The organism is Comamonas sp. MYb69, from assembly GCF_037479315.1.
Classification (GTDB): domain Bacteria; phylum Pseudomonadota; class Gammaproteobacteria; order Burkholderiales; family Burkholderiaceae_C; genus Comamonas.
In genome coordinates this window covers 1,117-115,728 of record NZ_JBBGZG010000007.1, presented here as the reverse complement: position 1 = coordinate 115,728, position 114,612 = coordinate 1,117, and the positions used below count along the sequence as shown (strand labels likewise).

The window sequence follows — 114,612 nt, the reverse complement described above, 5'->3', positions numbered from 1 at the left end:
GCAAGGTCGAAGGCTCCAACAGCCGCGAGTTTGGCTACGCCGAAGTGCGCGCCCATGGCCACACCGAACTGCTCAAGGGCATCGAAGACTTCGTCACCCCCGAAGGCTACGGCATGCTCAAGGTCTGGATGAGCCACGGCGACAAGGTCACCGCGCTGCCACCAGGCTTCAAGGTCATGGCATCGACGCCATCCTGCCCGATCGCCGGCATGGCCGATGAAGCCCGCCGCTACTACGCGGTGCAGTTCCACCCCGAGGTGACGCACACCGTGCAAGGCCAGGCCTTGCTCAACCGCTTTGTGCTCGACATCTGCGCCACCCAGGCCGACTGGATCATGGGCGACTACATCGAAGAGGCCGTTGCCAAGATCCGCGAGCAAGTCGGTGACGAAGAGGTGATCCTGGGCCTGTCCGGCGGTGTGGATTCGTCCGTCGCTGCCGCGCTGATCCACCGCGCCATTGGTGACCAGCTGACCTGCGTGTTTGTCGACCACGGCCTGCTGCGCCTCAACGAAGGCGACATGGTCATGGAGATGTTCGAAGGCAAGCTCCACGCCAAGGTCATCCGTGTGGATGCCTCCGACCTGTTCCTGGGCAAACTCGCTGGCGTGAGCGAGCCAGAAGCCAAGCGCAAGATCATCGGCGGCCTGTTCGTCGACGTGTTCAAGGCCGAGGCCGCCAAGCTCAAAGCAGGCGACGGCGGTCACAAGGGCGCGACCTTCCTGGCCCAGGGCACCATCTACCCCGACGTGATCGAATCGGGCGGCGCCAAGAGCAAGAAGGCCGTCACCATCAAGAGCCACCACAACGTGGGCGGCCTGCCAGAGCAGCTGGGCCTCAAGCTGCTCGAGCCGCTGCGCGACCTGTTCAAGGACGAAGTGCGCGAGCTGGGCGTCGCCCTGGGCCTGCCGCGCGGCATGGTCTACCGCCACCCCTTCCCCGGCCCAGGCCTGGGGGTGCGCATCCTGGGTGAAGTGAAAAAGGAATACGCCGATCTGCTGCGCCGCGCTGACGCGATCTTTATCGAAGAGCTGAACAACTGGGTGGACGACGCCACCGGCAAGACCTGGTACGACCTGACCAGCCAGGCCTTCACCGTTTTCCTGCCCGTCAAGAGCGTGGGCGTCATGGGCGACGGCCGCACCTACGACTACGTCGTGGCGCTGCGCGCGGTGCAGACCAGCGACTTCATGACCGCTGACTGGGCTGAGCTGCCTTATGGACTGCTCAAGCGGGTGTCGAATCGGGTGATTAATGAAGTGCGCGGGATCAATCGCGTTACTTATGATGTGTCTAGCAAGCCGCCTGCGACGATTGAGTGGGAGTGAGCTGGCTCTAGAAAGTAGCCAGAACTAGCTTGAAGGCATTCCATGCTGAGCCCGCTGTATAGCGGGCTTTTTTGCGCCCTTCAGGCATCTAGGTCTGTCAGTTGCAGCTGGGTAGCAAGGCCAGTAGCCAGGGCATCTGCGGGCGCATTCTCAGCCAGATTAATACTGACGGCGGCGCGTCCAACCAAAGAGCGCAAGCAGGGACGAAAGAGCAACGGTAGCCCAGATACCGAGGGTTGGCACCGGTGTGGGAGCTGCAGTTGCTTGCACCGCTGTGATTTCTATCGTGAACGACTTGGTATCGCTGAGCGACGTGGGGCTACTGGCATCCGTTGCGGAAATATCCACCGTGAATGTACCGCTCTGTGTAGGTTTGCCAGATAAGACGCCGGTTACCTGGTCAAGAAGAAGTCCAGCAGGAAGATTGTTTGCGCTCCAAGTCAACGGAGCGAGTCCGCCAGTTGCTTCTACCGTAAATGGTAAATAGTCTTTGCCCTGCATTCCTGCTGGCAGACTTGCAGTGGCGATAGAAACCGGCGGAATCACCTGGGCTGCAGTGCCAGCAGTTAAATCATCAAAGCCAAAGACATCCGTTGCATTACTGTTATTAAAAACAACAGAGACAAATGGATTGTCCATATCTATGAGGCCATAATAAAATACTGAGCCATCTGCGGCGGGATTGCTGTGTGGAACGGCAACTGTAGTGGATGTGCCATCTGAATAGGTGATGCTCAACTGTCCGCCAAAATCGGATATGTCTGTCGCATAGAATCCAAAAGCGGTCTGTGGCAATGAGAAGCTAATGGTGAAGTTGGTGCTGGTCTCTATAAAGTTGGAGCCGGACGTAGCAAATCTGCCATTTCCCAAAAAGTTGGTAACCGTTGCTGATCCGGAAAGAGTTGCGGTTCCAGATGCACCCATGTTCACAGAAAATGGTGTCGGCGTGCCTGCACTGATCGCATCAAAATTCTCAGTATTTGCGCCATTCAGTCGCGCAATAAATGCATCCCGCGCGGCATCGGATTGGGGTCTGGGTGCGCTGGCAGATCCATTAACAGCATCCTCTCCGAAAAATGTCTCTACGGCAGCATTGGCCAAGCCTGCTGATGCCAGCCCTGCAGAAAGAATACCGATCCTGAGAGTATGAAGAACGCGCATTGTCTAGCCTCTTATATAAAAAATAACATTTGATATAAGAGTTCTTTTACGTGCAATCCCCAAAATTAGTGATTTTCACAGTGAAAGGTTGGTGGGAAAATATTCCATGGAGTTGCCCTTGGTTCATTAGATCCATAAAACATGTGTCTCCGAGCGTCAATGTGCGGAGCCGAGGTGCAGCTTAAGGATGGGCTTGAACCAGCGTCGCCAACCACTCCCTCGGTGACACCCCCACCTTCCCTGCAAACGCCCGCGACAAGGCGGAAGGATTTGCATACCCCAGCTCCTCCGCCAGCACCTTGATCGAGCGCCTCTCGCGCAGCCCGTTCTGCGCCAGGGCTACGCGCCAACCTGTCAAATAATCGGCCGGCGTTTGCCCCACCAGATCGCGAAAGGTATTGGCAAAGGCGGTACGCGACATCCCCGCTTGCGCTGCCATGCGCTCCAAGGTCCAGGCCTCGCCCGGGGCGTCGTGCATGGCGACCAGGGCGCGGGCCAGGCGTGGGTCGGACATGCCATTGACCAGGCCGGGGCGGATGCCGGCCTCCTGCGGGTGGTCCAGCAGCCAGCGCAGCAGCTGGATTACGACGACTTCAAACAAGCGATCGACCAGCAGGCGCTGGCCGCAGCGCAGCTGGTCGGTTTCGGACAGCAGCAGTTGCAGCGCCATATCCATGCCGGGCACCTGGGCCAGCGGCAAGGCTATTAAAGGTGGCAGTGAGCGGGCCAGCGGGTTGGCCGATCCGCCTTCAAACACGAGGCGCGCGCAGCTGAAGTTGGCGCCTTCTTTCGGCGGGTTGTGAAAGCGGTGCGTGAACGGGGCAGGGTAGAGCAGCACGGTGGGCTCTTCAAAGCGCAAGGATTGCGGCACATCGCGGGCGCCGGGGTGGCTCACTTCCAGCTCGCCACGGCGCAGCACATGCAGGTAACCAAAGCCGTCACCGGCATCAAAGTGGGTCAGGCCGCACAACGCGCCGGAGTGGTGCAGCTGCGCCTTGACGCGAAAGCGCTCCAGGATGCTGGAGAGGCGGTCGATAGAGGCTGTGGGCTGCATGATGTACGAATTGGTACTATTCGTGAATAAATTAGTCCAAATTATACATTTTCGGCACGCATACTGGCTCTGCGTTTCAACCCCTTCAGGAGTCTTTCATGTCCCGCGTTTCTACCGACAACACCCCCGCCGCCAGCCAAGCCGTGATGGCCCAGATCCAGAGTGCCTTTGGTGCCACGCCCCATATGTTCAAGGCGGTCGCCAACTCTCCCGCCGCGCTGCACAGCATGTGGGCCGCCTTTGGCGCGCTGGGCAAGGGCAGCCTTGGTGCCCAGCTTGGCGAGCAACTGGCCGTAGCCATTGCCAACTACAACCGCTGCGAATACTGCCTGGCCGCCCACACGGTGCTGGGCCAAAAGGCCGGCGCCAGCCTGGCCGATATGTCGGCCGCCCAGATTGGCCAATCGGTTGATGCCAAAACCGCAGCCGCCTTGGCGTTTGCGTTGAAGGTGGTGGCGCAGCGTGCGCAGATCAGCAATGCCGACATTGCCAGCCTGCGCCAGGTCGGTTTTGGTGACGAGCAGGTCGTTGAGATCATCGCGCATGTGGCTTTGAACCTGTTCACCAACTACATCAATGTTGCCTTGGATGTGCCAGTGGATTTTCCGAAAGTTGCGCTGAAGTGAGTCATGGATCTGCGCTGCCCATCGACCTGTTGCTGCCCAAGAGGTACTGAATGAAGATCGCTGTATTTGACACCTATGTGCTGCGGCCCGACGGGCGCAGCATGCATTTCGATATCTTCGTGCGCGACCAGGCGCCCGATAAGGGGATCGATGCCGTGCTCGCGCATGGCCGCCGCTACCTGGCCGCCAAGCGGCTGCCGGCTGAATCGTTGACAGCGCAGGAATGCCGCTTTTGCCATGTCCAGGCGGCTGCGCCAGCGGTGGAGCAAGAGATCGCGCGCAGTGGCTTTGCCATCATCGAACTGCAGCACTGCGATTGATGCACCGGCAGATTCGCACCTACGCACCAGAGAAAGCATCGGCATGAAAGCACACAGTCAGTGGACCACCGCGACCCGGCATGACCAGCATGGCCGCTGGCCACAGGCCGAATCCGTCGAGGACGTTCGCCACAACCTGGCCATCGTCCATGCCCGTATCGCGGCGGCCTGCCAGCGGGTGGGGCGCGACCCAGCGGCAGTGCGCCTGTTGCCTGTGAGCAAAACCAAGCCCGAGTCCAGCCTGCGCCTGGCCTATGCCGCCGGCTGCCGCATGCTGGGTGAGAACAAGCCGCAAGAGGCCTATGGTAAATGGCAGGCAATGCAGGATTTGCCCGAACTGCAGTGGTCGGTCATCGGCCACCTGCAAACCAACAAGGCCAAGCTGGTGGCGCGTTTTGCGACCGAGTTCCAGGCGCTGGACAGCCTGCGTGTGGCTGAGGCGCTGGAGCGGCGCCTGCAGGCGGAAGGGCGCAGCTTGGATGTCTTTGTGCAAATCAACACCTCGGGCGAGGCGAGCAAGTATGGCCTGTCGCCTGAGGAAGCTGCTGCTTTCATCAAAGCGCTGCCCGCGTTCTCTGCGCTGCGTGTGCGCGGGCTGATGACCTTGGCGCTGTTTTCTGCCGAGGCCGCGCAGGTGCGCCAGTGCTTTGTGCGCCTGCGTGGCTTGCGTGATCAGCTGCGGCAGGACGCGCCGGCTGGTATCAGCCTGGATGGGCTGTCGATGGGCATGTCGGGGGACTACGAAATGGCGGTGGAGGAAGGTGCCACCGTGGTGCGCGTGGGGCAGGCGATCTTTGGCGCGCGGGCCATGCCGGATAACTATTACTGGCCTGTGGCGGTCGCACAGCAGGCGGGCTGATGGGTTTGAGTCAGGATCCAAGTCCCAGCTAGGTTGAGTCCGGGTAAGGAGGAAGGGCTCAATTACCCAGTTTCAGGGATAGGAGAAAAACACAAAAAGTAACATAATGATCAATTGTTCACATTTTGATTGCTTCTGATGTTGTCTTGGTTCTCTGCTTTGCCTTCTTGCTCCATCTCTGGCTGGGCCCGCGCCACGCCGCTGGCTTTGTCGTTCGCGTTGGCCACTTCCATGGCCAGTGCGCAGAGCATTGATACGGTTCCAGACTGGGATGGCATCGGATTTATCAGCTCCTTCGGTGTGCCAAACACGGCAACCTATGGTCAAACAATCACCGCTCCCGCAACTCCGGCGATGCTGCGTGCATTTGATGTTCGTATCAATCCGCAGGGCGCTGAAATCCCATTCAAGTTCTATGTTTATGAGTGGGATCCAACCAGCGACCGCGCTACCGGTGGGCAGTTGTATGCCAGCTCTGTACAAACGACAGAAGCCGTAAGTCAGTTTCAAACCTACGGTGTGTCTGGGTTGAGCATCACGCTGGAGCCGGGAAAGCAGTATGTGCTCTTCGCCAGTGTGTCTGAAACTTCGGGTTCCGACTCCAACGCCCGTTGGGCGAGTGTAGGCGATGGCTCTTATGCGGGCGGCCGTTTTGTGTTTACCAACAATGGTACAAATGTGTCGGCTTGGACGAGTGGGACTTGGAGCAACATAGCCCGCGATTTGGCGTTTACTGCGGATATTCAGTATGTGGGCCAGCCTGCGGCTCCCAATCTGACTGCTGCTTCAGTTGGAGACGGCCAAGCCAGATTTGAACTCAGCCTGTCTGACTCCGGCTCGGCCCCCTTGCAGCAGTACAGCATTAGCTGCGAGTCGCAAGGCGATGCAGTAGGCGCCAGTGCCAGTGGTGCGAGCAGCCCGTTGGTGGTTACTGGGCTGACCAATGGCACTAGCTACGACTGCACCGCCACAGCAACCAATACCGATGGACTGACCGGTCCTGAGTCGAACGTGGTCACTGTCACGCCAAAGGCTGCACCGGTGGCGCCAAAGCCGGTGCCAACGCTGAGCCAATGGGGTATCTTATTGGTCTCCGGTGTGTTGGCAGCGATGGCTATGTTGGGAATGGCGCGCACAGGCCGCCGCCGGGGTTAAGCGCTCTGTCCACCAATGCCAGCCGCCTCCGGGCGGCTTTTTTGTTGCGGCATGGAGCGATCTTGGTATAGGCAAGTCTCGCCCTCAGGCGCACAAGGCAGGCATGATCGGCCCATGCGATGGCTGTCATGCGGCGCCTTTCTGGACGGCGCTGGCCTCAACCTGCTTTGTTTTGTATGATGAATGAATCTATACCACCACCGATTCCCATGTCCTTATCCTCACAGCCCGGCAGCAGTCTGCACCACCAGGTGATGGACAGCCTGGGGAGGCTGATTGCCAGTCCCGAGTACGGGCCTGGCGCCACCTTGCCCAATGAGGAGGAGCTGTGCGAGCGGCTGGGGGTGAGCCGTACTGCGGTGCGCGAGGCGATCAAGGCGCTGAGCGCCAAGGGCATGCTGGAGGCGCGGCCCCGCACCGGTACGCGCGTGCGGCCGCAGGAGCAATGGAGCCTGTTCGATGCCGATGTGCTCGGCTGGCTTTGCAGCCAGGGGGTGGACCAGGCGCTGGGCCGGCACCTGATGGTGATGCGCGGCATTCTGGAGCCGGCGGCCGCGTCGCTGGCAGCGCGCATGCACACCGATGCGCAACTGCAGGCGCTGCAGCAGGCCTTTGCGGCGATGGAGGCCGCGACATCAATTGATGAATGGGTGGTCGCCGACCTGGCCTACCACCAGAGCATCCTGCAGGCCACCGGCAACCCCTTGCTGATCTCGCTGGGCGGTATTGTGGCCTCGGCGCTGGAGTCCTTGCTCACCGTCAACGCGCAGCAGGCCGGGCAGTTCAACGATGGCTTGCTGATGCATGGCAAGGTGCTGGCCGCCATTGAGCGGCGCAGTGCCGACGATGCGCAGCTGTGGATGCGGGCACTGCTGGCCGACACCATTGCCCGCTGGGGCGCGCCCGCCTGAAAGCCTGCATATCCAGGTTTCGCGCGGCTGTCGCGCAAAGCGCAAGGGCGGTAAATTCCTAGGGTTTGCTCTGATTTAATCATCATACAAATAAACCGATGATGGCGACTTCTGAAATTCTCAAGGTCGCCATTCCATGTCTCGTTCCCTGTTTGATCTGTCGGGCCGTACGGCGCTGATTACCGGCTCCTCGCGCGGCATTGGGCTGGCGCTGGCCCAGGGCCTGGCGGAATCGGGGGCAACGGTGGTGGTCAACAGCCGCCAGCAGGCAGCGGTGGATGCGGCCGTGGCGCAGTTGCAGGGCATGGGCCTCAAAGCCCAAGGGGCGGCCTTTGATGTGGCCGACCAGGCGGCGGTCGAAGCTGCCTTTGCGGCATTCGATGCCCAGGGCCTGGCCATCGATATCGTTGTCAACAATGCCGGCATCCAGCACCGCGAGCCCTTGCTTGATGTGTCGCTGGAAGACTGGAACCGGGTCATCAACACCAACCTGACGGCGGCCTTTGTCGTGGGCCGCACGGCAGCGCGCCGCATGATCGAGCGCGGCACCGGCGGCAAGATCATCAATATCGGATCGCTGACCAGCGAGGCGGCCCGTGCCACGGTGGCGCCCTACACGGTGGCCAAGGGCGGCATCAAGATGCTCTCCAAGGCGATGGCGGCCGAGTGGGCCATGCATGGCATCCAGGCCAACTCCATCGGCCCGGGCTACATCCTCACCGACATGAACGAGGCGCTGGTCAATAACGTCGCGTTCGATGCCTGGGTCAAGGCCAGCAATCCCACGCAGCGCTGGGGCCGGCCCGATGAGCTGGTGGGCACGGCCATCTATCTGGCCTCGGGCGCATCCAATTACGTCAACGGCCAGATCATCTATGTGGATGGCGGCTGGCTGGCGGTGCTGTAAGCGGGCGCACTAGCATGGCTACCTTGATTACCGACGTCAAAGTCATCGCGACGGCGCCCGAGGGCATCAACCTCCTGGTCGTCAAGATCGAGACCAACCAGCCTGGCCTCCACGGCCTGGGCTGCGCCACCTTTGCCTACCGGCATCTGGCGGTGCAATGCCTGGTCGAGCAGTACCTGCGCCCGCTGCTGATCGGCCGCGATGCCAGCCAGATTGAAGAGCTGTGGCAGCTGATGCACCAGAACGCCTACTGGCGCAACGGCCCCATCGAGAACAATGCGATCTCAGGCGTGGACATGGCGCTGTGGGACCTCAAGGGCAAGCAGGCCGGCATGCCGCTGTACCAGCTTCTGGGCGGCAAGCTGCGCGAGGGCGTGCCCATCTACCGCCATGCCGATGGGCGGGATCTGGAAGAGCTTTGCGACAACATCCAGAAGTACCGCGAGCAGGGCATCACCCATATCCGCTGCCAAAGCGGTGGCTATGGCGGTGGCGGCTTTGGCGCGGCGCCCGGCACGGCGCCCCGGGGCGCCGCTGATGGCATCTACCTCGATGCGCGCAAGTACATGCGCGAGACGCTCAAGATGTTTGACGCCATCCGCAGCCGCATCGGCTTTGAGGTGGAGCTGTGCCATGACGTGCACGAGCGCTTGAAACCCGCCGATGCGATCCGCTTTGCGCAGGCGCTCGAGCCCTATGAGCTGTTCTTTCTGGAAGACGCCATCGCGCTGGAAGAGGGCGACTGGCTGCGCCAGCTGCGCGACAAGACCAATGTGCCGCTGGCCCAGGGCGAGCTGTTCAACCACCCGTTTGAGTGGCGCGGCATCATCGCCGAGCGGCTGATCGACTTTATCCGCGTACACCTGAGCCAGGTGGGCGGCATCACCCCGGCGCGCAAGCTGCAGCTGTTTGCCGAGCAGTACGGCGTGCGCACGGCCTGGCATGGCCCGGGCGATATGTCGCCGCTGGCGCATGCGGCCAATATCCATATCGACCTGACCTCGCGCAATTTTGGCGTGCAGGAGTGGTCGGGCACGGAGCCGCCCAATTTTGTGATCCAGGAGCTCAAGGGCCCGCGCGACGCGCTACTGGCCGTGTTCCCTGGTTTGCCCACATTCCGCAATGGCTATGTCTACGCCAATGAGCAACCCGGCCTGGGTGTGGACATTGACGAGCGCGAAGCGGCCAAGTACCCCTGCAGCAGCGCAGTGACCACCTGGACGCAGACGCGCCTGGCCGATGGGAGCCTGCAGACCCCCTGATTCCCAGCATGCCGGGCCAGCAGCGCCGGCTTTTTTCGATTGACAACAAAGACGGAGACAGACAGATGACCACTCACTTCCAACTGCGCCGCATCGTGCTGGCCACCCTGGCGGCATCAGCAATGGGCGCTGGCGCCGCTTATGCTGAAGTCAAGGCCCGCGTGGGCCATGCGATGCCCGAGAGCCACCCGCAAGCCATTGCGATGAACAAGTTCGCCGAGCTCGCCTCCACCTACACCAATGGCAATGTCAAGGTGCAGGCCTACCACAGCGCGGTGCTGGGCAGCGATGAGAAGCAATTGCAGGCCGTGCAGGCAGGCACGCAGGATCTGTACATCGGCACCCTGGCGCCGCTGTCCTCGCGGGTCAAGGAAGTGCAGGTCTGGGATCTGCCTTTCATGTTCCGCAACTCGGCCGAAGTCTATGCGGTGCTTGATGGCGCCTCGTCCAAGAAGATTTTCGAGAAGATCGCACCGGCCAACCTGGTGGGCCTGACCTGGACCGGCATGGGCTTTCGCAACCTGTCCAACAGCAAGCACCGCGTGGCCAAGCCCGAGGATGTGAGCGGCCTCAAGATCCGTGTGATGACCAACCAGGTCGCGCTGGACACCTGGAAGACCCTGGGTGCCAACGCTACGCCGATGGCCTTTGCCGAGGTGTTCCCGGCGCTGGAGATCAAGGCCCTTGACGGCCAGGAGAACCCGCTCCAGCACATGTGGGCCAACAAGATGCAGGAAGTGCAGAAGTACATCACCATCACCAACCACGTCTACACGCCATCGGCCCTGGTCGCATCGAAGAAGTTCTGGGACAGCCTCTCGCCCGCCGACAAGGCCGGTGTGCAAAAGGCCGCGACCGAAGCGGGCCTGCTGCAGCGCAAGCTGCTCGACGAAGGCGACAGTCTGGCTGTCGAGAACTTCAAGAAAGCCGGTGTGACTGTGGACAGCATGCCCGCTGCCGAGCTGGCGCGCATGCAGGACAAGGTCAAGCCCGTGCTGGCCAAGTTCTCGCCGCAGATCGGTGATGAGTTCGTCAAGGGCTTCTTTGCCGAAATCGAGCAGGCGCGCAAGGCCCAGTAAGGCCCAGGAAGGGTATGGGCCCAGACCGGCATAGGCTGGGTCCGCTCCCTGCATTTCTTCTCAAGGTTCTGGCAGCGCCCCATGGCGCGGCGCTGCTGGCTTAGACATACAAGCATTCAGGTGGCGGCACGGCACAAGGCCGCGCTGCCGGGAAAGGTGTTGCCATGGGCAAGGTACTCAAAATGCTCGCCGACGGGCTGACGCGCGCGCTGGAAATCGCCATGGTGCTGTGCATGCTGGTCATGCTGGTGATGGTGTTCGGCAATGTGATGCTGCGGCTGTTTTTCAATACCGGCATTGATCTGTCGGAAGAGGTGCCGCGCTTTGCCTTTGTGTGGCTGACCTTTCTGGGCGCCATCGTGGGCATGCGCAAGCGCGCCCATCTGGGGGTGGATCTGATGGTGCAGATGATGCCGCTGGTGGGCCGCCGCGTCTGCTGGGGCCTGAGCCAGGCCATCATGCTGCTGTGCTGCGTCTACATCGTCTACGGCACCTGGCTGCAGCACGACATCATCGCGGGCAATGCCTCGCCGGTGGCGCAGCTGAGCATGCTCTGGGTCTACGGCGTGAGCTATTTCACCGGGGCGGCCATTGGCTTTATCTGCCTGTCGAACCTGGTGCGTCTGGTGCTGGGCAAGGTGGCGGACTATGAGCTGATTGACGTGCAGGAAGAGGGCATGGAAGAGGCCCGCGAGGCCGAGCACGCCATGCAGGAGCAGACCCAATCGCAGGCCCGGTCCCAAGGAGGTCGCGCATGACCATCTTCATTTTTATCTCGTCGCTGCTGGGCCTGATGGCTCTGGGCATGCCCATTGCTTTTGCGCTGATCGGCTGCGGCCTGGCGCTGATGTACTACATGGGCTTTACCGATCCGCAGATCGTGGTGCAGAACATGTGGGATGGCGCCAACAGCTTCCCGCTGCTGGCCGTGCCGTTCTTCATGCTGGCGGGCGAATTCATGAACGCCGGTGGTATGACGCGCCGCATCATCCACATGGCCATGGCCTGGATTGGCCATATCCGGGGTGGCCTGGGCTATGTGGCCGTTGGCGCCGCCGTGATCATGGCCTCGCTCTCGGGCTCGGCCGTGGCCGATACCGCCGCACTGGCCGCCGTGCTGGTGCCGATGATGCGCAAGGCCGGCTATGAGGTCAACCGCTCCTGCGGCCTGATCGCCTGCGGCGGCATCATCGCGCCGGTGATTCCGCCATCGATCGCGATGATTCTGTATGGCGTGACCGGTGGCGTGTCCATCACCAAGCTGTTCATCGCCGGCATTGTGCCGGGCCTGTTGATGGGTGTCGCGATCTTGCTGGCCTGGCGCTGGTGCATTGGCCGTGACCCGATCGTCACCGAGCCCAAGCGCAGCACTGCCGAGCGCCTGGCCGCCACACGCCAATCGCTGTGGGCGCTGGTGCTGCCGGTGGTCATCATCGGTGGCCTGAAGTTCGGCTGGTTCACCCCGACCGAGGCCGCCGTCATGGCCGCGATGTACTCGCTGCTGGTGGGCATGTTCGTCTACCGTGAGATCAAACTGAACCAGCTGTTTGCGCTGATCTACCGCGCCGCTGAGACCACGGCCATCATCATGTTCCTGGTGTCGGCCGCTGGCGTATCGGCCTGGCTGATCACCACCGCGAACATTCCGCAGCAGCTGGCTGCGCTGGTCGAGCCGCTGATGGACAACAAGATGCTGCTCACCTTTGCGCTGATGGTGCTGGTACTGCTGGTGGGCACGGCGCTGGATTTCACGCCCACGGTGCTGATCATGACGCCTGTGCTGATGCCGGTGCTCAAGCAGGCGGGCATCGACCCGGTCTACTTCGGCGTGCTGTTCATCATGAACAATGCCATTGGCCTGGTCACTCCTCCGGTGGGCACCGTGCTCAATGTCGTCTGCGGGGTCGCCAAGATACCGATGAGCGGTGCCATCAAGGGTGTGATTCCGTTCATGGTGGCCCAGACGATTGTGATGTTCCTGCTCGTGGTGTTCCCGCAGATCGTCATGTGGCCGCTGGAGATGATGAGCCGCTAAGCCTCAAACCGTCCAAACCCATTCATTGAAGAGCCTGGGGCGCTTGCCAGCCGCAAGCGCCAAGGGCGGGCTTTGCCCAAAAAAGACAAGGAGCCGACCATGAAACTGATTCCACGCCGCCGCCTCGTTGCAGGCCTGGCCTGCGCCACCCTGGCGGTGCTGGGCCTGGCGCCCGCGCAAGCCCAGGAGAGCAAGCGCGCACGCCTGGGCCATTCCTTTGCCGATTCGCACCCCCGCGCCATCGCGATGAAGCAGTTTGCTGCGGATGTCGCCAAGTCCACCGATGGCAAGGTGCAGATCGATGTGTACAGCAGCGCCACCTTGGGCAGCGAAGACAAGATGCTGATTGCAGTGCAAAGCGGCACGCAGGACCTGTACATGGGCGCGCTCTCGCCCATCGCCGCACGCAAGAAGGCGCTGCAGATTTTTGATTTTCCGTTTCTGTTTGCCAGCGATGCCGAGGCCGCCCATGTACTCGATGGCCCGGTGGGCCGCCAGATGTTGGGCGACATTGCCGATATGAAGATGCGCGGCCTGGTCTGGGCGGGCGGTGCCTTCCGCAATATGTCCAACAGCAAGCGGCCGCTGGCGACGCTGGCGGACATGAAGGGCCTGCGCGTGCGCGTGATGCAAAGCCCGATGGCGCTGGCCAGCTTCAATGCCATGGGCATGAACGCCGTGCCGATGGCCTTCTCCGAGGTCTACCCCGCGTTGGAGATCAAGGCACTGGACGGCTATGAGCACCCGGTGGTCGACATGTATGCCAACAAGATGTACGAGGTGCAGAAGTACCTGACCATCACCAACCATGTCTACACGCCCGTCGCGCTGATCGCGTCCGAGAAATGGTGGTCGGGCCTGACGCCCGCGCAGCAGCAGGCGGTGCAGCAGTCTGCCGAGAAGGCCCGCACCCTGCAGCGCAGCGAAGAGCTGCGCCAGGCCGGCGAGGTGGTCGCCCAGCTCAAATCGCATGGCATGCAGGTGGGCGAGATGCCGGCTGCCGAGCTGGAAAAGATCCGCGCTGCGGTGCAGCCGGTGATCGACAAGAACCAGGCGACCGTCGGCCAGGAGTTTGCCCAGTCGTTCTATGCGGCGTTGGCCAGCTACCGCAAAACCAAGCCTTAAGCCACTCACTTATCCAAGCCAATTAGGAACTTCTGATATGGAAGCGCTTGTTATCCACGCACCCGGCGATCTGCGGGTGCAATCCGTCCCCGCGCCTGCGCCCGGGCCTGGCCAGATGCTGGTGCGGGTGCGCTGCGGCGGCATCTGCGGCTCTGATCTGCATTACTACCAGCACGGCGGTTTTGGCACGGTTCGCATCAAGGAGCCGATGGTGCTGGGCCATGAGGTCTCGGGTGTCATCGAATCGGTAGGCGCCGAGGTGACGGGCTTTGCTGCCGGCCAGCGCATCGCAGTCAGCCCCAGCTGGCCTTGCGGCCAGTGCCGCTTTTGCCAGATGGGCCTGCAAAACCACTGCCTGGACATGCGCTACTACGGCAGCGCGATGCGCACGCCCCATGTGCAGGGTGCGTTTCGCCAGCAGATCGTCATCGAGTCGCACCAGGCCCATCTGCTGGCCGCGCAGGTGAGCGACGCCGAAGGCGCCATGGCCGAGCCGCTGGCAGTTGCCCTGCACGGCGTGCAGCGGGCAGGCCCCCTGCTGGGCCGCAAGGTGCTGGTGACGGGATGCGGGCCGATTGGTGCGCTGGCCATCATTGCCGCGCGCCGCGCAGGCGCCGCGCACATTGTGGCTACCGACATGAGCGCGCACCCGCTGGCCAAGGCCTTGCAGGTGGGCGCCGATGAGGTCGTGCATGTGGGCGAGTCGCCCGATGGCCTGGCCCGCTACGCAGCCGACAAGGGCCAGTTCGATGTGCTGTTCGAGGCCAGCGGCAACCCGCATGCCTTGCGCGGTGCCTTCGATGTGCTGCGCCCGCGCGCCACCATCGTGCAGCTGGGCCTGGCCGGTGCCGAGATGACCCTGCCGATCAACACGCTGGTGGCCAAGGAATTCGACTGGCGCGGCTCCTTCCGCTTTCATGAGGAGTTCGCCACTGCGGTGGCCCTGCTCAACAAGGGCTTGGTCGATGTGAAGCCGCTGATCTCCGCCACCTTGTCCTACCGCGATTCGGCCCGCGCCTTTGCGCTGGCGGCCGACCGCTCGCAGGCGATGAAGGTGCTGCTGGACTTTGAGTGAGCCCCCGCACCAACCTCAGCCACCACTGCTGATTCCCACCCCCATTTTTCTCAGTTCGTCCCATGAAAATCGTCAAGCTCACCACCTTTATCGTGCCACCGCGCTGGTGCTTTCTCAAGATCGAAACCGACGAGGGCATCGTTGGCTGGGGCGAGCCGGTGGTTGAAGGCCGCGCCCACACGGTGGCCGCAGCCGTCGAGGAACTCTCCGACTACCTGGTGGGGCGCGACCCGCGCAATGTGCAGGACCTGTGGAATGTGATGTACCGCGCCGGCTTCTACCGGGGGGGGCCGGTGATGATGAGCGCCATTGCCGGCGTGGACCAGGCGCTGTGGGACATCAAGGGCAAGGCGCTGGGTGTGCCGGTGCATGAGCTCTTGGGCGGCAAGGTGCGCGACCGTATCCGCGTCTACTCCTGGATCGGGGGTGACCGTCCGGCAGATACGGCCGCGCAAGCGCAAGCGGCCGTCGCCCGAGGCTTTACCGCCGTCAAGATGAACGGCACCGAGGAGATGCAGTACATCGACAGCCATGCCAAGGTGGAGCAGGCCGTGGCCAATGTCGCGATGATCCGCGAGTCGGTGGGCAAGCACATCGGCATTGGGGTGGACTTCCACGGCCGGGTGCACAAGCCCATGGCCAAGGTGCTGATGCGTGAGCTGCGCGATTTCAACCTGATGTTCATCGAGGAGCCCGTGCTCAGCGAGCACCTGGAGGTGATCCCGGAGCTGGCTGCCATTGGCGCCGCTCCGATCGCGCTGGGCGAGCGCCTCTATTCGCGCTGGGATTTCAAGCGCGTGTTTGTCCAAGGCGGTGTCGACATCATCCAGCCCGACCCCTCGCATGCTGGCGGCATCACCGAGACCTGCAAGATCGCCGCGATGGCCGAGGCCTACGATGTGGCGGTGGCCCTGCATTGCCCGCTGGGCCCGATTGCGCTGGCCGCCAACCTGCAGATCGATGCGGTCTGCTACAACGCCTTCATCCAGGAGCAAAGCCTGGGCATCCACTACAACCAGGGCAATGACCTGCTCGACTATGTGCACAACCGCGATGCCTTTGACTACCAGGACGGCTATGTCGCGATGCCCGGCGGCCCGGGCCTGGGCATCGAGGTGAATGAGGCCTATGTGGCCGAGCGCGCCAAAGAGGGCCACCGCTGGCGCAACCCGGTATGGCGCCATGCCGATGGCAGTGTGGCGGAGTGGTGATGCCAGGCGCCTCAACCCGGGTGTCTTGCCGGGTGGGGCGGCGGTTTAAGCAATGCCGCCATTGGCGCGCAGCACCTGCCCGTTGATCCAGCCCGACTCCTTGCTGGCCAAAAAGGCGACCACCGCCGCGATGTCCTCGGGCTCGCCCAGGCGCTCCAGCGGCGGCATCTTGGCAAAGTGCTCAATTTGCGCCTCGCTCTTGCCGGCAAAGAACAGCTCGGTGGCGACCGGGCCGGGAGCGACCGCGTTGACGGTGATCTGGCGGCCGCGCAGCTCCTTGGCGAACACGCGGGTAAAGGCCTCGACGGCGGCCTTGCTGCCGTTGTAGATCGCGTAGCCGGGCAGGTTCAGTGCCAGCGCGGTGGTCGAGAGGTTGATGATGCGCCCGCCTGCGTTGAGGCGTGTGGCCGCTTCGCGCAGCGTGTTGAACACGCCCTGGGTGTTGATCGCAAAGGTCTTGGCAAACAGCGCGTCACTGGTCTCGGCCAGGGTGCTGGTGGCGAGCACACCGGCGTTGTTGACGAGCACATCAATCTGGCCCAGTTGCTGCTCGACGGTGCTGAACATCGCCTGCACCTGGTCAGCCTGCGAGATATCGGCACGGATGGCCATCGCCTGGCCACCTTCTTGCATCAGCGCTTGGGCCAGTGCTTCGGCCTCTTGCGCGTTGTTGGCGTAGTTGATGGCGATGGCGTGGCCGTCCTGGGCCAGGCGGCGGGCAATGGTGGCACCGATTCCGCGCGATGCGCCGGTGATCAGGGCAATGGATGTGGGCTTGGTCATGTCTGCTTTCCTGTCGTTGATCGAATGGCTGGATTTTTCACTATTCCATTCAAAAGATCATTGTGCTGATTTGAATTTTATAATTCGGTTTACTTTAATAATATGCGCCGCATTGGGTTGGCGTTGTTGCGATGGACCGCTTTCAGGAAATGCAGGTATTTGTGCGGGTGGCCGACCGCAGCAGCTTTGCGCAGGCGTCGGACGATCTGCAGATTCCGCGTGCCACGGTAACCAACCTGGTCCAGCGGCTGGAAGCGCGGGTGGGCGCACGCCTGCTGGACCGCACCACGCGCCAGGTGCGGCTGACGGCCGAAGGCGAGGACTACTACCGCCGCTGCACCCGGCTGCTGGCCGATCTGCAGGAGGCCGAGAGCGCCTTTCGCCACGCGCCGCCGCAGGGCCTGCTGCGGGTCAACCTGCAGGGCACCTTGGCACGCTTTTTTGTGATGCCCCATCTGGGGGCGTTTGCGGACCAGTACCCCGAGGTACAGCTGCATATGGCGGAGGACGACCGGCTGGTGGACCTGGTGCGCGAAGGGGTGGACTGCGTGCTGCGGGCTGGCAGCCTGCAAAGCTCATCGCTGATCGGGCGCCAGGTGGCGTCGCTGCGCCAGGTGACGGTCGTCAGCCGGGCCTATGCCGAGCGCCACGGCCTGCCGCAGTCACTCGATGACCTGGCGCAGCATGCCGCTGTGGCCTATGTCTCCAGCGCCACGGGCCGGCCGGTGGCGCTGGAGTTTTGCGTGGGCAAGCAGGTGGTGGAGCGGCGGCTCAAGCCCAGCATCACCGTCAACGGTGCCGATCTGTACACCGGCGCAGCCATGGCGGGCTTGGGGATGGTGCAGGTGCCGCGCTACCGCATTGCGCAGGCGCTGCAAGAGGGCGATCTGCTGGAGGTGCTGCCTGATGTACCCCCGCCGTCGATGCCGGTGTCGGTGCTGCACCCCTACAGCCGCCAGCCTTCGGCGCGGCTGCGGGTGTTTATCGATTGGCTCGCAGAGCGCTTTGTAGATGTGAATTAGTGGCTCATTGGGTGGAGCCGAAAGGCAAGGCAGCCCAGCCATTGGGCCGGGCACTTGCACGAGCGGATGCGGACAGCGGACAAAAAAACAGGCCCACAGCCTGGAGGGCGGTGGGCCTGGGTTCAGCCAGCAGTGGCTGGCATCTGCGGTCGCTTAGCGGTTGGAGCGGGTTGCAATGCCGGCCACCACATGGGCAGGCGCTTCGGTGTAGCGCTTGAACTCCATCGTGTAGGTGGCGCGGCCCTGCGTCATTGAGCGCAGCTGCGTGGCATAGCCAAACATCTCGGACAAGGGGACCTCGGCCTTGATGCTCTTGCCGCCACCGGCGATGTCGTCCATGCCCTGCACCATGCCCCGGCGCGATGACAGGTCGCCCATCACCGTGCCGGCATAGTCCTCGGGCGTCTCGACCTCGACGGCCATCATCGGCTCCAGGATGACCGGGTTGGCCTTCTTCATGCCTTCCTTGAAGCCGAAGATGGCCGCCATCTTGAAGGCCTGCTCGGACGAGTCCACATCGTGGTACGAGCCAAAAGTGAGACGCACCCGCACATCCACCACCGGGTAGCCGGCCAGAACGCCGCTCGCCAGCGCCTCACGCACACCTTTCTCCACGGCCGGGATGTACTCGCGTGGCACCACGCCGCCCTTGATCTCGTCAACAAAGGCAAAGCCTTCGCCGGACGCCATCGGCTCCAGCGTGAAGACCACATGGCCATACTGGCCCTTGCCGCCCGACTGGCGCACAAACTTGCCGTCCACATCCTTGACCGTGTTGCGGATGGTCTCGCGGTAGGCCACCTGGGGCTTGCCCACATTGGCTTCCACGTTGAACTCCCGCTTCATGCGGTCCACGATGATCTCCAGATGCAGCTCGCCCATGCCGGCGATGATGGTCTGGCCCGATTCCTCATCGGTGCGCACGCGGAACGACGGATCCTCGGCGGCCAGGCGCGACAGGGCGATGCCCATCTTTTCCTGGTCGGCCTTGGTCTTGGGCTCGATCGCTTGCGCAATGACGGGCTCAGGAAAGGACATGCGCTCCAGGATGATGGGCGCGCTCGGGTCGCTCAAGGTCTCACCGGTCGTCACCTCCTTGAGGCCCACGCAAGCGGCAATGTCGCCGGCGCGGATCTCGTCGATTTCCTGGCGCTCATTGGCATGCATCTGCACGATGCGGCCAATGCGCTCCTTGCGGCCCCGGATCGGGTTGTAGACCAGATCGCCCTTGCTGAGCACGCCCGAGTAGACGCGCACAAAGGTCAGCTGGCCCACAAACGGGTCGGTCATCAGCTTGAAGGCGAGGGCAGAGAACTTCTCGCTGTCGTCCGCGCGGCGCGTGAGCACCGTGCTGTCGTTCTCGTCTTCGCTGTGGCCAGTCACCGCAGGCACATCCAGCGGCGAAGGCATGAGCTCGACCACGGCGTCCAGCAAACGCTGCACACCCTTGTTCTTGAAGGCCGAGCCGCACAGCATGGGCTGGATCTCGGTGGCAATCGTGCGCAGGCGCAAGCCGGCAATGATGTCGGCCTCGGGCAGGTCACCATCGCTCAGGTACTTGTCGGTCAGCGCTTCGCTCGCTTCGGCAGCCGCTTCCACCATCTTGGTGCGCCACTCCTGCGCCGTGGCCTGCAGCTCGGCGGGAATCTCCCGGTACTCGAACTGCATGCCCTGCGAGGCCTCGTCCCAGATGATGGCCTTCATCTTGATCAGGTCGATCACGCCAGAGAACTCGGCCTCGGCACCAATCGGAATCACGATGGGCACGGGGTTGGCTTTCAAGCGGTCCACCATCATCTGGCGCACGCGGAAGAAGTCCGCACCAATGCGGTCCATCTTGTTGACAAAGGCCAGGCGTGGCACCTTGTACTTGTTGGCCTGGCGCCAGACGGTTTCGGACTGCGGCTGCACGCCGCCCACCGAGTCATAGACCATGACGGCGCCGTCGAGCACACGCATCGAGCGCTCGACCTCGATCGTGAAGTCCACGTGACCGGGGGTGTCGATGATGTTGATGCGGTGGGCCGGGAAGTTGCGTTCCATGCCCGACCAGAAGGCCGTTGTTGCGGCCGAGGTGATCGTGATGCCGCGCTCTTGCTCCTGGGCCATCCAGTCCATCGTGGCGGCGCCATCATGCACCTCGCCCAGCTTGTGGCTCACCCCGGTATAGAACAGGATGCGCTCGGTCGTCGTGGTTTTTCCGGCATCGATGTGCGCAGAGATGCCGATGTTGCGATAGCGTTCTATGGGGGTATGGCGGGCCATGTTGACCTCCTTGGGTCGGTTTTTTCAGCTGGATTCAGCTGCTTGTTACAGCCCTGCGCGCTCCCACTTTGCGACATCCGGCGCCTTCAAGACAGCACCGGCACAGGGCCAGAAAAGAGTGATGGTAATAGTACGAAGACAATCGTACTGTCATCATGGGTATTGCCCGATTGGGGACAATACTGGCTATCGTGCTGCCAATGCTGCAGACCCAGGCAGAATGGCGCCCTTTGGCAATGAACCGGCTGTTGCAGCCGATGCGCGCCTCCTTGGCGCATGGACCCCGGATGATTCCTCACCACCCTGAAGCTGCGCAGATCCATTTGGAAAATGTGCTCACCGCCCTGGGCAACCCCACGCGCCTGGCGGTAGTGCGTGTGCTGGCCGATGGCCAGGAGCGCAGCTGCACGGCGCTTTTGCGCGACCAGACCAAGTCGACGATGACGCACCACTGGCGCGTGCTGCGCAGCAGCGGCGTGATCTGGCAGCGCCCTGCCGGGCGCGAGAACCTGCTGTCGCTGCGGCGCGAGGACCTCGATGCCCGCTTTCCCGGCCTGCTTGACGCGATACTCTCGGCCACGCGCAGCGATGCGCTGACCGATGCCAGCACGGCCTGGGGTGAGCGCAGCTAGGCCAGCGGTCATTGCCTATATAAGCCTGGTTTTTGATTTTTGATGGATGGAGAAGCGCAGCATGCAAGACGCCAAGGCGCTGGTACTTTTTTCGGGTGGACAGGATTCCACCGTCTGCCTGGCTTGGGCCTTGAGCCGCTATGCCCAGGTCGAAACGATTGGCTTTGACTACGGCCAGAACCACCGGGTGGAGCTGGAATGCCGCAGCACCGTGCTGGCTCACTTGCGCGCGCAGTTCCCGCAGTGGGCGGCAAAGCTGGGTGAGGACCACCTGCTCCATATCGATGTGCTCGGCCAGATCAGCGATACGGCGCTGACCCGTGATGCCGCGCTGGCCTACCAGGCCGATGGCCTGCCCAATACCTTTGTGCCGGCGCGCAACCTGGTGTTTTTGACCCTCGCCTCTGCGGTGGCCTACCGCCGCCAGTGCACGGTGCTGGTGGGCGGCATGTGCGAGACCGATTTCTCCGGCTATCCCGACTGCCGCGACAACACGATGAAGGCCATGCAGGTGGCGCTGAGCCTGGGCCTGGGGCGGCAGCTGGTGGTGGAGACCCCCCTGATGTGGATCGACAAGGCCGCGACCTGGCAGCTGGCGCAGGGCCTGGGCGGCGACGCCTTGACCGCCCTGGTACAGGAAGACACCCATACCTGCTACAAGGGCGACCGCAGCGAGCGCCATGACTGGGGCTATGGCTGTGGCGAATGCCCGGCCTGTGCGTTGCGTGCACAGGGCTTTGCGCGTTGGAAGCAAGCGGTCTAAACAACAGCGCCGGTATCAGCGCGGCGCCACCAGCGGCGCCTTGCGGTTGGCCATCGCCCGCTCAAACAGCGCCATAAAGCGGGGCGCGACCTTGGCGATATGGTAGGCCTTGCCGGTCTCCAGCGCAGCCTGGGCATAGCGCTGGCGCCGGGCCGGGTCACGGCGCAGCTGCCGTATCGCCTCGATCCAGTCGTCGTCGTTGTCGGGCAGCAAAAGGCCGTTGACGTTATGGGCAATCAGCTCGGGTGCAAAGCCCCAGTTGGAGCCAATCACGCAGCCCCCGCGCGCCAGGATCTCCATCAGCCCCCAGTTGGCCACGCCATAGCGCAGCGGGTAGAGGAAGAGATCGACCTCGGCCAGCAGCGCCGAGAACTGGTCATAGGGCAGGTGGCCGGGGAACTCGATCACATCGGCGGCGGGGTAGACCTTGAGCAGGTGGTCGCGAAAGCTTTCCACCTTGCCGCCATAGCGCCGCTCCACCCATTGCTGCTCATAGCCGTAGGTGGAGGCCTTGGCATCACCGATGGCGATAAAGCGGGTGTTGTGGCCATCGCCTTTGCGCACCATGCGGTCCACCAGCCGGATATAGGTCTCAAAACCCTTGGCGCTCGAGAGATCGCGCGCCGAGAACGCGATGGTGAAAGGCTTTTGGGTATCGTCCGCTGCATCACCGGCAGCGCCAAAATCCCGCAGCGGCGGCTGGATATCAAAGCCCTCGAACTGCACCGCAATCCGGTCCTGCAGCAGCGGCGGGAACATCGAGCGCGCATAGGCGCTGGGCACGATGGTCAGGTCGCTGCACAGCACCTGGTGGAAGCTCAGCATCTCGGTGTTGCGGTCGCCCAGGCGCTGGGCCTGGTCCGGCGGGTAGGCGGCATCCCAGCCATGGGCCAGGTAGCTGGGGAACTCGATATAGCTGATGATGGCGGCTTGCAGCTCGCCATAGAGCCAGTTGGGCGCGCCCCAGAGCGAATGGGCCACCACCACATCGATCTTGCGGCCCTGGGCGGCTTCAAAGTCTTCCAGCGCCTTGAGCACGCCCCGGCAGATGCGGGCCGAGCGCTCGACCTTGTCCGAGTAGTAGTAGCTCTGGGGGCCGACGATCAGGCCATCGGGCTGGAAGGACAGCAGGTGGTCGCAGTGCTTTTCATGGTTGGCCTTGTGGCCGGGCGTGGTCATGAACCAGGCATCTGCGACGCCCTGGGCACGCAGGTGGCTGCACAGCAGGCTGTACTGGCTCGGGTAGACCGCGCCTACAAAAACGATCAGGGGTTTGTCTGTCATGGTCGGCAAGGGCTCGGCGTCAAGGGTCACAGGGGCAGGTGGTCATTGGGCTGCGCGGCGGCCGGTGCCAGGGGCACGAGTGGCTCACCGTCCGAGATCTGGTATTTGCGCATCTTCTCCCACAGCACCTTGCGGCTGATGCCCATCTGCTGGGCAGTGTTCTGGCGCTTCCAGCTATTGGCATGCAGCGCTTCGATGATGCGGTTGCGCTCTTCCTGGTCCCAGTTGCCGCGCTCGGCCAGCAGCGGTCCGGCCGCATGGGATTCCAGCGGAAAGGTCGCCGCCGACAGGCTCTGGGCCTGCAGCAGCAGGCGATCGGTGGCGCCGCCGGCATGCCAGTCCTGGGTCTGGCGGGCGGCCACGCCAATGCGCTCGGCCAGGTTGCGCAGCTCGCGCACATTGCCGGGGAAGTACATCTGCGCAATCGCGTCGAGGATGAACATCGGCGGCCCACCCAGGCGCTCCATCATCTCCTCGCCCACCACCTTGCGCAGGATGCTGTTGAAGATGGCCAGCTTGTCGGCCTCGCCCCGCTCTTCGAGGCTGGGCATCTGCAGCTCGATCACCGCCAGGCGAAAGAACAGATCGGCGCGGAAGCGCCCGGCATGCACCAGCTCGCGCAGCGATTTGTTGGTGGCCGCCACCAGGCGAAAATCCAGCGCCACTGGCGATGTGGCGCCCAGCCGGGTGACCGTGCGCTCTTCGAGCACGCGCAGGAGCTTGACCTGCTGGTAGAGCGGCAGGTCGGCGATTTCGTCGAGAAACAGGGTGCCGCCATTGGCCTGCTCAAAAAAGCCCTTGTGCGCCGTCACCGCACCGGTGAACGAGCCTTTGGCATGGCCAAAGAACAGCGACTCAAAGAGGCCGTCGGGGATCGCGCCGCAGTTGACCACGACAAAGGGCCCCTGGCCGTAGTGCGTGTTGCGTTCATGCAGGCGTTCGGCCACGCGTTCCTTGCCGGTGCCCGTCTCGCCAAAGATCAGCACGCTGTGCTCGCAGTCGGCAAAGGTGTCCACATCGCGCAGCAGGGCCAGCATGCACTCGGCCTCGGCGATGATGTCGTCGCCCCGCGGCTGCTTGTGCTTGGTGCTTTGCAGGCGCCGCACAATGCGCACCAGCATCGCGCGCAGCTCGGCGCCGGTAAAGTCAAAGGGCAGCACATGGGAGTACTCGGTGGCATAGGTGCCCGGCCCTTCGCCACGCGGCTTGGCGCTGACCCACAGCACCGGCATGCCGCCAAAATTGCCCTCGATCCCCTGGCGCGTAAAACGCGCACCTTCCAGCACCGACACACTCACCACGGCAATGGCATTGCCCCCTTGCGCCACCACGGGCGACAGGTTCAGGCCATCGGCGCGCACCACGTCCACATCCAAGTTGACCATGCAGCGCTCCACGCGCTCTGCAATGTCCGCTTGGCCTTCCCAGACGTAGATGACCAAATCGTTCTGATTCACGTTCTATTCCCTCGGTTCTTCATGTCGCTGCGTTCACTCCTGTCTTCATTGCACGATCTGGGCGGTATCGCACTGGATGCCCAGCAAATCCACGCTGGCGCGGCCCAGCTCGATGCCCAGGCCCTGCAGCAGCAGGTCCAGTGCGCTGCCGATCCCATTCAGCAAATCCTTTAACAATTCGCTCACGACCGAGACAACCACATTGAGCAGCGCGTTGAGACCGCCGAGCAAACCACCTACCACTGGCCCCAATATGGTGCCCAACACTCCGTAGTATTCGACGTTTTTCGCATCCCCCACTAACGCAGGAACTTGCTTCAACAAATCACTGACTGTTGTGCCGAGTCGCAGCCCATTGGGACCGCTGGAGCGCTCCACGTCCACCTGCATTCCGACCAGGCATTCGTCCACATTGCTGCTGTTGTAGGGGCAGGCCTGGGCATTGGGCGGCGATGTGTAGCTGGCGCCTTGCAGCAGCGATGTAGACAGCTTGCTTTGCACGCGCAGACCGCCCAGCAGGTTCAACAGGTTCAGGTCCACCAGCTCGGTCTTTTGGCAGATGCCATTGGCATTCAACTGGCCGATGCAGACATCACCAATCGCCGAGCGCACGGAGATATTGGCCCGCCGGTCATTGCGGGCTGGTGTGCATTGGATGGCTTCGAGCGTGCCGGTGCTGCGCACCAGATCGACCTGAATGGGGATGTGCACGCGGATACCCAGCAGGTTGCCCAGCAGTGCGGTCAGCAGGCCGGGCGTGCTGACATTCTTTTGCTCACCAATGTTGACGGTCAGTCGCACCTGAGCGCTGCGTGCCTTGGTCTGGCCATTGGCCGGGCCGATGGCATTGCGTGGTGGCTCCACCACGGTGAGGTTGGCGTCCAGAATGCCCGGCAGCCCCAGGCCCAGCGCCACGCTGTTGGTGCCGTTGGCAGCGACCAGATGGGTGCGTACCAGGTCGCCCAGGCCGATGGCGGCATCGAGCCCCGCGCCGATGGGCGAGGCAGCGCCCCCTGCGGAGATCACGGCCAGCAGGCCCTTGTCACCGCCCAGTGGCAGTTTGATGTTGGCAAGCTGAAAGGCCGCCAGGTAGGCGCGCAGATCGACCAGCGCGGCAATGTCGACGCCGGCATTGAGCAGGCTGTCGCTGCCGGCATTGATTGCCGCGTCGATCAGGTCGATCACCGAGGCATTCACATTGGCCAGGTCATTGGGGGTGAGCAGCGCCAGGTCGTTGACGCCAATGGGCAGGCCCAGCACCTTGAGCAGGCCCGAGGGCGTGATCTTGGCATTGGCGATGCCGTCCTTGTCGAGGATGGTGAGCCGCTGGATATCCAGCCCCACCAGCGCGGTGATGCGGCCCAGCAGGCCGTTGTTGTTGAAGCGCAGCAGCTGCGAGCCGATCGAGAACGCGGCCACCGGCTCGCTGTCCTTGGCGGCGGTCGCAGCCGCTGCCACCAGGCGCGAGCCCACAAAGGGCAGCAGCTGCAGCACCTCGCCTTGCAGCTGCACACGCACCGCGTTCATCGGGCTGCTGCCCAGGCCAAAGCGCAGCGCATCGGCCTTGCTGCTGTCCCAGTGGCCGCAGTCGATGCGGCGCTGCTCATTGTCCAGCGACAGGCGCAGCTGGGTGGTCACGCTGTGGTTGGCTGCCGCCTGGCCGAGCCCGCAGGTGGCCGAGTTGCCATAGGTGATGGCATTGACCGCTTCGAGCGCAGCCACATCGGCGATGCGCTGCAGATCGCGTTTGGCGTAGTACATATAGCCAATCTGCACGGTGCCCAGCAAGGTGACCAGCACCGCGGCGAGCAGCGCGAACTGCAGCAGCACGGCGCCGCGCTGGGCCAAGGGCAGGGCGCGTTGGGGGGATGGGGGGCTACAGGCGGACATGGTGCAGATCCTCCTTACAGCAGCGATGCAAAGTGCACCACGCTTTTTTCATAGAGCTGCCGGGGCTCGGTGACCCACACACCCTGCGTACCAAACAGCGGCGCGAGCTGGTAGCGCAGCTCAAAGCTGGCGCTGCCGGTGCCCGTGCTGGGGCAGGCCGCTTGCCACTGGATGGGGCTGACCGTGAGCTGGTCGGCCACCGTGCCGGGGACGTCACTGCGCTCCAGGCTGGAGCGCACCGATTGCAGCACCCGCAGCTGGATGGTGGCGCGGTTGGCTGCGGCCTGCGTGGGGTGGCAGGGGTCGCTGACTCCTGCTGCCAGCACGCCCAAAATGGCGCGTGCGCCATCCCCTGCTGCCCGCGTGAGCGACTGCTGCGCCTGGAATGCGCGCCAGTACACCGTCAGGCCCAGCAGCATGACGATCATGAAGACCGCAATCAGCGCGAACTCGATGGCCGCGACGCCACGCTGTGGTCCCAGTGCGCCGGCGCGGCGGCTGGTGCAGCAGTGCTTCATAGCATCCTCCTGTCCACCAACAAGCTGGCCTGGGCCTGCAGGCTGGCCGGCAGTACGAGACCCAGCCCAGGGATCGCCGGCGCAATCGCGCCCTGGCGGTAGTTGGCAATGCGGTAGCTGACCAGCACCAGGCATGGGGTCTCGATATTGCAGTCGAGCGCCGGATTGAGCGCAGTGTCCTGGTTGCAGGCGGTGTCTGCCAGGTGGCAAAGGGTGAAGTCGATATCGCCTTCGGCGGGCCGCAGCTCGGCGGGCAGCCAGCTGAGCGCATTGGCCGTGGTGCGGCGCGCCTGCAAGCTGCGGAAGGCCCAGGTGGGCGGGTTGCTGCCAATGATCGTGGAGCTGGGGTAGCGCAGTGCCGCCCGGGCCCCTTCTTCGACCGCATACTGCATGGACTGGCGCACCAGGAAGGTGAGGCCATAGCAGACGATGCCATAGAGCAGCACAAAAAACACCGGGAAGATAATCGCCCACTCCAGCGCATACACGCCGCGCTGCTGGCGCGAACGCCTGCAGCGGTGCATGAACGGGGTAGGGTGCGGGCGCATGGCGGGCTCCTGGGCGGCCAGTGTTACTGCTTCACATCCATGCCGGTCTCAAAGCGCTCGGGGATCTTGGTCTCAAAGCTCTTGAGGTAGCGCTGGTAGCTGCGGCTGGCCTGCTCGCCATCAATGGTGCGGGGGTGTACGCCGGGCGATGCGGTCTGCATGGCCAGCAGGCGCTCTGTGGCGTTGCCGATGATGATCGGGCGGCTGCGCCAGATGACGGGGTTCTCCAGCGAAGGATTGCTGTTCTCCGTGGCCAGCGGGATATAGGGCTGCGTGGCGGGCGAGGCGCGCTCGGGGATATCTACCACGGGGGCTTGCCGTGTCATCTCCAGGCTGGGCACCTCGGCTTCGACCGATGCCACGGCGCGGCTGGATTCGGCACGCAAGGCGGTGACCGAGAACCCCGCACAAGCAGCAAGGCCCAGCAGCACGGAACGCCAGGTGGGGAGAGAAAGAGGCTGAGACATGGGGGACTCCTGGTGGTGCTAAGGCACGATGGGGCGTGCCGGGGTATCGGTGATGTGCGGGCTGCCGTTGCCGGCGGCTGTACTGCGCAAGGCCGTGGGCACGGCAGGCCCAGAGCCCGCAGCAGGCCCTGCGGATGGCGTTGCAGCCGGCGCTGCGATTGGCTCTGTAGCCGCAGCTGGAAGCGGGCTGGCCGCAAGTGCTGCGCCGTCCACCAAGGGCGCCGCCGCAGCCGGTACTGGCGCTGGCAACTCGCCCCCATTGCGCCGGCGCATGGCGGTCTGCACCGTCTGCAACTGCGCTTGCAGGGTCTGCATCGAGTTCGCATCAATCAGCGCGGGCACATTCTTGGCGGCGGGCTGGCTCAGGCGCTGCAGCAGTTGCGAGGCCTGTGCCTTCTGGTCGCTGGCCATCAGGTAGAGGGCCAGGTTGAGCTGCACCCGGGCATTGCCCGGGGCCAGCTGCGCCGCCTGCAACACTGGCAGATGGGCGGCCTCGGTCTGGCCGTCCAGCATATGGGCGTAGGCCAGGTCGCTCAGCACATCGGCATCGATGGGGTTGATCTGGCGCGCCATCTCCAGCTGCGCAATGGCGTTGGGGTACTGGGCCTGGCTGGCATACAGCAGGCCCAGGCCGCGCCGCGCGCGGGCCACGGTGCTGCTGTCGGGGTCGGCCAGCAGCGCCTGGTAGCCTTGCTCGGCCAATGGGCCCTGGCCGGTATTGCGCAGTGCATCGGCGCGCATCAGCCGGATCTGCGGCTGGCTGCCGTACTGGCGCTCAAAGGCCTGCGTGTGCGCCAGCGACGCATACCACTGGTTGGCCTGCTGCATCTGGCGGATCAGGTTCAGATAAGTCTGCTGTGGGTCGATCTGGGTCAGCTGCGCGGCCTTTTCCATTTGCTGCTGGGCTTGCGCTGCCGTGCTTTGTTCGGCGGCGCCATAGCCTTGCGGGCCTTTGGAGGCGCAGCCGGTCAACAGCGCAGCGGCCAAGGCCAGCAGCGGCATCGACCTTGTTCGGATGTTGCTGAGGTGATGGCGCATAGTTATTTCCCTCCTATCGCCGACAGTGAGCGGATCACCGCGGTAAAGCCAGGCCCTGCCGTAATCACGATCAAGGCGGGCAGCAAGGTCAGCACCATCACGCCGGTCATCTTGACCGTGATCGTGCCGATCTTTTCCTTGAAATTGGCCTGGCGCTTCTCGCGCAGGCGCAGGCTGAACTCGCGCAGCGGCTCCTGCACGGCGCCGCCATGCCGGTCCACCTGCACCAGCAGATTGACCACGGCGCTCATGTCGTCGTCGGCTCCCAGCATCGCCAGGCGCTGCAGCGACTGCTCACGCGTGCGGCCCGAGCTGTAGAGCCGATTGGCCAGGCCCAACTCGGCGCTCAGCACGCGCAGCACACTGCCAAATTCAGAGGCCAGAATATGCAGGCTCTGGTCAATGCTCAGGCCCACGCCTTGCAGCAAGCGCAGCAGGTCCACAAACAGCGGCAGCTCTTCGACCACCTGCTTGCGGCGGTTGGTGGCCTTGGAGCGCAGAATCCACTTGGGCAGCATCAGGCCCAGGCTGAAAGCTACAAAGCCTTGGAACACGGCGGTGGTGCCCTGTGGCTCGAAAATCAGCAGCGCCAACACAGGCAGGGCCAGGCACAGCAAGATGCGGCTGGTGACAAATGTGAAGGCGCCACGTGCCATCTCGATGCCTGCCTGCTCCATGAGCTTGCGGTCCTCGTCCGCAAACAAGGCCTTGGCCAGGCCCGTGTCCAACCAGGCAGGCGGCTTGAGACGATCGATCATCTGCTGGGCCGCCTCTTGCTCGCTTTGCGATGCGGAGCTTGGCAGCGCTTGCAGCCCGGGTATGGGGAAGGGCTGAATCACTGCAGCTGTCGCTTCGCGCTGCCGCAGCAGCTGCGCGACGCGCAACTCGGTGCGTTCGCTGCGGTGCTGGCGCAGCAGCAGCCTGCCTGCGAGCATCAGCAGCCCCAGCGCAGCCAGCACCAGGCTGGCAATCCACAGTTGATCGCTGGTCATCGGCAATCCTCCGTGCAGCAAACAGGCTCTGGAGGAGGCGAATAACGGCGGTCGTTCAGGAATGTGGGTCGAGACATCAGTCGGACTCCCTATTTCAGGCGTGCCAGCCGGTACAGCAGAAAGGAGCCAAACACTTCCAGGCCTGCTGCGATAAAGATCATTTTTTGGCCGGTACCGTCTTGCCACAGCCGCAGGAAGTAGCCCTGGTTCAGCAGCATGATCAAGCTGCCCACGATGATGGGCAGCAAGGCCAGGATCCAGGCTGAAAGACGCACCTCGGTCGAGAGGGAATGGAGCTCGCGCTCGGCCGACTGGCGGTCGCGGATATAGGCGGACACACGTTCGAGCACCTGGTCCACCCGGCCGCCGTAGCGCGTGCTCATGCGGAAGACGGCCGCGAGCAGCCCGAACTCGGCCAGCTTCCAGGTGCGCTCCAACTGGGTCATCGCCTGGCCCAGGTCGGGCGAGACGCTCAGGGACGCATTGACATGCTGCAAGGCGCTGCCCAGCGGCTCGGGCACATTGCCGCTGGCAAACTGGAAGGCGGCATGGGGCGAGTTGCCGATGGAGATCAGGCGCACCATATTGTCCAGAAAGCCCGGCAGCAGCGAGAGCATCTTGGCGCGGCGCTTGCTCACCCGGTGCCAGATGCCAAACCAGGTCAGCAGCGCATAGACGGCCAGCACCATCAGACCCAGCAAAGCACCTGCTTGCAGTGCCACCAGACACGCGAGTAACAGCCCGAGCCCGGCGATCATGACCAGGCCGCGCGGGCTGATGCCCCAGGCGCCATAGCCCAGATGGTCATACAGCCATTGCCGCGCTGAGGCCGAGGGCGTGAGCGCAGCAGGCAAGGCTGCAGAAGCTCTGGGGTCGGTTGCCATGCCGGGCATCGGTGCGGCGGCTGAGGGGGCCAGCAGATCGCGCTGGATATCGCGGCTGCGCTGCATATGGCCGGCAATCGATTGCCGGGCCTGCTGCTGGCGCGCACGGGAGAACAGCCACAGCGCCAGGGCCAGCAGCGCGCAGGCAAGGGCGGCGATGACCAGGACGGCGGGGTGGATGTTCATCGTGGTCCTCCGCTGCTGCCGGCCTGCTGCTGGCCCCGCCACCAGGCCAGCAATTTGGGCGAATGCGGCGAGATGCCCATGGAAACCCACTGGTCCTGTTCCTGGCCGTCGGGGCCGGTCTGGGCCTCGTAGCGGTACAGCTCCTGGGTGGAGATCATGTTGTCGGTCATGCCCGTCACCTCGGTCAGTGACAGCAGGCGCCGGCGGCCGTTGGAGAGGCGGCCGATCTGCACGATAAAGTCCACCGCATTGGCAATCTGGCGGCGCAGGCTCACTTCGCTGCCCTGAAAGCCGGCAAAGCCGGCCAGCATCTCGGCGCGGTAGAGGCATTCGCGCGGCGAGCTGGCATGGATGGTGCCCATGGAGCCATCGTGGCCGGTGTTCATCGCCTGGAGCAGCTCCAGCACTTCGCCGCTGCGCACTTCGCCAACGATGATGCGGTCGGGCCGCATGCGCAGGCTGTTGACCAGCAGATCGCGGATGCTCACATGGCCCGAGCCATCGAAGCTACCCGGGCGGCTCTCCAGCCGCACCACATGGCTGTGGTTGAGGGCGAGCTCGGCGGTGTCCTCGATGGTCACAATGCGCTCGTTGCTCGGGATAAAGCTGGCCAGGGCGTTGAGCAAGGAGGTCTTGCCCGAGCTGGTGCCGCCGCTCACCAGGATGTTGCAGCGTGCCTTGACGGCCATCTCCAGAATGCGGCAGATGTCTTCGCTGAAGCTGCCCAGCTCGACCAGGTCTTTGGGCGTGAGCGGGTCCTTGCGGAACTTGCGGATCGAGACCGTGGGGCCGTCGATGGCCAGTGGGCCGATGATCACATTGATGCGGCCGCCATCGGGCAGGCGGGCATCTACCATGGGGCTGGATTCGTCCAGGCGCCGCCCCAGCGGCGCCAGAATACGCCGCACAATGCGCAGCACATGCTCGTCGTCCTTGAAGTGCGAGGCCTCGCGCTCGAGCATGCCGCCGCGCGAGACATAGATGTCGCGGTAGCCATTGATGAGGATGTCCTCGACGCGCGCATCTTCCAGGAGCGGCTGCAGCGGGCCCAGGCCGGTGAGCTCACGGCTGAGCGCCTCGGCCACCTGGCGGGCTTCCTGCTCATTGACGGGTACCGCATGCAGTCGGATAAAACTGTCGAGCTCGAGCTTCACAAACTGCGCAATCGCCGCCTGGGACCAGCGGCCAAACTCCGCCCCCAGCTCCTCGATGCGGCTGAGCAGGTGCTCATAGGCATGGTTCTTGAGATCGGCAAGCAGCTGGGCATGCTGCAGGTTCTCGCTGGCAGCGGCGGCGGAGGTGGTGTAGTCCGTGGTCGTCATGGTGGTTTTCAGTGTCCGCGCAGGCGCTGGAGAAGGTGTTGCAAGGGACCGACCGCGCCGCTGCGGTGGCCCACACGCTGTGGATGGTGCGCGGCCAGCAGCTGGTCGGCGAGCTGGCCGACCGCCTTCACATAGGGCTCGCTGCGGCGCTGCGCCTGCAGCAGCAGGCCCCGGTTGACCTCCTGCATCAGTGGCCGGCGGCGCTCGGGAATGTTGCCAAGCAAGGGCAGTTGCAACTGCGCCGCCATGTGGCTGGCCGCCAGCTCCAGCCGGCTGTCATGGCGGTTCACGATCAGCTCGATGCGCTCGGGCGCGATGCCGATGGCCTGCAGTTGCTGCAGGAGCTCGGCAGTCCAGACCACGCTGGCCACGCTCTGGTCGCAGACCAGCCAGATCTGGCTGGCCTGGGGCAGCACCTCGGCCATCACCGGCAGGGGCGTGTCGGCGCCCAGGTCCAGCACCAGGTGCTCAAAATACTGGCCCAGGCGCTGGACCAGCGCGTCGATCTCTCCGGCCGCTGGCAGCGCGGCATGGCGCGGCATGGTCAGCAGCCGCAGGCCGCTGGGGTGTCGCGACAGCGCGCTGGCCGCCATGCGCTTGTCCAGGCGCCGCTGCTGGCTGAGCGCATCGGCCAGGCTGAACTCGCCTGGGGTGTTGAGGTAGATGGCGCAGTCACCGCCCGAGGCGCCCATGTCCAGCAGCAAGGCATGCAAGCTCTGCCCATCGGCGGCGTGGCTGGCTGGCACAGCAGCCTTGCCGCTGCGCGCAGGGCTCAGGCCCTCTTGCAGATGCCAGGCCAGGTGCGATGCCAGCAGGCTGCAGCCCAAGCCGGCCCGGGCCGAGAGCAGTGCGGTGATAGGCGCGGCATCGGCACGGCGCTGGTCTAAGGCCGCCGGGCGGGCCAGTAACTGGCTCACCACGCGCTGGGCCGGGTCCAGCGGTGCGTCCAGATCCAGAAAATCCTGCACGCCGGCGCGCAATGCTGCCAGCAGGCATGGGGCGTCTTGCGCATGGCCAATCGCCAGGCGCGGGATATGCGGAAAGGCTTGCTGCAGCTGGGCGACCAGCGCAGTCGCAGCATCGACATTGGCGCTGTCAAACTGCACCAGCACGGCCTGGGGCTGCAGCTGCTGCACTTGCTCGGCCACCGTATACAGGCTGGGGGCGATATGGGGCTGGGCACCGCCCAGCAGCCGCTGCATCCAGACCAGCGCCAGCGCGCCCTGTGGCGCCGGCGCTTGGACCAGCAGCAGCGGCACGGTCGCGGGGCTGTCGCCTGCGGGGTTGGCAGTGGCAGGCACGGGGGTCAGTGAAGGCGGCACGGCGCGCAGGGCCGGGCGCTCGCTGGCATCGGCCGGCGCAGGCCGGACATGCCCGGGCCTGGGGGTAAGCAGGTCAGCCAGCGAGGGGCTCTCGGGCGCGGAGCCTGCGCTGTGGGGGGCGAGCGAGTCCTTGTTCATGGCATCAGTACGAAAAGCCGGGCAGGGGGGAGTCGGCATAGGGCGCGCCTACCGCATACGGTGCCCAGACGCGGCCCGCATTGGGCAGCTCCTGCTGCGCGCCGGGCAGCAGTGCCTCCAGGTTGGTGCCGGCGGGCAGCGGCTGCACCAGGCGCGGCGTGACGATGATCACCAGCTCGGTCTCTTCCTGCGAGTAGTTGAGGTTTTTGAAGAAGGTGCCCAGGATGGGTAGGTCACCGAGCAGCGGCACCTTGTTGACATTGGACAGGGTCGATCGGCTGACCAGCCCGCCAATGACAAAGCTCTCGCCATCGGCCAGCTCGACAAAGGTGTCGGCACGGCGGGTGCGCAGCGCGGGCACCGAGATATCATTGATCGTCACGCCCTGGGTGTAGTCCAGGTCGCTCGCTTCGGGCGCCACCTTGAGCGCGATGCGTTCGTTGGACAGAATGGTCGGCGTCAGCTGCAGCTTGACGCCAAACTCCTTGTACTGGATGGAGATATTGTTGCTGCCGCCGCTGGGCACGGGAATCGGGATCTCGCCACCGGCCAGAAAGCTTGCGGTCTGGCCGCTGTGGGCCACCAGAGTGGGTTTGGCGAGCACGCGCGCCAGGCCATTGCCCTCCAAAAAACCCAGCTGCGCGGTAATGCCCCGGCCGCTGAAGGCCCGGCCAAAGCCGAGGACCAGGTTCATCGCGCTGGCAATGGCTGTCGTGCCATTGTCGCTACCGCCGCTGCCGCTGGAAGAGCCACTGCTGCTGCCATTGCTGCCCGGGGTGTAGACCCCAAACTGGAAGCCATGGTCATTGGCGCCGCCGCTGTTGAGCTGCACGCCCGCGCGCCGCATGGCCGACTTTTTGAACTCCACGACCTGCACATCGACCTGCACGGTATTGCTGCGCACATCCACCTGGGCGCGGTCGGTCAAGGGCGTGCCTTTGGGCGCAGTGGCCGCCAGCTCTGCCGAGGCGCGCGCGTGCTCGGGCAGGGACTGCAGGCGCCGCTCCAGCAACAGGCGCGGGCCGCTGACCACAACGCTCCAGGTCTGCGGTTCGCCCTGGCTGGGCCAGACCATCAAGGTGGTGCTGCCAGCAGCCTTGGGGGTCAGCAGCAGCTCGGCCGGCCGGGCGGGGCGCGGGGTGGCAGCCTTGCCAGCGGCGGGTTTGCCCGTTTGGGGCAATTCGCCCAGCACCTGCACATCCAGCACGGCAGGGTCACCAATGGCGATGCGCGCAATGGCAATACCGGGTTTGAACAGCTGCTGCTGGCCTTGCACCAGCGCCAAGGGTTGCACGCTCACGGCAGCGGGCGCCAGAGGCTGGGCCTGCACGGCCAAGGCGCTGGCCAGCAGCGGCAGCCAGGCGGCGGATGCGAGTGCGGTGGTTCTCATAGTCGGTTCCCTCGTCTGTCTCGTTCTGGTTCCGGGCCTTGCGGGCCCGTGTGCGCCTGTGTGGCGCGGTCAACCGGGGCTGACAACCCCGGCAGCCATCAATAACGTACGGTCTGCACGCTGGCGCCTTGGTAGACCTCCAGCGTGCGAGGTGGCGCCAAGGGCGCGGCCGGCGCTGGCGCCCTGGCCTGCGTGACGGTGGCAGGGCGGCGCACCGGCTTGCTGTCGGCGCCGGTTGCCAGGTCCTTGAAGCGCAGGCCGGCAAAGGAGCGGTCCATGCCCTGCAGCTCCTCGCCCTTGGCCAGCTTGCCTGCCACCGGCTGCAGCACCGTGGGCAGCACGGCGAACAGGGCCGGGTCGGGCACGCGGCTGTCATCGGGGTGGCGCAATGCCAGGCTCAACTGGCCGTATTTCTCGGCCAGGGTCAGGCGCTCCACATCCTGCAAAGGCACGGCCAGCACGGCGGTGGCGGCATTGCGCGCCGCCTGGGTATCCTGGGTATTGCGCCTGGCTGCATTGGCGCTGCTGCCGGTCTTGGCGGCCTCTTGCTCTTCTTGCTGGCGCTGGGCCTGGGTGAGTGGTGGGTTTTCCACACTGGCTGCGCCATAGGCCAGCACACGGGTGCGTGCCAGCAGCAGCCGGGTCTGGCTGTCCACCTCGGCCGCGTCGGTCTTGCCGTCCAGCGTAAAGAACACATCGACAAAATCGCCGGGGCGCACATGGTGGCCGGCGGCCATGGCCTCGCGGATACCGACCGACACCGCGCGTTGGCCGGGCTCGACCTGCAAGGCCAAGCCGCTGATCAGCTGCTGCTCAAAGAGCGGTGCATCGGCCACCAACGCCATCGTGGTCGTGCGGCCCAGCAGTGCATCGGTGTTGGAGAAGCTGGAGGCCACGGCGACTGGAAGCTGGGCGATCTTGAGGTCGTCTGCCACCAGGCGCTGGCCTGCCGCAATGGACTTGGCTGCGACCACGACGGCATGGGTGGGCGCTGGCTTGCCTGCATCGCCGCTGCTGGCATCCGTGATCGGCGTGCTGGGCCGGTTGGCAGATTGACGGCCCAGCAACAAGGCGCCCAGGCCCAGGGCCAAGGCAAGGACCAGCAGCAGGCCAGCCAGTATCTTGGTGAGGTTCATGGTCGAGGGCTCCTAGAAGTTGAAAGCGGCATATGCTTTGCTGTCGCGGCAGCGCGTGCGGCCCAGGGGGCGACAGCAAAACACATGGGCGGTGGAGGTGGAAAGAGGTGCATGCCAGCAGTCCTTCAACCCTGGAAAGGCACGGAGTTGCGCATCATCAGCACGATCGCCACCAGCGCCATATAGCCGGCATAGGGAATGCTGCGCTGGGGGCCACGAGGCCGGTCGTTGGCAGGCGCATTTGCACCGGCTGCCAGTACCGGCTGCAGCAGGGGCAGTCTGGCCAGCAGCAACGCGCCTTGGGGGCTACGCAGCAGGATGCGGCACCCCAATACGACCATGCTGTGCAGACCGGCAAGCAGGCTTGCACCCAGCCAGATGGCCAGCAGATAGGGGGACAGCCCAAACCACAGGCCAGCGACCGCCGCAAACTTGACATCCCCGGCGCCCATCCAGCGGATGGCGTACAGGGGCAGCAGGGCGACAAAGGCCACCGCCATACCTGCCAGGCCTTGCCAGGCCATCAAGTCGAACGGTTGTGCACCTCCGAACAGTGCTGCCAAGCCTGTGGCCAGGCCCAGCAGCACCATCCAGTTGCGCACCTTGCGGCTGCGCAGGTCCATGACTGCTATGGCGACAAGCCACAGCAGCAGGATCCAGGTGAAGGCAGTGGTAGCCACGTTGAGCGCTCAGGGAGCTGCGGTGCCGGCGTTCGTCAGTGCGTTGCTGATCTTGGTAAAGACCACTTGCAGCTTGGTTCCGATATCGGTCAATGCCACCAGCAGGCCGACGGCAATCAGCCCCGCAATCAATCCATACTCAATGGCGGTCGCGCCTTCTTCATCGTTCCAGAAGTTCTTGATGATGTTGGTCATGATGCTCTCCATTTACATAGCCCAGCTGAAAAACAGTGGCAGGCGTGGGCAAGCGCCTGTCGCTGTGGAAACCCGTACCTCTTACCAGCGCAGAGCGCGCGCTGCACCGGGGCCTTGCGGCTGGCTGAGCAGCTGCGTGTCCCATCGGTGGTCCAGGCGCAGCGGCAGGTGCTGCGCAGTCAAAACAGGGGCAGAGGTATACGTTGTTCCAGGCCGGGCAGGGGCTGCGCGGCTGCCAGCCAGTGGCGCGGGGCCAGGGCCGGCAAAGGGGCGCTGCGCAGTGGCAGGCGCGGGGGCATTTGCAGAGCGCTGGGCAAAGAGCTGGTCGAGCCAGTGCTCGGGCAAGTCGCGGGGCAGCAACTGGCCGGTGGTGCGGGTCAGGCGCAATTCATTGATGCGCTGGTCATACATGGCGTCGGCAGCGTCCAGCATCAGGCGCTGTACGTCGAGCTGGGCATCGAGCACCTGCGAGAGGTTGCCCCGGCCCACTTCCAAGAGGCGCCGGTAGCCCTCAAAGGCGGCGCTGGCTTCTCGCACGGCATCGTGCAGCTGGGCCTCGCGGGCGCGGCCCGCCTGCCAGCGGCCCCAGGCGGACGACGCAGCCTCATGCACCTGGCGGCGCACGGCCTCTTGCTGGGCTTGCTGGGCCTGCAGCTCGCTGATGGCCTTGAGGATGCGGTCGCGCAGCTCAAAGCCATTGCCAAAGTTCCAGTTCAGCTCTACGCCGTAGCGGGTGCCTTCGGTGTAGAGCACGCTCTTGGGATCGCGCGTGTGCGAGACGACGGCGGCGACCGTAGGCCAGCGCTGGGCCTTGCTGCGCTCGACCTCGGCCTGGGCGCGCTCGATCAGGTGGCCGATCTCGCGCAGCTCGGCGCTTTGGTCCTCGGCGGCCAGCAGCGCCGCTTGCTCATTGGTCGGCACCCAGAAGCTGGGCACCTGGGGCTCGGGCAGCCAGGACAGGCTGGGGATGTAGTTGAAGTAGCGGGTAAAGCGGGCCTGCGCATCGATGCGCTGGGCCTCCAGCGCATTTTGCTGGGCCAGTGCGCTGGCGCGGCGCGATGCGGCCTGGCGCAGGTCATTGCGGCCGACGGCGCCCAGTTCGGCGCGGCGCTCTTCGACCCGGGCGAGCTGGCCGATGATCTCAGCCGACTCGGCAGCAATGCGGGCCTTGGTCTGGAAGCGGTGCAGCTCGAGCAAGGCCGACAGCGCATCGAGCAGCACATTCTGGCGCGTGGTGTAGAGGGCGCTGCCTTGCGCTGCTTCCATGGCCTGGGCCGACTCGATGCCGGCGCTGATGGCGCCGCCATCGAGCAGATTCATGCGCACCTCGGCGTTCACTGCCGTGTACGAGCTGCGCCTCCCGCCTTGGGGCAGGGCCGCATTGCCGGCCGAGGTGCCCAGTTTGAAGCTGGGCCAGCGCGCGCCCTCAGCCGTGTGGGTGTCGTAGCCTGCTGATTCCACGGCGGCACGTGCCTTGCGCACATCGGGGTGGTCCCTCAGCATCGTGTAGAGCGCTGTGAGCAGCTGCTGCTGGGACGCGTTGCCTGCAAGTGTGCCGGGCATCAGCTTGGGTGCCAGCTGCAAGGCGGCGGCAGGTGCGGTGCTGGCGGGAATGACGGGGGCGGCCGGCGTGGGAGCAGCCATTTCTGCGCTCGCGGTGGGCGCGGTGCTGCTGGCAAGCGCAGGCGCGCTATCGCGGCTTTCTGGCGCAGCTTCGGCCATCTGCACGCGCAGCGGCATCTCCAGCACCGGCGTGGCATCGGCCTGGCTGGCCTCCTGCGCCGGCACGGTGCCATCGGAGAAGCCCTGCGCCTGCAGATCGCTGCTCGCCCAGGCCATGGTGAGCGCGCAGACAATCCCCCAGACCGAGGCGCCCTGCGGCTCGGCGCGCCCGGGGCAAGCCAGGCGCGGCTGGGCCGCCAGGTAGCGCGCTGGCAGGCTGGCCGCCTGGCCAAGCGGCATGCTGCTAAGGGGTGCGGGGGCAAAGAGGCGCATCGCTCAAGGCTCCCGGAAAGCTTCGCTCTGGATATGCAGCACGGGGCGCAGCAAATACCAGATAAAGGGCTCACGGCCCAGCAACAGATCGAGCTCGGCCTGCATGCCGGTGGTGATGCGGTTGTCCTTGCGGCCGACCCAGGGCTGGGCCAGGCTGGCCTGGATGCGGAAATACGAGGGCGCATCGGGCACGTTCGGGTCGTGGTCGGCATCGGCCGATACCAGGGTGACCTTGCCGGGCACAAAGCCATAGCGCAGGTAGTCATAGGCGCTGACCTTGGCCTTGGTTTCCTGGCCAGCGCGCACATAGCCCCGGTCGGCCGGGTTCAGGCGCGCTTCGACGATGACCTCGTCCTTGTCGGGCACGACTTCCAAGATCGCCTCGCCAGGCTTGACCACCCAGCCGGCGCCCGAGCTGCGCAGGCCTTTGACGACGCCGTCGGTCGGGGCCAGCACCACCGTGCGGCTGCGCTGGTTGCGGGCGCGGGACAGGTCTTCGCTCAGGCTGAGCAGTTCGCGCTCGGTCTGGGCCAGCTCTTCGGAGGCTCGGCGGCGGAACGCGCCCTGGGTCTCCAGAATCTTGGCCTGGGCCTGCTCGACCTTGGCGCGGTTGCTGACCAGGCTTTGCACGGCGGCGGCCAGATCGGTGCGCACCAGGGTCAGGGCACGTTGCTTGTCCAGCACTTCGAGCTGGCCAATCAGCTGCTCAGCCGCCAGTTGCTGGGCAATGCCGGCCTCTTGCTCGTGCAAGGCCAGGCTGCTGCGCAGGCCGTCGATACGGGCCTGGCTTTGGGCCACATCGCCCCGGGCCTGCAGCAGCATGGCCTGGCTCGATGCCAGGCTGCCCTGGTATTCCAGCGCACGCGAGGAGAAGGCGCCCAGCTCGGCGCGCACAATCTTGTTCTCGAGCTCGCGTGGGAAATCCGTTGCCTTGAGCGCCAGGCCCTGGCTCTCGGCCGTGAGGCGCGTGCGGCTGGCCTGCGCGGTGGCGCTGCGGGCCGTCAACTGCTCCAGGTTCAGGCTGCTGCCGCCCAGGTCAATTTCGAGCAGCGGCTCGCCCTTGTGGACTTCCTGGCCTTCCTTGACATGCACGGTGGTGACGATGCCGCCTTCCAGATGCTGCACGGTCTGCACGCGGTCGGAGGGAATCACCTGGCCGCTGGCAACCACGACGTTCTCGACCGGGTAGAACAGGCCCACCAGCACCAGCACGCCCAGGGCCGCCAGCACGATGCGGCGCTGGTTGCGGCCGGGCTCGGGCGTGCCGGGTAGCGCTGGCCGCTCCAGGTTTTGCAGCACCTGGGGCAGGTGGTGAAGGGAGCGGGCCGTCATGATGCCAACTCCTGGGCCTGCGCGGGGCCGGCTGCGGCCGATGGCTTGGCGGCAGCCGCGCTGCTGCGCGAGGCAGGCGCTTCGTTGGCGGCAGCCGCTGGCTTGCTGCTGACGCCAAAGAGCAGCGGCAGCATGTGCTCTGGCTGGCCCTGGTCCACCTGGCCGTCACCACGCACATGGTAGATGTGCTGGGCGAGCGATGCGACGCGCAGCGAATGGGTGACGATGATGACCGTGTGCTTGGTCGCAATCTGGCGCAGGGTTTGCAGCAGCGCGGTTTCGCTCTCGAAATCCAGGTCGTTGCTGGGCTCGTCCAAGATCAGCACCGAGGGGTTGCGCAAGAACAGCTGGGCCAGGCCAAGCTTGCGCAGCTCGCCGGCCGACAGGCCCGCGCCGCCTTCGCCCAGGATGGTCTGGTAGCCCTGGGGCAGGCGGCTGATAAAGCTGTGCGCGCCCGACAACTGGCAGGCTGCCAGAATCTGGCCGTCATCGGCATCGGGGCTGACCATGCGCAAGATATCGACAATCGGGCCGCTGAACCAGTAGGTTTGCTGGGCCAGGCAGCCCACCCAGCGGCCCAGGTCATTGCGCGGGAACTGCGCCATGTCGTACTCGTCGATCGAGATCGTTCCCTGCGTGGGCTGGTACAGGCCGGCGAGCAGCTTGGCCAGGGTGGATTTGCCCGCGCCATTGCGGCCCAGGATCGCATGGATGCCGCCGGGGCCGATCTGCAGCGACACCTGGTCCAGCGCCAAGTGGCCTGAGGGGTACTGGAAGCTGGCCTGCTCCAAGCGAAACACGCCGCGCGGGCGGGGCAGCGCAATGCGCTGGCTCTCGGGCTCCAGCGGCTCCTCCAGTGCTTCTTGCAGGCGGGCTGTGGCTTCGTTGGCACGGGCCAGCGAGCGCCAGTTGCTGGCCAGCTGGGCAATCGGGCCCAGGGCCTTGCCCGACAGCAGATTCACCGCCATCAGGCTGCCGATGCTCATCCACTGCGCATTGATGGCCAGCGCGCCCACGGTGATGACGGCGACCGAGAACAAGGTCAGCAGTACATGGCTGGTTTCCTTGGCGTTTTCCATCTCGCCGTTTTTGTCAAAGCTCTCGGCCAGCCAGCGGTCATAGCCCGATTGCCAGGCCTGCTGGGCCGCTGCGTCATAGCCGAGCACCTTGAGGGTGCCGCGCGCATTGCAGATCTCGGCCGTGCCCCGGTCGAGCTGGCGCGCCTGCTCGACTTCTTCGACCCGGCCACTGCGCACCTCATCGGCCCACCACCAGGCCAGCACGCCCAGCACGACCATAGCCACCACGATCACCGGCAGCACCGGCCAGGCGATGATGCCGATCACGATCAGCGCGAGCAGGGCCATTGGCAGATCCAGCACCGAGGAGGCCACGCCGCCCGAGATGCAAGAGCGCATCGAGCCGACATCGCGAAACAGCTGCAACCACTGCGTGGCCGAGCGCTGCTCCAGGGTGAGCAGCGGGTGCGCCAGCATGGAGCGCATCAGGCTTTGTGAGACTTCGCGGTCGATCGTGGCGCCCGCTTCCCGCAGCGCACGGGCGCGTTTGCGGCGCAGGTACAGCTCCAGCGCCAGCATGCACAGCACGCCGGCCACCATGGCGGTGAGCGTGGCGGTGCCGCCGCGCGAGATGACACGGTTATAGACCTGCAGCAGGAAGATCGAGGGCAGCAGCCCCAGCAGGCTGATGGGCAGTGACAGCCAGACGGCCTGGTGCAAATGGCCTTTGGCATGGGCGAATGACGTCGCCATAGCAGCTGCGAACGGGCTGGCCGTCGCCGCTTCGGCCTCCTGGGCCTGCGCCGTGGCTTCGGTGCGTGACACCAAGGCGCGGGGTAGCAGGTACTCGATCATGTTGGTCTCTCCCAATTCCTCTCAGCGATCCACTGTTGCGCTGCACAAATACACTATTTATTTATTGGTTTTACTTATTAACTCGGAAAATCGACTGCGGTTTAGTCCGCCATTTCTTGTAATTTACTTTGATTTTTATCAAACATAGCGCGGATCGGTGATGGTAAGAAATTGTATTTTTTTATGACAAATGTCTCCCGCCCAGATACTAAATATAGGGGTTGTATAAATATTGGCGGAGCGGGAGTCTTAAAGCTTTTTTCTATGTAAATGTTCAACAAATTGGGGGTATTTGCTAATCAAAAATTAATTAATTGCGGAACAGCAATATGGTGAATCCACTGGTAAATACGCCAGTTGTTGGCTTGCAAAGGGTCTGCACCGGTAAATGGCTCAATAAAAGCGGCTTGCTCTCGCGCATCGGGCGCCATAAACATGGCCGCTTCGGGGTGGAGGTATTGCGGCAGTTGTGCTTGCAAGGTTTTGCGCAGCGCAGCCAGCCAACTGCAGCTTTGCAGGTGGCTGCGGGCCTGGGCCAAGCCCGGTTGCAGGGCCAGCTCGGCCACTGCCACCACAGACCAATCGGGCTGCGCCGAGGAGGCGCCCCCATGGGCCAGCAGGTGCCACTGCAGCCAGTGCCGGGTCAGTGCTTCGAGCGCAGCCATCTCAGGCGTGGCCATGCTGGTGGTACTGGTGCTGCTGCCTAGGGCGGCGCCGGGTGGGGGGGATGGTGCATCGCTGGGCGCTGTGACCGCAGTGGATGTGCAGCCCTGCGCACTCATGCCATCGGCATAGGCGGCCAGCGCCACCAGGCGCCAGGCAGGCGCCAATGCGGCCGGTTTGGGCGTGGGCAGTGGCGGCTGCAAGTCGCTGTGCGCGGTCTGGCCCTTGCCGGTGGCCAGGCGTTGGGCCAGTTCGGCCATGACTGGCAGCACGGCGTCCAGCGGCTCGTGGCGCTGGCTTTGTGCATAGCGGGCCAGTACCAGCAGGCACAGCGCGTGGTGCAAGCGCTGCGTCCCTTCTGCCTGGTGGATCTGGATCTGCTGGCACAGCTGCAGCGCAGCACGGCCCAGCAGTTGGGACAGGCCGCGCTGCTGGGGGGGCGCCTGGCCCGTCTGTGGCTGGCAGTGCTGCTGCACCAGCAGCAGTGCATAGATGCGCGCGCAAAAGGCCTCCAGGCGCTCGTTGCTCCAGGGGCTGTGGGCCGGCTCGGGCACGGCCAGTGCCTGCAGCATCGCGATGCTGGCCTCGCTCTGGGGCAAGGCGGCACCGCTGGCCTGCAACGGGGGCAGGTCAGCGCGCGGTAGCTGCGTCAAATAACCTTCGCTGTTGACAAACAGGCCTTGCAGATGCAGCAGCCAGTACGCGCGGGGCAGGCGGTCCGGCTGCTCGCCCATGCCGGGCAGCCATGCGCTCGGTGCCGGGGCCGTGCTGGACCAACGCTGGGGCGGCACCAGTTGCACCTGCTCCAGGCTCTCGTCGGCCAGCGCCCAGGCCGAAACCGCTGGGCGCGGGCTAGCCGGTGCAGCACCGCCTTGCAGCGCACTGATATGCGAGGGCCAGTCAATGCGCAGCTCCAGGCAGTCGAGGCTGCGGCTCCAGGCCCATTGCCGCACCTGGGTGGTGCCGGCGCGCCAGGCCGCCTCCAGCGTGGCGCGGCGCACATAGAAGGTCGCCACAGGCTCTCCTGGTGTCGCCACGCTCAGCAGCAAGATGCAGTCGCCAAACGGCTCGGGCAGGGGGCTGGTGCGGGTTTTCAAATAGTCCAGGCCCAGGCCCAGTTGCTGGACCAGGCTGGGCTGTTTGCTCCAGCGGTGGGGTGCTTGGTGCGCCAACACATGTCCTCCAGGGGCTGAGACAAGGGAAGCGGCATGGCGATGCAGGGCGCCATGCCTTGCCAGGGCATGGGGCACTCAGCGGTATTCGAACTCGACCCGGCGGTTGCGCTGGTGGGCCTCTTCGCTGCTGCCGGTATCGGCCAGGCGTTCCTTGCCATAGCTCACGGCCTCGACACGGGCGGGGTTCACGCCCAGGGCTTGCAAGCTGCTGCGCACCGATTCGGCCCGTTTTTGGCCCAGCGCCAGGTTGTATTCGATGCCGCCGCGCGCATCGGTGTGGCCCTGCAGGGTCAGCGACTGGCCAGGGTGGCTGCGCATCCAGCGTGCATGGCTCTCCAGCACGGGGCGGTCAGCCGGGCGCACGGTGTAGGAGTCAAAGTCGAAATACAAGGTATGGGCGGTATCGGCCGGCCCCTTGTTGCCCGGCTGTGCGGTGGCCACGACCGGCGCCACGCCCGATTGGGCGGGCTCGGCCGCAGGCTTGGACAGCGCGTAATGGTGCTCCTCACGTTTGGAGGTGGTGGAGCTGCTGCCGCAGGCCGCAAGGCCCAGGGCCAGAGCGGCGGCGACAGAAAGAGGGAGAAGTTTGAACATGGCAATCCTTGATGGGGCCCCGCGCTTGCCTGGAAACCAGGCAAGCGCTGCAGACCCATGGGGATGGAAGCGGGTCACTGATCCGCGCAGGGCGCGCTGTGCATCAGGCCAGTTGGTGGTGCAGCAGGTCTTGCGGCAGCACGCTGTGTGCATCGCCGCTGGCCACACTGCTGATGGCAGTAGCCACCGGCTGCAGCGCGCTGCCGGCCGTGCTGGCCACGAAGTGCGGCGCTGCCGTGCCGCCCAGCAAGCCACCCAACCCGCCGCTGCCGCCCAGCAGACCCCCTACGAGGCCGTGCTCACCGGTGATGCCCGAGAGCAGACCGGTGCTGCCGCCGAGCAGGCCGCCGACCACGCCGCTGTCACCCAGCAAGCCGCTGACCAGGCCCGTGTTGCCGGTCAGGCCGCCCAGCAGCCCCCCCGTTGCGCCGCTGCTGCCCAGCACGCTGCCCAGTACGCCCTGGTCACCGAGCAGGCCGTCCACCACACCGCCCAGGCCCGCTGCTGCGCCGCCCGAGGTGGTGCCACTCAGCCCGGCCAGGACATCGTGTACGGCCGAGACCACCGGCTCCAGTGCCTGGCCCGTCTCCTGTGTCAGGCCATTGACCGCCGAGGTCACGACGCCCAAGGGGCCGCTGCTGGTGCTGGTCAGGTTGTCGACCACACTCGTCACCGGTGCCAGTACGCCGCTTTGCGGATCCAGCAATGTATCGACCACCGCGTTGACCGGCGCTGCGACGGTGCCGCCGACCAGGTCACCGACCAGGTTCTGCGCCGTGGTCACCATACCGCTGCCATCGGTGCCGCCGGAGCCATTGCCCAGCAGTCCGCCCAGCAGACCACCGTCACCGGTCAGGCCACCGAGCAGTCCGCCTTCGCCGGTGATGCCGCCCAGCAAGCCGCCATTGCCGCCGACGACGCCGCCCAGCAGACCACCGTCACCAGTCAGACCGCCGAGCAGACCGCCTTCGCCGGTGAGACCGCCCAACAGGCCGCCATTGCCGCCAACAACACCACCCAGCAGACCGCCTTCGCCGGTGAGGCCGCCCAACAGGCCGCCATTGCCGCCGATGACACCACCCTGCAGGCCACCGTCACCGGTCAGGCCACCCAGCAGGCCGCCTTCTCCCGTCAATCCGCCCAGCAAGCCGCCGACCGCACCACCGGAGGTGCCGCCGCTCAGGCCCGCAATGACATCGTGCACGGCAGAGACGACCGGCTCCAGCGCTTGGCCAGGCACTTGGGTTAGGCCATTGGCCACCGAGGTCACGACGCCCAAGGGGCCGCTGCCGCTCTGGGTCAGACCTTCGACAATGCTGGTCACTGGCGCCAATACGCCGCTTTGTGGATCCAGCAGGGTATCGACCACCGCATTGACCGGCGCTGCGACGGTGCCGCCAACCAGGTCACCCACCAGGTTCTGTGCCGTAGTGACTACACCGCTGCCATCGGCCCCGCCGGAGCCGGAGCCCAGCAATCCGCCGAGCAGACCACCGTCACCGGTCAGCCCGCCGAGCAGTCCGCCTTCGCCGGTGATGCCACCCAGCAAGCCGCCATTGCCGCCGACCACGCCTCCCAGCAGACCGCCTTCACCAGTCAGACCGCCGAGCAGACCGCCTTCGCCGGTGAGGCCACCCAGCAAGCCGCCATTGCCGCCGACCACGCCGCCCAGCAGACCGCCTTCACCGGTCAGACCGCCGAGCAGACCGCCTTCGCCGGTGAGGCCACCCAACAGGCCACCATTGCCGCCGATGACACCACCCAGCAGACCGCCATCACCGGTCAGGCCACCCAACAGGCCTCCTTCACCAGTAAGGCCGCCGAGCAAGCCGCCGACTGCGCCACCGGATGCGCCGCCGCTCAGACCTGCGACAACATCGTGCACGGCAGAGACGACCGGCTCCAGCGCCTGGCCAGGCACCTGGGTCAGGCCATTGGCCACCGAGGTGACAGCGCCGAGCGGGCCGCTGCCGGTATGGGTGAGGCTTTCCACCAAGCTGGTCACAGGGGCCAACGCGCCGCTTTGTGGATTGAGGAGGGTATCGACCACGGCATTGACCGGTGCTGCAGCCGTGCCGCCGACCAGGTCGCCCACCAGGTTCTGTGCCGTCGTCACTGCGCCGCTGCCATCGGTGCCGCCAGAGCCGGAGCCCAGCAGCCCGCCGAGCAGACCGCCGTCACCGGTCAGGCCTCCCAGCAGGCCGCCATTGCCGCCAACAACGCCGCCGAGCAGACCGCCTTCGCCCGTCAGGCCGCCCAGCAGACCACCGTCGCCGGTCAAGCCGCCCAGCAGACCGCCTTCACCGGTGAGGCCTCCCAGCAGGCCGCCATTGCCGCCCACAAGGCCTCCCAGCACGCCGCCGACCACGGTACCAATCAGGCCGCCGCCCAGTCCGCCGCCGGCACCACCGTCGCCGATGCTGCCCAGGCCGGCAATCAGCTCGTTCAAGGTACCGATGACGGGTTGCAGCCCTTGGCCTTCCACCTGGGTGAGGCCGCTGACCAACTGGGTCAATACGCCCAGCGGGCCGCCTTCGACCGAGGTCAGGCCTTCGAGCACCGAAGTCACCGTGGCCAGGGTGCCCGTGCCGGGGTTGAGCAAGCTGTCGAGCAGCTGGCCCACTGGCTCGGCGACCGTGCCGCCGAGCAGGCCATCGACGACATCCTGCGCCGTGGTCACCAGGCCGCCATCGGTCGCGCCGCCATCAGGGACCAGGCCGCCCAGCACACCGCCGACGATGCTGCCGATCAAACCGCCGCCCAAGCCACCGCCCAGGCCGCCTTCACCGATGCTGCCCAGGCCGGCAATCAGCTCGTTCAAGGTGCCGATGACCGGTTGCAGGCCTTGGCCTTCGACCTGGGTCAGTCCGCTGACCAGCTCGGTCAGCACGCCCAGCGGGCCGCCTTCGACCGAGGTCAGGCCTTCGAGCACGGTGGTCACCGTGGCCAAGGTGCCGCTGCCGGGGTTGAGCAGGCTATCGAGCAGCTGGCCCACCGGCTCGGCGACCGTGCCGCCCAGCAAACCATCGACGACATCCTGCGCCGTGGTCACCAGGCCGCCATCGGTGGCGCCGCCACCCGGGACCAGGCCGCCCAGCACACCGCCGACGATGCTGCCGATGATGCCGCCTCCCAGGCCGCCTTCGCCCACATTGCCCAAGCCGGCAATCAGCTCGTTCAAGGTGCCGATGACGGGCTGCAGCGCCTGGCCTTCGACCTGGGTCAGGCCATTGACCAGCTCGGTCAATACACCCAGCGGGCCGCCGTCTACCGAGGTCAGACCTTCGAGCACCGAAGTCACGGTGGCGAGGGTGCCGCTGCCGGGGTTGAGCAGGCTGTCGAGCAATTGACCCACAGGCTCGGCCACCGTGCCTCCCAGCAGGCCATCGACAACCTCTTGTACCGTCGTCACCAGACCGCCGTCGGTCGCGCCACCGCCAGGCACCAGACCGCCGAGGATGCTGTCGACGATGGAGCCGATCAGGCCGCCGCTGATACCACCTTCACCAATGCTGCCCAAGCCGGCAATCAGCTCGTTCAAGGTACCAATCAGCGGTTGCAGTGCCTGGCCGTCCACTTGGGTGAGGCCATGGACCAACTCGGTCAAGACACCCAGCGGGCCGCCTTCGACACTGGTCAGGCCTTCGAGCAAACCGGTGACGGTTGCGAGCGTGCCATCGGTCGGGTGCAGCAGGCTGTCGATCAACTGGCCCACCGGCTCTGCCACCGTGCCGCCGAGCAAACCGTCCACCACGTCTTGCACCGTGGTCACGATGCCGGGGCCGTCCGTCCCACCGGGCGGTGTGCCGGAGCCGCCGCCCAGCAAGCCGCCCAGCAGACCACCCACGCCCGCCAGCAGCTCACCGAGCGGGCTGTTCTCACCGAGCAGACCGCCCAACACCTGGTTCACCAGACCGGGAATGCCTTCGGTCGATGTGGGATCGCCCAGACCTGCGATCAGCTGGTTGAGGGTTGCCACCAGCGGCTCCAGCCCTTGGTCCTGGATATTGACCAGGCCATCGACCAGCTCGGTCAGCACACCCAGAGGGCCACCATTGGTGTTCGTCAACTGCTCCAGCACGCTGGTCACCACCGCGAGGGTTCCCGTCGATGGGTTGATCAGCGAATTGACCAGGTCCGTGACGGGCGCCACCAAGGTGCCACCGCCCAGCGCCCCCAGTACGTCCTCGACCGAGGTGATCAGCCCATGGCCGTCCGTCGGATCGGTGGGGTTGGTTGGATCCGTAGGGTTGGTCGGGTTGGTTGGATTCGTCGGATCCGTGGGGTTGGTTGGATTGGTCGGGTTGGTGGGGTCCGTTGGGTTAGTCGGATTGGTAGGGTTGGTCGGGTCCGTGGGGTTCGTAGGGTTGGTCGGGTTCGTCGGATTGGTGGGATCCGTGGGGTTGGTTGGGTTGGTCGGGTTGGTAGGATTCGTCGGATTGGTAGGGTCCGTCGGATTTGTTGGGTTGGTGGGGTTCGTAGGGTTGGTTGGATTCGTTGGATCCGTAGGATTGGTTGGATTGGTCGGGTTCGTAGGATCCGTCGGATTGGTCGGATTCGTTGGGTTAGTCGGGTTCGTTGGATTGGTGGGGTTGGTCGGGTTCGTTGGGTTCGTGGGATTGGTCGGGTTCGTTGGATTGGTAGGGTTCGTTGGATTGGTAGGGTTGGTCGGATCCGTGGGATTGGTCGGATTCGTTGGGTTGGTTGGGTTGGTTGGGTTGGTGGGATCGGTGGGGTTGGTCGGATCCGTAGGACTGGTGGGGTCCGTCGGGTTGGTTGGGTTGGTGGGATTGGTCGGATCCGTGGGGTTGGTAGGGTTCGTTGGATTGGTGGGGTTGATGGGCGGCTTGCGGTCGTCGTCGTCATCGCCGCTGTCCAGCGCCGCAGCGATCAGCGCGCCGCCACCAATGCCGACCAAGCCGGCGAGCAGAAAATCGCCCAAGGTGGAGCCACCGGCTTCGGCCGTTTCCTGGGTCACCACCAGGCCCAGCGCGTCGGTGTCGTCCCCGGCAGGGGCCACATCGACCTTGCCCGAGGCGAGGTCCAGCGCCATCGCGCCTGTGCCGTCGGCGCCTGCCTGGTAGCCCAGCGTGGCCTCGGTGCCACCTGCAAATGTGCCCACCAGCTTCTGGCCACCGGCACCGCTGAACTGCGCCTGCGCGCTCCCATCGGCTGGCACGATGATCTTGTCGCCCACTTGCAAGGCCGTGCCTGCGGGGGCCGCCATCGTCTGGCCGTCACGCACGATCTGCACGCCGGCGCTGGCCTGGGACAGCGTGGCAGGGGTGCCTTTGGCCGATGCGGCCATCGCTGCGGCGCTGCCGGTTTGGGACGCCATGCCGTGGGTGGCCAGTGCAGCAGCTGCGGTATTCGAGGGGAGGGCGGTGGAGGTGGTCATTTTCTCTGTCCTGTAGAAAATTGAAATATCAAACGCAAGGGCTCCGACTTGCCTCGCGAGGCTTATCTGGGCGGAGACTGTGCAACTTGCGTGCCATGGATTTGTTTTTTATCTGCGTTCATTTGGTATTTCATAAGTCATTGAAATTTATGAATAAATATATTTGCTTGCGGATGGATTGCAGTTTAAAAACTATGGTTTGATCTGGCGTTTAAGCAATGTCCAATGTTGTTCCCTCAGGCGTTACGTAACGTTCTGCGGTTATGGCGGAGCATTTCTGTAAATATTTGCTGCTTGGCGTATAAATAGGATTTAAATCATGATCCTGTGGTATCCATAAAAATTTACATAATGAATCGGGTGGCGGGCTCGCATACTATTTCTGCTGTCTCTTGCCGCATCCGTGTTTCTCCTGGTCACTGCGGCGCCGGCTTAAAGAAGCTGTTCAAAGAAATTCGTTGTATTTCCCCTGATTCCATGACTTTTAAAAAGCCATCTATGCGCATCGCGTCTCGTCACTTCTCTCCCCCTCTCTGGTTAAGGCAGGCACGGTTGCCAAAGTTGGTGGCTGCGCTGTTCGCAGGCGGTGCGGCTGTATTGCTGGCACTGCCTGCCCATGCCGCACGCGAAGTGGATGCGGTGGCCCAGCTGCTGGAGCAGGGCCAGACCGCGCAGGCGGCGGCGCAGGCCGACCAGTTTTTGCAGCTGAACCCCCAGGACGCCGAGATGCGCTTTTTGCGCGGCGTGATCGCCACCGAGCAAAAGCAGCAGACCCAAGCCATCCAGATCTTTTCGGCGCTGGCACGCGACTACCCGGCCATGCCCGAGCCCTATAACAACCTGGCCGTGCTGTATGCCGCCCAAGGCCAGGACCGCAAGGCCGTCGATGCGCTGGAGCAGGCCATCCGTGCCCAGCCCGGCTATGCCACCGCCTATGAAAACCTGGGTGATCTGTATGCGCGCATGGCCAGCCAGTCCTATGGCAAGGCCTTGGAGTTGGACAGCGCCCGCCAGGGCATTGCGCCCAAGCAGGCGCTGATCGCGCAGATTGCGCCGGGCAGGCATGGGGCTGCGGTGCCAGTGACAGCGGTGGCAGCAGCCGCGCCGCCCGCCCCGGGCTTGACCCCGGTGCAAGCTGCGGCTGCGGTACCTGCACCCGCACCTGCAACTGCACCCGAGCCTGTGCTGGCAGAGCGCATATCCTCGGCAACCCCGCTGCAGCTGGCCGCTGCAGAGGCGGCACGGTCATCGGCCAAGTCATCGGACAGGCCCGCAGCCAGTGCCGCCGCCAAAGCAAGCCCGGCGCCGGACGCCGCACCTGCCGCGACGGACTTGCAGACGCTGGATAGCTCCCCTGCCGCGGTGGAGGCCGCCGTGCAGGCCTGGGCCCAGGCCTGGGCCCAGCAAGACATGGATGCCTACCTGGCCGCCTATAGCCCCGCCTTCAAACCCGCCGATGGCAGCAGCCTGGCAGCGTGGAAGCAGTCACGCCGCCAGCGCATTGTGGGCAAGTCTGAGATCAGCGTGGCGCTCAGCGATGTGCAGGTGGCCGTTGACGGCCCACGCGCCACGGCCCGCTTTGTGCAGGCCTATGCGGCAGGCGCGCTCAAGAGCAACTCCCGCAAGACCTTGGTGCTGCAGCCCGAGCAAGGCCAGTGGCGCATTGTGCGTGAGACCGTGGGGCGCTGACATCCCGTTTGAACAGAACAAGGGGCCTGCCCTTTTGCAGCAGGCGCCTTGGTTTTGAGGGTGCAAAGGGCCGTTACGCCAGGCGCTGCGGCTGCCGGGTACCTATAGCGCTTATGAGCGTGCCTGCGACAGGTTGGCGAAGCTCACCGCCGCGCTGATGGTGATCAGCAGCTGGCTGGCCACGCGGCAGTCGGTAACGGGCGCCTGCAGTGCGCCGCTGCTCCAGCGCTGGCGGCTGGCCTGCGTATGGGGCAGCTTGGGCCAGACCATGCGCTGGTAGCAGGTCTTGAACAGCGACTGCATGCCTGAGAAAAACTGGCTGCGCTGGGCATGGCTGGCAAACAGCGGTTTGCCGTGCTGCAAAGAGCATTCCATCAGCGCGGCCGACACCCAGGGCTCGGGGTGCAGCTTGCTGTGTTCCTCGTCCTGCGCCAGGGCCTGCAGCTGCTGCCAGGCGGCATGCAGCCATGGGCTGTCGCCGTCTGCAGCGGGGCTGCCAGTGGCAGCTTGCAGGTCCGAAGGTTGCTGCCCACTCTTTTGCAGGCTTTGCAAGGCCAGCTGGGCCCAGGGGGCGGTGGCACCTGCACCGCGAGCGGCCTTGCCATGGAGCTGCTGCGACAGCAGGCCGATCAGGTCGCGCAGCGCCGTGGCGCAGCCGGCGCCCGGGTAGAGGTGGACATACTGCACCAGCACGATCAGGCTCATGGCCTTGAGCAGGTCGCTGCCGCATTCATGCAGGCTCCAGCGCTGCATCTGCTCGGCCTGGTAGGCAATGGCGCGGTGTATGGTCATCGACGCGCTTGGCGTCGGCGCGCTTTGGCGCTGGGTGAGCAGCAACGCATAGGTGATGCCCAGGTGGTCGACCAAGGTGCTGGCTTCGGGCCAGCTGCCGTCTTCGCTTTGGCTGCGGGCCAGCAGCTCCTGCGTGGCCTGGTAGATGGCCGAGGCCGCGCTGCCGTGGCTGCCCCGGGGGGCCGAGGGATCGGGGCGGGGCAGGGTGCGCATCTCTCCGAGCGGGCTGATGTGCAGGCCTTCGAGCAGCAGTTGCCAGCGGCCCTGCGTGCTGGCGGGCACCGGATCGCTCAGCAGCTGCAGGCGGGCGAGCGAGCGCGTCATGCGGTGGCTGAGCAGGGCGAGCATCTCGGCGCGCTCCTGCGCGCTGTCGGCCAGGCTCCAGGACTGGCGCAGGTCGGACAGCGCATCCTGCGGGTCATCCCCGGGCAGCGGCAGCACGGCGGTCGCCCAGTCAATGCGCAGCTCCACGCCGGTGGCATTGAAGGCCCAGGCCCATTGGCGCATGCGCGCAGCACCCTCCGTCCAGGCATCGGCAACGCTGGGCTGCTGGATGCTGAAGCTGGTGATGGGCAGGTTCTGCGCGGTGATGGTGAAGAACATCAGGCAGCCGTCATAGGGCTGGGGCAGATCCACCGCCTGCTGCGCCACAAAGCGGGCAGCCAGGCTCAGCTGGTGGGCCAGGCCGGGTGCGCAATGCACCTCCATGCACAGATGGCGCTCCTGCGCTTCGTCGAACAGCGTCTCGCAGACCTCTGGGCTGAGCAAGGGGGCGTTGTGGGTCATGTGCAGGTCTCCGGTCTGGGGGCTGGCCTCAAGGGCAAATGCCCAGGCCTTGTTTTTAAGAGTGCAACTCCTGTGCCAGCCTGCGAACCCGTTCTTGTTACATCTGTGAAATTTAAAAGTTTGTTGTTTTAAATGATTATTTTTAATTTTAGTAGCCTTTTGGTGCGGCGCAGGAGCCAGTTTTTCGGCCACTTGTTACGGAGGTGTTACGTAACGTTCTTGCTTTGTGCGGGGAGCGTTCCACCGGCAGGCAGCCGGGCCCTGGCGCAGGCAGGGTCTGTATAATCGGCCGGTTTTTGGCGCGCGCCAGGCGGGGCTTTTTCTGCCAACGGATGTGTGTACAGATACACAAGATTTCTGGCTGTTTTCTGCGGCTTTGGTCCACTGCAACGAGAAAATCCCCCATGCAAAGTGCTTTCCCAGCGCGCTCTACCCTGCGATCCCTGGTGCCCGTCCTTTTTCACCAGCGCTGGGCGGCGGTCTGCGTAGGTGTGCTGATGGGTGGCGCAGCGCTGCAGGCGCAAGCCGCGCCCACGTCGCCTGCATCGCCTGCCGTGGCAGAGGTGAGCCAGTTGCTGCAGCAGGGCAAGGCAGCGCAGGCGGCCAAAGAGGCCGATGCCTACCTGCGCAAGCAGCCCGGCGATGTGGAAATGCGCTTTTTGCGCGGCGTGATCGCGACCGAGCAAAAGCAGCATGCGCAGGCGATCAAGATCTTCCAGGAGCTGACCCGCGATTACCCCGGCATGCCCGAGCCCTACAACAACCTGGCCGTGCTGTATGCCGCCGATGGCCAGGACCGCAAGGCCGCGCAGGCGCTGGAGCAATCGATGCGCACCAACCCCAGTTACACGACGGCGCATGAGAACCTGGGCGACCTCTACGCCCGCATGGCCAGCGATGCCTATGCCAAGGCGCTGCAGCTGGAAGGCGCGCCCAAGCAACAGGGCCCCCAACTGGCGCTGATCACGCAGATTGTTCCGGCCTCGCTGGCCAACGGCAAGAACGCGCTGGTGCAGGCCCGTGCCGATGTGCCGCCCAAACCGGTGGCGCCACCGCCGCCAGCACCTGCGCCTGCGCCGGTGCCAGCGCCCGCACCAGCCCCGGTTGCCGCGCCCAAACCGCCTGCGCCTAGCCCTGCACCGGCTGTTGTAGCCCAAGCGGCATCCACGCCGGCGCCGGCTCCCGCCAAGGCGGCAGCGGCGCCCGCTCCAACGCCAGCACCTGCACCCACGCCGGCCCCGGCGCCCAAGGCGGCTCCGGCACCTGCGCCCACGCCAGCAGCCGCTCCGGCGCCTGTACCTGCTGAGCCTGCCAAGGCTGTGGCAGCCAATGCTGTGGCAGCCAATGCTGTGGCAGCCGCCCCAGCCGCCAAACCGGCAGCACCTGTGGCCGAGACCAAGCCTAAGCCGGCGCGCGATACCGCCAAGCTCGATGTGGAGCGCGCCGTCAACAGCTGGGCCACGGCCTGGGAGAAAAAGGACATGCCCGGCTACCTGGCCGCCTACAGCGACCATTTCAGCCCAGCCGGTGGCGGCAGCCTCAGCGCCTGGAAGGAAGAGCGGCGCCAGCGCATTGTCGGCAAGCAGGCGATTGTGGTGAATGTGCGCAATCTGCAGGTCAGCGTCGAGGGCGAGCAGGCAACGGCCAAGTTCCGCCAGTACTATGCGGCGGGGGCCCTCAAGACAACCACCCGCAAGACCTTGGTGATGCGCCTGGAAAAAGGCCATTGGCGCATCCTGCGCGAGACCACGGGCGGCTGATCGCTCCGCGCTGCACAGGCTATGATCGGCGCTGGTCCGCACAGAAGTCAGTTGAAGGAATCACAGGCTATGCCTTTTTGCAAGCAGTTTTGGCGCTCGGGCGTTGGTGCAGCCGTGGTGGCCGCCGCAGGTGCGGCGCTGGCCGCTGGCTCCCCGGCCACGCCGCGCGCTGCTGCCCAGGCAAAGACGGCCGCTGCCGCCAAGGCCCGCCAGCCCGATGCCGAAGAGCGCCTGGTGCAGATCATTGCGCTGGTGCAAAACCAGCAGCTGGACCAGGCCCTCAAGGCCGCCGCCAGCCTGACGGCCGATGTGCCGCATTTTCAGGCCGCGCAGCTGGTGTATGCCGATCTGCTGCGTTTTCGCTCCGGCCAGCCCGGCGCATTGACGCCCGCTGCGGTGGCCCAGCGCGCCATGGTGCTGCCCGTTAAACATATACCCCTGCCGCAGGCCGACGCAGCTGCGCCGCCCACGCCCGCGGCCAACGCCCAGGGCGCGCAGAGCCTCGAGCAGCTCCAGGGCCTGCAGGACGAGATCCGCCGCCGCATGCAGGGCGCCCAATCGCTGCCGGCCGCCGGCCAGGTGCCTGCGGAGTTTCTGTCGCTGTCACCATCGGTGCGCCAGGTTATCGCCATTGATGCCAGCCAGTCGCGCCTCTACCTGCTGCGCCATGACCAAGGCCAGCTGCAGCTGGTCGACAGCTTCTATGTCTCCGTCGGCAAGCTGGGGGTGGGCAAGCTCGAGGAGGGCGACCAGCGCACCCCCGAAGGCATCTACTTTATTGGCCGCCAGATTGCCGGCCAGCGCCTGCCCGAGTTCTATGGCAAGGGTGCTCTAACCCTGAACTACCCTAATGACTGGGACAAGGCCATGGGCCGCTCGGGCAGCGGTATCTGGCTGCATGGCGCGCCGCCGGACCAGTTCGCCCGCCTGCCCCAGGCCAGCGATGGCTGCGTGGTGCTGGCCAACCCCGATCTGATTGCGCTGATGCGCACGGTGGACAAGCTGACGCCGGTGCTGATCCGCGAGAAGCTGCAGTGGGTGGCGCCAAGCGATGCCTCGCACCGCCAGAGCACCGACGCTTTTACAGCCGTGCTGCAGCAGTGGCACCAGGCCTGGATGCAGGATGATCCCCAGGGGGCCTTGCAGCTGGCCACGCCGCAATGGACGGCCTCGCCCGAAGGCCAGGCCTGGCAGACACGCATGGCCGCGCTGTTCAAGGGCCGCAGTGTGGAGCTGCAGGACATCTCCACCTACGGCTGGAAAGACGACAAGGGCGAGATTCGCGTCGCCAACCTGAAACTCAAGAGCCGCGAACAGGCCCAGCCCTTGTCGCTGCGCCAGTACTGGCGCAAGGTGGGCAAGGACTGGCGGCTGTTCTCTGAAGATTTGCAAAACCAGGGCTGATCGCTCTTAGAACCTGTTCAAAGTCTCTACGCAGCCGCGTTGGAGTGCAATCGGGATGAGTTCGAAGCGATGGTCCGCAGCTTGCACCGGGGTGCAAGCAAGGGCCAGCGCGCAGAAATCGCCCGATTTCACTCCAACCCTTAGGGACAGTGGCTTTGCGAGCGGTCTGCGTCGTTGCAAATCCTCGCAATAGCTGGGCTATTGCTGCGGTATTGCGCCTCGCATCCCATCTCGCAAAGACACTGTCGCGGCGCGAGGAGACTTTGAACAGGTTCTTAGCCCATAGCAAAAGGCCCAAACCAAGGTTTGGGCCTTTGTGCGTTGAGAGCCTTGGCGCTGTGCCAGGCTCAGGGGCTTGTGCCGCAGCTCAGTGCTGCGAGTCCGGGTCGTCCAGCAGCTGCTGGCGCAGCTTCTGGTCTTCGGTCATCTCAAACCACATGGCGTTGAGCACCGCAAAGGCGGCGGCCAGCGGCAGGCCGAGAATCCAGGAGAAATACCACATAGTCGAATCCTTTCTGTGTGCAGCGGTGCTCAGTAAGCGTGGCCGTTGCCGTCGTTGATGTCCTTGGCATTGACCTTGCCCCAGAGGACCGAGTAGACCCAGCTGGTGTAGGCCAAGATCAGCGGCATGAAGATGAGGGTGCAGACCAGCATGATGAACAAGGTCATGTGGCTGGACGACGAATCCCAGACCGTGAGGCTAAAGCGCGGATCGACGGACGAGGGCAGGATCATCGGGAACATCGAAGCGCCCACGGTCAGGATGATGCCGGCAATGCCCAGGCCGCTGGTGATCATCGCCAGGCCATCCTTGCGGGCACGGATCAGCACCGCTGCGATCAGGCAGCCCAGCACGCCGAGGATCGGCGCAGCCATCGTCCAGGGGTGCTGCTGGTAGTTCTGCATCCAGGCGCCGGGCGCGTGGGCCGCAGTCTTGAACAGCGGGTTCGACGGGCCGGTGGTGTTCAGCGCCGAGGTGATGCTGTAGCCGTCAACAAACTTCCACAGCACGATGCCGGCGAGCACGAACAGCACGGCAGTCACAACCGCCGAGATGCTGCCCACGGTGCGGGCACGGGCGGCAATGGCGCCTTCGGTCTTGATGCACAGCCAGGCCGCGCCATGCATCAGCAGCATGCTGACGGAGATGAGGCCAGCGAGGATCGCGAAGGGGTTGAGCAGGCCAAAGAAGCTGCCGTCATAGTGGATGTAGAGCTCGGGCGTCAGGCGGAAGGGCACGCCTTGGAGCACATTGCCCATGGCCACGCCGCAGATCAGCGCAGGGATAAAGCTGCCGGCAAACAGCGCCCAGTCCCAGCGGCTGCGCCAGGCGGGGGACTCATTCTTGCTGCGGTACTTGAAGGCGACCGGGCGCAGGATCAGACCGATCAGGATCACGAACATGGCCAGGTAAAAGCCCGAGAAGGACACCGCATAGAGCTGCGGCCAGGCGGCAAAGATGGCGCCACCGCCCAGCACCAGCCAGACCTGGTTGCCTTCCCAGGTGGGGCCGACGGCATTGATGATGACGCGGCGCTCCAGGTCGTTCTTGCCCAGGAAGGGCAGCAGCATGCCGGTGCCCAGGTCAAAGCCATCCATCACGGCAAAGCCGATCAGCAGCACGCCCAGCAGGACCCACCAGATGACACGCAGGGTGTCGTAGTTCAAAAGTGTATGCAAGATCATGGTGTTACTTTCCCGAATAGGTGGGTTGCGCCGTGGCGATCGAGGCATAGCTCAGCGGCTGCGGATCGCGCTGCTCGGGCTCGAGCTCGGGGCCCTTTTGGATGGCCTTGAGCATCAGCTTCATCTCGATGATCAGCAGCACCGTGTACAGCGCCACAAAGCCCAGGATCGTGATCAGCAAGGTGGTGACGCCCAGGTTGGACGCGGCCACAGCGGTGGGCAGCACGCCTTCGATGATCCAGGGCTGGCGGCCAAACTCGGCCACGAACCAGCCGCACTCGATCGCAACCCAGGGCAGCGGAATGGACCATACCGCCACCCACAGCAGCCAGCGGCGGTTTTCCAGCTGGTGGCGCGAGGCGAGGTAGAAAAAGACAGCCGTCAGCACGATGAAGAACATACCCAGCGCAACCATGATGCGGAAGGTCCAGAACAGCGGAGCCACCTGCGGAACCGTATCCCAAGCCGCCTTGGCGATCTGCGCATCGGTCGCCTGGCGCGGGTCATCGACATAGCGCTTGAGCAGCAAGGCATAGCCCAGCGACTTGCCATTGGCCTCGAACTGTTCCTTGAGCTCGGGCGAGATCGTGGTCGTTGAGCCGGCATCGCGGATTTTTTCCAGCGCGTCATAGGCCTTGATACCGTCGCGGATCAGCACCTCGGCGTGCTTGACCAGGTCGTTGATGCCCTGCAGCTCGGTATCGAGCGAGCGCGTGCCGATCAGGCCCATCGCCCATGGGATATGGATCGCGTAATGGGTCTCGCGCGCCTCCTGGTCAGGAAAGCCGATGGCGGTGAAGGCGGCCGGCGCAGGCTCTGTCTCCCACATCGCTTCAATGGCGGCAAGCTTCATCTTCTGGTGCTCGCCAGACAGGTAGCCGGACTCGTCACCCAGCACCACGACCGACAGCGAACCGGCCAGGCCAAAGGCGGCGGCCACCGTCATCGAGCGCTTGGCCAGCGCCACATGGCGGCCCTTGAGCAGGTACCAGGCCGACACGCCCAGCACAAAGATGGCTGCGCAGACATAACCGGCAGAGACGGTATGCACAAACTTGGCCTGCGCCACCGGGTTGGTGAGCACGGCGGCGAAGTCATTGACTTCCATGCGCATGGTCTGCGGGTTGAAAACGGCGCCCACGGGGTTCTGCATCCAGCCATTGGCGATCAGAATCCACAGCGCCGACAGGTTGGTGCCCAGGGCCGTGAGCCAGGTGACGATCAAGTGCTTGACCGGCGAGAGCTTGTCCCAGCCAAAGAAGAACAGACCGACAAAGGTCGCCTCCAGGAAGAAGGCCATCAGCCCTTCGATGGCCAGCGGGGCGCCAAAGATGTCGCCCACATAGTGGCTGTAGTAGCTCCAGTTCATGCCGAACTGGAACTCCATCACCAGACCGGTCGCCACGCCAATGGCGAAGTTGATGCCAAAGAGCACGCCCCAGAACTTGGTCATCTGGCGCCAGATGACCCGCCGCGTCATCACATAGACCGTCTCCATGATGGCGATCAGCATGGACAGCCCCAGGGTCAGGGGAACGAAGAGAAAGTGGTACAGGGCTGTGAGTGCAAACTGCAATCTTGATAGCCCGACGATGTCGAGATCCATGAACTGGTCCTTCCGTGTTGTAAGTGCTCGATCTGGTAGAAAAACTACGTGGGTTCCAAACTGACAAATACCTGTGTTGCATGAGCCGGCCTAGCCAGGCCGCAATCGCTGCAACAGCGCTTCAAACTCTGCCGTGCCCTTGCGCGCTTGCGCCATGCCTTCTTGCAAGGGGGCGATCCAAACAATGCGGTCGGCGTGGCGCGCCTCGCGCTGCAAATGGCTGGCCATCACGATGGCGCCCTGGCCGCTGGCGGCCCGCTTTGCATGCCATTGCGCAATCGCGTGCATCACCTGGGCGGCGGTCTGGCGGTCCAGGCCTTCGGTGGGTTCGTCCAGCAAGCTCAAGGGCGCTGGGTGCAGCAGCAGGCGGGCCAGCGCCAGGCGGCGTGATTCGCCCCCCGACAGGCCCGCGCCCTGGCTGCCCAGGGGCGTGTTCAGTTGTTGGGGCAGGGCGCGGATGACATCAGCCAGGCCTGCCGTTTGCAGCGCGGCCCAGAGTTCGGCATCGCTGGCGTCAGGCCGGCCCAGGCGCAGGTTGGCGGCCACACTGGCCTGGAACAGCTCCGTGCGCTGGGGCAGGCTGGCGCAGGGCGCCCGCAGCACCTGGCCGGCGCTGGGCGCCAGGTCACCCGCTATCAGTGCCATCAGGCTGGATTTGCCCGCGCCGCTGGGCCCCGCCAGCACCAGCCATTCGCCATCGGCCACTTGCAGATTGATCTGCTGCAGCAAGGCGCTGGCACTGCCGGGGTGTTGCAGGCGGACGGCTTGCATGTCCACGGCCAGGCCGGCTGCCGGTGCGCGGTCTTCTGTGGCGGCGGTGTGGGCCGGGGTATCGAGCAGCGGGGCAATGCGGCGGGCAGCGAGCAAGGTGCGGCCCGCTTCCATCGCGCCACGGCGGATGTGGACGAGGGGCTCCAGCGCCGCGAGCAGCAGCAAGGTGGCTAGCGCGGCTATAGGCGCGCCAATCTCGCCCTTCTGCGCCAGCCAGGCCGCGCAAAGCAGCGCAGCAGCGGTGGCGCAGTGGCCCAGCATCGCCATCGCAACGGCTACCTGCGATTCCAGCCGGTTGAGGCGGATATCGGCAGCCCACTGCTGGCGCTCTGCCGCAGCAATGCGGGTCATCTGGCGCTGCAGGCTGCCGGCCATCACCAGCTCGGTCTGCGCGCCCACCGCATCAATCACCTGGGCCCGCAGATGCTCGCCGGCAAAACTGCGGCGCAGCGCGGTCATAAAGCCCTGGCGCACACACCAGGCCACGCAGGCCAGGCCACCGGCCAGCACCATGGCGCCCACCAGCAGACCGCTTTGCCAGTTCAAAAAGACCGTCAGCGCCAACGCGGTGACGCAGGCGCTGACCAGCAGCGAGACGGCGGGGGTGAGCAGGCGCAGGTAGACGGCATCCAGCGCATCGATATCGGCGGTGAGGCGGTGCAGCAGGCGGGCAGGGCGCTGGCGCAGCGCCAATGCGGTATCAGCGGCCGCGAGGCGCGAGAACAGCTGCACCCGCAGGGCGGCCAGTACGCGCAACGTTGCATCGTGGGTGACGACCCGCTCGCTGTAGCGCGCGCCGGTGCGCAGCATCGAGAAAAAGCGCACGCCCGCGCCGGGCGCAAACACATCAAACACCACGGCCGTGGCGCTGGAAAGACCCGCCACATAGGCGGCGGTGAGGAACCATCCCGACAGGCCCAGCAGCGCCATGCCGGCGCACACGGTGATCGCAGCGAGCAGACTGCCCAGCAGCATGCGCCGGCGGTAGGGCGATTGCGCAAACAGCTGGACGATGGGGCGCAGCGCGTTCCAGGCCTTCATGCAATGCTCCTCATGGCGGCGGGCAGGCCAGCGGCAATGGGTGCTTGGCTGCCATCGAGCGACAGCACCCGGTCCATGCAGGCGGCCAGCAGCGGGTCATGGGTGGCCACCACCAAGGTCGCGCCGCGCGCTGCCAAGGCCAGCAGGCCCTGGCGCACAAACTGGGCGGTCTCGGCATCGAGGTGGGCCGTGGGCTCGTCGGCCAGCACCAGGCGGCAGCCTGGCGTGGCGGCAGCGCGTGCCAGGGTCAGGCGCAAGGCCTCGCCACCCGACAGGCCCAGGCCCCCATCGCCCACCACGGCATTGCCGCGCAAGGCCAGCACGGGGCCCAGGGCCGCGCTCTGCACCGCTTGCTGCAGTGCGGCCTCGTCGATATCGCGGCCCAGGCGAATGTTGTCCACCAGGCTGGCGGCCAGCACATGGGGCTTTTGCGCCACCCAGGCCATGCCGCTGCGCAGGCCGGCGGCGTGGGCTGCATCCATGGGCCGTCCATCGATGTGGATGCTGCCTGCGCTGGGGGCCGCCAGGCCCGCGATCAGCGCCATCACCGTCGATTTGCCACTACCGCTTTCGCCCCACAGAGCGATGCGCTCGCCAGCCGCAATCTCGGCGCTGAAGGACTTGACCACCAGCGGGCTGTCGGTACTGTATTGAAAGCTGAGATCGTTGATCGTCAGCGCGGCAGCCGCTGCCGTGTTGGCGCTGTCAACGCAGGCTTGGTCGCTATCGCCCACCAACTGCGGGCCAGGCTGCTGCAGCGCTTGCAGTGCCTGCTCGGCGGCCACACCGGCGGCCTTGTCATGCCACACGGCCGAGAGTTCGCGCAGCGGCTCAAAAAATGCCGGGGCCAGCAGCAGCACAAACATGGCTTGTGCCAGCCCTAAGGTGCCGCCCCAGCCGCCAAACGGGATCTGGCCTAGCAGATGAAAACCGACATACACAGCGACCAGGGCCACGCCCAGCGCGGAGAACAGCTCCAGCACCGCAGAAGACAGAAAGGCAATCTTGAGCACGGCCATGGTGTTGGCGCGCAGTTGCTCTGCCGCAGCGGCCAGCTGTTGCGCCACCTGCCCGACGGCACCCAGCCCGCGAATACTGGCCAGGCCCTGCAGGCGATCGAGCAAAAACTGGTTCAGGTTGCCGACATCCTGCAAATGCTTTTTGCTGGCCGCCTCGGCCCGCCAGCCTACCAGCGCCATAAAGATCGGAATCAGCGGCGCAGCCACCAGCAGCACGAGGCCCGCCACCCAGGATAGGCAGAACACACAAACCAGGATGACCAGCGGCACCACCATGACCTTGGTGCGCGCCGTGGTGTAGCGGGCCCAGTAGGGCGTGATGTGGTCGGCCTGCTCGTTGAGCACACTGGCCGCCAGCCCGGCCGATGGGCGATGTGGGTGCAGGGGCGAGTGCAGCGCCAAGGCCTGCAGCGCCTGCAGCCGCAGCTGCTGCGTATGGGCGCGCGCTGCGGCAAAAGCCCGGCGCAGGCCATAGCCATCGACCAGGGCCCGCAGCAAGCCCAGCGCCAGGAACAGGACGCAAGCTTTGGCCAATGTCGACCAGGCCGCTTGCTGGTGAATCGCCTCAATCCCCCAGGCAATCACTGCCGCCTGCGGCAACCACAGCAAGGCTGCCAGCACCTGCCACCACGCGCCCTTCGCAGAGGGGCGCGTTGCCACAGCAGGGCTGCTGGTGGAGGAGGTGGCGCGGGTGGATGGCATGGGGTAAGTTTTTAATTTTCAGAAATTCTTGAAACTATTGTATATCCAAGATACTCATTAATTCAATTTATCGAATACCTGATACGAACTACCTTCGACGAAGGTGTGGCCCTTGTCTGTCAGCGCAAATGCGCAGATTGCTACTAAATTCAGAGCACTCAAGGCCCTAAAAAACTAGATAAAGCAGAAATTTCTGCAGTCCAAAGAGCCTTCAGTCCTGGCTGCAGCACGGTGTTTCGGGCCCGCTTTGCCAAGAGCTTGAGCCGATTGTGTTGCCTAGAGTGTGAACAGAGCTTGCTGTAAGTCAAGAACAGCGCGGGTTCTCCCTAGGGGGTGGGCTGGGAGAGATGGGGCGTTGTTGGGGGGCGACTGGAATTGCTGCTGACTGGCAAAAACAGGGAGATGTATTCAGCTGCGGTCAGGCGAGGTCTGGCTGTTCGGGGATGGGTGTCGAGCATTCCAGATTGCGGTAGGCATTGCTCTTGGAAACCAAGCGGCAGATAGGCCCAAAGCTCTGAAAGCTGCTGGCTGTGGAAAGACAGAGGGTTTGTACAGCGGGACGGTTACGAGTTCAGTAGTTCAGTGACGTTCATCTGGCCGCTGTACTAAGCGCAATCTCTAGGCCTTCACACAACAAGACTGGATGGTGAGGGGCCCCTGCTACTTGGCGAATCACCTCTGCTACCCAAAATCTTCACATTCTTTGTTGGACAGGCTACTCTGATAGGAATATTTATCAGAACTATGATTATCTCGAATTGTCGGAATTGAAGAATAAATTAGACTTTATGAGGTTGCTGGTTTTGTTTGAGATTCTGAGTTTGCGATCGTCGCAAGCGAAAGATTTCGTTCATGAAAATTTTTCTAGTGCTTTTAAATCTATTAAATTCATTGGAGATCGTGGTGTTCGTTCAAACTTAAATAGTTCTGCCTCGCAAATCTAAGGAGTGGTCTAGATAAGGAATTTATTAATGTTTAAATTAAATAATTCACTTAGAAATTCAGTATTTGCTTTATTGTTTATTTTCGGGATATCAAGTTCTACACATGCCTGCTCATTGACTGGGCTGCAGCATGAGGTGAAATTCGATGGTGATGAGCCCACTTTAGGTAAAGAAGAAGCAGTGGCTCTTGCTCAATGGTTTACACACCAAAGAGATGTCAGATCCTATGATGAAATTGACATTGTTTCAATGTATCCAGCGGCTAGTAAAAAATTAGCTGAGATCTCTAGAAAGAGAATGCAGAATATATCGAGGCTTATAGATTCTATGAATGTCAATAGAATATCCGTAGCGCTTACTATAAGCGAGAGTCAACAGGAGGAGTTGGGGCCTGTTGGATATGTGTATCACGAAGTTTTGGTGGTAATGTCGCCTTCATGTGCTAGAGCAGGGACCTGCTGTAATATCCGTGTTAACTGAGAAAATGAAGACAACAACTTACACCTGTGGCGATAAATTGGTGGTTTTTGGAAAAGTTGAAGATCTTTTATTTCAATTGATTGCGGAGCTTAAAACAATATTCTCCGAAGTTGAATTGAATGAAATTCAAAAATTTATTGATGTTGCCGAATATGGCTTAGCATTAGAAACGGTAATAGCGATTTATTTGGAGGAAAAGAAGTCTATTAGTTCTAAGGCTCTTAACTTGATTGAGTGTCTAGGGGCTGCAATGTCAATGGATGTCAAATCTTTGCTCAAGGGTTTGTGAAGCAATAAATTCTTTAGAGGCAGATGGGTTGCGAAAACCTGCGAAGGTGTGCTAAATTGATTGGGTCGGAGTTTTAACTTAAGCGATCTGACTGCCTTGAACTATGTTGATCACATTCAAATAATTAAATGACTTCGCAAAATGAAATATGTTTGTAGTTTTATTTATACAAATTCTTCATCCAGTGCTATGTTATTGGTATTGGAGTCTTGGGCGGAAGAGGTGTCGCTTGCTTCTGGGGTTGCTGTGAAAGTTACTGGAGAAGGTGGTTTGGTTGGTTCCACTTTTGAACTTGAGCAGTTGGATGATCGATTGATTGTGTATGCATGGCCGGATTCGATAGCGTCAATCGAAATCTTAAAGTCGTTTGCAAATAATCTCGTTTGATGCGTTTATTTATATTGATTTACCCCGTCCCATCCCTGGTTAAGTTGCTGAATATGTTGAAGGTCTCTTGGGGATTTATTATTGGGAGATTTCAGATTAAGTTTGTAAGGGATTTATGACTTGTGATAAATGGAAGACGCTCATTTTGAGTGATATTAATTACCAAAATCTAGTTGCGGAAGTTAGCTATGATGGTCAATTTTTATTGCTTTTAGACCGTGAGCAATGGAATGACTGCCTCTGTGTAGCGTTTCCTCAGCAAGACGGGATGTTAGGTGCACGTGTACCCCTGTCTGAATTTATCGATCAGCTAAAAACCTCTGCTGATCATTTGTGTCGTTGACACATTGGCGTTGGAGTATTTTGGCTCTTATAAATTTGTACTGCGACTGAACTAGACAACTGAGGCAGGCAAAGACACTCCTGTGAGAAATTTTGGCCTGACCTTGAGGTGCTATGCTGCTAAAAATGGAGATTCATAATAGTGCAACTACTTGAGTTTGACACTGAAGGCATATGTTCTATTTCAAGCCTGCTTCGCCAAGGAATAGTTGGCTATGCCAATGACATTCCTACTCCGCGCGGTATATCAACTGTATGGCTTTTCCTTGCCAATAACGCCCTGCTGAAAATATATACAAGGATGCACGATACGGTAGGTTGGAATGAGGTCGGCACGCTTGTTTTCCGACTTGTTGGAAAAGATGAGAATGTGCCCGAAATAGTGCCTTTGCCGCAAGCCTGGAGGGATATCGCGGGCATTGAAAAAATGCTGGTGGTAGACGCTGATTTCACAGCGGAAAGTGGCCTTCAGGTCAGCAATAACTTAGGTGAAGTGTTTACCATCGTTTGCTCTGCAAACATTTATCAAATTGAAGTTTTAGCACCTTTTTTTTCATGGGGATTTTTTGCCTGAATATGAAATATTTCATTATAAATGCGTGCTTTTATAATAAAAATCTATCATTGTGGTCGGGCTGCTTTGTGAAGTGATAAATACATGAGTGGATAGGGTCTGGTCACCACACTTAAGAACAAGCCAAAACGCATTCGCAAAACGTTGCAGATCATAAGTATCTGTCTAATGGTGTGCAGAGCGCTAACAGATTTTTTTAGATATTGTGATTTAGAGATTAGGCTGGGAATAGAATGGCAGCATTCAATTTGCAAATGATCGATTTGCAATCCATCGGATCGATTGTGTTGACCCCGCACCCTAGCGTATGTTTGTTGGTCAGTGACGCTATATCTCCAGCCATGGATTTCAAAGGTTTGGTGCGAACCCTAATCCCCGCAGGATGTCAATACTTTATGATCTTGGGGCATGCAGCGGAGGACGTGCATGACGCTTTGGATGATGCAATTGATGATTGCGATTTAGGGTATTGTGGTACGCCTACTGCTGTTCACAACGATGAGTCTGCCGAAGAAATAGCATCGTTTTTGCTGAATGCAGCGATTCCTGGTGAAGCAAATGTGCGCTGCCTGGTTGGATATGACAATGAATATAATCCAGTGCGGGAAATTGTGCAGAAATTGCGTGTTGAATATTTAAAGTCAAAGTGATTATTTAGTTCAATGGCATGAAAAATCATGTGCGCCATGTTTTCATCTATTGATTTACATGCATCAAGCAGCTAGTAGAATCATTGATTCTTGAGTGGCTTGACTGTTTTTAAAATAGAGATGGACTAAATATTCGGATGGCATTCAACATCGAAATATCAAAAGGCACGCGGTGTCAAAATGAATTTGTCTGCGAAATACACATTGATGAGCATCGTGAGGTGGTCCCGCTCATCACCACCAGATGGTCTCCTGAGATATATAAAAAACAATGGGTGGCGGCGCTTAAATTTCTTGCTGCATCCCGTTCGAGCCGATGTGCTCTTATCACATGCATTCAGCCGGAATCTGTCAGTTACGGAATTACGTATTGGGCCTTATTCAGAGACTGGCATTTTGTTTATTTTCAAGAAAGATTTATTCGTGAAAATTATGAGAAATTTTTGATCTCGCCCATGATGGTAGAGCGGTATATGCCCGATAGGATGCAGGGCACTGTCGAAGAATTCAGCAGGGTGTCAGAGTGGACCTTGCCAATTTCGGATATACAAGAATTTTTGTTGTACGTAGATGATGAATAGTGCAGGAATTGAATTCAAGCGGGACGGGAGAAGGGCCGGGCAATGGCGATGACGGTTCAATACCGATGAATTTGCCTGCTAATCTGCATTTTTTGAAACGCCTTCAGTCCCTAAGCCGTCTTCGCGTCCCTGCTGCTCCAGCTTCTGCAGCACCCAATGAATATGGCTACGCAGCGCATACAACTCATCCGCATACGACAGCGGCACAGTAATTTTCTCGACCTTGCGGCTCAGCGCCAGCAGCTCGGCCTGGATGCTCGCGCGGTCGGGCTCGGGTTGCTCCATCTCGTGCTCGATGGCGCGCAGCTGGCCGTACCACTTGAAGACGCGTGAGCGCACGCGGAACTGGTAGAGGGGCGGCACGACACGGGATAGCGGCAGCATGAAGGCCAGCAGGACACCCAGCACCAGCCACATGCGCTCGACCAGGTTGGCGAGCCAGAAGGGCAGGTAGCGCTGCAGCAAGGGGGCGGGCTCGTTGATGGCGCGCACGCCTTCGGGGGCGACGGCCAGTTCGCTGCTGCGGGTGTTGGGAAAGTCGCGCGCCCGGTTGAACCAGCCCGCCTGGCTGTGGATGCCTTGCGAGGCCTGGGCGAACAGCTGCTTGATGGCGGGGTGGGTGTCGTCGTGGGCCAGCAGGGACGTGGTGGAGGCCAGCAGGTGCACGTTTTGCGGCGGTACATTGGCGGCGAGGTCGACAATGCCGCGCGGCAAGGTGACGGGGCTGAGGAACCTGAACTTGCGGCCATAGGCCTCGTTCTGCGGAAAATCCATCAGCTGCACGCCGGGGGTCTTCAGCAGCATCTGCACCATCGGCGATTCCGGCGCGGAGACCAGCACCAGTGCATCGATCTTGCCAGCCAGAAACTCGACGGTTGCGGGCGTCTCGGCCAGATGCGATACGCGCAGCTGGGCCAGGCTCAGGCGATTGGCCTCCAGTAATTGGTTGAACAGATTGGGTACGCCGCTGCCGGCGGTGCCGACATTGACACGCCAACCCGCCAGTTGCGTGAGATTGCTCAGGTGGGCGCGTTTGGTCAGGCGCTGCGCAGCATCGCTGCGGTAGAACAGCCAGACGGGCTCGACAAACAGCGCGCCCAGCGAGGTGAGGCTGTCGAGGTCGTCCTCGGTCAGCTCGGCGGTGCCGCCTTGCACAAAGGCCAGATCGACCTTGCCCTCGCGCAGCAGCTGCAGGTTGTCGAAGGAGCCTTCGCTGCCGACGAGGTCGACGCGGATTTTGTTCCTGGCCAGGGGCGTGCGGTACTGCTCGCCAAAGCTGGCGTAGGCGCTTTGGGCCGGGCCGGTGGCCAGCTTGACCTGCGAGGGCGGGTTGGGCTTGAGCCACCAGTAGGCCCCCACGATCAAGGCCACGGCCAGGATGACCAGCGGGCCGCCGGAGACCAGCGCATCGCGGATGTTGAGCACCAGGGTGATCAGGGTTTGGCGCAGCCCGTAGGCTTTTTGGCGCATCGACGTGGAGCGGTCACCCATGGTGTGTGGCGGGCTGCCTGCGCAGCGCAGTTGGAATGGCGCCTACTGTAAATCAGCGGCGCAGGGCAGGTGCAAGGCCTTGTGGTTTTCTCCGGCTTCGATTTGTAAACGATTGGCATGCAGCACTGCCTGCAAGGTGGCCTGGGCCACCGCTTCGGCGGCCATCGTGGCCAGCACCATCATGCCCAGGCTGCGCCCCGCCGCGCCAGTACCCAGGCAGAACAAGGTGTCGCCGTCGGACATGGTGTGCACCGGGTTGATGGCGCGGGCCAGCCCATCGTGGCCCACGGTGGCCAGGCGGCTGGCCTGCGCCTTGGTGATGATGGCATCGGTGGCGATTACACCAATGGTGGTGTTGGTGCCCGCCAGCAGGGGCTGGGGCGGCTCGCCGCGCAGCAGCGCGCGGCGCGTGTCGCTGAGGCCCAGGCCATCGCGGGTGCGCGCGCCGGCCACCACCTGGGCGGTGTCCGGGTGCAGCACATCGCCCAGTGCATTGCAGGCAATGATGGCGCCCACGGTGACGCCATCGACAGTGACGGACGCGGTGCCGATGCCGCCTTTCATCGCCCGCTGGATGCCAAAGATCTTGCCCACCGCAGCACCTGCCCCCGCGCCCACATTGCCTTGCGCGGGCATGGCGCTGCTGGCGGCCTGGCAGGCGGCATAGCCGGCCTGGGCATCAGGGCGGATGCGCATATCGCCCACCAGCACATCAAACAGCACGGCCGCAGGCACCAGCGGAATGCGGCCCACGGAGATATCGAGGCCTACGCCTTGCTCTTCCAGCCAGCGCATGGCGCCGCTGGCGGCATCGAGGCCCCAGGCACTGCCGCCCGCCAGCATGATGGCGTGCACGCGCTCGACCAGGTTGGTGGGGTGGAGCAAGTCGGTTTCGCGCGTGCCGGGTGCGGCGCCGCGCACATCAACACCGCCCACCGCCCCGGCCTTGGCCAGGATGGCCGTGCAGCCGGTGGGGCGGCGCTTGTCGGTGAAGTGGCCCACTTCGATGCCTTGCACCAAGGTGATGGAGCCGGCCGGAGCCATGGGGAGGAGGGAGGAGGACATGGCCCGATTGTGGGCCAACTGGGCTGGTTGCTGTGCAGGCAAAAGCAGCGGGCTGTCAAACAGGTGTCTGACAGCCCGAGGAGAGGGTGCGATGGAGGTGTGAGTGCCTGCCGGTCAGGGGCGGATGACGATCTGCGGGCTGATGACAATCGCATCGGGGGTGCGGGGCGCCACCAGCACCGGGGCTGCGTAGGCGGGCTGCGGCGCGTAGTAGGCGGCCGGGCGGTCATGGCAGCGGCGCTTTTCCTTGTATTCGCCATTGCGCTTCCACTTGCGCTCCACCTTGCAGTTGCCGTCCCAGAACTGCTCCTTGTGTTCCTTGCGGTGGTGGTGGCGGTGGCCGCCACCGTGGGCCCAGCTGGCATCGGCCAGACAGGACAGTGCCAGCGCAGTGAGCAAAGGGGTCAACAAACGGTTCATGGCAGGGGTTGGAGTTGTGGTGGATGCTGGCAGCTTAGCGGAAAATCCTGTATCAAAAGATGAGCAATGGTTGCTTTGTACATCAGCCCTGGGAGCTGTTTTGATGGATGAAATCTATGGCGGTGGCAGCTGCGATTTTTCCACCTGTAAGCACCCGTTGCCGCGCTGGCGCCGGGTGCTACGTGTCATCAGGCGTTGACGGTGGTTTGCTGCTGCTCACCCAGGCCTTCAATACCCAGGCGCATCGTCTGGCCGGCTTTCAGGTAGACAGGGTTGGGCTTGATGCCCAGGCCCACGCCGGGAGGTGTGCCGGTCGAGATGATGTCGCCCGGCTGCAGGCTCATGCACTGGCTGACATAGGCGACGATCTGCGCGACGGTAAAGATCATCGTCTTGGTGTTGCCGTTTTGAAAACGCTTGCCATCCACATCCAGCCACATCGACAGGTTTTGCGGGTCCGGCACTTCATCGCGCGTCACCAGCCAGGGGCCGATGGGGCCAAAGGTGTCAAAGCCCTTGCCCTTGTCCCAGGTGCCGCCGCGTTCAATCTGCCATTCGCGTTCGGACACATCATTGACCACGCAGTAGCCGGCTACATGCTCCAGCGCCTGCGCTTCGGTGATGTACTTGGTGGCCTTGCCGATCACCACGCCCAGCTCGACTTCCCAGTCGGTCTTGGTGGATCCACGGGGGATCTCGACCGCGTCATTGGGGCCGCAGATGGCGCTGGTCCATTTGTTGAAGATCACCGGCTCGGTGGGGATGGCGGCGCCCGATTCAGCGGCATGGTCGGCGTAGTTGAGGCCGATGCAGATGAACTTGCCCACACGCGCCACGCAAGGGCCGATGCGGGGCTGGCCAGGCACCGCTGGCAGCGTGGCCGGATCGATCGCACGCAGGCGGGCCAGCGCGGCGTCGCCCAGGTGCGCGCCTTCGATATCGCCGAGCACGCCGGAGAGGTCGCGCAGGGTGTTGCTGCTGTCGAGCAGGCCGGGCTTTTCCTGGCCCACCGGGCCGTAACGCAGTAATTTCATGTCATCTCCAATGGATCAAATTGCATGCAGGCGCCAGTCTAGGTGCCTGCAGCTAGGGATGCTGTCGCGCAGCGGTAAAAGTGGGGGCTGGCGGGCTTTAGTTGGACCAGCCGCCATCAATCACATGGGCCTGGCCCGTGGTAAAGGCTGCCTCGTCCGAGGCCAGATAGGCCACCAGCGCGGCAATCTCTTCCGGCTTGCCGACGCGGCCCATCGGCTGGCGGGCCACAAAGGCGGCGCGCACGGCGTCCACCGAGAGGCCATCGTGCGCTGCCTGGGTGGCGATGCGCTGGCCAAGCGATGGCGAATCGACGGTGCCCGGGCAGATGGCATTGCAGCGCACGCCCCGGGTGCAGTAATCGGCAGCGATGGACTTGGTCATGCCGATGACGGCTGCCTTCGACGCACTGTAGGCAAAGCGGTTGGGCACGCCCTTGATGCTGGAGGCGGCCGAGGACATATTGATGATGCTGCCCCGGCCGCGCTGCAGCATGCCCGGCAAAAAGGCGCGGATGCTGCGGTACATGGCTTTGACATTGAGGTCAAAGGCAAAGTCCCAGTCCGCCTCGCTGCATTCGAGCACGCTGCCGGCATGCACAAAGCCCGCGCAGTTAAAGAGGATGTCGATGGGGCCGAGCACCTCTGCCAGCGTCTGGATCTGGGCGCTGTCGCGCACATCGAGCTGGCGCGCATCGAGACCCGAGCCTGCCAGCGGGCCGATATGCAAGTCGGTGGCAATCACGCGGGCGCCTTCGGCTGCCAGGCGCTCGGCGCTGGCGCGGCCAATGCCTTGCGCCGCTGCGGTCACCAGGGCCACCTTGCCTGCCAGGCGGCCGGTGGAGACGGAAGATTGGGTCATGGAGTCAGTCCTGTGAAAGATGCCTGGGCGCGCAATGGACCAGCGCGCCCAGGCGAGGGGGTAAAGCTGAGTGCGCTTAGAAGTGCCCGTCCTGCGCCAGCTTAGGCGGGCTGCCAGCGGCGCTGGTTGGCGGGGTGGGCGCTGCCACCGATGCCTGCGGTCGGCGGCCATACTTGCGTGCCCACATGGCGGTGAGGATCGGCACCAGGATGGCGGTCAACAGGCAGGCGGTGGCGGTGATGGCGGTGGCCGAATCGGCCATGGACTTGAGCTCGGGCACCATGGTGCCGATGATTTGCGGATTGGCAACAGCTGCACCAGCGGTGGACGAGGCGGCCAGCCCCGCAGTGCCATTGCCGCCGCCGATGTACTTATCCGCCAGGATCAGCGGGATACCGGTGACAATGATGACGGCCACGCCGACAAACACACCAGTAAAGCCGCTCTTGGCGATGACGCCCAGGTCAATCGAGCAGCCCAGCGCAAAGCCGAAGAACGGAATCAGCGGATGCACGCAGCGGCCAAAGAACTCGCGCAGGTTCGCATCCAGGTTGCCCAGCGCAAAGCCGATCAGAAACGGCAGCACCGCGCCGGCAAACAAGCGCGGCTCAAACACCGCCACGCCGGTGGCGCCCAGGATCAGCATGCTGACCAACGGGCCCGACTCGATGGAGGTGAGCACAAAAGCGCCGGCCTCCTCTTGCGTGCCGTATTGCTGCATCAGCGCGGCATACAGCCCCCCATTGGTCATGTCCATCGCGGTGACCAGCGCGAGCACCGACAGGCCGGTGAACAGCCCCGTCTGGATGCCGCCGGCCGGCAAGAAGCGCGTGGCTACCATCGCCACCACCCAGGCGACCAGGATCTTAGTCAGCACCAGGGTGCCGGATTTTTTCAGCACCACGCCGGTGGCCTTGAGGTTGATCGTTGCCCCCATGCAAAAGAACCAGACCGCGAGGATCGGCACGGTGCCGGTCATCAGCCCGTTGGTGAACGAGCCAAAGTACTTGCCGGCATCTGCTGCAAAGGTGTGCACGCAGGCGCCCAGCAGCAGGGGAATCAGCATGAGCCCGCCGGGCACACGCTCAATGGTTTTCTGGATTTCCATGTCTCGCTCCTCACACTTTAGTGGTGAATTTGTTATCGCTTGTAGAGGTGTTGTCCGATGACTACCGAAGCAACCGGGACAGTGTTCCATAAATTCAAATTCAAAAAATAGCTGGTAAACCCTTTGTCTTTTGCCATTCATAAAAATTTACGGAACAGTGTTCTGAAAAATTAAGAATGTGTTCCAATGGTTGCCATATCTCCCGGTCAGCCCGCGTTTTGGCTGGCCGCTTTTGTACCCATTGCATTCACCAGCCATGTCCGATTCATCCCTTGCCCCAGCGCCTGTCGCTGCCCCAGCCAGCCCCCGCCACCCTTTTGATCTGCAGGGGCAGGTAGCGCTGGTGACCGGCTGCAATACCGGCATTGGCGCGGGCATTGCGGTGGCGCTGGCGCAGGCGGGGGCCGATATCGTCGGGCTCAACCGCAGCGATGCCCGCCAGACGGCTGCGCAGGTGCAGGCGCTGGGGCGCAGATTTGTGCCGATACAGGCAGATCTGTCTGACACGGCGGCCATAGGCTATGTGCTGGCCCAGGTGCTGGCGGCCTGCGGGCAGGTCGATATCCTGGTGAACAATGCCGGCATCATTCGCCGTGCGGATGCCTTGGACTTCAGCGAAGAGGACTGGGATGCGGTGATGAACACCAACCTCAAAAGCCTGTTCTTTCTATCGCAGGCTGTGGCGCGCCATATGCTGGACTGTGCCGCGCAGCAAGGTGCGCAGTGGCGTGGCGGCAAGATCATCCATATCGCATCGCTGCTGTCGTTCCAGGGAGGGGTGCGTGTGCCGTCATACACCGCAGCCAAGAGCGGCGTGCTGGGTTTGACCCGGCTGATGGCCAATGAATGGGCCGGCAAGGGCATCAATGTGAATGCGATTGCGCCCGGCTATATCGAGACCAACAACACCGAGGCGTTGCGCCAGGATGCAGGCCGCGCCGGCGAGATCCTGCAGCGCATCCCGGCTGGCCGCTGGGGGCAGCCTGCGGACCTGGGTGGCGCTGCGGTATTTTTGGCCTCCAGCGCGGCCGACTATGTGCATGGCCATACCTTGGCTGTCGATGGCGGCTGGCTGGCCCGATAATCGAGGCCATCCACCACAGCCCAACACAGAAGGACGGACCGATGAGCGAGAGCCCCGCAGCCATGGACAAGACCGACACCGTCGCCGCGGTGGAGAAAGCCTTTGCCATTCTGGAATGCCTGGGCAACCAGCGCGATGTCAGCGTGACCGCGCTGGCCCAGCAGCTGGCGCTGTCCAAGTCCTCCGTGCACCGGCTGCTGCAAACCTTGAAGGCCCTGGGCTATGTGGCGCAGGATGGCGAGTCCGAGCTCTACCGCGCCACCTTGCGGCTGTTTGAGCTGGGCGGCAAGGCGCTGGAAAACACCGACCTGGTGCGCGAGGCCGATGAGGAAATGCGGCGCCTGGGTGCGCTCACCCGGGAGACCATCCACCTGGGCGCGCTCGATGAAGACGCGATCATCTACATCCACAAGATCGAATCGGATTTTGGGCTGCGCATGCAATCGCGCATTGGCCGGCGCAAGCCCTTGCACAGCACCGCCATTGGCAAGGTGTTGCTGGCCTTTATGCCGGCCGAGCAGGCGCGCGAGCTGCTGTCGTCGCAGCCGCTCAAGCTGTTCACGCCCCGCACCTTGAGCTCCGTCGATGCCGTGATGGACATCCTGCCCCGTGTGCGTGCGCAGGAGGTGGCCGAAGACGACGAGGAGGCCGAACCCGGCCTACGCTGCATTGCGGTGCCCGTGTTTGACCGCTTTGGCCATGTGATTGCCGCGCTGTCGGTGTCCTTTCCGGTCATGCGCTGCGGCGCCGATACGCCGCACTACTACCGCAGCTTGCTGAAAACCGCCAGTGCGGCGATCTCGCAAAAGATGGGCTGGCATGCGCCGCACATTGCCAAAGATGCGAAAGACGCAGAAGGCGAGCCGATCAGTACAGGCGACGCGCCGCTGTAACGCGGCTCGCGCTGCTTGGGTTCAGCCGGGCACCAAGCGGGTATCAAGCTGGCATCAGACAGATGCCAGCACAAAATCGCCAGGCGCATAGCGTGCGCTGGTATCCATGCGTACCAGGCGCAGCGCAGCCGTTTGCTGGTACGCGTCGTACAGCCCCTCGGCGGCATAGTTGATCAGCAGGCTGCGGCGGTGCGCGCCGCTGGGGTTGAGGCTGGCGGCATGCAGCAAGTCGACATCGAACACCAGAATATCGCCAGCCTGGCCAGAGATCTGAATCGCCTGCGATTCGTCATGCTCGCCGCGCGCCGCTTCTTCGGCGTTGGGGCGGTGGCTGGCCGGGATCAAGCGGGTCGCGCCGTTGTCCGGCCCAAAGTCATCCAAAAACGCCAGCGCGCCCACGGTATCGCCCGGGCGCTGGTTGGACAGATCGCGGTGCAGGCGCTGGTAGCCGCCGCCTCCAATGGGCTCGCGCCCTTCCACTTGCGACAGAAAAAAGCGCTCGCCAATCAGCACGCCCGCAGCGGCCAATAGCTGCGGCAGCTGGCACACGGCGAGTATCTGGGGATTGTCATCGACCAGTGCATGGCGCCAATCCCAGCCCCGGGGCACGGGCCAGTGGCTGGTGATGCCCGCATCAAAAACCTCGCGCAAACCTGGCAGCCAGTCGGCCGGAATGGCCTGGCGCAGCAGCAGGTAGCCGTCGTGCTGGAGCTGTTCACGGAGGCCCATGGTTTGCCTTTCAAGCTGCATTTGGGGTGAGGGCGGATGAGATGCAGCGGGCAGTATAGCCAGCGGCGGTAGGGAGACCGGCGTAGATCAGCAGCCTGCATGGCCTTGGAAGCTGCTGACGGCTGCTAGATTGCGGACATTTCTGTCCGATATGTTCTGCATCTCGGCCTGATTGTCTTGCTGCGGCAATCGCTGCACCATGGCGGCTGTTGTTTTTCACCCGCCAGCGGCCTATTGGCCTGCGCGGATTTGTACAGGACCTTCGCTTAGCGCCATGGCAGATTCTTCTTCGCTTTCTTCCCATCTATCCCCCCATCTTGAACCCAGCTGCCCACCCCGGAGCGGCGGCCTGCCGCTCGCATCACTGCTGGCACTGGCGCTGGCGGGCTTTGTCACCATCCTGACGGAGGCCTTGCCCGCCGGTTTGCTGCCGCAGATCAGTGCCGGGCTGGGGGTGTCGCAGGCGATGGCGGGGCAACTGGTCAGCCTGTATGCGATCGGCTCCTTGGTGGCGGCGATACCGCTGACGGCAGCGACCCAGCGCATGCGCCGCAAGCCCTTGCTACTGGCGGCCTTGGCCGGTTTTGTGCTGGCCAACAGCATCACCACGGTGTCGGGCAGCTATGCGCTCACCTTGCTAGCGCGCTTTGTGGCCGGGGTGGCGGCAGGTCTGCTCTGGGCCTTGCTGGCCGGTTATGCCACCCGCATGGTGCCGCCACACCAAAGCGGCCGCGCCATAGCGATTGCGATGCTGGGCGCGCCGCTGGCGCTGTCGCTGGGCCTGCCGCTGGGCACCTGGATGGGCCAGCACCTGGGCTGGCGCCTGTGCTTTGCCAGCATGAGTGTGCTGGCGCTGCTGCTGATGGCCTGGGTGCAACTGCGCCTGCCCGATTTTGCCGGCCAGCCCGCTGGCCAGGCCTTTGGTCTGGGCCAGGTGTTCCGCCTGCCAGGTGTAAGGCCAGTGCTGCTGGTGGTGCTGGCCTATGTGCTGGCGCACAACCTGCTCTACACCTATATCGCGCCCTTGCTGGCCCCTGCCAACCTGGGCGCGCAGATCGACCGGGTGCTGCTGGTGTTTGGGCTGATGTCGGTGCTCAGCATCTGGATCACCGGCCTGCTGATCGACCGCCATCTGCGCGCGCTGAGTTTGGCGAGCACGGGGCTGTTTCTGTTGGGCGCTGTGCTGCTGGCGCTGGCGATGGAGCTGCCCGCTGCCGTTTACCTGGCCGTGGCCGTCTGGGGCCTGGGCTTTGGTGGGCTGCCGCCGCTGCTGCAAACGGCCTTGGCCAAGAGCGCAGGGCCAGCGGCCGATGTGGCGCAGTCGATGCTGGTGACGTCTTGGAACCTGGCCATTGCCGGGGGCGGCATGGCCGGTGGCGTATTGCTGGCCCAGTGGGGTGTGGCGGCCTTCTCGCCAGCGGTGCTGCTGCTGATGCTGCTGAGCCTGGCGGTGGTGCTGCTGGCCAAGCACCATGGCTTTGCAGCGGCCCAGCCCTGACAGCGCTACACATGGAAAAAGGCGCTGAGATGTGACCCTCGGCGCCTGGATTTTTAGAGCCTGAACTGGCTTAGAAGCTGGCCGTCAGTGTCGCAAAGAAACGGCGGCCGGGCAGGTAGAAATTGTTGCCCACATCGCGGTTGCCGCTGGCATTGCGGTCAAACAGGTTCTTCACGCCGGCGTTGATGCGCAGCGCCTTGTTGATGCGGTAGTTGGCAGCCAGGTCGTACAGCACATAGCTGTTCTGGATGCGCTGCTCGCCAAAGTTGGAGTTGTCGGCCAGGCGCTGGGCCAGGCCCATTTGCTTGCCCACCAGCTCGGCGCCCAGGCTCAGGCCCAGGGCAGTGTTGACCTGCCAGTCCAGCACCGAGGAGCCGCTCCATTTGGAGACGGTGGTCAGCGCCACGCCGGTGGTCTTGTTCTCGGCCTTGAGCATATGGGTCAGGCTGTTGTTCCAGCTGATGGTACGGCTCAGCGGCACGCGCAGGTTGGCTTCGAGCCCGCGCGTGATGGCCGCGTCGATGTTCACATACTGGGCCCAGTAGTTGGTTCCGCCCGGCAGGTAGCCAATGCCTTGCGAATCGATCTTGTCCTTGAAATCGGTGTTGAAGAAGGTCAGGCCCGCTTGCCAGCCTTCATGCTCCCAGGCGGCGCCCAGCTCCCAGTTCTGCGAGGTCTCGGGCTTGAGGTCGGAGTTGCCGCGGATGCTGCAACCGCCACCGGTGTAGCCGGCAAAGCCGCAGCCCGCGCCTTGGGACTGGCTCACAAAGTTCTCGTTCGACTGGCGCAGGTTGGGCGCGCGGAAGCCTTCGGAGTAGCCGCCACGCAAGGTCCAGGCAGCCGTCGGGTGGTAGACCAGGTAGGCACGCGGGCTGACGTGCGAGCCGTAATCGTCATGGCGGTCACCGCGCAGGCCCAGGGTCAGGGTCAGATTGTCGCGCAAAAAGATCTGGTCTTCGACAAACAAGGCCTGCGACTTGGCCTGCTTGTAGCTGAGGCCGACCACGCCCGCCTCATTGGCGACCGAGCCCACCGAGTTCGGGTTGTCCAGCTCTTGGCGCTGCCACTGCGCGCCCACGGTCAGCATCTGGTCAAAGCCCCATTTGAAGGGCATGGTCACCGAGCCGTCGAGGATCAGGTCTTCCGAGACCGAATGCGTGCTGTAGGTCTGGGTGGCAGTGCCGCCGGGCACGGGCACAAACTGGCCGTTTTCAATCCGGGGCGCGGTCGTTTCGTTGCTGTACTTGCTGTGGCTGAGCGAGAGCTTGGACGTACCAAAGCTGTACTTGCCCTGGTGGGTCAGGCTGGTGCTTTCGCGCTCCATGTTCGATGGCCCACGGGTGGTGGCAGCCGCCGCAAAGCCGCCGGGGTTGCTGGTAGAGGGCGAGGGGCCACCCAGGGTCTTCCACTCGGCGCGCTGCACATCCAGGCTCAGCTTGTGGCTGTCGTTGATGTCCCAATCGAGGCGCGCGCCCAGCGACTGGCGCTTGGCGCCTTCACGCCCGCCGCCCCAGCGGAAGGCGGTGGTGCCGTCTTCCAGGCCACTGTCGGCCTGGCGGTAGGTTTGCTGGCCATTGAGCTGCAGCTTGAAGCCCTTGCCCAGCGGGCCGCTGATGTTGAAGCCACCGCTGTAGTCATTGCCACGGATGGATTCGGGATTGATCTCGGCACCGGCCGAGATCTGGCCGCTCCATGTATCGCCGCCTTTTTTGGTGATGATGTTGATCACGCCACCCATCGCGTCCGAGCCGTAGAGCGAGGACATGGGGCCGCGCACCACTTCGATGCGCTCGATCGCCTCGGGCGCAATCCAGTTGAGCTCATTGCGGGTGTAGCGGTCAAAGGTCTCGCTGGAGCTGCCTACGCGCACGCCATCGACCAGGATCAGGGTGTACTGCTGGGGCAGGCCGCGAATCTGGATGCTGGTGCCGCCATCGGGCGTGGTGGCTTGGGTCAGACCCGGCACGCGGCGCAGCACCTCGTTCAAATCGGTGGCAGGCACGCGCGCTATGTCTTCGGCGGTCAGCACCGTCAAGCTGGCGGGCGCATCCTTGACAGCCGTGGCCGTCGCAGCCGCCGTCACGGTGATCGTGTCCAGCGTGGTGCCGGGCTCCGTGTTGCTTTGCGCCGATGCGGCCGATGACAGGCACAGGCCTGCGGCCAGCGCAATGGGAAGAAGGGGGAATGAAGCAGCGGGATGGGACATGACAACAAACAAGGGCAGTAAGACGGCCTGCAGGCGGCGCAGCCCTGTGCAAAGCCGGGCGGGCCAAAGGTATGCAGAGCGGAGCTGGCTGGCGTGGACGCGGCGCAGAGCCGACCACGTTGGCTGGGTGAGCAAATGAATTCGCAATCAGAATCATTTGCGATGCATGTGGCTGGCGTTTGCCTGTTTGTGTCAGTTTGTGATTGTCCGAAGAAATTGATGTACTGTTAGTGAGTATTCACTTGGAAAACCATATTTCTAAGAACTTCTTTTCACAGCTTTTGAACCAAAGATAAGTTGCAGACCATATTGAGCCATAAAAAATCGACCAACCGAAGAACGTTATCCATTCATTCAATGACTTGTGGATCGTTGTGTCATTAAATACCTTGATCAATTTTTGAAATGGTTCAACTAGCCCGGCGGATAGGAAAAATATTATTCCTGCCGAGGCAGCAAGTGAGATGAAGTAGCTGACTAAGTCGCTAGATTTATGTGTTGCTCTCGAGCGAGAATTTGTAGCTTGACTGTCACATATGTGATCGAAATACGAAATCCGACGGGCTTCACTGCTACGGTGAAACCAAGGCTTCGCCTCACGTTTTGCACGATCCCAATCATGTTTTAAAAGCAGAGCCATCCTAGTGCAAAATTCTTTTGTGTGCTCCTCTAGCTTATTTGGGTCCGCAAGGTTTCGTGCGGCAATAACAAGGGCTTGATCTTCGTTGTCAAATGGATTTAAGTTCAACTCGAGCTGATTACAAAGATGTAAGACTTGGTCGCAATCTTTCGATTGTGCGGCTTTTGTTAGATTGGCCGCCAAAACACGCATCGCTGTGCGCCACTTGGCGCGTTCCGCAGTAACGTTTTCGACTTGAATTTTCCGCTCGCTGGTGCGCAAAGTAACTAAAGCAGCGACCAGAGCTGATACCACAGAAGAAGATATGAGTGTTGAGTAATCCAATTGGGTACCTTTAAATATAGTGTAAGAAAGTTTTTGCAGTGCTATTTTTATCTGGGGTTCCTGAATAGTAGACTCTTTAGAAATCTTCGTGAGATATAATATTTCTCGCTAATAAAAATTTCATATTTTTGAAATAGTTTCTAAAGATTTCTTTTTTCCTGGGTCATAATATATGAGATAATTGATAATGATTATATGGATTAATTTCAAATAATGCTTTGATTTGTTGCCGTGACGAATACTGGCTGGTAATTATCTATTGGCATCGAGGTTCATTGTTATTTAACGCGGTTGGATAACGAGTGTGCGGCATAAATATATGATTTCAGCAAGTCTAACGGCAGCTTTGGATCAGCCCTCAAGCCGGCAACTCAATCACCGCCCTTAACCCACCCTCACTGCGGTTATGCAGCTTCAGCTCACCCCCATGCGCCCGCACGCATGAGCGCGCAATCGCCAGCCCCAAGCCAAAGCCACCGGTCTCCCCGTTGCGGGCGACCTCCAGCCGGCTAAAGGGCCGAAAGGCCCGCTCCATGTCCTGGGGCGCAATGCCGGGGCCTTCGTCTTCGATCTCCATGCGCAGCGTGCCGGCGGTGCCCGGGTCTGCGGCATCCGGCACGGTCAGCCGGACCTGCACACGGCCGTAGCGCGCGGCATTGTCGATCAGGTTGGCGAGAGCGCGCTTGAGGTGGGCCGGGCGGCAGCGGTAGCTGATGCTGGGGGGGGGCGTCCAGTCCACTTGGCGGCCCAGGCTACGCTGCTGCTCGACGACCTCGCCGACCAGCGCATCCAGGTCTACCGGCTGGGTGGTTTCGCGCATCGCATCGTCCTGGGCAAAGTGCAGGATCTCTTCGACCATGCTGTGCATCTCGTTGATGGTGCTCACCATCGCCTGGCGCAGCTCGTCATCGTCCACCAGCTCGGCGCGGATGCGCAGCGAGGTGAGGGGGGTGCGCAGGTCGTGTCCAATGGCGGCGACCATGCGGGTGCGGTCGTTGACGACGCCGAGCAAGCGGTCCTGCATTTCGTTGAAGGCCTCGATGATTTCGCGCACGCCTTCGGGCCCGGACAGCGGCAGGTGCGCGGAGCGCTCGCCCCGGCTGATGCGCTGGGCCGCCTCGGTGAGCATGCGCAGCGGCTGCATGATGCGCCGGCCAAACAGCACCGCAATGACGATGATGGGCAGCATGCCCACGGGGATGGAAAAACTCAGCACCCGGCTCCAGTGGCTGAGCAGCATGGTGGGCAGGTGCCAGCTGCTGAGCCACTGGCCATCGGGCAGGCGCACATCGACATGCAGCATCCAGCTGCCATCTTCTTCGAACGCCGGGCTCAGCAGCGCGAGGATGTCCTGGTCCACATCGCCGGCCTGGCTGGCTGCCAGGGGTGAGCGCATGCGCAGATGGATGCGCACCGGTGGGTCTGCAGCGTTGGCGCCCGCATCCAGGCCCAGGCGCTCCTGCAGCCTGGCGGTGAGCTTGGCTTCCTGCTCGGTGACGGGCTGGCCGTCATCAAAAGGGCGCGGGCGGATGCGGAACTGCGAATCGGGCAGGCTGATGCTTTGCACCAGGCGCTGGGCGGATTCGGGGCTGCTCTCCAGCGCGCGGTAGGCGGCGGCCACCCGGGTCTCGATGGTGTGGGCAGACAGCGGGTGGACCACGTCACTGTCCTGGCGCAGCCAGGTGAGCAGCAAGACGGCGGCCAGGTGAGCGACGACCAGGGCCAGCAGCAACAGCGCGAGCAACTGGCCGGCCAAGGTGCGCGGCAGCAGCTTCATGGTGCGAGGCGGATGTTTCTGGCCGCCAGCAGGTAGCCGTCGCCGCGTACGGTCTTGAGCATGCGGGGCTGGCGCGGGTCGGATTCGAGCTTTTTGCGCAGCCGGCTGATCTGGGTGTCGATGCTGCGGTCAAAAAACGCGGCGCCTTCGCGCTGGGTCAGGTCCATCAATTGCTGGCGGCTGAGCACGCGGTTGGGGTTCTCCAGCAGCGCGCGCAGCAGGTGGAACTCCGCGGTGGTCAGTGGCACGGGGCTGAGGCCAGGATCCTGCAGCTCGCGCGTGGTCAGGTCAAAGGACCAGCCTTCAAAGGTGTAGCGCTTTTCTGCCAAGGATTCTTGCGCAGGGGGCGATTGCGCCGCATCGTCAGCCCGCCTGCGCGCGCCGCGCCGCAGCACGCTGCGCACCCGCGCCACCAGCTCGCGCGGGTCAAAGGGCTTGAGCACATAGTCGTCGGCGCCAATCTCCAGGCCTGCCACCCGGTCGGCCTGGTCGGTCATCGCGGTCAGCAAGATGACGGGGGTGCCGATGTGTTCGGCAACAAAGCCGCACAGCGACAGGCCGTCCTCGCCGGGCAGCATCACGTCCAGGATGATGAGGTCGTAGCGGTGGTCTTTGAGCAGTTGCCGCATGGCGATGCCATCACCGGCGGTGTCGACATCGAAGTCATAGCGGCGCATGAAAGTGGCAAGAGGGTCGCGGATGCTTTGGTGGTCATCGACGATCAGGATGCTGCGTCGCACGTTCATGGAAATTCAGGCGTTGGCAAATGAGATTACTTCTTATTATCACCGGCCCTCTGCCAGTGGGCGCGGTGCATGGTCAATCCCGCACCTTGCCGCGTTGGGCTTTGACATTGGCACGCAGGCTCTTGCTTTGCAGGCGGCGCTGCTGCGAGCCCCAGGTCGGCTTGGTGGCGCGGCGCTTGCGCGGCTCCACCGCCACGCTTGCCACCAAGGCGTTGAGGCGCTCAAGCGCATCCCAGAGGTTTTGCTCCTGGGTGCGGTAGCTCTGGGCCTTGATGACGACCACGCCTTCCTGGGTGATGCGTGAATCGGCCAGCGCGAGCAAGCGGGTCTGCACCGGCTCGGGCAGGCGCGAGGCGCGCACATCAAAGCGCAGGTGGATGGCGCAGCTGACCTTGTTGACGTTCTGCCCGCCGGGCCCCTGGGCGCGGATGGCCGTCCACTGCACATCGGCTTCATGCAAGGTGAGGGCGGAGGGCAGGGGCGTGGTCATGTCGGCAGGCGTGTCGCGGTGAAAAGAGCTGCAAGGCGGTGGATCGGAGGCGGATTGGGGTTTCACAGCGCTGTCGTGCAGCGCTGGCATAACGGCAGCTAGCCCCGTATTTTGCGTCAGCAGGCTCAGATGCCTCAACAAATCGCTGGGCCAACTCTTGTATAAGACTTAAAAAGCAGCGACAATCCTTGGCGTTGAATTCCGTATTGTGATATTGCATTGCAGCATTTGAGGGACAGGCTTCCCAACATGCAGCGCGCGGTACATCATGACGGAGTTTACGCGGGCGCGCCCTGGGCTGTGGAGACCGGCCAAGGCGCGACGCACATCAGAACTTTTGCCACTTGAAAGACCAGATGACTACCCAGCAACCCACCATCATCTACACCCTGACCGACGAAGCGCCTCGTCTGGCGACCGCAGCGTTCTTGCCGGTTGTTCGCAGCTTTGCGAGCGCCGCTGGCATCAATGTGGCCGAGAGTGATATTTCGCTGGCAGCCCGCATTCTGGGTGAATTCCCCGAGTTTCTGACCGAAGCACAGCGCGTGCCCAACAACCTGGCCGACCTGGGCAAGCTGACCCTGACGCCCGATGCCAACATCATCAAGCTGCCCAATATTTCCGCGTCGGTGGGCCAGCTGCAAGAAGCGATCAAGGAGCTGCAAGACCACGGCTACAAGCTGCCTGACTACCCAGACAGCCCTGCCAACGATGCAGAAAAAGACATCAAGGCGCGCTACAGCAAGTGCATCGGCTCGGCCGTGAACCCCGTGCTGCGCGAAGGCAACTCAGACCGCCGCGCACCGCTGGCTGTGAAGAACTACGCCAAGAAGCACCCCCATTCGATGGGCGAGTGGAAGCAGTGGTCGCAAACCCATGTCTCGCACATGGAAGAGGGCGACTTCTACCACGGCGAAAAGTCCATGACGCTGGACAAGGCCCGCGAAGTGAAGATGGTGCTGGAGACCAAGTCCGGCAAGACCGTGGTGCTCAAGGACAAGGTCAAGCTGCAGGACGCCGAAGTGGTCGATTCGATGTTCATGAGCAAGAAGGCCCTGCTGGCTTTCTACGAAAAGGAAATCGAAGACTGCAAGCAGTCGGGCATTTTGTTCTCGCTGCACGTCAAGGCCACGATGATGAAGGTGTCCCACCCCATCGTGTTCGGTCACTGCGTGCGCATTTTCTACAAGGAAGCGTTCGAGAAGCACGGCAAGCTGTTCGATCAGCTGGGCGTGAACGTGAACAACGGCATGGCCAATCTGTACGAAAAGATTGAAACCCTGCCTGCCTCGCAACGCGAAGAAATCATCCGCGACCTGCACAAGTGCCAGGAAGGCCGCCCAGCGCTGGCCATGGTGGACTCTGCCAAGGGCATCACCAACTTCCATTCGCCCAACGACGTGATCGTGGACGCATCGATGCCTGCGATGATCCGCGCCGGCGGCAAGATGTGGGGCGCCGATGGCAAGCCTTACGACTGCAAGGCCGTGATGCCTGAGTCGACCTTTGCCCGCATCTACCAGGAAGTGATCAACTTCTGCAAGTGGCACGGCAACTTCGACCCCAAGACCATGGGCACCGTGCCCAACGTGGGTCTGATGGCGCAAAAGGCCGAGGAATACGGCTCGCACGACAAGACCTTCGAGATCAGCGAAGACGGCGTGGCCAACATCGTCGACATCGCCACCGGCGAAGTGCTGATGAGCCAGAACGTGGAGCAGGGCGACATCTGGCGCATGTGCCAGGTCAAGGATGCGCCAATCCGCGACTGGGTCAAGCTGGCTGTCACCCGCGCCCGCAACTCCGGCATGCCTGCCGTGTTCTGGCTGGATCCCTACCGCCCACACGAAGCCGAGCTGATCAAGAAGGTGCAAACCTACCTGAAGGACCACGACACGAACGGCCTGGACATCCATATCCTGTCGCAAGTGCGCGCGATGCGCTTCACGCTGGAGCGCGCAGCCCGTGGCCTGGACACCATCTCGGTGACCGGCAACATCCTGCGTGACTACCTGACCGACCTGTTCCCGATCCTGGAGCTGGGTACCTCGGCCAAGATGCTGTCGGTGGTGCCACTGATGCAAGGCGGCGGTCTGTACGAAACCGGCGCTGGCGGCTCGGCCCCCAAGCATGTCGAGCAGCTGGTCGAAGAAAACCACCTGCGCTGGGATTCGCTGGGCGAGTTCCTGGCGCTGGCCGTCTCTTTCGAAGAGCTGGGCATCAAGAACAACAACGAGCGCGCCAAGCTGCTGGCCCAGACCCTGGACCAGGCCACCGGCAAGCTGCTTGACGAGAACAAGTCGCCATCGCGCCGCACCGGTGAGCTGGACAACCGTGGCTCGCAGTTCTACATCGCGCTGTACTGGGCCCAGGCGCTGGCCGCGCAAACCACCGATGCCGAACTGGCAGCCAAGTTTGCGCCCCTGGCCAAGAGCCTGGCCGAGAACGAAGCCAAGATCGTCGGCGAACTCAAGGACGTGCAAGGCAAGCCTGCCGACATCGGCGGCTACTACCAGCCTGACGCAGCCAAGCTGGACGCCGTGATGCGCCCCAGCAGCACCTTCAACGCAGCGGTGGCTGCACTGGGCTGATAAAGCCCAGGCCTGGGCTGGCTGATGCCGCCCGGGTTGCGATCATCCAAGTAAAACCGGCAGACCCGTGAGGGCTGTCGGTATTTTTTTCGTGTGTTTTATCGCCGCGTGCGGAAGTGCGCCTGGCAGGCACCGCTGGGTTCTGGGGAGACGCGATCAGCGCCATCTTTGGCAGCGGCAGCTGAGTCGGTATGAAGCATTTACGGGTATTTTTTAACAAGATGAAATACTAATGGATGATTTGCAAAAGCAATCAAACATTAGCAAACATTATCTTATGGTAATGATCTTGTCACACACGTTGAACAAAATTGCAAATGTCTAAACACAACACAGTGCCACCGGCACATAAACGACATGAGCAGTTCCATGGCCTCTTCGGCAGGTTTGTCAGCGGGCGCTGTCAAACCAAATTTCGATCAAAGAACCAGCCCCGTGCAGGTCGTGATCTTTCTGGGTTTGCTGGGCATTGGCCTGGGCTATATGGCCTGGGCCTTGGTGACGGACGTCACCGACTCGCCGGGCGGCAACAGCATCACCATGGTGGCTTTCCTGCTGCTGGCGGTGGCGCTGCTGATTGCGCTGGGCTTTGAGTTTGTCAACGGCTTCCACGACACGGCCAACGCCGTAGCCACCGTTATCTACACCCATTCGATGCCACCCAATGTGGCGGTGGTCTGGTCGGGCCTGTTCAACTTTCTGGGCGTGCTCACCTCCAGCGGCGCCGTGGCCTACGGCATCATCTCGCTGCTGCCGGTCGAGCTGATCTTGCAAGTCACGTCCGGCGCGGGCTTTGCGATGGTGTTTGCGCTGCTCATTGCCGCGATCATCTGGAACCTGGGCACCTGGTGGCTGGGTCTGCCCGCGTCGTCATCGCACACGATGGTGGGCTCGGTGATTGGCGTGGGCGTGGCCAATGCGCTGATGCGCGGCCGTGACGCGATGAGCGGTGTGGACGGCCACCAGGTCTGGGGCGTCTTCAAGGCCTTGCTGGTCTCGCCGGTGGTGGGCTTTGTCTGCGCCGCGTTGCTGCTGCTGGCCATGAAGGCGCTGGTCAAGAACCGCACCCTGTACGAAGAGCCCACCGGCAGCGCGCCTCCGCTGTGGATCCGCATTTTGCTGATCTTCACCTGCACCGGTGTCTCATTTGCCCACGGCTCCAACGATGGGCAAAAGGGCATGGGCTTGATCATGCTGATCTTGGTGGGTGTGGTGCCGATGGCCTATGGCTTGAACCATGCCGTGACCGAGCAGCACACGCCCCAGTTTGTCGAGGTTGCCTATGCCACGCAGGCCAATCTGGCCAAGGTCTCGACCCTGCCAGCGCCTGCGACCGATGCGCTGGCGCGCAGCACCGTGTCCGAGTTCATCCGTACCAAGGAGGCCAAGCCCGAGGTGGTTCCCGCCCTGGCCGAGCTGGCCGGCAGCATTGGCAAGCAGGTGCAGGAATACGGATCGCTGGCCAAGGTGCCCGCCACGGCGGTGGGCAATGTGCGCAACGACATGTTCCTGGCCTCAGAGACCATTTCCGTGCTGACCAAGAGCGATGCGATGGCACTGAACGATGCCAGCAAGGCACAGCTCCAGGCCTTTCAGGCCGAGTTGAACACCTCCACTAAATTCATTCCTGTCTGGGTCAAGGTGGTGGTGGCCATTGCCTTGGGGCTGGGCACGATGGTGGGCTGGAAGCGCATTGTGAAGACCGTTGGCGAAAAGATTGGCAAGACCCATCTGACCTACGGCCAGGGCGCGGCGGCTGAACTGGTCGCGATGACCACCATCGGCGCAGCCGATTCCTTTGGCCTGCCGGTCTCCACCACCCATGTGCTGTCATCGGGCATTGCCGGCGTGATGACCGCCAATGGATCGGGCCTGCAGGCCTCCACCTTGCGCAATATTGCGCTGGCCTGGGTGCTGACCCTGCCATGCGCGATGCTGCTCTCGGGTAGCCTGTACTGGCTGTTCAGCCATGTCTTTGCCTGAGCGAAGCCTGGCTTATGGAGGGCCTGGACGAGGCGCTCAGGGCGCTGGGTAGTCGCCTTGTCCAGGCCTGTTGTCTGCCATCTATACCAAGGTATATGCATGCCATCCCAATGGCGGTGACATGCATGCCCAGGGCCACTGGCAAAGCAGCGATCGGCCTGCGAGAATCCGCTCTGTCGTCGCCGATGGCATGGCCTGCATAAAAAGCGATGACGCTGCGCCCTGTTCCGTCTCGGCGATTGCCGCCGATGTGCGCTTCAGTTGTTGAAGCAGGGCATGGGTATCCCTCCAAATTCTTCGCAGGAGAAAAGCCATGGACCCCGATCCTGAGCCTGCCATGCGCTGCTGCAAGCGCTGCCTTGCTTTGCCGTACACAACCACCACCTCCTCCTGGGCTGCCGCGCCAAGGCCATCTCGCCGCTGAATGCATGAGAGGGTCCTTGGCGGCGTGCTGCCGCTGTGACAATCCCATGCTGCTTTTTCCAATCCTCTCCCACCCTCGCTCCACCGAGCCCCGGCAGCCTCTGCGGCACCAGCCTCGGGCCCGCATATGGCCCTTGTGTGCAGCTTTGCTGGCCGCCATGGTGGCGATGCCGGCCCAGGCGCAGACGAGCGTGCGCCTGTATGGCACCGTCGATGCCGCCATCAGCGCAACCCGGGTGAGCGGGGCGCCAACGCAAAAGAGCCTGCTGAGCGGCGGCCTGTCCGATTCGCTCTGGGGCCTGCAGGGCCGTGAGGCGCTGGGTGGCAGCAGCTACGCCGCCTTTGCGCTGGAAGGCGGGCTGGATGCCGCCCACGGCGCGCCCGATGACCCAGCAAGGCCGTTCAACTACCAGTCCTGGGTGGGGGTGGGCAATGCGAGCCTGGGCGAGCTGCGCCTGGGGCGCCAGTACACCGTGGGCCAGGCCTATGTCAGCGCGATCGAGGTGGGGGCCTGGCGCGGCTTTGGCGTGGGTGCCTTGTTGCGGGCCTCGGACAACTACCAGGTGTCCAAGCAGCTCAGCTGGCGCAGCCCGCAGTGGGGCGGTGTGCAGCTGGGCGCCAGTTACAGCTTTGACGCAGGTGACGCGCCAGCCGCAGGCACGACGGGCAGCGCCACCTACAAGCTCTATAGCTTGGCGCTGCGCTATGAGGACGGCCCCTGGCTGCTGGCTGCGAGCTGGGAGCAAGCCAGTGCCGTCCGTTGGGACGCCGCCTTGGCTGGCCGGCGCCCCAGCGCCGCGCAGCTGGGCGCCAGCTACAACTTTGGCGTGGCACGCCTGGCGGCGGGCTGGAGTCGCCAGCGCAATGGCTTTGTCGGGCGCAATGGCGGCGATGGGCCGGCGCAGTTGCAGGCGGCCGGGCTCAAGGGTTTGGGGCCCATCGAGTTCATCGATGGAGGCCGCCTGGATGCGTTCTATCTGGCTGCGTCCATTCCCTTGGGCCGTGGTGAGTTCCAGATGCAGTGGTCCCAGGCGCGGCCCAACTGGGATTGGCAGGACAGCGGCGCGCGCGCCCGGACCAGCCAGGTGGTGTCGCTGGGCTACATCTACCCGTTGTCGCTGCGCACCAGTGTCTATGCCTTTGCCGCCCATGGCCGGGCTTACGCCATGGATGTGGCCTTGGATGCAAGCCAGCCCTCAGTGAGCCAGCTGGCGTTTGGGCTGAACACCCGTTTTTGATGGGGTGGGCTTTTGCGCCCCATGGCGCCTGGCGTGGTAGCCTTTTGCGATCCCTGCTACCCAGCGCCGCTTTGTCTGCGCGTTTCTGATGAAGATCCCGTTCCTGCCACCCCAACTCTGGCGCCGCCCAGGCCTGCATGTCATGGGCATGGGGCTTGCGCTGGCTCTGCTGTTTCTGATCGACACGGCAACCCGGTATGAGGTGGCGGTGTCGGTGTTCTACACCGTGGTCATTGTCGCGATGGCCCATGTGCTGGCCTTGCGGGGGCTCATGGCGCTCACCGGCAGCTGCGTTGCCCTGACCTGGCTGAGCTTTTTCATCACCAGCTATGGCGACCAGCAAGCAGGCCGGATCAATATGCTCATCAGCACAGTGGCGATTCTGATCACCGGCTACCTGGCCTGCAGGGCGGAATTGGCGCGCGCTGCCGCCCATGAGGCCCAGGCCAGGCTCTTGCGCATCTCGCGCATCCACAGCCTGGAGGGCCTGACCACCTCGATTGCGCATGAGCTGAACCAGCCCTTGGCGGCGATCGTCACCAGCGGCCATGCCTGCCAGCGCTGGATGGACCAAGACCCGCCCAACCTGGACAAGGCCCGGCAGGCGCTCCTGCGCATCCTGGGCGATGCGGACCGGGCCAGCGCCATCATTGGCCGGGTGCGCAAGCTCAGCAAGGGCGAGCCTGCCAGCCCCAGGCCCTTTGTCTTCAATGCCGCCGTGCGCGAAGTGCTGGCGCTGTCGCAGGCCGAGATGCAGCGCCTGAACATCGCGATGCGTGCCGATCTGGCGCCCGGCCTGCCGCTGGCGCTGGCCGATCCGGTGCAGGTCCAGCAGGTCATCGGCAATCTGGTGCTCAATGCGATGGAGGCCACGGCCTTGGTCGATGTCGCGCGCCGCACCATTCTGGTGGAATCGCTGCAGCAGCAGGACAAGCTGGTGTTTCGGGTATCGGATGGCGGCCCGGGCCTGCCCGCCGGCGCGCAGGAGCAGGTGTTTGAACCTTTCTGGACCACCAAGCACGAGGGCATTGGCGTGGGGCTAAGCATCAGCCGCAGCATTGTCGAGGCCAATGGCGGCCATATCTGGGCGCAGCCCCATGCACCAGCCGGGGCGGTGTTTGCTTTCAGCCTTCCGGTGGCGCAGGAGGAGGGCGCGGCATGACGGCGCCTGCCATGGTCTATGTGGTTGATGACGACCACTCGGTGCGCGCCGCGCTGGAGGATCTGCTCGCCTCTGTCGGCCTGCCGGTGCGCGCTTTTGCATCGGCTGCCAAATTTCTGGCGCATCCGCCCGCTGATGCGCCCGCCTGCCTGGTGCTCGATGTGCGCATGCCGGGGCAAAGCGGCATGGAGTTCCAGCGCCAGATGCAGAGCCTGGGCCTGCTGCTGCCCGTGGTCTTCATCACCGGGCACGGCGATATTGCGATGGGCGTCAAGGCCATCAAGCAGGGCGCGATTGACTTTCTGGCCAAGCCTTTTCGCGACCAGGATCTGCTCGACGCCATCCACCACGGCATTGCACAAGACCGCGCCCGGCGCCTGCAGGCTGCCGACCGCGCCGAGAGCCATGGCCGCTGGCAGTCGCTCTCTGATGGCGAGCGCGAGGTGGTGCGGCTCGTGGTGCAGGGCCTGCTCAACAAGCAGATTGCCCACCAGCTGCAGCTGAGTGAGGTGACGGTCAAAGTGCGGCGTGGCAATGCGATGCGCAAGCTGCAGCTGAGCTCGCTGGCCGATCTGGTGCGGTTCACCGAAAAGCTCGGCCTGTAGTGGCGAATCGCAGCGCTTGCCGCTGGCCTTGGGCCAGCTGACTCTGAAGCCAGCCTTACGCCATGCTGGCGGCAGGGGTGTTTTGCGAATGGCGGTTGCTATCTAATTGATAGCTTCAAAGCCATGTGCGCGATGATAAGATATACGTTTTTGCTTGTAAATGCTGTGCCTGCGTGTAGGCGGCCTGCGGATGCGCTGACTGCGACGGCAGTTTGGTCTTAACATGCTGCACCTGCCTTTGCTGCATCGCCGCATTGTCTGCCTGCGGCAGGCCCTGGGCCGTTCGGCACGGTTGGGCATTTATCGACAGAACTGAGAAAGATCAGCGGGCGGCGCGGCCCTTGGCCTGCGCGCCGGCTTGAGCAACACATTACATGCTGGTTCCATTTTTGATTATGTTGCGCGAGGGCATCGAGGCCGCGCTGATCGTTGGCATCATTGCCAGTTTCCTTCGCCACACGGGCCGCGCGCGCCTGATGCCCGCCGTCTGGGCCGGGGTGTTTCTCGCGCTGGGCCTGTCGCTTTTCGTGGGCGCTGGCCTGCAGTGGATGGCCGCCGAGTTTCCGCAAAAGCAGCAGGAGCTGTTTGAGGGCCTGGTCGGTTTTATCGCGGTGGGCATGCTGACGGGCATGGTGTTCTGGATGCGCAAGGCCTCGCGCTCGATCAAGGGCGAGTTGCAGGCCTCGGTCGACAAGGCGCTCAGCACCTCGGGCAGTGCCAGCTGGGCGCTGATCGGCATGGTCTTTTTGGCCGTCGCCCGCGAAGGCGTCGAATCCGTCTTCTTCTTGCTCGCCATCTTCCAGCAAAGTTCGGGCTGGAGTGCCGCTGCTGGCGCCTTCCTCGGCGTGGCACTGTCGGTGCTGCTGGGCATTGGACTCTACAAAGGCGGCGTGCGCATCAATCTGCGCCAGTTCTTCCGCTACACCGGCATCTTTATCCTGGTCGTGGCCGCTGGCCTGCTGGCTGGCGCCGTGCGCCGCCTGCATGAGGCCGGTGTCTGGAACCAGCTGCAGCAAGTGGTGTTCGACAGCAGCGCTGTGCTGCCCGAAGACAGCCCGCTGGGCGTGATTCTGGGTGGCTTGCTGGGCTATATGCATGCGCCGGTCGTCGGCGAAGTGCTGGCCTGGGCGTTGTACCTGGCCGTGACCTTGGTGATGTTCTTCTGGCCAGTCAAGGCGGCGCCTGCGGTGGCCGGCGCGCATGCCGCATCCACCCCCGCCGCTGCACCGACCCCCATGCCCGCTGCCGAATCTGCGCCCCGTCTGGGCCCGGTGGTGCTGGGCAGTGTCGTCGTGTTCCTGCTGGGCGCCGCAGCCTTCTGGCAGGCATCGACGGCGCCGCATGCCAGCGGTGCTGCTGCGGGTAGCGCCACCTCGGCCGATGGCGTGCCGGTGGTGACCATCGAAATCAACCAGGGCACTTGCACCCCCAATACGGTGACGGTGCCGGCCGGCAAGGTGATTTTCCGCATCGTCAACCAATCGCAGCGCGCGCTGGAGTGGGAAATTCTGGACGGCGTGATGGTGCTCGAAGAGCGCGAGAACATTCTGCCGGGCATGACGCAGCAGCTGAGCGCACGCCTGGTGCCTGGCAACTACGAGATGACCTGCGGCCTGCTCAATGCTGCGCGCGGCAGCCTGACGGTGACGACCTCGGACGCCTTCAAGGCCGAGGCGGCCAAGCCGCCGGTGACTGCCTTCCTGGGCGCACTGGCCGAGTACCAAGTCTATATGCTGACCGAGACGGCCAGCCTGCAAGAGATGGTCGATGCGCTGCAGCAGCGCCTGGCCCATCCGCTCGACGCCGGTGCGACGCCGCAGGACGGCTACCCTGCCGATGCACAGCAGCTGGCTGCACTGGCGCGCGGCCAGTACCAAAAGCTGGCACCGCTGGCCGTGCAGTACGGTGATTTGAATGCCCGCATCGATGCGCGTGCCGCAGACTTTGCGCTGCGCGACAAGGACCCGGCCTTTGTGGGCCTGCAGCGCATTGCCGCTGGCCTGCAAGCGGGTGAGGCAGCGGACCAGCTGCTGCCGCTGGCCACCAGCTTGCAGCAGGATGTGCAGCAACTGGCCCAGCGCCTGGGTGATGCGGCTCTGCAACCCCAGTCGATTGCTGCCGCTGCGGCCAAGGCGCTCGAGCGCGCCTCCACCTTGATTCCTGGCGAGGCGACCACGCCCGAGCAGGGCCTGGCCGTGCTGCAGTTTGTCTACGGCAGCTGGGCTGCGGCCAACAAGGCCCAGCAAGTGCAGGGCCCCGTGCTGGCCAATGCCAACCCGGGCCTGAACCAGCAGCTGCAAGACAGCCTGGCCAAGCTGCGCCAGCGCATGCAAGAGCTGGGCGTGCCCGCCGATGACAGCCAGGTGCCGGGCACCGCCGGTACCGCGTTGAACCCGGTGCAGTGCCAGAACCTGGCCCAGGCGCTCTACCAGGCATCGCAAAGCATGGCCAAGGTCAATGCAGCGCTGGGCTTGCAGCCCTAAACTTTCCGCCTTCTATTTCTACAAATAACACACAGAAAGCACCACATGTCTTTATTCAAGAACAGGAACGCGTCTCAATCCGTTGTGCCGGGCAGCACCGACCCCGCCAGGCGGCGCTGGCTGGGCGAGGCCGCAGGCGTCATGGGCGCCGGTGTGCTGGCCGGCATGCCCGCGCGCCAGGCGCTGGCTGCTGAAGACGCCTCGCCCGGCAACACCCAGGTGGCCGATGCCCCGCATACCAGTGTGTCGCAGCAGCGCGTGCCGTTCTACGGCAAGCACCAGGCCGGTATCGTCACGCCCCGGCCGCTAGCCGGCATGTTGGTCAGCTTTGATGTGCTGGCCAGCAACCAGGCGGAGCTCGAGCGCCTGTTCAAGACCCTGACCGAGCGCATCCACTTTCTGACCCAGGGTGGCACCCAGCCGGTGCTCGACCCCAAGCTGCCGCCTGCGGGCTCGGGCATTCTCGGCCCGGTGGTGCAGCCCGATGCGCTGACGGTGACCGTGGCTGTGGGCCACAGCCTGTTTGACAGCCGCTTTGGTCTGAAGGACCAGTGCCCCAAGCGCCTGACCCCCATGCAGCAGCACCCCAATGACGCGCTGCAGGCCGCGCTCTGCCATGGCGATCTGTCGATCCAGTTCTGCGCCAACACGCCCGACACCAATATCCATGCGCTGCGCGACATCATCAAGAACCTGCCCGATCTGCTGATGGTGCGCTGGAAGCAGGAGGGCTCGGTGCCGCCGATCCCAGCCGCCGTGGGCCAGCCCGCAGAGAGCGCGCGCAACTTTCTGGGCTTCCGCGATGGCTCGGCCAACCCCCAGTCCGATGACGACGCGATGATGCGCCGCATTGTCTGGGTGCAGCCCGAGTCGGGCGAGCCCGCCTGGGCCGCTGGCGGCAGCTACCAGGCGGTGCGCATCATCCGCAATTTTGTCGAGCGCTGGGACCGCACGCCGCTGGGCGAGCAAGAGGCCATCATGGGCCGCGACAAGGACAGTGGTGCGCCGCTGGATGCACGCAAGAAGACCGAGCACGACACGCCAGACTATGCGGCCGATCCCGAAGGCAAGAAGACGCCGATGGATGCGCATATCCGCCTGGCCAACCCGCGCAACCATGGCAGCGAGGCCAACCTGATCCTGCGCCGCCCCTTCAACTACTCGAATGGCGTGACCAAGTCAGGCCAGCTGGAGATGGGCCTGCTGTTCATCTGCTACCAGGCCGACCTGGAAAAGGGCTTTGTCACGGTGCAAAAGCGGCTCGACGGCGAGCCGCTCGAAGAATACATCAAGCCCATTGGCGGCGGCTTTTTCTATGTGTTGCCCGGCGTGGCCGATGCCCATGACTGGCTGGGCCGCAGCCTGCTGGCTGCTGCCGCCAAGCAGGCCTGATCCCGTTTCCTAACCAGCCACTGGTGTCTGTACTGCAAGGCCTGGGCGCGTCCATCTTCATGAAGGACGCCAGCCTGGGTTTGGCATTGGGATACTGGAAGCCAAAAATTATCAATCTAACAGTATCTAGGAGTTCTCGTATGTCCATGCGTCGCCAATTCTTGCAAGGCCTGCTGCTGGCCGGCAGTGCCAGCGTCATTCCCCTGTCCAGCTGGGCGGCAGAAGGCGTGTCTGCGCTGGAGCTGGTCAAGCCCCTCACGGAGTACAAGCTGTACGTCAACAACAACCTGCGCGAGCTGGTCAAGGGCGTGCAGGCCTTCACCGATGCGGTCAAGGCCGGCAAGGTCGAAGAGGCCAAGAAGATGTACGCCACCGTGCGCCGCCCTTACGAGCGCATCGAGCCGATTGCCGAGCTGTTTGCCGATCTGGACAAGAGCATGGACTCGCGCGCCGATGACCATGAAAAGGCCGAGAAGGACCCGGGCTTCACCGGCTTTCACCGCATCGAGTACGGCCTCTGGGTTGAAAAAAGCACCAAGGGCCTGACTCCTTTTGCCGACAAGCTGCTGGCCGATGCCAAGGAGCTGCAAAAGCGCGTGAGCGGCCTGACCTTCCCGCCAGAAAAGGTCGTGGGCGGCGCTGCCGTGCTGATGGAAGAGGTGGCTGCCACCAAGATCTCGGGTGAAGAAGAGCGCTACAGCCACACCGACCTGGACGACTTCCAGGCCAACTTCGAAGGTGCGGACAAGATTTTTGAACTGCTGCGCCCCCTGGTCGAGAAAAAGGACAAAGCCTTTGTCGAGAAGACCGCGTCGAACTTCAAGACCGTGTTCGACATCCTGGCCAAGTACCGCAAGCCCGATGGCAGCTTTGAGCTGTACACCAAGCTGAACGAGGCCGACCGCAAGATCCTGGCCGGCCGTGTCAACACGCTGGCCGAAGACTTGTCCAAGCTGCGCGGCATGCTTGGCCTGAACTGATAGCGCCCTCAGCTTGCTGAACGATGGACCGCCCCTGTGCAAGTGGCGGTTTTTTTATGGCCGATGCGGTTGCCGATCGGCAGGCCCGGTTTGGCCGACAATGGCGGCTGCATTTTGAACCGCTAGCGCTATGAACGACACCACCACCAGCCCCAAAGGGGGCGAGACCGACTGGGCCGCCTGGAGCCGCGAGGCCGTCGAGACCATGATGGCCCGCAATACCGAGTGGCCCCGCCAGTTTGGCCTGCAGAGCGCGCCGCAATACCACTGGGATCTGGAAAGCGCCAGCCTGGTGCTGCAGGCGCCCTTGCATGAAGTGCGGGGCACCGTCTGCCTGGTGGGCACCAGCAGCGAGAGCGAAGGCAGCTTTGTGTGGAGCTGGGCCAATGCCAATATCCCCGCCCAGCATGGCCAGGCCTTGGAGGTGGTGCACGACTTTGGCCGTGAGCACCAGCTGGCCTTGCTGACCACCGCAAGCATCCCCGGCGGCCGGCCCGAGGCAACCGAATGCCTCTGCATTGCCGCCCGGCTGCAGCGCGCGATCGGTACCTTTATCGACCAGCAAGGCGATATCACGCTGTACTTCAGCATCCTGCATCTGCAGGTGGTGCAGAACCCGGACCAAGCGCTTCAGTAAAGGCTTGCCGCCCGCAGCTAGCCGCCCGCAGCTAGCCGCCCGCAACTGGCGTCCGCAGCTAGCCGCCGACGACTGGCCGTCCGCGCCTAGCCGCCCGCTGGGCAATGCAAGCCCAGGCTGCAACCAAAGGGGTCCAGCAGCATGGCCGCTGTGGCCCCCAGGCTGGTCGTGATCGGTCCCCGGTAGAGCCGCGCGCCATGCGCCTGCAGGCGCTCGATGGCAGCGCCCAGATCGGCCACCTCCCAGTACACCGTGGTGCCGCCCACGCCGCCCGGGCATTTGCCATCGGCGGGATGAAAGCCGATCAACAGGCCCGGGCCCTGCACAAAGGCATAGTGCGCGTTCTCGTGCTGCACCTCCGTCCCCAAAAGCTGCGCATACCAGGCGGCCGCTGCATCGATATCGGCGACAAACAATACGACAGACTCCAGCTTCTTGAACAAGGCCATTTCCGTTGCTTTGGGGGGAGGTGGTGGGCTGCGCGATTGTGGCATGGCGCAGCGGGGCGCGAGCTTCGGTGCAGTACATCCGCGGTGTTTGCTTCATACAAACACTCATTCAGCCCTAGGCAGATATTGTGTTGCATTGACCGGTTGAATTCACAACCTGTTGCAGCGGGCCGCTTCACAAAACTGAACTACAGCAGCGCAGCGATTGCCGTCCTCGCTTTCGTCATCCGAGCCCGAACGATTCAAGATGAATCTGATCCATCAAACGCCGGGGCCAAACACCCAGGGCAGCGGTGGCGATCCAAGGTTTCATAGTGGCAACTCCGTGCGAAAAGACAGTCTCCAAAGCGTAGAGCGGTCTGAATCTGCCTTTTTTGGAGGAGTTCGATCCATCTGCGGGCTCAATCCATTTTGACTTGTGCGGCTTTCACCGCCGCCTGCATGCGCAGCTTTTCGCTCGCCATAAAACGGGTCGCCACATCCGGCGGTGTGAGCTGGATCTCGTAGCCCTGAGCGATGAGCGCTTCGCGGGCTTCTGGGGAGGCAATGCCTTGCACAAAGCCTTGGTAGAGGCGATCTATTTCGGCCTTGGGTACACCCGCTGGGGCAATGGCGGCGATCCAGCCGTCCAGCTCGTACTGCGGCAGGCCTTGTTCGGCAATGGTGGGCACATCGGGCAGGCTGGCGCTGCGTTTGGAGCTGGTGATGCCGATGGCGCGCAGGTTCCCGGCCTTGATGTGGGCCATGGCGGGTGCGACCGCCACCACGCCCAGCTGCACCTGGCCGCTGAGCAAGTCATTCATCAGCTGGCCCGTGCCTTTGTAGGGGATGTGGGGCACATCGATCTGTGCCTGCTCGACAAACATGGCAGCGCCCAAATGCAGGATGGTGCCATTGCCCGACGAGCCGTAATTGAGCGTGCCGGGATGGGCCTTGGCGTGGGCAATCAGCTCCTGCACGGTACGTGCGGGCACCTTGGGGTTGGCCACCAGCACAAAGGGCGTGGTGCCGATGATGGTGATGGGCGCGATGTCCTTGATCGAATCAAAGGGCATGTTTTTGTACAGGCTGGGGTTGACGACGTGGTTGTTGCTGACGATGCCGATGGTGTCCCCATCTTTGGACGCCCGCACAATCTGCGCCGTGCCGGTGATGCCGCCTGCGCCAGGCAGGTTCTCAATCACCAGGGTCTGGCCCAGGACTTTGCTGATGGGCGTGCTGATGGCGCGAATGGCGCCGTCAGCCCCCGAGCCCGCCGATAGCGGCAAGATGACACGCAGCGCTTTGTCGTGCCCTGCCGGCTTGGTTTGCGCCAGCGCGGGCAAGGCGCCACTAGTGAGGCTGGCCAGCGCCATGGCCAGTGCGGTGCGGCGGGTGAATGGGCGGGTGGGGTGCATGTTTGTCTCCTGATTGCGGCTTTTCGCCTGTCTATAAAGGATTGTATGCTCTTATATTAGTAGCATTATGCAGCTGCCTGGGCGGCCTGCATGGCGCTGATCTGCGCGGCGTCGTAGCCCAGGCTGGCCAGCAACTCGGCGGTGTGCTCGCCCAGGCGCGGCGGGTTTTTGCGTACGACCAGGCGCTCACCTGCCATGCGCAGCGGCAGCAAGGCGGTCTGTGCGGTTTGGCCGGCGCGTTCGCCGTCGGTCAGCGTTACCTCTGCCAATCCGCCGGAGGCCTGCAGGTGCGGGTCGTCCAGCAGTTGTTCTGGCTTACTGATGGGGGCGTAGGGCAGAGCGTTGTCTTCAAAGATTTTGGCGACCTGTGCGACATCCATGCGGGTCAGGCGCGCGCGCAGATCGGCGAGCAGGGCCGGGCGCTCACGTACGCGTTCGTTGTTGGTGGTGTAGCGTGGGTTGGCCAGTAGATCGGCCCAGCCAAAGGCCTGGCACATGGTGCGCCACTGGGCATCGCTCACGGCGGCCAAAAAGATCTGCTCGCCGTCTTGGACGGTGAACACGTCGTACACCGACCAGGCCGAGATGCGGTTGGGCATGGGCTCGGCCGCCTCGCCCGTCACGGCGTACTGCATCATGTGCTGGCCGACGAGGAAGACGTTGTTCTCGAACAGCGCCGAGTCAATCTCTTGCCCCTTGCCGGTTTGGGCGCGCTGCATCAGCGCTGCCATGGCGCCGATCGCGCCAAACATGCCGCCCATGATGTCGTTCACGCTGGTGCCCGCGCGCAGCGGGTCGCCGGGGCGGCCCGTCATGTAGGCCAGGCCCCCCATCATCTGGACGACCTCGTCCAGCGCGGTGCGGTGCTCGTACGGCCCGGGCAAAAAGCCGGTGTGGTTCACATAGATCAGGCGCTCGTTCAGCTTGGACAGCGCGGCATAATCCAGGCCGTACTTGGTCATCACGCCGGGCTTGAAGTTTTGCGCCACCACATCGGCAGTGCTGGCCAGGCGAATGGCAGCTTCCAGTCCCTCGGGCTGGCGCAGGTCCAGCGCAATGCTTTTTTTGTTGCGATTGAACATGGGGAAAAAACCGGCGCCCGCACCCAGCAAGTAGCGCGTGCGGTCGCCCTCGACAGGTTCAACCTTGATGACTTCGGCACCCAGGTCGGCCAGCACCATGCCGCAGGTGGGGCCCATGACCATGTGGGTGAATTCGACCACGCGGATTCCGGCGAGTGGGAGCGATGGGGAGAGAGATGGGGTACTCATATTTTGATGGCCACCAGCATGTATGGGGTAAGCGCCAGCGGTTGATTTGGTTTAAAACTTAAGCGCAAATGGCGGTAGAAGCCCGGGGTGCTGCAATCACGCCGGCTTGCCACAGGCTGCCGTGCAGCCGCTCGTTGGGCAGCCAGGCGTGCATGCGTTGGCGCAGCTGCAAAAGGGCGGGAACATCCAGACCCGAATCAATGCCCATGCGCTGCAGCATATAGGCCAGGTCTTCGGTGGTCACATTGCCACTGGCACCCGGTGCATGCGGGCAGCCGCCAATGCCGCCCAGGCAGGCGTCAAAGTGGGTGATGCCGGTTTGCCAGGCCGCATAGGCGTTGGCCAGACCCATGCCGCGGGTGTCGTGAAAATGGGCGGTGCGCAGCCGGTCGCCCACCAGGTTCCGGGCTTTTTCAAACAAACGGCGCACGCTGTCGGGGTCGGCATAGCCCACGGTATCGGCCAGGCTCACATGGTCGGCGCCTGCGTCCAGCAAGGCCTGCATCAGGCGCAGCACCTCGCTTTCGGCCACATCGCCTTGCAGGGTGCAGCCAAAGGCCGTACCCACGCCGCCTTCAATGTGGGCGCGGCTGCCCGCTGCGTCGCGCACTGCGCGGATGCGGGCGACTTCCGCCACGACATCGTCAGGTGTTTTGCGCAGGTTGGCCAGGCTGTGCGCATGGCTGGCTGACAACGGCACGACCATCGACTGCGCGCCCGCTGCCAAGGCGCGCTCGGCGCCTTTGAGGTTGGGGACCAGGACAGAGGCGAGCAAGCCGGGTTTGCTGCAGGCATGGGCGAGAACGGCTTCGGTATCGGCCAGCTGGGGCAGCAGGTGCGCGGGCACCATCGATCCCACCTCCATCTCGCGCATACCGGCGTCGTAGGCGGCGTCAATCCAGGCGCATTTGTCGGCGGTGCTGACGATGCTGGCCAGGCTTTGCAGGCCATCGCGCAGGCCAACTTCGCGGATGCTGGCGCGCCGTGTAGCAAGGGTTGAGGTGGCGGTCATCGTGTCTCCTGGCTTTTGTCGTTGGCTCTGATTTTAGATTTTCCAAAGCATCAGCAATAATCCAATACGGAAGCGGTTTCGTTCCAAAAAGGAAAATCATGTATGACCTGAGTCTGCTGAACCTGCGGCTGTTTGTGCAGGTATGCGAGCAGCGCAGCATTGCCCGTGTGGCGCAGGCCGAGGCGCTGGTGGCATCTGCCATCAGCAAGCGCCTGGCGCAGCTTGAGCACCAGATGGGCGCGCCCTTGTTCATCCGCGAACGGCGCGGCCTGCGCCCCACGGCGGCGGGTGAGACTTTGCTAGAGCATGCGCGCACCATGCTGGCCGCCGCCAACCACATGCAGCAAGAAATGGCGGCCTATAGCAAGGGCGTACAGGGGCAGGTACGGGTATTGGTCACGGCGTCGGTGATGGCCGAATCCTTGGCCGACCATGTCGCAAGTTTTTTGCAGCAACCCGCGCACACCAGTATCCGTGTGACTTTGGAGGAGTGCGTGAGCCCGGATGTGGTGCGCGGCGTGCGCGAAGGGCGTGCGGCCATGGGGATTTGCTGGGACGCAGCCGATTTGAGCGGCCTGCAGACCCAGCCCTATAGCAGCGACCACCTGGCCATTGCGGCCCACAAAAGCCACCCCATCGCACGCATGGCGCAAAGCGCAGCGGTGCACTTCTCTGACGTACTGGACTACGAACATGTCAGCATGCCGGCGTTGAGCGCAGTGCAAATTTTGCTCACCCGCGCCGCCGCACAAGAAGGAAAGGCGCTGCGCCACCGCGTGCACGTCTCCAACTTCGATGCCGCGCTGCGCGTGGTCCAGGCCAACCTGGCGATCAGCGTGGTGCCGCGCGAAGTGGCACTGAGCTTTGCCGCCAACACGGATGTTCGGGTGATTCCGCTGGCGGACAGCTGGGCGAAGCGGCAGTTTGCGATCAGCTACCGGGACGCAGCCTTGCTGTCGTCGGCGGCCAAGGCTTTGTTGAACCATTTGGCGGCGCAGTAGCCGCAGGCCTTGCAGGGCAAGGCGACGGGCGAGACCTTCCATAGGGCGGGCAAGACCGACATTCTCCTGGGCGAGGGCGACCGCAACGCCTTCATCGCAGAGTGCAAGTTCTGGAAGGGGCCAAAAGCCTTCGGTGAGGCCAGTGACCAGCGGCTTGGCTGCACCACGTGGCGCGATAGCAAGACCGCGATCCTCGTTTTCAATCCGCAGCCCCTGCACACCCTCTGGCTGAGCTCAAAACGCGCCGAGTTCAAACTTCCGTGAGAAAAATTCAAAACGCATGGAGAGCCGACAAAAACTTGCAAGGTCGATAGAAATGACGACAAGCGCTTGACCTTAGCGGGGGTAATGGTTCTCTGCGGAGCCGCTGGCACGGATTCATCTCATGTAACTACAATAGTTGCATGAAACACAACAGCCAGTTTTCCGATGTTCTGCATGTGCTGCTGCACCTGGCCGAGGCGCAGGCGCCGCTGACCTCCGAGGTCTTGGCGCAGACCATGGACACCAACCCGGTGGTGCTGCGGCGCCTGATGGCCGGCTTGCGCGATGCGGGCATGGTCTCGTCCGGCAAGGGCCATGGGGGCGGCTGGCTGATTGCACCCGGCTGGGGCGAGACGACGCTGCGCGATATCCACCGGGCGCTGGGCGCGCCGGCGCTGGTGTCGCTGGGCTTTCGCGAGGACCACCCCGAATGCCTGGTTGCGCAGGTGGTCAACAGCTCGCTGCGCAGCGCCATGCAGCAGGCCGAGGCCTCGCTGCTGGCCCAGCTGGGCAGCATCACCCTGGCCCAGCTGTCTGCCCAGATCGGCGCTTCGCTGCGCGCGCACCGGCTGGCCAAAACATCCACCCCCCACCGTATAGAGGACCACCATGGACATTCACACTGATTTCGCCATCGTCGGCGGCAGCTACGCAGGCATGTCGGCCGCCTTGCAACTGGCACGGGCGCGCCGCCAGGTCACCGTCATCGATGCAGGCCTGCGCCGTAACCGCTTTGTGGACGAGGCGGGCAGCACTTCGCATGGCTTTTTGTCGCGCGACGGCATGGCGCCTGCCCAGCTGTGGCAAGAGGCGCGTGCGCAATTGCTGCAATACCCGACCGTGCGCTGGATCGAAGGTGAGGCCCGGCAAGCCCGGGTGCTTCCCAGCGGCGAGCTGGCCTTGGAGGTGGGCGGCCAGTTGTTGGTGGCGCGCCGCCTGGTGCTGGCCACTGGGGTGCGCGATGAACTGCCCGCCGTGCCGGGCCTCGCCGAGCGCTGGGGCCGCAGCGTGTTCCATTGCCCGTACTGCCATGGCTATGAGGTGGGAGGCGGCGCGATTGGTGTGATTGCTGCCTCACCGCTGGCCCAGCACCATGCACTGATGCTGCCCGATTGGGGCCCGACCACCTTGTTCCTCAACGGCGTCTATGCGCCGACGCAGGCGGATCTGGCCGATTTCGCCCGGCGCGGCACCCAGATCGAGGCCACGCCGGTGCTGCGCATTGATGGCTTTGCGGATGTGGTGCTGGCCGATGGCCGGACCTTGGCTATGCAGGGCCTGTTCACGCAGCCCCGCACCACACCCGCGAGCCCGGTGGCGCAGCAGCTCGGTTGTGTGCTGGCCGATGGCCCGATGGGCCCCTATGTGCAGGTGGATGCCATGCAGCAGACCAGTGTGGCCAATGTGTTTGCCTGCGGCGATGCCGCGCGTGCAGCGGGCAGCATTGCGCTGTCGGTCGCGGATGGGGCGATGGCCGGGGTGGCCGCGCACCGTGCCTCGATGCTCTGAGCCAACGTCCCGATGCGGAAAAATGCCCCTGGGGGCGTTTGTTCTTGGGCGGCTTGCAGCTGTTTGGCGATCAGCTGGGCTTCCAACCTTCGGGCACGCGGGGCCGCTCGATCTTGGCCAGCTCACAGACCACATCGGCGATGCCCGAGAAATCAATGCCGCCAAACTGGCTGGCACGCGCCAGGCTGAAGGATTCATGCACGGCAGCGGCGACGGGCATCGGCACGCGCGCGGCATGTGCGGCGCTGATGACCAGCGACAAATCCTTGTGCGCCAGATCGATGGTAAAGCCCGGCGAGGTGTCGCCAGCCAGCACCTTGTTGGGAAAGTTCATGCGCAGCTGGCCATTGTTGGCCGAGGTGCCCAACAGCACCTGCAGGGTCTTGCTGATATCGAGCCCAAAGCGCTGCGACAGGGCCAGCGCCTCGGCATTGACCTGGCACAAGGTGATGGCCACATAGTTGTTGACCAGCTTGGTGCGCCCGCCCGCGCCGACCGGGCCGCAGTGGTAGGTGGTGGTGCCCATGGCATCGAGCAGGGGCTTGACCTTGGCGAAATCGGCGTCGCTCGCGCCCACCATGAACAGGCTCTCGCCCCGGTCGGCATGCTCGGCCAGGCGCCCCACGGGCGCGTCCACCACCGTCATCTGGCGGCCGGCGGCTGCTTTGCTGAGCCGGTCGGTGGCGAGCGGGTCAATGGTGCTCATGTCCAGCAGAATGGTGCCTGGCAGCGCATTGGCAAAGATGCCATCGGCGCCCTGGGCGATTTGCTCAACCTCGACCGAGGACGGCAGCATGGTGATGACCACCGAGCAGCGGCGTGCAATCTCTGGCACCGTGGCGGCCTCTGCGCCCAGTGCTACCAGGGCCTGCACGGCCTCGGGGTTGAGGTCGGCCACCAACAGGCTGAAGCCTTTTTTCTGCAGATTGGCGGCCATGGAACGGCCCATGCGTCCCAGGCCGATAAAACCGATGCTGTCTGTCATGCTGAAGGTCTCCTGCGAAATGTTCTAAGTGGGATGGGGAATGGAAAGAGGGCTCAGTACGCGATGTAGGCCGTCTTGGTACTGGTGTAGAAATCGACTGCGTAGCGCCCTTGCTCGCGCGGCCCGTAGCTGGAGGCGCGCGTGCCGCCAAAGGGCACGTGGTAGTCCAGCCCGGCGGTGGGCAGGTTGACCATGGCCAGCCCGCTGCGCACATGCAGGCGGAAGTGGTTGGCTGCGCGCAGCGAGGTGGTGCAGATGCCGGCCGAGAGGCCAAAGCGCGTGTCGTTGGCGGTGGCCAGTGCCTCGTCGTAGTCGGCCACCTTGATGACGCTGGCGACCGGGCCAAAAATCTCTTCCTGGTTGATGCGCATCGCGTTGTGGGTTGCGGTGAGCAGGGCGGGCCGCACAAAGTAGCCCGGGGTCGCCGCCTGCACTGGCGTGCCGCCTTCGACCAGCTCGGCGCCTTCGCGCTTGCCCAGGTCCAGGTAGTGCTGGATCTTGTCGAACTGCGATTGGTTGATGACCGGGCCGATCTGCGTGGCCTTGTCCAGGCTGTTGCCGACGACCATGGCACGCATGCGCGCCGTCAGCGCCTCGACAAAGCGGTCATGGATCCGTTCGGTGACGATCAGGCGGCTCGATGCTGTGCAGCGCTGGCCGGCCGAGAAGAAGGCGCCGTTGAGCGCGCATTCCACGGCTACATCCAGGTCGGCATCATCGAGCACCACCAGCGGGTTCTTGCCGCCCATCTCCAGCTGCAGGCGGATCATCTCGCCGATGGCGGTCTGCGCAATGCTCTGGCCTACATGCACGCTGCCGGTGAAGGACACCGCATCGACGCCGCTGAGCAAGCCTTGCGCCGCATGCTTGCCGCTGCCGTTGACCAGGTTGGCCACGCCCGGCAGCAGGCCTTCCTCATCCAGAATGCGAAAGAGCGCATGGGCTACGCCAGGCGTGTATTCCGAGGGCTTGAGCACCACGGTGTTGCCAAAGGCCAGCGCCGGGGCAATCTTCCAGGCGGGGATGGCGATCGGAAAGTTCCAGGGCGTGATCAGGCTCACGACGCCCAGCGCATGGCGGCTGATCTGCACGCCGATGTCCGGCCGCACCGACGGCAGGCTCTCGCCGCCATAGCGCAGGCATTCGCCGGCAAAGAACTGGAAGATCTGCGCCGCGCGCACCACCTCGCCCAGGCCTTCGGCCAAGGTCTTGCCCGCTTCGCGCGAGACCAGCAGGCCCAGGCTGTCCTTTTGCGCCATCATCTGGTTGGCCACGCGCTGCAAAAAGTCCGAGCGCATCTGCGTGGTGGTGTGCTGCCAGCGCCCAAAAGCGGCGCGCGCAGCGGCCACGGCCTGCTGCATCTGCGCGGCATCGGCCGCGGCATACTCGCCCACCAGGTCTCGCGTGTCGGAGGGGTTCCAGCTCTGGATGGTGCTCGCGCCCGCCAGCCACTGGCCATTGATCAGGTTCTCGTTCATGTCTCACTCTCAAGGCAATAGGTGGCGCTGCGCGCATGGTGGGCGCGCAGCGCAGTCAGTCGGAAAGCGGGAGCCAGCGGGCTTCAGGCCGCAGGCTTGAGCAGCGGGCAGGCACCTTCCTTCGATGGTGCATAGGCCTTGTCGCCCGGGATGGTGCTGACCACCTTGTAGTAGTCCCAGGGTTTGGTCGACTCGGCCGGCTTTTTGACCTGCATCAGGTACATGTCATGCACCATCGCACCATCGGCGCGGATGTAACCCTTGGCAAACATGTCGTCGATGGGCAGCGACTTGAGTGCGGCCATCACCTGGTCGGGCTCGGTGCTGCCGGCCTTTTGCACGGCCTTCAAGTAGGTGGTGGTGGCCGAGTAGTCGCCCGCCTGGAAGGTGGTGGGCATCTTCTTGTTCTTGTCGTAGAAGCGCTGCGAGAATGCGCGCGAGGCATCGCTCATGTCCCAGTACCAGCCTTCGGTCAGGTACATGCCGCCGGTGGTGCCCAGGCCCAGGCTGTGGATGTCGGTGATGAAGGCCATCAGCGCGGCCACGTTCATCTTCTTGTCGATGCCAAACTCTTTGGCTGTCTTGATGGCGTTGATGGTGTCGCCGCCGCCATTGGCCAGGCCCATTACCTTGGCGCCCGAGCTTTGCGCCTTCATCACATAGGACGAGAAATCGGAGGTGCTGAGCGGATGGCGGATCGCGCCCACCACATTGCCGCCGGTTTGCTTGACGACATTGATCGCGGCCTGCTCCATCGAGTGGCCAAAGGCGTAGTCCGAGGTGAGGAAGTACCAGTCCTTGTAGCCCTGGCCCACCAGTGCGGCGGCCGTGCCGCGTGCCTGGGCCGAGGTAGAGTAGGTGTAGCGCACCATATAGGGCTGGCAGGCCTCTTCGGTCAGCGAATCGGCACCGGCGCCGGCGCTGATGAACACCTTTTTCTTGTCCTTGGACAGGTTGCTGATCGCCAGCGACACGGCCGAGTTGGAGCCTCCGATGATCAGGTCGACATTGTCGTTGTCCCACCATTGGCGCGCCTTCGATGCGGCGATGTCGGCCTTGTTCTGGTGGTCGGCCGAGATGATCTCGATCTTGCGCCCCAGCACCTCGCCGCCAAAATCGGCCACGGCCATGCGGATCGCGTCCAGGCCACCGGGCCCGTCAAAGTCCGAGTACAGACCCGACATGTCGGTGATGAAGGCGATCTTGACCTTGTCGGGTGCGGCCTGGGCGCCGCTGGCGAGCAGGGCGGCCACCGCCAGGGCGGCGGCGGTCAGGGGTCCTTGTGCTTTTCTCATGGTTTTGTCTCCTAGAGCTGTTGGACGAAGGGCCTGCGGTGCTCTGTGTCACCTGCTAGGCGCGGGAACTAACGCAGTACAAAGGGGTTGCTGGTGGTCGCTCCGCTGTTGATCCAGACCGACTTGGTCTGCAGGTATTCGTAGATCGCGCTCTGGCCGTTTTCGCGGCCCAGGCCCGAATCCTTGTAGCCGCCAAAGGGCGCCATAAAGCTGACGGCGCGGTAGGTGTTGACCCAGACCGTGCCCGCCTGCAGGCGCTCGGACATGCGCAGCGCGCGGCCGATGTCGCTGGTCCAGACGGCTGCGGCCAGGCCAAAGCGCACATCGTTGGCAATGCGCAGCGCATCGGCCTCGTCGTCAAAGGGGATGACCGAGAGCACCGGGCCAAACACCTCTTCCTGTGCAATGCGCATGCCGTTGTGTACGCCAGTGAGGATGGTGGGCTCGATGAACCAGCCCTTGCCGCATTCGGCGCGCGTGGCCTTGGCGCCGCCCAGCACCACCCGGGCCCCTTCGGCCTTGGCAATGTCGATATAGGACAGCACTTTCTCGTACTGGGGCAGGGTGGTGACCGGTCCCACCTGGGTCTCCAGGCTCATCGGGTCGCCCATGCGGGCGGTGGCGGCAAAGGCCACCAGGCGCTCGACAAAGGCATCGTGGATGCTGCGCTGAACCAGCAGGCGCGAGCCGGCAATGCAGGTCTGGCCCGTGGCGGCAAAGATGCCCGAGATGGCGCCATACATGGCCTGCTCCAGGTCGGCATCGGCAAACACGATGTTGGGCGATTTGCCGCCCAGCTCCATCGAGGCGTGCTTGAGCTGGCCGGCGGCTGCCTGGTTGATGGCGCGGCCCGTCACATCGGAGCCGGTGAAACTGACCTTGGCGACCAGTGGGTGCGCCACCAGGGCGCTGCCGACCTGCGCGCCATAGCCGGTGACCACATTGAACACGCCGGGCGGAAAGCCAGCCTCGTTGAACAGCTCGGCAAACTCCAGGGTCGAGGCCGAGGTGAACTCGGACGGCTTGACCACCACCGTGCAGCCAGCTGCCAGCGCCGGCGCAATCTTCCAGGCGAGCAGGAATAGCGGGGAGTTCCAGGGCGTGATGGCAGCCACCACGCCCAGCGGCTCATGGCGGGTAAAGGCGAAATAGCCTTTCTTGTCCAGCGGCAAGGTGGCCCCTTGCACCTTGTCGGCCAGGCCGCCGTAGTAGTGGAACCACTGCGGGATGTACTGCAGCTGGCCGCGCATCTCGGCGAACAGCTTGCCGTTGTCCATTACTTCGGTGCGGGCGAGCTTCTCGGCATCGCGCTCGATCAAGCTGCCGAGCTTGCGCAGCAGTGCGCCGCGCTCGGTCGCGCTCAGCTGCGGCCAGGCACCACTGCTGAACGCGGTGTGCGCCGCCTGCACGGCCGCCTCGACATCGGCGGCGCTGCCATCGGGTATTTCGGCCCAGGCCTCGCCCGTGTAGGGGTTGAGGCTGGCAATCCATTGGCCGCTGGCGGGGGGCTGGGCCTGGCCGGCAATCTGAAGGGAGTAGCGTTTCATGGCAAAGGGCGTTCGAGGGCTGCGGGCAGCTTGGGGCGGTGCTGGAGAGGGCTGGCTAGTGCTGGATAGAGCTGAGAAGGGATGCCGGCCGGCATCCCTGCCAAAGGCTAGAACGGCTGCAGGCCCAGCGCGCTGCGAAAGCGGTTCTTGATAAAAGGGCCATCGCGCGGCGGCAGCGCGCGGGGCGGCTCATCGGCATGGATCAGCGCCTGCACAAAGGTGGTGGCCTTGCGGGCGTTGATATGCGCGGCCAGCGCATCGGCTTCGTCCAAGGTGCGCAGCTGCTGCACCTGGGCAATGCCAAAGCCGCGCGCCACGGCCACCAGGTCGGTGCCCAGGCTGCTATGGCTTTTTTGCATGCCGGTCTCGCCGTAGTGGCCGTTGTCCAGCACGACGATGCTGAGGTTGGCAGGCGACTTGGCGGCAATCGTGGCCAGGCTGCCAATGCCCATCATCTGCTCGCCGTCGCCGGTGATGACCACCACCGGGCGTGCGGGCTGGGCCAGCGCAATGCCCAGCGCCACCGATGAGGCACCGCCCATCGCGCCCCACAAGTAGTAGTTGTGGTCGCGGTCACCGGCGGCAAACACATCGTAGGAGGCCGAGCCCAGGCCGGTGACGACCAGCGCCTCGGGGGTCTTGGCCAGCAGGCGCGCCACAAACAGGCGGCGGTCCATCGCAGCGGAATTCTCGCGGGTCTGCATTACTTTCTCTCCCATTTCTTGCGGCCGATCACGTCCTGGCCAATCAGCACGGCGATGCGGGCGCCGGCCATGAAGGCGCCATCAAGCGCTGCGCTGACGACCTCTTGTGCATCTTCGGGGCGGCGCACGCGCATCACATGGATGCCCATCAGCTCCATCGCCGCCTGCGTGGCCCGACCCATCGGCGCTTGCCAGGGGTTGAACTCGGCGTACTCGCCGCGCATCGTGACGATGGTGACAAAGGGGATGTCGGCGGCGCTGAGCAGCGAGAACATGTTGATGCAGTTGCCGACACCGCTGCTTTGCATCAGCAGCACGGCGCGCTGGCCGCCCAGCCAGGCGCCCGCGGCCACGGCCACGCCTTCTTCTTCGGTGGTCAGCGCTACATCGGTGATCTCGGGATCGGCGATCGCGCTCTTGATGACATAGGCGTGGCCGGCATCGGGCACATAGGCCACTTGCTGCACGCCGGCATCCTTGATGGCCTGAAAAATGTCTTTTTGCCAGGGAGGTGGGTTGGGGTTGGCGTTCATCTGCTTTCCGTTTTGTGAACCAGTGAAGGCATCATAAAATGTGATGATGTGATTTGAACAATCACCATTTCTGATACCACTATCACGCAATCTGATCGAGGCTGCAGCATGGATTTCAAGCAACTCAAGGCCTTTTTGACCGTCGCCGACACCGGCAGCGTGACCCGCGCATCGGAGCTGCTGCATGTGGTGCAGCCGGCGGTGTCGCGCCAGCTGAAGCTGCTGGAGGAAGACCTGGGCTGCGCGCTGTTTGAGCGCGAGCGCCATGGCATGGTGCTGACCGAGCAGGGCCAGGAGCTGGCGAGCTACGCACGCCGCGCCTTTGGCGAGCTGGAAAAAGCGCGGCTGCAGCTGGCCGGCACGCAGGAAGAGGTGACGGGTCTCGTCACCATTGGCCTCTTGCCCAGCACCTGCGATGTGGTCTCCAGTGCGCTGGTCGCCGCGCTGGCCAGCCGCTACCCGGGCATCAAGCTGCGCCTGACGGTCGCCTATGCCGGCACGCTCAGGCCCTGGCTGGCCAGCGGCCAGGTCGATGTGGCCTTGCTGTACGCGGCCGAGAAGCAGCCCGATCTGGTGCTGGAGCCGCTCATCGAAGAGGAGCTGTGGGGTTTGGGCCCCAAGGGTTGCGGCATGGCTGGCGCTAAGGCCGTGCGCATGGCCGATATGGCGGGCCGGGCGCTGGTGCTGCCCAGCAACCCGCATGGGATTCGCCTGCTGGTGGAACATGCCTGCGCGCTGGAGAACCTGCAGCTCAACATCTGCGTGGAGACCGATGCGCTGCCGGTGCAGCGCAGCGTGGTGATCGATGGCCTGGGCTACACCATCTTGCCGCCGATTGCGGTGGTCAGCGACCTGGCCGCCGGCAGGCTGGAGGGCGCGCCCTTGACCGAGCCCGAGCTCAAGCGGGTAATTGCGCTGGCCTACGCGGCCAACCGCAGCATGACCAGGCCGGTGCGCGCCACCTTGGCGGTGCTGCGCGAGATTTTGGCGGCGGCCGTTGCCTCGGGCGGCTGGCCCAGCGGCAAATGGCTGGGCGCTGCAGCGGCCAAGGCGAGCCCACCATGAAAAATGCCCGCCCATCCCTGCGGCAGGGATGGGCGGGCGCCTTTGAGTGGGGCAGGGAGGCTTACTTCAGGTCAAAGCGGTCCAGCTCCATCACCTTGGTCCAGGCGGCGACAAAGTCCTTGACCATTTTTTCCTTGGCGCCGGTCTGGGCATAGACCTCGGCCACGGCGCGCAGGATGGCGTTGGAGCCAAAGACCAGGTCGGCGCGGCTGGCCGTCCAGCGCTGGGCACCGCTCTTGCGGTCGACGCCGACAAAGCTGCCGTCCTCCTGAGGCTTCCACTGCGTGCCCATGTCTAGCAGGTGCACAAAGAAGTCATTGCTCAAGGTGCCGGGCTTGGCCGTCAGCACGCCTTGCTGGTTGCCTGCGGTGTTGATGTTGATAGCGCGCAGCCCGCCGACCAGCACCGTGAGCTCCGGCGCGGTCAAGGTCAGCAGCTGGGCCTTGTCGATCAGCAGCGCCTCGGCCGGCGCGGCAAAGCGGCCTTGCAGGTGGTTGCGGAAACCGTCTGCCTTGGGCTCCAGGTACTGGAAGGATGCGGCATCGGTTTGCTCGGCCGTGGCATCGCTGCGGCCAGCATGGAAGGGCACGGTGGCAGGCACACCGGCATCGGCAGCGGCCTTTTCGACGCCGGCATTGCCCGCCAGCACAATCAGGTCGGCCAGCGAGATGCGCTTGTCGCCATCGGCGGCCTTGTTGAAGCTGCGCTGAATGCCTTCGAGCACGCCCAGCACCTTGGCCAGCTGCTCGGGTTGGTTCACCTCCCAGTCCTTTTGCGGGGCCAAGCGGATGCGGGCACCATTGGCGCCGCCGCGCATGTCCGAGCCGCGGTAGGTCGAGGCCGAGGCCCAGGCCGTGCCCACCAGCTCCTGCACCGTCAGGCCCGATGCCAGCACCTGCGCCTTGAGGCTGGCCACATCATCGGCATTGACCAGCGGGTGGTTGACTGCTGGGATCGGGTCTTGCCAGACCAGCTCTTCCTTTGGCACTTCCGGGCCCAGGTAGCGGCTGCGCGGGCCCATGTCGCGGTGGGTCAGCTTGAACCAGGCGCGGGCAAAGGCTTCGGCAAAGGCCTGGGGATTTTCCAGAAAACGGCGCGAGATCTTTTCATAGGCCGGGTCCTGGCGCAGCGACAGGTCGGTGGTCAGCATGGTGGGCTTTTTGTTCGGGCCGCCATGCGCATCGGGGATGACGTCGGGCGCATCCTTGGCCACCCATTGGATCGCGCCGGCAGGGCTTTTCTCCTGCACCCATTCGTACTTGAACAGGTTCTCGAAGAAGAAATTGCTCCACTGTGCGGGGGTCTGCGTCCAGGTCACTTCGAGGCCCGAGGTGATCGCATCGCGCCCCGAGCCGGAGCCAAAGCTGCTGGTCCAGCCCAGGCCCTGGGCTTCGATGCCATCGGCTTCGGGCTCGGCGCCCACATGGCTCGCTTCCCCAGCGCCATGGGTCTTGCCAAAGGTGTGGCCGCCGGCGATCAGGGCCACGGTTTCTTCATCGTCCATCGCCATGCGGGCAAAGGTCTCGCGGATGTCGCGTGCCGCCGAGATCGGGTCGCCGTTGCCGTCCGGGCCTTCGGGGTTCACATAGATCAGGCCCATCTGCACGGCAGCGAGCGGGTTTTCCAGGTCGCGCTCACCGCTGTAGCGGCTGTTGGCCTTGTCGCTGGTGGCCAGCCATTCCTTCTCGGCGCCCCAGTACACATCCTGGTCGGGTGCCCAGGTGTCGACGCGGCCACCGGCAAAACCAAAGGTGCGAAAGCCCATGGTTTCCAGCGCGACGTTGCCGCACAGGATCATCAGATCGCCCCAGGAGAGTTGGTTGCCGTATTTTTGCTTGATGGGCCACAGCAGGCGGCGCGACTTGTCGATATTGACGTTGTCCGGCCAGCTGTTGAGCGGTGCAAAGCGCTGCTGCGCGCGGCCTGCGCCGCCCCGGCCATCCTGTACGCGGTAGGTGCCAGCGGCATGCCAGGCCATGCGGATGAACTGCGGACCATAGTGGCCAAAGTCGGCGGGCCACCAGTCCTGCGAGTCGGTCATGACGGCGCGCAGGTCGCGCTTGACGGCTTCGTAATCGAGCTTCTTGAATTCGTCGGCGTAGTTGAAGTCTGCGCCCAGTGGGTTGTTGTCAGGATGGTGCTGGCTGAGCAGGTCCACACGCAGCTGGTTGGGCCACCAGCTTTGGCTGGTCGTCCCATTGCCTTGGGCAGCCGTCTCGCTGTTGCGTGCAGTAGCGCTGTGAAAGGGGCACTTGGATTCTGTGGTCATGTGGGGTTCTCCGGTTCAAGCTGACGGGACGCCAGATACCGCGCGGGTATCCGAAAGAAGGAAATTCCGATGAATATACCGGTTTCCATGGTTTTTTATTATGAACGCCTTGGGTCTGCCCAGCACGCTTGCGCCGATTGAATATCCGCAACGCGGTGATTGAGAAAAATCACACACACCGCAGTCGCGCGGCGCGGACGGGCGCAAGAGAAGGCAGACAGGGGCCATTACAGCATTGCTTCCCAAGCCATGGCCGTCAGACAATGCCTACATGCGTTCGCGCCGATCAGGCGGCATGGGGGGGGCGGGGGCCCCCCCCGGCGGGGGGGGCCCCGCCCCACCATGTACCGGGGGGGTTTTGGAAAAAAGCGCAGGGCCCCGGGCCCCCCCCCCCCCGGCGGGGGGGGGGGGGGGGGGGCGC

Annotated in this window: 97 protein-coding genes (1 of these 97 only partly in view); 43 read left to right on the top strand and 54 right to left on the bottom strand. The window is 63.6% G+C overall.

What is annotated here, in order from left to right:
* Positions 1-1,328, top strand: partial view of a glutamine-hydrolyzing GMP synthase gene (gene guaA / locus WH303_RS11580; protein ID WP_339518609.1) — the 3' portion only. 289 nt of this gene lie to the left of the window's left edge; only the last 1,328 of its 1,617 coding nucleotides appear in the window; its start codon lies off the left edge, out of view; the stop codon is at positions 1,326-1,328.
* 159 nt (positions 1,329-1,487) lie between these two features.
* On the opposite strand, the gene WH303_RS11575 is transcribed toward guaA, so the two are convergent.
* Positions 1,488-2,489, bottom strand: a complete 1,002-nt coding sequence (locus WH303_RS11575; protein ID WP_339518608.1) for an IPTL-CTERM sorting domain-containing protein — start codon at positions 2,487-2,489, stop codon at positions 1,488-1,490.
* 181 nt (positions 2,490-2,670) lie between these two features.
* A complete protein-coding gene (locus WH303_RS11570; protein ID WP_339518607.1) occupies positions 2,671-3,543 on the bottom strand; it encodes an AraC family transcriptional regulator in 873 nt (290 codons plus the stop codon).
* Positions 3,544-3,641: 98 nt separating this feature from the next.
* Between WH303_RS11570 and WH303_RS11565 the strand changes: the two genes are divergently transcribed.
* The 13 genes from WH303_RS11565 (at position 3,642) to dgoD (ending at position 16,108) form a co-directional block, all read left to right on the top strand.
* Entirely contained in the window at positions 3,642-4,169 is a 528-nt protein-coding gene (locus tag WH303_RS11565) for a carboxymuconolactone decarboxylase family protein (RefSeq protein WP_339518605.1), read from the top strand.
* Positions 4,170-4,219: 50 nt separating this feature from the next.
* Entirely contained in the window at positions 4,220-4,489 is a 270-nt protein-coding gene (locus WH303_RS11560) for a DUF2024 family protein (protein WP_339518604.1), read from the top strand.
* Positions 4,490-4,532: 43 nt separating this feature from the next.
* Positions 4,533-5,348, top strand: a complete 816-nt coding sequence (locus tag WH303_RS11555) for a YggS family pyridoxal phosphate-dependent enzyme (protein WP_339518602.1) — start codon at positions 4,533-4,535, stop codon at positions 5,346-5,348.
* Between the two features lie 138 nt (positions 5,349-5,486).
* A complete protein-coding gene (locus WH303_RS11550; RefSeq protein WP_339518601.1) occupies positions 5,487-6,503 on the top strand; it encodes an IPTL-CTERM sorting domain-containing protein in 1,017 nt (338 codons plus the stop codon).
* A 209-nt stretch (positions 6,504-6,712) separates the two neighbouring features.
* Positions 6,713-7,414, top strand: coding sequence for a FadR/GntR family transcriptional regulator (locus WH303_RS11545; RefSeq protein WP_021027241.1), 702 nt, complete (start codon positions 6,713-6,715; stop codon positions 7,412-7,414).
* 136 nt (positions 7,415-7,550) lie between these two features.
* Positions 7,551-8,321, top strand: a complete 771-nt coding sequence (locus WH303_RS11540) for an SDR family oxidoreductase (RefSeq protein ID WP_021027240.1) — start codon at positions 7,551-7,553, stop codon at positions 8,319-8,321.
* Positions 8,322-8,335: 14 nt separating this feature from the next.
* On the top strand, positions 8,336-9,583 hold the full coding sequence (locus WH303_RS11535; protein ID WP_339518600.1) for an enolase C-terminal domain-like protein: 1,248 nt from the start codon (positions 8,336-8,338) through the stop codon (positions 9,581-9,583).
* A gap of 65 nt (positions 9,584-9,648) precedes the next feature.
* On the top strand, positions 9,649-10,662 hold the full coding sequence (locus WH303_RS11530; RefSeq protein ID WP_339518599.1) for a TRAP transporter substrate-binding protein: 1,014 nt from the start codon (positions 9,649-9,651) through the stop codon (positions 10,660-10,662).
* Positions 10,663-10,826: 164 nt separating this feature from the next.
* Positions 10,827-11,420, top strand: a complete 594-nt coding sequence (locus tag WH303_RS11525) for a TRAP transporter small permease (protein ID WP_021027238.1) — start codon at positions 10,827-10,829, stop codon at positions 11,418-11,420.
* Positions 11,417-12,697, top strand: a complete 1,281-nt coding sequence (locus WH303_RS11520) for a TRAP transporter large permease (RefSeq protein WP_339518597.1) — start codon at positions 11,417-11,419, stop codon at positions 12,695-12,697. The genes WH303_RS11525 and WH303_RS11520 overlap by 4 nt, the downstream gene beginning before the upstream one ends.
* Before the next feature lie 99 nt (positions 12,698-12,796).
* Entirely contained in the window at positions 12,797-13,822 is a 1,026-nt protein-coding gene (locus tag WH303_RS11515; protein ID WP_339518596.1) for a DctP family TRAP transporter solute-binding subunit, read from the top strand.
* Between the two features lie 37 nt (positions 13,823-13,859).
* Complete coding sequence (locus WH303_RS11510; RefSeq protein ID WP_021027235.1) at positions 13,860-14,897, top strand: L-idonate 5-dehydrogenase; 1,038 nt, start codon at positions 13,860-13,862, stop codon at positions 14,895-14,897.
* 62 nt (positions 14,898-14,959) lie between these two features.
* Entirely contained in the window at positions 14,960-16,108 is a 1,149-nt protein-coding gene (gene dgoD, locus WH303_RS11505) for a galactonate dehydratase (RefSeq protein ID WP_339518591.1), read from the top strand.
* Between the two features lie 45 nt (positions 16,109-16,153).
* Here the strand turns inward: dgoD and WH303_RS11500 are convergent, their stop codons facing one another.
* Positions 16,154-16,891: an SDR family oxidoreductase gene (locus WH303_RS11500; protein ID WP_339518590.1), complete on the bottom strand. Its 738-nt coding sequence runs from the start codon at positions 16,889-16,891 to the stop codon at positions 16,154-16,156.
* 131 nt (positions 16,892-17,022) lie between these two features.
* Here WH303_RS11500 and WH303_RS11495 point away from each other — a divergent pair, with 131 nt between their 5' ends.
* Entirely contained in the window at positions 17,023-17,913 is an 891-nt protein-coding gene (locus tag WH303_RS11495; RefSeq protein WP_339518589.1) for a LysR family transcriptional regulator, read from the top strand.
* A gap of 153 nt (positions 17,914-18,066) precedes the next feature.
* Here the strand turns inward: WH303_RS11495 and fusA are convergent, their stop codons facing one another.
* Positions 18,067-20,178: an elongation factor G gene (fusA, locus tag WH303_RS11490; protein ID WP_339518588.1), complete on the bottom strand. Its 2,112-nt coding sequence runs from the start codon at positions 20,176-20,178 to the stop codon at positions 18,067-18,069.
* A 287-nt stretch (positions 20,179-20,465) separates the two neighbouring features.
* Here fusA and WH303_RS11485 point away from each other — a divergent pair, with 287 nt between their 5' ends.
* Together WH303_RS11485 and queC are read left to right on the top strand one after the other, a co-directional pair.
* A complete protein-coding gene (locus WH303_RS11485; RefSeq protein WP_133858464.1) occupies positions 20,466-20,810 on the top strand; it encodes an ArsR/SmtB family transcription factor in 345 nt (114 codons plus the stop codon).
* Between the two features lie 61 nt (positions 20,811-20,871).
* Positions 20,872-21,573 (top strand): 7-cyano-7-deazaguanine synthase QueC, encoded by a 702-nt coding sequence (queC, locus tag WH303_RS11480; RefSeq protein ID WP_339518582.1) that lies wholly within the window; start codon positions 20,872-20,874, stop codon positions 21,571-21,573.
* Positions 21,574-21,588: 15 nt separating this feature from the next.
* Here the strand turns inward: queC and WH303_RS11475 are convergent, their stop codons facing one another.
* The 21 genes from WH303_RS11475 to WH303_RS11375 all read right to left on the bottom strand — a co-directional run bounded on the left by WH303_RS11475 (position 21,589) and on the right by WH303_RS11375 (position 50,051).
* Entirely contained in the window at positions 21,589-22,857 is a 1,269-nt protein-coding gene (locus tag WH303_RS11475) for a glycosyltransferase (protein ID WP_339518580.1), read from the bottom strand.
* Between the two features lie 26 nt (positions 22,858-22,883).
* Positions 22,884-24,314, bottom strand: coding sequence for a sigma 54-interacting transcriptional regulator (locus tag WH303_RS11470; RefSeq protein WP_052330014.1), 1,431 nt, complete (start codon positions 24,312-24,314; stop codon positions 22,884-22,886).
* A gap of 45 nt (positions 24,315-24,359) precedes the next feature.
* The gene (locus tag WH303_RS11465) at positions 24,360-26,204 is read right to left on the bottom strand and encodes a TadG family pilus assembly protein (RefSeq protein ID WP_339518578.1); all 1,845 of its coding nucleotides are present in this window, start codon (positions 26,202-26,204) and stop codon (positions 24,360-24,362) included.
* A gap of 14 nt (positions 26,205-26,218) precedes the next feature.
* The gene (locus WH303_RS11460; RefSeq protein ID WP_021027225.1) at positions 26,219-26,722 is read right to left on the bottom strand and encodes a TadE/TadG family type IV pilus assembly protein; all 504 of its coding nucleotides are present in this window, start codon (positions 26,720-26,722) and stop codon (positions 26,219-26,221) included.
* Positions 26,719-27,270, bottom strand: a complete 552-nt coding sequence (locus WH303_RS11455) for a TadE/TadG family type IV pilus assembly protein (RefSeq protein WP_021027224.1) — start codon at positions 27,268-27,270, stop codon at positions 26,719-26,721. Before WH303_RS11455 ends, WH303_RS11460 begins: the two co-directional genes overlap by 4 nt.
* Positions 27,271-27,293: 23 nt before the next feature.
* Positions 27,294-27,737: a DUF3613 domain-containing protein gene (locus tag WH303_RS11450; protein ID WP_339518574.1), complete on the bottom strand. Its 444-nt coding sequence runs from the start codon at positions 27,735-27,737 to the stop codon at positions 27,294-27,296.
* A gap of 18 nt (positions 27,738-27,755) precedes the next feature.
* Positions 27,756-28,775, bottom strand: coding sequence for a tetratricopeptide repeat protein (locus WH303_RS11445; protein ID WP_339518573.1), 1,020 nt, complete (start codon positions 28,773-28,775; stop codon positions 27,756-27,758).
* Between the two features lie 2 nt (positions 28,776-28,777).
* On the bottom strand, positions 28,778-29,767 hold the full coding sequence (locus WH303_RS11440) for a type II secretion system F family protein (RefSeq protein WP_339518572.1): 990 nt from the start codon (positions 29,765-29,767) through the stop codon (positions 28,778-28,780).
* Between the two features lie 89 nt (positions 29,768-29,856).
* Positions 29,857-30,837 (bottom strand): type II secretion system F family protein, encoded by a 981-nt coding sequence (locus tag WH303_RS11435; RefSeq protein WP_339518570.1) that lies wholly within the window; start codon positions 30,835-30,837, stop codon positions 29,857-29,859.
* Positions 30,834-32,159 carry a CpaF family protein gene (locus WH303_RS11430; protein WP_339518568.1) on the bottom strand — a complete coding sequence of 442 codons (1,326 nt, stop codon included), beginning with the start codon at positions 32,157-32,159 and terminating at the stop codon, positions 30,834-30,836. The genes WH303_RS11435 and WH303_RS11430 overlap by 4 nt, the downstream gene beginning before the upstream one ends.
* Before the next feature lie 8 nt (positions 32,160-32,167).
* Entirely contained in the window at positions 32,168-33,619 is a 1,452-nt protein-coding gene (locus WH303_RS11425; protein WP_339518566.1) for an AAA family ATPase, read from the bottom strand.
* A 4-nt stretch (positions 33,620-33,623) separates the two neighbouring features.
* Positions 33,624-35,009 (bottom strand): type II and III secretion system protein family protein, encoded by a 1,386-nt coding sequence (locus WH303_RS11420; protein ID WP_339518564.1) that lies wholly within the window; start codon positions 35,007-35,009, stop codon positions 33,624-33,626.
* A gap of 98 nt (positions 35,010-35,107) precedes the next feature.
* Entirely contained in the window at positions 35,108-36,145 is a 1,038-nt protein-coding gene (gene cpaB / locus WH303_RS11415) for a Flp pilus assembly protein CpaB (RefSeq protein WP_339518563.1), read from the bottom strand.
* Positions 36,146-36,270: 125 nt separating this feature from the next.
* On the bottom strand, positions 36,271-36,825 hold the full coding sequence (locus WH303_RS11410) for an A24 family peptidase (RefSeq protein ID WP_339518562.1): 555 nt from the start codon (positions 36,823-36,825) through the stop codon (positions 36,271-36,273).
* Between the two features lie 9 nt (positions 36,826-36,834).
* Positions 36,835-37,020 carry a Flp family type IVb pilin gene (locus WH303_RS11405; protein WP_339518560.1) on the bottom strand — a complete coding sequence of 62 codons (186 nt, stop codon included), beginning with the start codon at positions 37,018-37,020 and terminating at the stop codon, positions 36,835-36,837.
* Positions 37,021-37,101: 81 nt separating this feature from the next.
* Entirely contained in the window at positions 37,102-39,015 is a 1,914-nt protein-coding gene (locus WH303_RS11400; RefSeq protein ID WP_339518558.1) for a TolC family protein, read from the bottom strand.
* A gap of 3 nt (positions 39,016-39,018) precedes the next feature.
* The gene (locus WH303_RS11395; RefSeq protein WP_339518556.1) at positions 39,019-40,347 is read right to left on the bottom strand and encodes an HlyD family type I secretion periplasmic adaptor subunit; all 1,329 of its coding nucleotides are present in this window, start codon (positions 40,345-40,347) and stop codon (positions 39,019-39,021) included.
* On the bottom strand, positions 40,344-42,221 hold the full coding sequence (locus WH303_RS11390; RefSeq protein WP_339518555.1) for a peptidase domain-containing ABC transporter: 1,878 nt from the start codon (positions 42,219-42,221) through the stop codon (positions 40,344-40,346). The genes WH303_RS11395 and WH303_RS11390 overlap by 4 nt, the downstream gene beginning before the upstream one ends.
* A 299-nt stretch (positions 42,222-42,520) precedes the next feature.
* Positions 42,521-44,056 (bottom strand): hypothetical protein, encoded by a 1,536-nt coding sequence (locus tag WH303_RS11385; protein ID WP_339518553.1) that lies wholly within the window; start codon positions 44,054-44,056, stop codon positions 42,521-42,523.
* A gap of 78 nt (positions 44,057-44,134) precedes the next feature.
* A complete protein-coding gene (locus WH303_RS11380) occupies positions 44,135-44,653 on the bottom strand; it encodes an OmpA family protein (RefSeq protein ID WP_339518551.1) in 519 nt (172 codons plus the stop codon).
* A gap of 103 nt (positions 44,654-44,756) precedes the next feature.
* Positions 44,757-50,051, bottom strand: a complete 5,295-nt coding sequence (locus WH303_RS11375) for a hypothetical protein (protein ID WP_339518549.1) — start codon at positions 50,049-50,051, stop codon at positions 44,757-44,759.
* A gap of 552 nt (positions 50,052-50,603) precedes the next feature.
* On the opposite strand from WH303_RS11375, the gene WH303_RS11370 reads away from it, so the two are divergent.
* A complete protein-coding gene (locus tag WH303_RS11370; protein ID WP_339518547.1) occupies positions 50,604-51,740 on the top strand; it encodes a L,D-transpeptidase Cds6 family protein in 1,137 nt (378 codons plus the stop codon).
* A gap of 111 nt (positions 51,741-51,851) precedes the next feature.
* Here the strand turns inward: WH303_RS11370 and WH303_RS11365 are convergent, their stop codons facing one another.
* Positions 51,852-53,318 carry a hypothetical protein gene (locus WH303_RS11365; protein ID WP_339518546.1) on the bottom strand — a complete coding sequence of 489 codons (1,467 nt, stop codon included), beginning with the start codon at positions 53,316-53,318 and terminating at the stop codon, positions 51,852-51,854.
* A gap of 404 nt (positions 53,319-53,722) precedes the next feature.
* Between WH303_RS11365 and WH303_RS11360 the strand changes: the two genes are divergently transcribed.
* Positions 53,723-55,078: a L,D-transpeptidase Cds6 family protein gene (locus WH303_RS11360; RefSeq protein WP_339518545.1), complete on the top strand. Its 1,356-nt coding sequence runs from the start codon at positions 53,723-53,725 to the stop codon at positions 55,076-55,078.
* Between the two features lie 69 nt (positions 55,079-55,147).
* Positions 55,148-56,482, top strand: a complete 1,335-nt coding sequence (locus WH303_RS11355; RefSeq protein WP_339518543.1) for a L,D-transpeptidase family protein — start codon at positions 55,148-55,150, stop codon at positions 56,480-56,482.
* Between the two features lie 367 nt (positions 56,483-56,849).
* Here WH303_RS11355 and cydX read toward each other — a convergent pair whose 3' ends face one another.
* The 5 genes from cydX to cydD all read right to left on the bottom strand — a co-directional run bounded on the left by cydX (position 56,850) and on the right by cydD (position 63,307).
* On the bottom strand, positions 56,850-56,984 hold the full coding sequence (gene cydX / locus WH303_RS11350) for a cytochrome bd-I oxidase subunit CydX (protein ID WP_021025677.1): 135 nt from the start codon (positions 56,982-56,984) through the stop codon (positions 56,850-56,852).
* A 29-nt stretch (positions 56,985-57,013) separates the two neighbouring features.
* Positions 57,014-58,168, bottom strand: a complete 1,155-nt coding sequence (gene cydB, locus WH303_RS11345; protein ID WP_339518542.1) for a cytochrome d ubiquinol oxidase subunit II — start codon at positions 58,166-58,168, stop codon at positions 57,014-57,016.
* Between the two features lie 4 nt (positions 58,169-58,172).
* Positions 58,173-59,774: a cytochrome ubiquinol oxidase subunit I gene (locus WH303_RS11340; protein WP_312989266.1), complete on the bottom strand. Its 1,602-nt coding sequence runs from the start codon at positions 59,772-59,774 to the stop codon at positions 58,173-58,175.
* 90 nt (positions 59,775-59,864) lie between these two features.
* A complete protein-coding gene (gene cydC, locus WH303_RS11335) occupies positions 59,865-61,586 on the bottom strand; it encodes a thiol reductant ABC exporter subunit CydC (protein ID WP_339518540.1) in 1,722 nt (573 codons plus the stop codon).
* Positions 61,583-63,307: a thiol reductant ABC exporter subunit CydD gene (cydD, locus tag WH303_RS11330; protein ID WP_339518539.1), complete on the bottom strand. Its 1,725-nt coding sequence runs from the start codon at positions 63,305-63,307 to the stop codon at positions 61,583-61,585. Before cydD ends, cydC begins: the two co-directional genes overlap by 4 nt.
* A 971-nt stretch (positions 63,308-64,278) precedes the next feature.
* Here cydD and WH303_RS11325 point away from each other — a divergent pair.
* The 6 genes from WH303_RS11325 (at position 64,279) to WH303_RS11300 (ending at position 67,554) form a co-directional block, all read left to right on the top strand.
* Positions 64,279-64,731, top strand: coding sequence for a hypothetical protein (locus tag WH303_RS11325; protein WP_339518537.1), 453 nt, complete (start codon positions 64,279-64,281; stop codon positions 64,729-64,731).
* A 4-nt stretch (positions 64,732-64,735) separates the two neighbouring features.
* The gene (locus WH303_RS11320) at positions 64,736-65,020 is read left to right on the top strand and encodes a MafI family immunity protein (protein WP_339518536.1); all 285 of its coding nucleotides are present in this window, start codon (positions 64,736-64,738) and stop codon (positions 65,018-65,020) included.
* Between the two features lie 141 nt (positions 65,021-65,161).
* Positions 65,162-65,407 (top strand): hypothetical protein, encoded by a 246-nt coding sequence (locus WH303_RS11315; RefSeq protein ID WP_339518534.1) that lies wholly within the window; start codon positions 65,162-65,164, stop codon positions 65,405-65,407.
* 484 nt (positions 65,408-65,891) lie between these two features.
* Positions 65,892-66,323: a hypothetical protein gene (locus WH303_RS11310; RefSeq protein ID WP_339518532.1), complete on the top strand. Its 432-nt coding sequence runs from the start codon at positions 65,892-65,894 to the stop codon at positions 66,321-66,323.
* Positions 66,324-66,556: 233 nt separating this feature from the next.
* Positions 66,557-66,973 carry a DUF7684 family protein gene (locus tag WH303_RS11305; protein WP_445228278.1) on the top strand — a complete coding sequence of 139 codons (417 nt, stop codon included), beginning with the start codon at positions 66,557-66,559 and terminating at the stop codon, positions 66,971-66,973.
* Between the two features lie 137 nt (positions 66,974-67,110).
* Entirely contained in the window at positions 67,111-67,554 is a 444-nt protein-coding gene (locus WH303_RS11300; protein ID WP_339518529.1) for a hypothetical protein, read from the top strand.
* Between the two features lie 78 nt (positions 67,555-67,632).
* Here WH303_RS11300 and WH303_RS11295 read toward each other — a convergent pair whose 3' ends face one another.
* From WH303_RS11295 to kdgT, 6 genes are all read right to left on the bottom strand, one after another.
* On the bottom strand, positions 67,633-69,045 hold the full coding sequence (locus WH303_RS11295) for a TAXI family TRAP transporter solute-binding subunit (RefSeq protein WP_339518527.1): 1,413 nt from the start codon (positions 69,043-69,045) through the stop codon (positions 67,633-67,635).
* Between the two features lie 42 nt (positions 69,046-69,087).
* Complete coding sequence (locus tag WH303_RS11290) at positions 69,088-70,110, bottom strand: P1 family peptidase (protein WP_339518525.1); 1,023 nt, start codon at positions 70,108-70,110, stop codon at positions 69,088-69,090.
* Between the two features lie 114 nt (positions 70,111-70,224).
* Entirely contained in the window at positions 70,225-70,530 is a 306-nt protein-coding gene (locus tag WH303_RS11285) for a hypothetical protein (protein WP_133858436.1), read from the bottom strand.
* A 188-nt stretch (positions 70,531-70,718) separates the two neighbouring features.
* Positions 70,719-71,564 carry an ureidoglycolate lyase gene (locus tag WH303_RS11280; protein WP_339518524.1) on the bottom strand — a complete coding sequence of 282 codons (846 nt, stop codon included), beginning with the start codon at positions 71,562-71,564 and terminating at the stop codon, positions 70,719-70,721.
* A gap of 97 nt (positions 71,565-71,661) precedes the next feature.
* Positions 71,662-72,423 carry an SDR family oxidoreductase gene (locus tag WH303_RS11275; RefSeq protein ID WP_339518523.1) on the bottom strand — a complete coding sequence of 254 codons (762 nt, stop codon included), beginning with the start codon at positions 72,421-72,423 and terminating at the stop codon, positions 71,662-71,664.
* A gap of 76 nt (positions 72,424-72,499) precedes the next feature.
* A complete protein-coding gene (gene kdgT / locus WH303_RS11270) occupies positions 72,500-73,531 on the bottom strand; it encodes a 2-keto-3-deoxygluconate transporter (RefSeq protein ID WP_116924035.1) in 1,032 nt (343 codons plus the stop codon).
* Between the two features lie 256 nt (positions 73,532-73,787).
* Between kdgT and kduD the strand changes: the two genes are divergently transcribed.
* Positions 73,788-74,615 (top strand): 2-dehydro-3-deoxy-D-gluconate 5-dehydrogenase KduD, encoded by an 828-nt coding sequence (gene kduD, locus WH303_RS11265; protein ID WP_339518521.1) that lies wholly within the window; start codon positions 73,788-73,790, stop codon positions 74,613-74,615.
* Positions 74,616-74,656: 41 nt separating this feature from the next.
* On the top strand, positions 74,657-75,508 hold the full coding sequence (gene kdgR / locus WH303_RS11260) for a DNA-binding transcriptional regulator KdgR (RefSeq protein ID WP_021025905.1): 852 nt from the start codon (positions 74,657-74,659) through the stop codon (positions 75,506-75,508).
* 54 nt (positions 75,509-75,562) lie between these two features.
* On the opposite strand, the gene WH303_RS11255 is transcribed toward kdgR, so the two are convergent.
* The gene (locus WH303_RS11255; protein ID WP_339518518.1) at positions 75,563-76,237 is read right to left on the bottom strand and encodes a phytanoyl-CoA dioxygenase family protein; all 675 of its coding nucleotides are present in this window, start codon (positions 76,235-76,237) and stop codon (positions 75,563-75,565) included.
* Between the two features lie 274 nt (positions 76,238-76,511).
* Here WH303_RS11255 and WH303_RS11250 point away from each other — a divergent pair, with 274 nt between their 5' ends.
* The gene (locus WH303_RS11250) at positions 76,512-77,735 is read left to right on the top strand and encodes an MFS transporter (RefSeq protein ID WP_339518516.1); all 1,224 of its coding nucleotides are present in this window, start codon (positions 76,512-76,514) and stop codon (positions 77,733-77,735) included.
* Between the two features lie 70 nt (positions 77,736-77,805).
* Here WH303_RS11250 and WH303_RS11245 read toward each other — a convergent pair whose 3' ends face one another.
* The 5 genes from WH303_RS11245 to arfB form a co-directional block, all read right to left on the bottom strand.
* Complete coding sequence (locus WH303_RS11245; protein WP_339518514.1) at positions 77,806-79,941, bottom strand: TonB-dependent receptor domain-containing protein; 2,136 nt, start codon at positions 79,939-79,941, stop codon at positions 77,806-77,808.
* 238 nt (positions 79,942-80,179) lie between these two features.
* Positions 80,180-80,905 (bottom strand): hypothetical protein, encoded by a 726-nt coding sequence (locus WH303_RS11240; protein ID WP_339518512.1) that lies wholly within the window; start codon positions 80,903-80,905, stop codon positions 80,180-80,182.
* A gap of 358 nt (positions 80,906-81,263) precedes the next feature.
* Positions 81,264-82,682: an ATP-binding protein gene (locus WH303_RS11235; RefSeq protein ID WP_339518511.1), complete on the bottom strand. Its 1,419-nt coding sequence runs from the start codon at positions 82,680-82,682 to the stop codon at positions 81,264-81,266.
* Positions 82,679-83,428, bottom strand: a complete 750-nt coding sequence (locus WH303_RS11230; RefSeq protein ID WP_339518510.1) for a response regulator transcription factor — start codon at positions 83,426-83,428, stop codon at positions 82,679-82,681. The genes WH303_RS11235 and WH303_RS11230 overlap by 4 nt, the downstream gene beginning before the upstream one ends.
* Positions 83,429-83,501: 73 nt before the next feature.
* Entirely contained in the window at positions 83,502-83,918 is a 417-nt protein-coding gene (gene arfB, locus WH303_RS11225) for an alternative ribosome rescue aminoacyl-tRNA hydrolase ArfB (protein ID WP_133858423.1), read from the bottom strand.
* Positions 83,919-84,274: 356 nt separating this feature from the next.
* Between arfB and WH303_RS11220 the strand changes: the two genes are divergently transcribed.
* From WH303_RS11220 to WH303_RS11180, 9 genes are all read left to right on the top strand, one after another.
* Positions 84,275-86,509, top strand: a complete 2,235-nt coding sequence (locus tag WH303_RS11220; RefSeq protein WP_027010657.1) for an NADP-dependent isocitrate dehydrogenase — start codon at positions 84,275-84,277, stop codon at positions 86,507-86,509.
* Between the two features lie 357 nt (positions 86,510-86,866).
* Positions 86,867-88,492: an inorganic phosphate transporter gene (locus WH303_RS11215; RefSeq protein WP_445228277.1), complete on the top strand. Its 1,626-nt coding sequence runs from the start codon at positions 86,867-86,869 to the stop codon at positions 88,490-88,492.
* A gap of 557 nt (positions 88,493-89,049) precedes the next feature.
* Positions 89,050-90,153: a porin gene (locus WH303_RS11210; protein WP_339518509.1), complete on the top strand. Its 1,104-nt coding sequence runs from the start codon at positions 89,050-89,052 to the stop codon at positions 90,151-90,153.
* Positions 90,154-90,241: 88 nt separating this feature from the next.
* Positions 90,242-91,315, top strand: a complete 1,074-nt coding sequence (locus tag WH303_RS11205; protein ID WP_339518508.1) for a sensor histidine kinase — start codon at positions 90,242-90,244, stop codon at positions 91,313-91,315.
* Complete coding sequence (locus tag WH303_RS11200; RefSeq protein WP_339518507.1) at positions 91,312-91,920, top strand: response regulator transcription factor; 609 nt, start codon at positions 91,312-91,314, stop codon at positions 91,918-91,920. The genes WH303_RS11205 and WH303_RS11200 overlap by 4 nt, the downstream gene beginning before the upstream one ends.
* 374 nt (positions 91,921-92,294) lie before the next feature.
* A complete protein-coding gene (gene efeU, locus WH303_RS11195; RefSeq protein WP_339518505.1) occupies positions 92,295-94,403 on the top strand; it encodes an iron uptake transporter permease EfeU in 2,109 nt (702 codons plus the stop codon).
* A 45-nt stretch (positions 94,404-94,448) separates the two neighbouring features.
* On the top strand, positions 94,449-95,795 hold the full coding sequence (gene efeB, locus WH303_RS11190) for an iron uptake transporter deferrochelatase/peroxidase subunit (RefSeq protein WP_339518503.1): 1,347 nt from the start codon (positions 94,449-94,451) through the stop codon (positions 95,793-95,795).
* A gap of 140 nt (positions 95,796-95,935) precedes the next feature.
* The gene (efeO, locus tag WH303_RS11185) at positions 95,936-96,775 is read left to right on the top strand and encodes an iron uptake system protein EfeO (protein ID WP_339518502.1); all 840 of its coding nucleotides are present in this window, start codon (positions 95,936-95,938) and stop codon (positions 96,773-96,775) included.
* Positions 96,776-96,905: 130 nt separating this feature from the next.
* Positions 96,906-97,412, top strand: a complete 507-nt coding sequence (locus WH303_RS11180; RefSeq protein WP_339518501.1) for a DUF6882 domain-containing protein — start codon at positions 96,906-96,908, stop codon at positions 97,410-97,412.
* Between the two features lie 86 nt (positions 97,413-97,498).
* Here the strand turns inward: WH303_RS11180 and WH303_RS11175 are convergent, their stop codons facing one another.
* From WH303_RS11175 to WH303_RS11160, 4 genes are all read right to left on the bottom strand, one after another.
* Positions 97,499-97,861 (bottom strand): VOC family protein, encoded by a 363-nt coding sequence (locus WH303_RS11175; RefSeq protein WP_339518500.1) that lies wholly within the window; start codon positions 97,859-97,861, stop codon positions 97,499-97,501.
* A 401-nt stretch (positions 97,862-98,262) separates the two neighbouring features.
* Positions 98,263-99,258, bottom strand: a complete 996-nt coding sequence (locus WH303_RS11170) for a Bug family tripartite tricarboxylate transporter substrate binding protein (protein ID WP_339518499.1) — start codon at positions 99,256-99,258, stop codon at positions 98,263-98,265.
* A gap of 65 nt (positions 99,259-99,323) precedes the next feature.
* On the bottom strand, positions 99,324-100,529 hold the full coding sequence (locus tag WH303_RS11165; protein ID WP_339518497.1) for a CaiB/BaiF CoA transferase family protein: 1,206 nt from the start codon (positions 100,527-100,529) through the stop codon (positions 99,324-99,326).
* A gap of 58 nt (positions 100,530-100,587) precedes the next feature.
* Positions 100,588-101,541, bottom strand: a complete 954-nt coding sequence (locus tag WH303_RS11160) for a hydroxymethylglutaryl-CoA lyase (protein ID WP_339518496.1) — start codon at positions 101,539-101,541, stop codon at positions 100,588-100,590.
* A gap of 98 nt (positions 101,542-101,639) precedes the next feature.
* On the opposite strand from WH303_RS11160, the gene WH303_RS11155 reads away from it, so the two are divergent.
* From WH303_RS11155 to WH303_RS11140, 4 genes are all read left to right on the top strand, one after another.
* Positions 101,640-102,542 carry a LysR family transcriptional regulator gene (locus WH303_RS11155; protein ID WP_021025885.1) on the top strand — a complete coding sequence of 301 codons (903 nt, stop codon included), beginning with the start codon at positions 101,640-101,642 and terminating at the stop codon, positions 102,540-102,542.
* 9 nt (positions 102,543-102,551) lie between these two features.
* Entirely contained in the window at positions 102,552-102,806 is a 255-nt protein-coding gene (locus WH303_RS11150; RefSeq protein ID WP_339518495.1) for a hypothetical protein, read from the top strand.
* 140 nt (positions 102,807-102,946) lie between these two features.
* Positions 102,947-103,432, top strand: coding sequence for an Rrf2 family transcriptional regulator (locus WH303_RS11145; protein ID WP_339518494.1), 486 nt, complete (start codon positions 102,947-102,949; stop codon positions 103,430-103,432).
* A complete protein-coding gene (locus WH303_RS11140) occupies positions 103,416-104,315 on the top strand; it encodes an NAD(P)/FAD-dependent oxidoreductase (protein WP_339518493.1) in 900 nt (299 codons plus the stop codon). Before WH303_RS11145 ends, WH303_RS11140 begins: the two co-directional genes overlap by 17 nt.
* Positions 104,316-104,385: 70 nt before the next feature.
* Here WH303_RS11140 and WH303_RS11135 read toward each other — a convergent pair whose 3' ends face one another.
* From WH303_RS11135 to WH303_RS11110, 6 genes are all read right to left on the bottom strand, one after another.
* Positions 104,386-105,300: an NAD(P)-dependent oxidoreductase gene (locus WH303_RS11135; protein ID WP_339518491.1), complete on the bottom strand. Its 915-nt coding sequence runs from the start codon at positions 105,298-105,300 to the stop codon at positions 104,386-104,388.
* Positions 105,301-105,353: 53 nt separating this feature from the next.
* Positions 105,354-106,778 (bottom strand): aldehyde dehydrogenase family protein, encoded by a 1,425-nt coding sequence (locus WH303_RS11130; RefSeq protein WP_339518489.1) that lies wholly within the window; start codon positions 106,776-106,778, stop codon positions 105,354-105,356.
* 83 nt (positions 106,779-106,861) lie between these two features.
* Complete coding sequence (locus tag WH303_RS11125; protein ID WP_021025879.1) at positions 106,862-108,073, bottom strand: ABC transporter substrate-binding protein; 1,212 nt, start codon at positions 108,071-108,073, stop codon at positions 106,862-106,864.
* A gap of 68 nt (positions 108,074-108,141) precedes the next feature.
* Positions 108,142-109,620, bottom strand: a complete 1,479-nt coding sequence (locus tag WH303_RS11120; RefSeq protein WP_021025878.1) for an aldehyde dehydrogenase — start codon at positions 109,618-109,620, stop codon at positions 108,142-108,144.
* A gap of 107 nt (positions 109,621-109,727) precedes the next feature.
* Positions 109,728-110,324 carry a thiamine pyrophosphate-dependent enzyme gene (locus tag WH303_RS11115; RefSeq protein ID WP_021025877.1) on the bottom strand — a complete coding sequence of 199 codons (597 nt, stop codon included), beginning with the start codon at positions 110,322-110,324 and terminating at the stop codon, positions 109,728-109,730.
* Positions 110,324-110,857: a thiamine pyrophosphate-binding protein gene (locus WH303_RS11110; RefSeq protein ID WP_116924003.1), complete on the bottom strand. Its 534-nt coding sequence runs from the start codon at positions 110,855-110,857 to the stop codon at positions 110,324-110,326. Before WH303_RS11110 ends, WH303_RS11115 begins: the two co-directional genes overlap by 1 nt.
* Positions 110,858-110,965: 108 nt before the next feature.
* Here WH303_RS11110 and WH303_RS11105 point away from each other — a divergent pair, with 108 nt between their 5' ends.
* A complete protein-coding gene (locus WH303_RS11105) occupies positions 110,966-111,922 on the top strand; it encodes a LysR family transcriptional regulator (protein ID WP_339518485.1) in 957 nt (318 codons plus the stop codon).
* Positions 111,923-111,983: 61 nt separating this feature from the next.
* On the opposite strand, the gene katG is transcribed toward WH303_RS11105, so the two are convergent.
* Complete coding sequence (katG, locus tag WH303_RS11100) at positions 111,984-114,191, bottom strand: catalase/peroxidase HPI (protein WP_021025874.1); 2,208 nt, start codon at positions 114,189-114,191, stop codon at positions 111,984-111,986.
* Between the last annotated feature and the right edge of the window lie 421 nt (positions 114,192-114,612).

What these genes read in the sequence shown, in the direction of transcription:
- fusA (WP_339518588.1), bottom strand. Translation starts at nt 20,178, where the DNA reads ATGGCCCGCCATACCCCCATAGAACGCTATCGCAACATCGGCATCTCT.
- WH303_RS11130 (WP_339518489.1), bottom strand. Translation starts at nt 106,778, where the DNA reads ATGAACGAGAACCTGATCAATGGCCAGTGGCTGGCGGGCGCGAGCACC.
- WH303_RS11570 (WP_339518607.1), bottom strand. Translation starts at nt 3,543, where the DNA reads ATGCAGCCCACAGCCTCTATCGACCGCCTCTCCAGCATCCTGGAGCGC.
- WH303_RS11455 (WP_021027224.1), bottom strand. Translation starts at nt 27,270, where the DNA reads ATGCGCCCGCACCCTACCCCGTTCATGCACCGCTGCAGGCGTTCGCGC.
- WH303_RS11340 (WP_312989266.1), bottom strand. Translation starts at nt 59,774, where the DNA reads ATGGATCTCGACATCGTCGGGCTATCAAGATTGCAGTTTGCACTCACA.
- queC (WP_339518582.1), top strand. Translation starts at nt 20,872, where the DNA reads ATGCAAGACGCCAAGGCGCTGGTACTTTTTTCGGGTGGACAGGATTCC.
- WH303_RS11320 (WP_339518536.1), top strand. Translation starts at nt 64,736, where the DNA reads ATGAAGACAACAACTTACACCTGTGGCGATAAATTGGTGGTTTTTGGA.
- WH303_RS11540 (WP_021027240.1), top strand. Translation starts at nt 7,551, where the DNA reads ATGTCTCGTTCCCTGTTTGATCTGTCGGGCCGTACGGCGCTGATTACC.
- WH303_RS11450 (WP_339518574.1), bottom strand. Translation starts at nt 27,737, where the DNA reads ATGTCTCAGCCTCTTTCTCTCCCCACCTGGCGTTCCGTGCTGCTGGGC.
- kdgT (WP_116924035.1), bottom strand. Translation starts at nt 73,531, where the DNA reads ATGGAAATCCAGAAAACCATTGAGCGTGTGCCCGGCGGGCTCATGCTG.
- WH303_RS11145 (WP_339518494.1), top strand. Translation starts at nt 102,947, where the DNA reads ATGAAACACAACAGCCAGTTTTCCGATGTTCTGCATGTGCTGCTGCAC.
- WH303_RS11280 (WP_339518524.1), bottom strand. Translation starts at nt 71,564, where the DNA reads ATGAAATTACTGCGTTACGGCCCGGTGGGCCAGGAAAAGCCCGGCCTG.
- WH303_RS11530 (WP_339518599.1), top strand. Translation starts at nt 9,649, where the DNA reads ATGACCACTCACTTCCAACTGCGCCGCATCGTGCTGGCCACCCTGGCG.
- WH303_RS11405 (WP_339518560.1), bottom strand. Translation starts at nt 37,020, where the DNA reads ATGACCAACATCATCAAGAACTTCTGGAACGATGAAGAAGGCGCGACC.
- WH303_RS11315 (WP_339518534.1), top strand. Translation starts at nt 65,162, where the DNA reads ATGAAATATGTTTGTAGTTTTATTTATACAAATTCTTCATCCAGTGCT.
- efeB (WP_339518503.1), top strand. Translation starts at nt 94,449, where the DNA reads ATGTCTTTATTCAAGAACAGGAACGCGTCTCAATCCGTTGTGCCGGGC.
- WH303_RS11355 (WP_339518543.1), top strand. Translation starts at nt 55,148, where the DNA reads ATGCCTTTTTGCAAGCAGTTTTGGCGCTCGGGCGTTGGTGCAGCCGTG.
- WH303_RS11140 (WP_339518493.1), top strand. Translation starts at nt 103,416, where the DNA reads ATGGACATTCACACTGATTTCGCCATCGTCGGCGGCAGCTACGCAGGC.
- WH303_RS11105 (WP_339518485.1), top strand. Translation starts at nt 110,966, where the DNA reads ATGGATTTCAAGCAACTCAAGGCCTTTTTGACCGTCGCCGACACCGGC.
- WH303_RS11440 (WP_339518572.1), bottom strand. Translation starts at nt 29,767, where the DNA reads ATGACCAGCGATCAACTGTGGATTGCCAGCCTGGTGCTGGCTGCGCTG.
- WH303_RS11175 (WP_339518500.1), bottom strand. Translation starts at nt 97,861, where the DNA reads ATGGCCTTGTTCAAGAAGCTGGAGTCTGTCGTATTGTTTGTCGCCGAT.
- WH303_RS11375 (WP_339518549.1), bottom strand. Translation starts at nt 50,051, where the DNA reads ATGACCACCTCCACCGCCCTCCCCTCGAATACCGCAGCTGCTGCACTG.
- WH303_RS11305 (WP_445228278.1), top strand. Translation starts at nt 66,557, where the DNA reads ATGGCAGCATTCAATTTGCAAATGATCGATTTGCAATCCATCGGATCG.
- WH303_RS11120 (WP_021025878.1), bottom strand. Translation starts at nt 109,620, where the DNA reads ATGAAACGCTACTCCCTTCAGATTGCCGGCCAGGCCCAGCCCCCCGCC.
- WH303_RS11390 (WP_339518555.1), bottom strand. Translation starts at nt 42,221, where the DNA reads ATGATCGAGTACCTGCTACCCCGCGCCTTGGTGTCACGCACCGAAGCC.
- WH303_RS11250 (WP_339518516.1), top strand. Translation starts at nt 76,512, where the DNA reads ATGGCAGATTCTTCTTCGCTTTCTTCCCATCTATCCCCCCATCTTGAA.
- WH303_RS11555 (WP_339518602.1), top strand. Translation starts at nt 4,533, where the DNA reads ATGAAAGCACACAGTCAGTGGACCACCGCGACCCGGCATGACCAGCAT.
- WH303_RS11110 (WP_116924003.1), bottom strand. Translation starts at nt 110,857, where the DNA reads ATGAACGCCAACCCCAACCCACCTCCCTGGCAAAAAGACATTTTTCAG.
- WH303_RS11465 (WP_339518578.1), bottom strand. Translation starts at nt 26,204, where the DNA reads ATGTCCGCCTGTAGCCCCCCATCCCCCCAACGCGCCCTGCCCTTGGCC.
- WH303_RS11285 (WP_133858436.1), bottom strand. Translation starts at nt 70,530, where the DNA reads ATGAACCGTTTGTTGACCCCTTTGCTCACTGCGCTGGCACTGTCCTGT.
- WH303_RS11115 (WP_021025877.1), bottom strand. Translation starts at nt 110,324, where the DNA reads ATGCAGACCCGCGAGAATTCCGCTGCGATGGACCGCCGCCTGTTTGTG.
- WH303_RS11575 (WP_339518608.1), bottom strand. Translation starts at nt 2,489, where the DNA reads ATGCGCGTTCTTCATACTCTCAGGATCGGTATTCTTTCTGCAGGGCTG.
- WH303_RS11135 (WP_339518491.1), bottom strand. Translation starts at nt 105,300, where the DNA reads ATGACAGACAGCATCGGTTTTATCGGCCTGGGACGCATGGGCCGTTCC.
- WH303_RS11165 (WP_339518497.1), bottom strand. Translation starts at nt 100,529, where the DNA reads ATGAGTACCCCATCTCTCTCCCCATCGCTCCCACTCGCCGGAATCCGC.
- WH303_RS11255 (WP_339518518.1), bottom strand. Translation starts at nt 76,237, where the DNA reads ATGGGCCTCCGTGAACAGCTCCAGCACGACGGCTACCTGCTGCTGCGC.
- WH303_RS11290 (WP_339518525.1), bottom strand. Translation starts at nt 70,110, where the DNA reads ATGTCCTCCTCCCTCCTCCCCATGGCTCCGGCCGGCTCCATCACCTTG.
- WH303_RS11325 (WP_339518537.1), top strand. Translation starts at nt 64,279, where the DNA reads ATGTTTAAATTAAATAATTCACTTAGAAATTCAGTATTTGCTTTATTG.
- WH303_RS11515 (WP_339518596.1), top strand. Translation starts at nt 12,797, where the DNA reads ATGAAACTGATTCCACGCCGCCGCCTCGTTGCAGGCCTGGCCTGCGCC.
- arfB (WP_133858423.1), bottom strand. Translation starts at nt 83,918, where the DNA reads ATGACCACGCCCCTGCCCTCCGCCCTCACCTTGCATGAAGCCGATGTG.
- WH303_RS11275 (WP_339518523.1), bottom strand. Translation starts at nt 72,423, where the DNA reads ATGACCCAATCTTCCGTCTCCACCGGCCGCCTGGCAGGCAAGGTGGCC.
- kduD (WP_339518521.1), top strand. Translation starts at nt 73,788, where the DNA reads ATGTCCGATTCATCCCTTGCCCCAGCGCCTGTCGCTGCCCCAGCCAGC.
- efeU (WP_339518505.1), top strand. Translation starts at nt 92,295, where the DNA reads ATGCTGGTTCCATTTTTGATTATGTTGCGCGAGGGCATCGAGGCCGCG.
- dgoD (WP_339518591.1), top strand. Translation starts at nt 14,960, where the DNA reads ATGAAAATCGTCAAGCTCACCACCTTTATCGTGCCACCGCGCTGGTGC.
- WH303_RS11230 (WP_339518510.1), bottom strand. Translation starts at nt 83,428, where the DNA reads ATGAACGTGCGACGCAGCATCCTGATCGTCGATGACCACCAAAGCATC.
- WH303_RS11510 (WP_021027235.1), top strand. Translation starts at nt 13,860, where the DNA reads ATGGAAGCGCTTGTTATCCACGCACCCGGCGATCTGCGGGTGCAATCC.
- WH303_RS11125 (WP_021025879.1), bottom strand. Translation starts at nt 108,073, where the DNA reads ATGAGAAAAGCACAAGGACCCCTGACCGCCGCCGCCCTGGCGGTGGCC.
- cydX (WP_021025677.1), bottom strand. Translation starts at nt 56,984, where the DNA reads ATGTGGTATTTCTCCTGGATTCTCGGCCTGCCGCTGGCCGCCGCCTTT.
- WH303_RS11215 (WP_445228277.1), top strand. Translation starts at nt 86,867, where the DNA reads ATGAGCAGTTCCATGGCCTCTTCGGCAGGTTTGTCAGCGGGCGCTGTC.
- WH303_RS11525 (WP_021027238.1), top strand. Translation starts at nt 10,827, where the DNA reads ATGGGCAAGGTACTCAAAATGCTCGCCGACGGGCTGACGCGCGCGCTG.
- WH303_RS11565 (WP_339518605.1), top strand. Translation starts at nt 3,642, where the DNA reads ATGTCCCGCGTTTCTACCGACAACACCCCCGCCGCCAGCCAAGCCGTG.
- WH303_RS11475 (WP_339518580.1), bottom strand. Translation starts at nt 22,857, where the DNA reads ATGACAGACAAACCCCTGATCGTTTTTGTAGGCGCGGTCTACCCGAGC.
- WH303_RS11460 (WP_021027225.1), bottom strand. Translation starts at nt 26,722, where the DNA reads ATGAAGCACTGCTGCACCAGCCGCCGCGCCGGCGCACTGGGACCACAG.
- WH303_RS11155 (WP_021025885.1), top strand. Translation starts at nt 101,640, where the DNA reads ATGTATGACCTGAGTCTGCTGAACCTGCGGCTGTTTGTGCAGGTATGC.
- WH303_RS11395 (WP_339518556.1), bottom strand. Translation starts at nt 40,347, where the DNA reads ATGACGGCCCGCTCCCTTCACCACCTGCCCCAGGTGCTGCAAAACCTG.
- WH303_RS11300 (WP_339518529.1), top strand. Translation starts at nt 67,111, where the DNA reads ATGGCATTCAACATCGAAATATCAAAAGGCACGCGGTGTCAAAATGAA.
- WH303_RS11560 (WP_339518604.1), top strand. Translation starts at nt 4,220, where the DNA reads ATGAAGATCGCTGTATTTGACACCTATGTGCTGCGGCCCGACGGGCGC.
- WH303_RS11430 (WP_339518568.1), bottom strand. Translation starts at nt 32,159, where the DNA reads ATGACGACCACGGACTACACCACCTCCGCCGCCGCTGCCAGCGAGAAC.
- WH303_RS11220 (WP_027010657.1), top strand. Translation starts at nt 84,275, where the DNA reads ATGACTACCCAGCAACCCACCATCATCTACACCCTGACCGACGAAGCG.
- WH303_RS11160 (WP_339518496.1), bottom strand. Translation starts at nt 101,541, where the DNA reads ATGACCGCCACCTCAACCCTTGCTACACGGCGCGCCAGCATCCGCGAA.
- kdgR (WP_021025905.1), top strand. Translation starts at nt 74,657, where the DNA reads ATGAGCGAGAGCCCCGCAGCCATGGACAAGACCGACACCGTCGCCGCG.
- cydC (WP_339518540.1), bottom strand. Translation starts at nt 61,586, where the DNA reads ATGAAGGCCTGGAACGCGCTGCGCCCCATCGTCCAGCTGTTTGCGCAA.
- WH303_RS11495 (WP_339518589.1), top strand. Translation starts at nt 17,023, where the DNA reads ATGGACCGCTTTCAGGAAATGCAGGTATTTGTGCGGGTGGCCGACCGC.
- WH303_RS11180 (WP_339518501.1), top strand. Translation starts at nt 96,906, where the DNA reads ATGAACGACACCACCACCAGCCCCAAAGGGGGCGAGACCGACTGGGCC.
- WH303_RS11445 (WP_339518573.1), bottom strand. Translation starts at nt 28,775, where the DNA reads ATGCGCCATCACCTCAGCAACATCCGAACAAGGTCGATGCCGCTGCTG.
- WH303_RS11400 (WP_339518558.1), bottom strand. Translation starts at nt 39,015, where the DNA reads ATGCGCCTCTTTGCCCCCGCACCCCTTAGCAGCATGCCGCTTGGCCAG.
- WH303_RS11245 (WP_339518514.1), bottom strand. Translation starts at nt 79,941, where the DNA reads ATGTCCCATCCCGCTGCTTCATTCCCCCTTCTTCCCATTGCGCTGGCC.
- WH303_RS11360 (WP_339518545.1), top strand. Translation starts at nt 53,723, where the DNA reads ATGCAAAGTGCTTTCCCAGCGCGCTCTACCCTGCGATCCCTGGTGCCC.
- WH303_RS11295 (WP_339518527.1), bottom strand. Translation starts at nt 69,045, where the DNA reads ATGGGTGACCGCTCCACGTCGATGCGCCAAAAAGCCTACGGGCTGCGC.
- cydD (WP_339518539.1), bottom strand. Translation starts at nt 63,307, where the DNA reads ATGCCATCCACCCGCGCCACCTCCTCCACCAGCAGCCCTGCTGTGGCA.
- WH303_RS11425 (WP_339518566.1), bottom strand. Translation starts at nt 33,619, where the DNA reads ATGAACAAGGACTCGCTCGCCCCCCACAGCGCAGGCTCCGCGCCCGAG.
- efeO (WP_339518502.1), top strand. Translation starts at nt 95,936, where the DNA reads ATGTCCATGCGTCGCCAATTCTTGCAAGGCCTGCTGCTGGCCGGCAGT.
- cpaB (WP_339518563.1), bottom strand. Translation starts at nt 36,145, where the DNA reads ATGAACCTCACCAAGATACTGGCTGGCCTGCTGCTGGTCCTTGCCTTG.
- WH303_RS11200 (WP_339518507.1), top strand. Translation starts at nt 91,312, where the DNA reads ATGACGGCGCCTGCCATGGTCTATGTGGTTGATGACGACCACTCGGTG.
- WH303_RS11535 (WP_339518600.1), top strand. Translation starts at nt 8,336, where the DNA reads ATGGCTACCTTGATTACCGACGTCAAAGTCATCGCGACGGCGCCCGAG.
- WH303_RS11420 (WP_339518564.1), bottom strand. Translation starts at nt 35,009, where the DNA reads ATGAGAACCACCGCACTCGCATCCGCCGCCTGGCTGCCGCTGCTGGCC.
- WH303_RS11485 (WP_133858464.1), top strand. Translation starts at nt 20,466, where the DNA reads ATGATTCCTCACCACCCTGAAGCTGCGCAGATCCATTTGGAAAATGTG.
- WH303_RS11520 (WP_339518597.1), top strand. Translation starts at nt 11,417, where the DNA reads ATGACCATCTTCATTTTTATCTCGTCGCTGCTGGGCCTGATGGCTCTG.
- WH303_RS11170 (WP_339518499.1), bottom strand. Translation starts at nt 99,258, where the DNA reads ATGCACCCCACCCGCCCATTCACCCGCCGCACCGCACTGGCCATGGCG.
- WH303_RS11380 (WP_339518551.1), bottom strand. Translation starts at nt 44,653, where the DNA reads ATGTTCAAACTTCTCCCTCTTTCTGTCGCCGCCGCTCTGGCCCTGGGC.
- WH303_RS11550 (WP_339518601.1), top strand. Translation starts at nt 5,487, where the DNA reads ATGTTGTCTTGGTTCTCTGCTTTGCCTTCTTGCTCCATCTCTGGCTGG.
- katG (WP_021025874.1), bottom strand. Translation starts at nt 114,191, where the DNA reads ATGACCACAGAATCCAAGTGCCCCTTTCACAGCGCTACTGCACGCAAC.
- WH303_RS11235 (WP_339518511.1), bottom strand. Translation starts at nt 82,682, where the DNA reads ATGAAGCTGCTGCCGCGCACCTTGGCCGGCCAGTTGCTCGCGCTGTTG.
- WH303_RS11365 (WP_339518546.1), bottom strand. Translation starts at nt 53,318, where the DNA reads ATGACCCACAACGCCCCCTTGCTCAGCCCAGAGGTCTGCGAGACGCTG.
- WH303_RS11500 (WP_339518590.1), bottom strand. Translation starts at nt 16,891, where the DNA reads ATGACCAAGCCCACATCCATTGCCCTGATCACCGGCGCATCGCGCGGA.
- cydB (WP_339518542.1), bottom strand. Translation starts at nt 58,168, where the DNA reads ATGATCTTGCATACACTTTTGAACTACGACACCCTGCGTGTCATCTGG.
- WH303_RS11435 (WP_339518570.1), bottom strand. Translation starts at nt 30,837, where the DNA reads ATGAACATCCACCCCGCCGTCCTGGTCATCGCCGCCCTTGCCTGCGCG.
- WH303_RS11205 (WP_339518508.1), top strand. Translation starts at nt 90,242, where the DNA reads ATGAAGATCCCGTTCCTGCCACCCCAACTCTGGCGCCGCCCAGGCCTG.
- WH303_RS11545 (WP_021027241.1), top strand. Translation starts at nt 6,713, where the DNA reads ATGTCCTTATCCTCACAGCCCGGCAGCAGTCTGCACCACCAGGTGATG.